This window comes from Sulfobacillus sp. hq2, from assembly GCF_002903155.1.
GTDB classification, from domain to species: Bacteria; Bacillota; Sulfobacillia; order Sulfobacillales; family Sulfobacillaceae; genus Sulfobacillus; species Sulfobacillus thermotolerans.
This window is the reverse complement of the sequence record NZ_NWUL01000011.1, coordinates 1-114,758: the sequence shown is the minus strand read 5'-3', so window position 1 is coordinate 114,758 and position 114,758 is coordinate 1. Positions and strand designations below refer to the sequence as shown.

Annotated in this window: 120 protein-coding genes, 10 tRNA genes, 1 other RNA gene, 2 pseudogenes and 1 riboswitch (1 of these 134 running past the window's edge); of the genes and pseudogenes, 44 read left to right on the top strand and 89 right to left on the bottom strand. The window is 52.6% G+C overall.

Annotated elements, in window-relative coordinates; genetic code table 11:
• On the top strand, positions 1-820 hold the 3' portion of the coding sequence (locus CO251_RS01670) for an ABC-F family ATP-binding cassette domain-containing protein (RefSeq protein ID WP_103374074.1). Its footprint begins 773 nt before the window's first position; only the last 820 of its 1,593 coding nucleotides appear in the window; its start codon lies off the left edge, out of view; it ends in the stop codon at positions 818-820.
• A 34-nt stretch (positions 821-854) separates the two neighbouring features.
• On the opposite strand, the gene pruA is transcribed toward CO251_RS01670, so the two are convergent.
• Genes pruA through CO251_RS01655 form a run of 3 tightly spaced genes read right to left on the bottom strand, consistent with a single transcriptional unit; the run spans position 855 to position 3,808 of the window.
• Positions 855-2,405, bottom strand: coding sequence for an L-glutamate gamma-semialdehyde dehydrogenase (pruA, locus tag CO251_RS01665; RefSeq protein ID WP_103374073.1), 1,551 nt, complete (start codon positions 2,403-2,405; stop codon positions 855-857).
• 21 nt (positions 2,406-2,426) lie between these two features.
• The gene (locus CO251_RS01660) at positions 2,427-2,834 is read right to left on the bottom strand and encodes a thioesterase family protein (RefSeq protein ID WP_242968189.1); all 408 of its coding nucleotides are present in this window, start codon (positions 2,832-2,834) and stop codon (positions 2,427-2,429) included.
• Between the two features lie 29 nt (positions 2,835-2,863).
• A complete protein-coding gene (locus CO251_RS01655) occupies positions 2,864-3,808 on the bottom strand; it encodes a LuxR C-terminal-related transcriptional regulator (protein WP_103374072.1) in 945 nt (314 codons plus the stop codon).
• 226 nt (positions 3,809-4,034) lie between these two features.
• Between CO251_RS01655 and CO251_RS01650 the strand changes: the two genes are divergently transcribed.
• The gene (locus CO251_RS01650; protein ID WP_255398082.1) at positions 4,035-4,376 is read left to right on the top strand and encodes a TQO small subunit DoxD; all 342 of its coding nucleotides are present in this window, start codon (positions 4,035-4,037) and stop codon (positions 4,374-4,376) included.
• A 24-nt stretch (positions 4,377-4,400) separates the two neighbouring features.
• Positions 4,401-4,916, top strand: coding sequence for a TQO small subunit DoxA domain-containing protein (locus tag CO251_RS01645; protein ID WP_103374070.1), 516 nt, complete (start codon positions 4,401-4,403; stop codon positions 4,914-4,916).
• 145 nt (positions 4,917-5,061) lie between these two features.
• Here the strand turns inward: CO251_RS01645 and CO251_RS01640 are convergent.
• Both CO251_RS01640 and CO251_RS01635 read right to left on the bottom strand, forming a co-directional pair.
• Positions 5,062-5,137, bottom strand: a tRNA-Glu gene (locus tag CO251_RS01640).
• 5 nt (positions 5,138-5,142) lie between these two features.
• A tRNA-Gln gene (locus CO251_RS01635) sits at positions 5,143-5,216 on the bottom strand.
• Between the two features lie 239 nt (positions 5,217-5,455).
• Between CO251_RS01635 and htpX the strand changes: the two genes are divergently transcribed.
• Positions 5,456-6,361 carry a zinc metalloprotease HtpX gene (gene htpX / locus CO251_RS01630; RefSeq protein WP_103374069.1) on the top strand — a complete coding sequence of 302 codons (906 nt, stop codon included), beginning with the start codon at positions 5,456-5,458 and terminating at the stop codon, positions 6,359-6,361.
• Positions 6,362-6,385: 24 nt separating this feature from the next.
• Positions 6,386-6,943: a hypothetical protein gene (locus CO251_RS01625; protein ID WP_103374068.1), complete on the top strand. Its 558-nt coding sequence runs from the start codon at positions 6,386-6,388 to the stop codon at positions 6,941-6,943.
• A gap of 7 nt (positions 6,944-6,950) precedes the next feature.
• On the opposite strand, the gene CO251_RS01620 is transcribed toward CO251_RS01625, so the two are convergent.
• From CO251_RS01620 to rpoE, 5 genes are all read right to left on the bottom strand, one after another.
• On the bottom strand, positions 6,951-7,217 hold the full coding sequence (locus tag CO251_RS01620; protein WP_103374067.1) for a hypothetical protein: 267 nt from the start codon (positions 7,215-7,217) through the stop codon (positions 6,951-6,953).
• Positions 7,214-7,936 carry a PspA/IM30 family protein gene (locus CO251_RS01615; RefSeq protein ID WP_103374066.1) on the bottom strand — a complete coding sequence of 241 codons (723 nt, stop codon included), beginning with the start codon at positions 7,934-7,936 and terminating at the stop codon, positions 7,214-7,216. The genes CO251_RS01620 and CO251_RS01615 overlap by 4 nt, the downstream gene beginning before the upstream one ends.
• Before the next feature lie 144 nt (positions 7,937-8,080).
• Positions 8,081-8,662, bottom strand: coding sequence for a hypothetical protein (locus CO251_RS01610; RefSeq protein WP_103374065.1), 582 nt, complete (start codon positions 8,660-8,662; stop codon positions 8,081-8,083).
• A 229-nt stretch (positions 8,663-8,891) separates the two neighbouring features.
• Positions 8,892-10,547, bottom strand: coding sequence for a CTP synthase (locus CO251_RS01605; RefSeq protein WP_103374064.1), 1,656 nt, complete (start codon positions 10,545-10,547; stop codon positions 8,892-8,894).
• A gap of 87 nt (positions 10,548-10,634) precedes the next feature.
• Positions 10,635-10,922, bottom strand: a complete 288-nt coding sequence (rpoE, locus tag CO251_RS01600; RefSeq protein ID WP_103374063.1) for a DNA-directed RNA polymerase subunit delta — start codon at positions 10,920-10,922, stop codon at positions 10,635-10,637.
• 329 nt (positions 10,923-11,251) lie between these two features.
• Between rpoE and CO251_RS01595 the strand changes: the two genes are divergently transcribed.
• Positions 11,252-11,590 (top strand): hypothetical protein, encoded by a 339-nt coding sequence (locus CO251_RS01595; protein WP_103374062.1) that lies wholly within the window; start codon positions 11,252-11,254, stop codon positions 11,588-11,590.
• Here the strand turns inward: CO251_RS01595 and CO251_RS01590 are convergent.
• The 4 genes from CO251_RS01590 to CO251_RS01575 are packed head-to-tail and all read right to left on the bottom strand — an operon-like array spanning position 11,534 to position 15,141.
• The gene (locus tag CO251_RS01590; RefSeq protein WP_103374061.1) at positions 11,534-13,183 is read right to left on the bottom strand and encodes a long-chain fatty acid--CoA ligase; all 1,650 of its coding nucleotides are present in this window, start codon (positions 13,181-13,183) and stop codon (positions 11,534-11,536) included. The two genes, CO251_RS01595 and CO251_RS01590, sit on opposite strands and share 57 nt — an antisense overlap.
• A gap of 2 nt (positions 13,184-13,185) precedes the next feature.
• Complete coding sequence (locus CO251_RS01585; protein WP_103374060.1) at positions 13,186-13,938, bottom strand: enoyl-CoA hydratase/isomerase family protein; 753 nt, start codon at positions 13,936-13,938, stop codon at positions 13,186-13,188.
• 24 nt (positions 13,939-13,962) lie between these two features.
• Complete coding sequence (locus tag CO251_RS01580; RefSeq protein ID WP_103374059.1) at positions 13,963-14,271, bottom strand: 3-hydroxyacyl-CoA dehydrogenase family protein; 309 nt, start codon at positions 14,269-14,271, stop codon at positions 13,963-13,965.
• 15 nt (positions 14,272-14,286) lie between these two features.
• Positions 14,287-15,141, bottom strand: a complete 855-nt coding sequence (locus CO251_RS01575; protein WP_103374058.1) for a 3-hydroxyacyl-CoA dehydrogenase family protein — start codon at positions 15,139-15,141, stop codon at positions 14,287-14,289.
• 225 nt (positions 15,142-15,366) lie between these two features.
• Here CO251_RS01575 and CO251_RS01570 point away from each other — a divergent pair, with 225 nt between their 5' ends.
• Together CO251_RS01570 and erpA are read left to right on the top strand one after the other, a co-directional pair.
• Entirely contained in the window at positions 15,367-15,834 is a 468-nt protein-coding gene (locus tag CO251_RS01570) for a MarR family winged helix-turn-helix transcriptional regulator (protein ID WP_103374057.1), read from the top strand.
• A gap of 80 nt (positions 15,835-15,914) precedes the next feature.
• Positions 15,915-16,271, top strand: coding sequence for an iron-sulfur cluster insertion protein ErpA (gene erpA, locus CO251_RS01565; protein WP_103374056.1), 357 nt, complete (start codon positions 15,915-15,917; stop codon positions 16,269-16,271).
• A 49-nt stretch (positions 16,272-16,320) separates the two neighbouring features.
• On the opposite strand, the gene CO251_RS01560 is transcribed toward erpA, so the two are convergent.
• Entirely contained in the window at positions 16,321-17,733 is a 1,413-nt protein-coding gene (locus CO251_RS01560; RefSeq protein WP_103374055.1) for an MFS transporter, read from the bottom strand.
• A 128-nt stretch (positions 17,734-17,861) separates the two neighbouring features.
• Positions 17,862-19,028, bottom strand: a complete 1,167-nt coding sequence (locus CO251_RS01555) for a class I SAM-dependent rRNA methyltransferase (RefSeq protein WP_242968186.1) — start codon at positions 19,026-19,028, stop codon at positions 17,862-17,864.
• Positions 19,029-19,316: 288 nt separating this feature from the next.
• Positions 19,317-19,462, top strand: a riboswitch (cyclic di-AMP (ydaO/yuaA leader).
• 3 nt (positions 19,463-19,465) lie between these two features.
• Between CO251_RS01555 and CO251_RS01550 the strand changes: the two genes are divergently transcribed.
• Positions 19,466-21,007: a peptidoglycan-binding protein gene (locus CO251_RS01550; protein WP_158246123.1), complete on the top strand. Its 1,542-nt coding sequence runs from the start codon at positions 19,466-19,468 to the stop codon at positions 21,005-21,007.
• Positions 21,008-21,189: 182 nt separating this feature from the next.
• On the top strand, positions 21,190-22,233 hold the full coding sequence (gene selD / locus CO251_RS01545) for a selenide, water dikinase SelD (protein ID WP_103374052.1): 1,044 nt from the start codon (positions 21,190-21,192) through the stop codon (positions 22,231-22,233).
• Here selD and gltX read toward each other — a convergent pair.
• From gltX to CO251_RS01455, 18 genes are all read right to left on the bottom strand, one after another.
• Positions 22,217-23,671 carry a glutamate--tRNA ligase gene (gene gltX / locus CO251_RS01540; RefSeq protein WP_103374051.1) on the bottom strand — a complete coding sequence of 485 codons (1,455 nt, stop codon included), beginning with the start codon at positions 23,669-23,671 and terminating at the stop codon, positions 22,217-22,219. The genes selD and gltX overlap by 17 nt on opposite strands.
• A gap of 181 nt (positions 23,672-23,852) precedes the next feature.
• Positions 23,853-24,125, bottom strand: a complete 273-nt coding sequence (locus tag CO251_RS01535; RefSeq protein WP_103374050.1) for a pro-sigmaK processing inhibitor BofA family protein — start codon at positions 24,123-24,125, stop codon at positions 23,853-23,855.
• Between the two features lie 42 nt (positions 24,126-24,167).
• Positions 24,168-24,350: a hypothetical protein gene (locus CO251_RS01530; protein WP_103374049.1), complete on the bottom strand. Its 183-nt coding sequence runs from the start codon at positions 24,348-24,350 to the stop codon at positions 24,168-24,170.
• A 52-nt stretch (positions 24,351-24,402) separates the two neighbouring features.
• Positions 24,403-24,999: a recombination mediator RecR gene (gene recR, locus CO251_RS01525; protein WP_103374048.1), complete on the bottom strand. Its 597-nt coding sequence runs from the start codon at positions 24,997-24,999 to the stop codon at positions 24,403-24,405.
• A 2-nt stretch (positions 25,000-25,001) separates the two neighbouring features.
• Entirely contained in the window at positions 25,002-25,331 is a 330-nt protein-coding gene (locus tag CO251_RS01520) for a YbaB/EbfC family nucleoid-associated protein (RefSeq protein WP_103374047.1), read from the bottom strand.
• Between the two features lie 16 nt (positions 25,332-25,347).
• Positions 25,348-26,925, bottom strand: coding sequence for a DNA polymerase III subunit gamma/tau (gene dnaX / locus CO251_RS01515; protein ID WP_103374046.1), 1,578 nt, complete (start codon positions 26,923-26,925; stop codon positions 25,348-25,350).
• Positions 26,926-26,967: 42 nt separating this feature from the next.
• An RNA gene (ffs, locus tag CO251_RS01510) (signal recognition particle sRNA small type) lies at positions 26,968-27,066 on the bottom strand.
• Positions 27,067-27,109: 43 nt separating this feature from the next.
• A tRNA-Ser gene (locus CO251_RS01505) sits at positions 27,110-27,202 on the bottom strand.
• Between the two features lie 12 nt (positions 27,203-27,214).
• Positions 27,215-27,308, bottom strand: a tRNA-Ser gene (locus tag CO251_RS01500).
• 7 nt (positions 27,309-27,315) lie between these two features.
• Positions 27,316-27,759 carry a tRNA adenosine(34) deaminase TadA gene (gene tadA / locus CO251_RS01495; RefSeq protein ID WP_103374045.1) on the bottom strand — a complete coding sequence of 148 codons (444 nt, stop codon included), beginning with the start codon at positions 27,757-27,759 and terminating at the stop codon, positions 27,316-27,318.
• A gap of 38 nt (positions 27,760-27,797) precedes the next feature.
• A tRNA-Arg gene (locus tag CO251_RS01490) sits at positions 27,798-27,873 on the bottom strand.
• Between the two features lie 355 nt (positions 27,874-28,228).
• Positions 28,229-30,592, bottom strand: coding sequence for an MFS transporter (locus tag CO251_RS01485; RefSeq protein ID WP_158246122.1), 2,364 nt, complete (start codon positions 30,590-30,592; stop codon positions 28,229-28,231).
• Positions 30,593-30,717: 125 nt separating this feature from the next.
• Complete coding sequence (locus tag CO251_RS01480) at positions 30,718-31,464, bottom strand: sulfite exporter TauE/SafE family protein (RefSeq protein WP_103374043.1); 747 nt, start codon at positions 31,462-31,464, stop codon at positions 30,718-30,720.
• A gap of 6 nt (positions 31,465-31,470) precedes the next feature.
• Entirely contained in the window at positions 31,471-32,112 is a 642-nt protein-coding gene (locus CO251_RS01475) for an FmdE family protein (RefSeq protein ID WP_103374042.1), read from the bottom strand.
• Positions 32,113-32,158: 46 nt separating this feature from the next.
• Positions 32,159-33,583, bottom strand: coding sequence for a dihydrolipoyl dehydrogenase (lpdA, locus tag CO251_RS01470; RefSeq protein ID WP_103374041.1), 1,425 nt, complete (start codon positions 33,581-33,583; stop codon positions 32,159-32,161).
• A 171-nt stretch (positions 33,584-33,754) separates the two neighbouring features.
• Positions 33,755-34,411: a Bax inhibitor-1 family protein gene (locus CO251_RS01465; RefSeq protein WP_103374040.1), complete on the bottom strand. Its 657-nt coding sequence runs from the start codon at positions 34,409-34,411 to the stop codon at positions 33,755-33,757.
• A 177-nt stretch (positions 34,412-34,588) separates the two neighbouring features.
• Positions 34,589-34,981 carry an OsmC family protein gene (locus CO251_RS01460; protein ID WP_242968184.1) on the bottom strand — a complete coding sequence of 131 codons (393 nt, stop codon included), beginning with the start codon at positions 34,979-34,981 and terminating at the stop codon, positions 34,589-34,591.
• Position 34,982: 1 nt separating this feature from the next.
• Entirely contained in the window at positions 34,983-35,408 is a 426-nt protein-coding gene (locus tag CO251_RS01455; RefSeq protein ID WP_103374038.1) for a metalloregulator ArsR/SmtB family transcription factor, read from the bottom strand.
• A gap of 215 nt (positions 35,409-35,623) precedes the next feature.
• On the opposite strand from CO251_RS01455, the gene CO251_RS01450 reads away from it, so the two are divergent.
• Complete coding sequence (locus CO251_RS01450; protein ID WP_103374037.1) at positions 35,624-35,869, top strand: glutaredoxin family protein; 246 nt, start codon at positions 35,624-35,626, stop codon at positions 35,867-35,869.
• A 121-nt stretch (positions 35,870-35,990) separates the two neighbouring features.
• Here the strand turns inward: CO251_RS01450 and CO251_RS01445 are convergent, their stop codons facing one another.
• The 12 genes from CO251_RS01445 to CO251_RS01390 all read right to left on the bottom strand — a co-directional run bounded on the left by CO251_RS01445 (position 35,991) and on the right by CO251_RS01390 (position 46,914).
• Positions 35,991-36,314, bottom strand: coding sequence for a hypothetical protein (locus CO251_RS01445; RefSeq protein ID WP_103374036.1), 324 nt, complete (start codon positions 36,312-36,314; stop codon positions 35,991-35,993).
• Between the two features lie 178 nt (positions 36,315-36,492).
• On the bottom strand, positions 36,493-37,188 hold the full coding sequence (lipB, locus tag CO251_RS01440) for a lipoyl(octanoyl) transferase LipB (RefSeq protein ID WP_103374035.1): 696 nt from the start codon (positions 37,186-37,188) through the stop codon (positions 36,493-36,495).
• A 1-nt stretch (position 37,189) separates the two neighbouring features.
• Positions 37,190-38,086, bottom strand: a complete 897-nt coding sequence (lipA, locus tag CO251_RS01435; protein ID WP_103374034.1) for a lipoyl synthase — start codon at positions 38,084-38,086, stop codon at positions 37,190-37,192.
• A 40-nt stretch (positions 38,087-38,126) separates the two neighbouring features.
• Entirely contained in the window at positions 38,127-39,440 is a 1,314-nt protein-coding gene (locus tag CO251_RS01430; protein ID WP_242968181.1) for a dihydrolipoamide acetyltransferase family protein, read from the bottom strand.
• A gap of 29 nt (positions 39,441-39,469) precedes the next feature.
• Positions 39,470-40,453, bottom strand: coding sequence for an alpha-ketoacid dehydrogenase subunit beta (locus CO251_RS01425; RefSeq protein ID WP_103374033.1), 984 nt, complete (start codon positions 40,451-40,453; stop codon positions 39,470-39,472).
• Positions 40,454-40,552: 99 nt separating this feature from the next.
• On the bottom strand, positions 40,553-41,539 hold the full coding sequence (locus CO251_RS01420) for a thiamine pyrophosphate-dependent dehydrogenase E1 component subunit alpha (protein ID WP_304465931.1): 987 nt from the start codon (positions 41,537-41,539) through the stop codon (positions 40,553-40,555).
• A gap of 8 nt (positions 41,540-41,547) precedes the next feature.
• Positions 41,548-42,546, bottom strand: coding sequence for a thiamine pyrophosphate-dependent dehydrogenase E1 component subunit alpha (locus tag CO251_RS01415; protein ID WP_103374031.1), 999 nt, complete (start codon positions 42,544-42,546; stop codon positions 41,548-41,550).
• Positions 42,547-42,582: 36 nt separating this feature from the next.
• Positions 42,583-43,989: a dihydrolipoyl dehydrogenase gene (lpdA, locus tag CO251_RS01410; protein WP_103374030.1), complete on the bottom strand. Its 1,407-nt coding sequence runs from the start codon at positions 43,987-43,989 to the stop codon at positions 42,583-42,585.
• 259 nt (positions 43,990-44,248) lie between these two features.
• A complete protein-coding gene (locus CO251_RS01405; RefSeq protein WP_103374029.1) occupies positions 44,249-44,995 on the bottom strand; it encodes a PIG-L deacetylase family protein in 747 nt (248 codons plus the stop codon).
• 36 nt (positions 44,996-45,031) lie between these two features.
• Positions 45,032-45,355: a nucleotide pyrophosphohydrolase gene (locus CO251_RS01400; RefSeq protein WP_103374028.1), complete on the bottom strand. Its 324-nt coding sequence runs from the start codon at positions 45,353-45,355 to the stop codon at positions 45,032-45,034.
• Complete coding sequence (locus CO251_RS01395) at positions 45,352-46,401, bottom strand: NADH:flavin oxidoreductase/NADH oxidase (RefSeq protein ID WP_103374027.1); 1,050 nt, start codon at positions 46,399-46,401, stop codon at positions 45,352-45,354. Before CO251_RS01395 ends, CO251_RS01400 begins: the two co-directional genes overlap by 4 nt.
• 42 nt (positions 46,402-46,443) lie before the next feature.
• Positions 46,444-46,914, bottom strand: coding sequence for a 23S rRNA (pseudouridine(1915)-N(3))-methyltransferase RlmH (locus CO251_RS01390; protein ID WP_158246121.1), 471 nt, complete (start codon positions 46,912-46,914; stop codon positions 46,444-46,446).
• A 154-nt stretch (positions 46,915-47,068) separates the two neighbouring features.
• Here CO251_RS01390 and CO251_RS01385 point away from each other — a divergent pair, with 154 nt between their 5' ends.
• Positions 47,069-47,401 carry a hypothetical protein gene (locus tag CO251_RS01385; RefSeq protein ID WP_103374025.1) on the top strand — a complete coding sequence of 111 codons (333 nt, stop codon included), beginning with the start codon at positions 47,069-47,071 and terminating at the stop codon, positions 47,399-47,401.
• Between the two features lie 349 nt (positions 47,402-47,750).
• Here the strand turns inward: CO251_RS01385 and CO251_RS01380 are convergent, their stop codons facing one another.
• Complete coding sequence (locus CO251_RS01380; protein WP_103374024.1) at positions 47,751-48,755, bottom strand: S1C family serine protease; 1,005 nt, start codon at positions 48,753-48,755, stop codon at positions 47,751-47,753.
• Between the two features lie 124 nt (positions 48,756-48,879).
• Here CO251_RS01380 and CO251_RS01375 point away from each other — a divergent pair, with 124 nt between their 5' ends.
• Positions 48,880-49,845: an MBL fold metallo-hydrolase gene (locus CO251_RS01375; protein ID WP_103374023.1), complete on the top strand. Its 966-nt coding sequence runs from the start codon at positions 48,880-48,882 to the stop codon at positions 49,843-49,845.
• A 10-nt stretch (positions 49,846-49,855) separates the two neighbouring features.
• Here CO251_RS01375 and CO251_RS01370 read toward each other — a convergent pair whose 3' ends face one another.
• From CO251_RS01370 to CO251_RS01355, 4 genes are all read right to left on the bottom strand, one after another.
• Positions 49,856-50,968 carry a glycerate kinase gene (locus CO251_RS01370; RefSeq protein ID WP_158246120.1) on the bottom strand — a complete coding sequence of 371 codons (1,113 nt, stop codon included), beginning with the start codon at positions 50,966-50,968 and terminating at the stop codon, positions 49,856-49,858.
• A gap of 31 nt (positions 50,969-50,999) precedes the next feature.
• Positions 51,000-51,075: transfer RNA gene (locus CO251_RS01365), tRNA-Thr, on the bottom strand.
• Between the two features lie 45 nt (positions 51,076-51,120).
• Positions 51,121-51,840: a L,D-transpeptidase family protein gene (locus CO251_RS01360; protein WP_242968176.1), complete on the bottom strand. Its 720-nt coding sequence runs from the start codon at positions 51,838-51,840 to the stop codon at positions 51,121-51,123.
• Positions 51,837-52,232: a hypothetical protein gene (locus tag CO251_RS01355; protein WP_103374021.1), complete on the bottom strand. Its 396-nt coding sequence runs from the start codon at positions 52,230-52,232 to the stop codon at positions 51,837-51,839. The genes CO251_RS01360 and CO251_RS01355 overlap by 4 nt, the downstream gene beginning before the upstream one ends.
• 112 nt (positions 52,233-52,344) lie before the next feature.
• Here CO251_RS01355 and CO251_RS01350 point away from each other — a divergent pair, with 112 nt between their 5' ends.
• Entirely contained in the window at positions 52,345-52,776 is a 432-nt protein-coding gene (locus tag CO251_RS01350; protein WP_103374020.1) for a hypothetical protein, read from the top strand.
• On the opposite strand, the gene CO251_RS01345 is transcribed toward CO251_RS01350, so the two are convergent.
• The 18 genes and pseudogenes from CO251_RS01345 to CO251_RS01265 all read right to left on the bottom strand — a co-directional run bounded on the left by CO251_RS01345 (position 52,773) and on the right by CO251_RS01265 (position 65,507).
• Positions 52,773-53,411 carry a class II aldolase/adducin family protein gene (locus CO251_RS01345; RefSeq protein ID WP_103374019.1) on the bottom strand — a complete coding sequence of 213 codons (639 nt, stop codon included), beginning with the start codon at positions 53,409-53,411 and terminating at the stop codon, positions 52,773-52,775. The two genes, CO251_RS01350 and CO251_RS01345, sit on opposite strands and share 4 nt — an antisense overlap.
• Before the next feature lie 112 nt (positions 53,412-53,523).
• A tRNA-Gly gene (locus CO251_RS01340) sits at positions 53,524-53,599 on the bottom strand.
• 48 nt (positions 53,600-53,647) lie between these two features.
• Positions 53,648-54,579: pseudogene (locus CO251_RS01335) on the bottom strand (adenylosuccinate synthase); the annotation flags it as partial.
• A gap of 1 nt (position 54,580) precedes the next feature.
• On the bottom strand, positions 54,581-54,914 hold a 334-nt coding region (locus CO251_RS17690; protein WP_242968174.1), incomplete at its 3' end, for an adenylosuccinate synthetase.
• Positions 54,915-54,966: 52 nt separating this feature from the next.
• Complete coding sequence (gene dnaB / locus CO251_RS01330; protein WP_103374018.1) at positions 54,967-56,295, bottom strand: replicative DNA helicase; 1,329 nt, start codon at positions 56,293-56,295, stop codon at positions 54,967-54,969.
• Complete coding sequence (gene lonC, locus CO251_RS01325; protein ID WP_103374017.1) at positions 56,292-58,175, bottom strand: Lon family ATP-dependent protease; 1,884 nt, start codon at positions 58,173-58,175, stop codon at positions 56,292-56,294. Before lonC ends, dnaB begins: the two co-directional genes overlap by 4 nt.
• A 22-nt stretch (positions 58,176-58,197) precedes the next feature.
• The gene (gene rplI, locus CO251_RS01320) at positions 58,198-58,638 is read right to left on the bottom strand and encodes a 50S ribosomal protein L9 (RefSeq protein WP_103374016.1); all 441 of its coding nucleotides are present in this window, start codon (positions 58,636-58,638) and stop codon (positions 58,198-58,200) included.
• Positions 58,638-59,606, bottom strand: a complete 969-nt coding sequence (locus CO251_RS01315) for a hypothetical protein (RefSeq protein WP_103374015.1) — start codon at positions 59,604-59,606, stop codon at positions 58,638-58,640. The genes rplI and CO251_RS01315 overlap by 1 nt, the downstream gene beginning before the upstream one ends.
• Before the next feature lie 74 nt (positions 59,607-59,680).
• A complete protein-coding gene (gene rpsR / locus CO251_RS01310; RefSeq protein WP_103374014.1) occupies positions 59,681-59,911 on the bottom strand; it encodes a 30S ribosomal protein S18 in 231 nt (76 codons plus the stop codon).
• Between the two features lie 26 nt (positions 59,912-59,937).
• A complete protein-coding gene (locus CO251_RS01305) occupies positions 59,938-60,336 on the bottom strand; it encodes a single-stranded DNA-binding protein (protein ID WP_103374013.1) in 399 nt (132 codons plus the stop codon).
• A gap of 15 nt (positions 60,337-60,351) precedes the next feature.
• Positions 60,352-60,648: a 30S ribosomal protein S6 gene (gene rpsF, locus CO251_RS01300; RefSeq protein WP_242968194.1), complete on the bottom strand. Its 297-nt coding sequence runs from the start codon at positions 60,646-60,648 to the stop codon at positions 60,352-60,354.
• A 209-nt stretch (positions 60,649-60,857) separates the two neighbouring features.
• A complete protein-coding gene (locus CO251_RS01295; protein ID WP_103374011.1) occupies positions 60,858-61,901 on the bottom strand; it encodes a D-alanine--D-alanine ligase in 1,044 nt (347 codons plus the stop codon).
• A 60-nt stretch (positions 61,902-61,961) separates the two neighbouring features.
• The gene (locus CO251_RS01290) at positions 61,962-62,168 is read right to left on the bottom strand and encodes a DUF951 domain-containing protein (protein WP_103374010.1); all 207 of its coding nucleotides are present in this window, start codon (positions 62,166-62,168) and stop codon (positions 61,962-61,964) included.
• Positions 62,143-62,949, bottom strand: coding sequence for a mechanosensitive ion channel family protein (locus CO251_RS01285; protein ID WP_103374009.1), 807 nt, complete (start codon positions 62,947-62,949; stop codon positions 62,143-62,145). The genes CO251_RS01290 and CO251_RS01285 overlap by 26 nt, the downstream gene beginning before the upstream one ends.
• Positions 62,949-63,515, bottom strand: a complete 567-nt coding sequence (locus CO251_RS01280) for a CvpA family protein (RefSeq protein ID WP_158246119.1) — start codon at positions 63,513-63,515, stop codon at positions 62,949-62,951. The genes CO251_RS01285 and CO251_RS01280 overlap by 1 nt, the downstream gene beginning before the upstream one ends.
• A 31-nt stretch (positions 63,516-63,546) precedes the next feature.
• Positions 63,547-63,918 carry a hypothetical protein gene (locus tag CO251_RS01275; protein ID WP_103374007.1) on the bottom strand — a complete coding sequence of 124 codons (372 nt, stop codon included), beginning with the start codon at positions 63,916-63,918 and terminating at the stop codon, positions 63,547-63,549.
• Entirely contained in the window at positions 63,919-64,524 is a 606-nt protein-coding gene (locus tag CO251_RS01270; protein ID WP_242968172.1) for a tetratricopeptide repeat protein, read from the bottom strand.
• 5 nt (positions 64,525-64,529) lie between these two features.
• Complete coding sequence (locus tag CO251_RS01265) at positions 64,530-65,507, bottom strand: transporter (RefSeq protein WP_103374005.1); 978 nt, start codon at positions 65,505-65,507, stop codon at positions 64,530-64,532.
• A gap of 75 nt (positions 65,508-65,582) precedes the next feature.
• Here CO251_RS01265 and yyaC point away from each other — a divergent pair, with 75 nt between their 5' ends.
• Positions 65,583-66,143: a spore protease YyaC gene (gene yyaC / locus CO251_RS01260; protein ID WP_103374077.1), complete on the top strand. Its 561-nt coding sequence runs from the start codon at positions 65,583-65,585 to the stop codon at positions 66,141-66,143.
• A 32-nt stretch (positions 66,144-66,175) separates the two neighbouring features.
• Here yyaC and CO251_RS01255 read toward each other — a convergent pair whose 3' ends face one another.
• The 9 genes from CO251_RS01255 to rpmH all read right to left on the bottom strand — a co-directional run bounded on the left by CO251_RS01255 (position 66,176) and on the right by rpmH (position 71,517).
• Complete coding sequence (locus CO251_RS01255; protein ID WP_158246118.1) at positions 66,176-66,706, bottom strand: DUF4446 family protein; 531 nt, start codon at positions 66,704-66,706, stop codon at positions 66,176-66,178.
• A gap of 16 nt (positions 66,707-66,722) precedes the next feature.
• Entirely contained in the window at positions 66,723-67,424 is a 702-nt protein-coding gene (locus CO251_RS01250) for a DUF554 domain-containing protein (protein ID WP_103374003.1), read from the bottom strand.
• 120 nt (positions 67,425-67,544) lie between these two features.
• Positions 67,545-68,429 carry a ParB/RepB/Spo0J family partition protein gene (locus CO251_RS01245; RefSeq protein WP_103374002.1) on the bottom strand — a complete coding sequence of 295 codons (885 nt, stop codon included), beginning with the start codon at positions 68,427-68,429 and terminating at the stop codon, positions 67,545-67,547.
• A complete protein-coding gene (locus CO251_RS01240) occupies positions 68,422-69,183 on the bottom strand; it encodes a ParA family protein (RefSeq protein ID WP_103374001.1) in 762 nt (253 codons plus the stop codon). The genes CO251_RS01245 and CO251_RS01240 overlap by 8 nt, the downstream gene beginning before the upstream one ends.
• A gap of 159 nt (positions 69,184-69,342) precedes the next feature.
• Positions 69,343-70,044, bottom strand: coding sequence for a 16S rRNA (guanine(527)-N(7))-methyltransferase RsmG (gene rsmG, locus CO251_RS01235; protein WP_158246117.1), 702 nt, complete (start codon positions 70,042-70,044; stop codon positions 69,343-69,345).
• 64 nt (positions 70,045-70,108) lie between these two features.
• Positions 70,109-70,783 carry a YidC/Oxa1 family membrane protein insertase gene (locus CO251_RS01230; RefSeq protein WP_103373999.1) on the bottom strand — a complete coding sequence of 225 codons (675 nt, stop codon included), beginning with the start codon at positions 70,781-70,783 and terminating at the stop codon, positions 70,109-70,111.
• Between the two features lie 19 nt (positions 70,784-70,802).
• Positions 70,803-71,015 carry a membrane protein insertion efficiency factor YidD gene (yidD, locus tag CO251_RS01225; RefSeq protein WP_207654599.1) on the bottom strand — a complete coding sequence of 71 codons (213 nt, stop codon included), beginning with the start codon at positions 71,013-71,015 and terminating at the stop codon, positions 70,803-70,805.
• 19 nt (positions 71,016-71,034) lie between these two features.
• The gene (rnpA, locus tag CO251_RS01220) at positions 71,035-71,379 is read right to left on the bottom strand and encodes a ribonuclease P protein component (RefSeq protein ID WP_103373997.1); all 345 of its coding nucleotides are present in this window, start codon (positions 71,377-71,379) and stop codon (positions 71,035-71,037) included.
• Between the two features lie 3 nt (positions 71,380-71,382).
• Positions 71,383-71,517, bottom strand: a complete 135-nt coding sequence (rpmH, locus tag CO251_RS01215) for a 50S ribosomal protein L34 (protein ID WP_103374076.1) — start codon at positions 71,515-71,517, stop codon at positions 71,383-71,385.
• Positions 71,518-71,765: 248 nt separating this feature from the next.
• Here rpmH and dnaA point away from each other — a divergent pair, with 248 nt between their 5' ends.
• From dnaA to CO251_RS01135, 16 genes are all read left to right on the top strand, one after another.
• Positions 71,766-73,151, top strand: coding sequence for a chromosomal replication initiator protein DnaA (gene dnaA / locus CO251_RS01210; protein ID WP_103373996.1), 1,386 nt, complete (start codon positions 71,766-71,768; stop codon positions 73,149-73,151).
• 301 nt (positions 73,152-73,452) lie between these two features.
• Positions 73,453-74,562 (top strand): DNA polymerase III subunit beta, encoded by a 1,110-nt coding sequence (gene dnaN, locus CO251_RS01205; protein WP_103373995.1) that lies wholly within the window; start codon positions 73,453-73,455, stop codon positions 74,560-74,562.
• Positions 74,563-75,615, top strand: a complete 1,053-nt coding sequence (locus CO251_RS01200; protein ID WP_103373994.1) for a DNA replication/repair protein RecF — start codon at positions 74,563-74,565, stop codon at positions 75,613-75,615. It begins immediately after the preceding gene.
• Entirely contained in the window at positions 75,615-76,157 is a 543-nt protein-coding gene (locus CO251_RS01195; RefSeq protein ID WP_103373993.1) for a DUF721 domain-containing protein, read from the top strand. Before CO251_RS01200 ends, CO251_RS01195 begins: the two co-directional genes overlap by 1 nt.
• 15 nt (positions 76,158-76,172) lie before the next feature.
• On the top strand, positions 76,173-76,448 hold the full coding sequence (gene remB, locus CO251_RS01190) for an extracellular matrix regulator RemB (RefSeq protein ID WP_103373992.1): 276 nt from the start codon (positions 76,173-76,175) through the stop codon (positions 76,446-76,448).
• A 42-nt stretch (positions 76,449-76,490) separates the two neighbouring features.
• Positions 76,491-78,410, top strand: a complete 1,920-nt coding sequence (gyrB, locus tag CO251_RS01185) for a DNA topoisomerase (ATP-hydrolyzing) subunit B (RefSeq protein ID WP_103373991.1) — start codon at positions 76,491-76,493, stop codon at positions 78,408-78,410.
• Positions 78,411-78,426: 16 nt separating this feature from the next.
• Positions 78,427-80,880, top strand: coding sequence for a DNA gyrase subunit A (gene gyrA, locus CO251_RS01180; protein WP_103373990.1), 2,454 nt, complete (start codon positions 78,427-78,429; stop codon positions 80,878-80,880).
• A 65-nt stretch (positions 80,881-80,945) separates the two neighbouring features.
• Positions 80,946-81,836, top strand: coding sequence for a pyridoxal 5'-phosphate synthase lyase subunit PdxS (pdxS, locus tag CO251_RS01175; RefSeq protein ID WP_103373989.1), 891 nt, complete (start codon positions 80,946-80,948; stop codon positions 81,834-81,836).
• On the top strand, positions 81,837-82,421 hold the full coding sequence (gene pdxT / locus CO251_RS01170; protein ID WP_103373988.1) for a pyridoxal 5'-phosphate synthase glutaminase subunit PdxT: 585 nt from the start codon (positions 81,837-81,839) through the stop codon (positions 82,419-82,421).
• Positions 82,422-82,766: 345 nt separating this feature from the next.
• The gene (mtnA, locus tag CO251_RS01165) at positions 82,767-83,834 is read left to right on the top strand and encodes an S-methyl-5-thioribose-1-phosphate isomerase (protein WP_369825222.1); all 1,068 of its coding nucleotides are present in this window, start codon (positions 82,767-82,769) and stop codon (positions 83,832-83,834) included.
• 133 nt (positions 83,835-83,967) lie between these two features.
• A complete protein-coding gene (gene serS / locus CO251_RS01160) occupies positions 83,968-85,230 on the top strand; it encodes a serine--tRNA ligase (RefSeq protein ID WP_103373987.1) in 1,263 nt (420 codons plus the stop codon).
• Between the two features lie 73 nt (positions 85,231-85,303).
• Positions 85,304-85,387: transfer RNA gene (locus CO251_RS01155), tRNA-Ser, on the top strand.
• 67 nt (positions 85,388-85,454) lie between these two features.
• Positions 85,455-85,548 (top strand) — tRNA-Ser (locus tag CO251_RS01150).
• Between the two features lie 41 nt (positions 85,549-85,589).
• Positions 85,590-85,665: transfer RNA gene (locus CO251_RS01145), tRNA-Arg, on the top strand.
• Between the two features lie 582 nt (positions 85,666-86,247).
• On the top strand, positions 86,248-86,505 hold the full coding sequence (locus CO251_RS17995; protein ID WP_207654598.1) for a nucleotidyltransferase domain-containing protein: 258 nt from the start codon (positions 86,248-86,250) through the stop codon (positions 86,503-86,505).
• A gap of 142 nt (positions 86,506-86,647) precedes the next feature.
• Complete coding sequence (locus CO251_RS01135) at positions 86,648-87,019, top strand: DUF86 domain-containing protein (protein WP_103373985.1); 372 nt, start codon at positions 86,648-86,650, stop codon at positions 87,017-87,019.
• A 455-nt stretch (positions 87,020-87,474) separates the two neighbouring features.
• Here the strand turns inward: CO251_RS01135 and CO251_RS01130 are convergent, their stop codons facing one another.
• The 3 genes from CO251_RS01130 to CO251_RS01120 all read right to left on the bottom strand — a co-directional run bounded on the left by CO251_RS01130 (position 87,475) and on the right by CO251_RS01120 (position 92,712).
• A complete protein-coding gene (locus CO251_RS01130; protein WP_103373984.1) occupies positions 87,475-89,268 on the bottom strand; it encodes a peptidoglycan-binding protein in 1,794 nt (597 codons plus the stop codon).
• Positions 89,269-89,532: 264 nt separating this feature from the next.
• The gene (locus tag CO251_RS01125) at positions 89,533-91,935 is read right to left on the bottom strand and encodes an MFS transporter (RefSeq protein ID WP_103373983.1); all 2,403 of its coding nucleotides are present in this window, start codon (positions 91,933-91,935) and stop codon (positions 89,533-89,535) included.
• On the bottom strand, positions 91,936-92,712 hold the full coding sequence (locus CO251_RS01120) for an EAL domain-containing protein (RefSeq protein WP_158246116.1): 777 nt from the start codon (positions 92,710-92,712) through the stop codon (positions 91,936-91,938). It abuts the gene before it with no gap.
• A gap of 177 nt (positions 92,713-92,889) precedes the next feature.
• Here CO251_RS01120 and CO251_RS01115 point away from each other — a divergent pair, with 177 nt between their 5' ends.
• Entirely contained in the window at positions 92,890-94,353 is a 1,464-nt protein-coding gene (locus CO251_RS01115; protein ID WP_255398081.1) for an NAD(P)/FAD-dependent oxidoreductase, read from the top strand.
• Positions 94,354-94,389: 36 nt separating this feature from the next.
• Positions 94,390-95,982, top strand: coding sequence for a hypothetical protein (locus CO251_RS01110; RefSeq protein ID WP_103373980.1), 1,593 nt, complete (start codon positions 94,390-94,392; stop codon positions 95,980-95,982).
• A 241-nt stretch (positions 95,983-96,223) separates the two neighbouring features.
• On the opposite strand, the gene CO251_RS01105 is transcribed toward CO251_RS01110, so the two are convergent.
• From CO251_RS01105 to CO251_RS01095, 3 genes are all read right to left on the bottom strand, one after another.
• Positions 96,224-97,330 (bottom strand): MFS transporter, encoded by a 1,107-nt coding sequence (locus CO251_RS01105; RefSeq protein WP_103373979.1) that lies wholly within the window; start codon positions 97,328-97,330, stop codon positions 96,224-96,226.
• A 291-nt stretch (positions 97,331-97,621) separates the two neighbouring features.
• Entirely contained in the window at positions 97,622-98,485 is an 864-nt protein-coding gene (locus CO251_RS01100; RefSeq protein WP_103373978.1) for a DNA adenine methylase, read from the bottom strand.
• A 207-nt stretch (positions 98,486-98,692) separates the two neighbouring features.
• Positions 98,693-100,420, bottom strand: coding sequence for a peptide ABC transporter substrate-binding protein (locus CO251_RS01095; protein ID WP_103373977.1), 1,728 nt, complete (start codon positions 100,418-100,420; stop codon positions 98,693-98,695).
• Between the two features lie 211 nt (positions 100,421-100,631).
• Between CO251_RS01095 and CO251_RS01085 the strand changes: the two genes are divergently transcribed.
• Complete coding sequence (locus tag CO251_RS01085; protein ID WP_103373975.1) at positions 100,632-102,017, top strand: M17 family metallopeptidase; 1,386 nt, start codon at positions 100,632-100,634, stop codon at positions 102,015-102,017.
• On the opposite strand, the gene CO251_RS01080 is transcribed toward CO251_RS01085, so the two are convergent.
• On the bottom strand, positions 101,953-103,875 hold the full coding sequence (locus CO251_RS01080; protein WP_103373974.1) for an ABC transporter ATP-binding protein: 1,923 nt from the start codon (positions 103,873-103,875) through the stop codon (positions 101,953-101,955). The genes CO251_RS01085 and CO251_RS01080 overlap by 65 nt on opposite strands.
• 112 nt (positions 103,876-103,987) lie before the next feature.
• Between CO251_RS01080 and CO251_RS01075 the strand changes: the two genes are divergently transcribed.
• The 7 genes and pseudogenes from CO251_RS01075 to CO251_RS17575 all read left to right on the top strand — a co-directional run bounded on the left by CO251_RS01075 (position 103,988) and on the right by CO251_RS17575 (position 109,190).
• Positions 103,988-104,380 carry a MarR family winged helix-turn-helix transcriptional regulator gene (locus CO251_RS01075; RefSeq protein ID WP_158246115.1) on the top strand — a complete coding sequence of 131 codons (393 nt, stop codon included), beginning with the start codon at positions 103,988-103,990 and terminating at the stop codon, positions 104,378-104,380.
• Positions 104,381-104,536: 156 nt separating this feature from the next.
• A complete protein-coding gene (locus CO251_RS01070; protein WP_103373972.1) occupies positions 104,537-105,922 on the top strand; it encodes an MFS transporter in 1,386 nt (461 codons plus the stop codon).
• Between the two features lie 202 nt (positions 105,923-106,124).
• Positions 106,125-106,438: pseudogene (locus CO251_RS17990) on the top strand (DUF1778 domain-containing protein).
• A gap of 201 nt (positions 106,439-106,639) precedes the next feature.
• Complete coding sequence (locus tag CO251_RS01060; RefSeq protein ID WP_158246113.1) at positions 106,640-106,888, top strand: GNAT family N-acetyltransferase; 249 nt, start codon at positions 106,640-106,642, stop codon at positions 106,886-106,888.
• Between the two features lie 243 nt (positions 106,889-107,131).
• On the top strand, positions 107,132-107,881 hold the full coding sequence (locus CO251_RS01055) for a hypothetical protein (RefSeq protein ID WP_103373969.1): 750 nt from the start codon (positions 107,132-107,134) through the stop codon (positions 107,879-107,881).
• Positions 107,882-108,351: 470 nt separating this feature from the next.
• Positions 108,352-108,516 (top strand): hypothetical protein, encoded by a 165-nt coding sequence (locus CO251_RS17320; RefSeq protein ID WP_158246112.1) that lies wholly within the window; start codon positions 108,352-108,354, stop codon positions 108,514-108,516.
• A gap of 302 nt (positions 108,517-108,818) precedes the next feature.
• Positions 108,819-109,190 carry a hypothetical protein gene (locus CO251_RS17575; RefSeq protein WP_207654597.1) on the top strand — a complete coding sequence of 124 codons (372 nt, stop codon included), beginning with the start codon at positions 108,819-108,821 and terminating at the stop codon, positions 109,188-109,190.
• Between the two features lie 253 nt (positions 109,191-109,443).
• Here the strand turns inward: CO251_RS17575 and CO251_RS01045 are convergent, their stop codons facing one another.
• A complete protein-coding gene (locus tag CO251_RS01045) occupies positions 109,444-109,770 on the bottom strand; it encodes a hypothetical protein (protein WP_103373967.1) in 327 nt (108 codons plus the stop codon).
• A gap of 208 nt (positions 109,771-109,978) precedes the next feature.
• The gene (locus CO251_RS01040; protein WP_158246111.1) at positions 109,979-110,803 is read right to left on the bottom strand and encodes an undecaprenyl-diphosphate phosphatase; all 825 of its coding nucleotides are present in this window, start codon (positions 110,801-110,803) and stop codon (positions 109,979-109,981) included.
• A 258-nt stretch (positions 110,804-111,061) separates the two neighbouring features.
• On the opposite strand from CO251_RS01040, the gene CO251_RS01035 reads away from it, so the two are divergent.
• The gene (locus CO251_RS01035; RefSeq protein WP_103373965.1) at positions 111,062-111,406 is read left to right on the top strand and encodes a hypothetical protein; all 345 of its coding nucleotides are present in this window, start codon (positions 111,062-111,064) and stop codon (positions 111,404-111,406) included.
• 14 nt (positions 111,407-111,420) lie between these two features.
• Entirely contained in the window at positions 111,421-111,978 is a 558-nt protein-coding gene (locus CO251_RS01030; RefSeq protein WP_103373964.1) for a GNAT family N-acetyltransferase, read from the top strand.
• Positions 111,979-112,366: 388 nt separating this feature from the next.
• On the opposite strand, the gene CO251_RS01025 is transcribed toward CO251_RS01030, so the two are convergent.
• The gene (locus CO251_RS01025; RefSeq protein ID WP_242968192.1) at positions 112,367-113,344 is read right to left on the bottom strand and encodes a tyrosine-protein phosphatase; all 978 of its coding nucleotides are present in this window, start codon (positions 113,342-113,344) and stop codon (positions 112,367-112,369) included.
• Positions 113,345-113,918: 574 nt separating this feature from the next.
• Positions 113,919-114,221, bottom strand: a complete 303-nt coding sequence (locus CO251_RS01020; protein WP_103373962.1) for an MFS transporter — start codon at positions 114,219-114,221, stop codon at positions 113,919-113,921.
• Positions 114,222-114,306: 85 nt separating this feature from the next.
• Between CO251_RS01020 and CO251_RS01015 the strand changes: the two genes are divergently transcribed.
• Positions 114,307-114,758, top strand: a 452-nt coding sequence (locus CO251_RS01015; protein WP_103373961.1) for an IS607 family transposase, incomplete at its 3' end; no start/stop codon positions are given.

The window sequence follows — 114,758 nt, the reverse complement described above, 5'->3', positions numbered from 1 at the left end:
AGAAGAAGCTCAGTATCAACGGTTACAAGAGGAACGCCTACGCCTAGAACAATACATCGCTCGTTTTCGGTCCGGTACCCGTGCTAAACAAGCCCAAAGCCGCATGAAGCGGTTAGAAAAGCTAGGAACTGGTACGGCGCCCTCTACACGCCCGCGCGATTTGCAGCTGTTGCACAACAGCTCCGGTCACAGCGGCCATGAGCCGTTAGCCCACATTCAATCCTTAGTTCTTAAACGCCCTCATCGTGTGTGGGAGCCCCTAAGTTTTAAATTGCCTCCCCATGCCAAGGTGGCCCTCATTGGGCCTAACGGAACGGGAAAATCGACACTACTGGAGGCCCTGACGGTGCCCCGTTCCGAAGTTCACTGGATGCAAGATACGGCCATTGGATATCTGCCTCAAGATGCGGTAACAAAACTGCCTCAAGGCGTTACCGGTATGGATTATCTTTATGACCAAGGCTTTGTACGCGAAGAAATATATTATTTGGGAAGCCACTTTGGTCTATCCAAGGACCTCTTGGAGTCGATGATTGATGGGTGGTCTGGAGGAGAGCGCACGCGCCTTAAGCTACTCGAAGTGCTGATGCAACCAACTGACTTGCTCCTCTTAGATGAACCTACCAACCACCTCGATATCCGCATGCGCTTAGCTCTTGAAAGCCTGATCATTGGCTACCCCGGCGCCGTGATTATCTCGAGTCACGACCGGGCCTTCTTGCAAGCGACAAGCACGCATACCCTGTGGTCCACGGGCAGTGCGTTTATCTGGGACAAGGATCCGTATCGCGAGGGACGCATTGCTCCCAGAACGTCCTAAGCAGGGAGATGGGTGATCTCCCTGCCCCGCACCATTAGAAGCGTTCCGCCACCACTTTCATTTGCATAAATAGAAGGAGGTAGTCAGGACTGCCCGTTTTCGAATCCGTTCCTGACATATTGAATCCTCCAAAGGGATGAGCTCCGACAATGGCTCCCGTACATTTGCGGTTAATGTACAAGTTACCCACTTCAAATTCATCACTGGCTTGTTCTATGCGGTCTCTTTTAGCAGTAAACACCGACCCCGTCAACCCGTACTCGGTATCATTAGCAATTGCTAGCGCATCTTGCCAATTACGTGCCCGAATCACCGCTAACACTGGCCCAAACACTTCTTCTTGTTCCAGCTTGCTCCCTGGCTTCACATCCGAGAAAATCGTGGGCGGAATAAAATAGCCGTCGCGGTCCATGGTCCCGCCACCGGTTTCGAGATGCGCGTGTTCTTTCCCCCACTGAATATAACTATGAACCTTTTCAAAGGCTTTGGGATCAATCACGGGACCCATTTGACTGTTAAAATTATCGGGATCGCCGACAACCAGCTTTTTGGTCCGTTCCACAATCTTCTTCAACAACACATCATGGACTTCATCAACAATAATGGCGCGGGAGCATGCGGAACACTTTTGTCCTTGAAATCCAAACGCCGATGTTACAATATCTTGTGCTGCCTTGTCGAGATCGGCAGTTTCATCCACAACAATGGCGTCTTTGCCCCCCATTTCCGCCACGACGCGCTTAATCCACTTTTGGCCGGGAGCTACTTGGGCCGCTAATTGGTTAATGCGCAAGCCGACTTCTCGAGAGCCCGTAAAGCTGATGAAGCGAATAAGCGGGTGCGTCACAATATAATCACCAATCGTGCCGCCATCGCCCGGCACGAAGTTCAAGACGCCATATGGCAGCCCTGCTTCATGCATAATCTCGACAAAATGCGCGGCAATCACCGGGGTCGCACTCGCCGGCTTTAATATGACACAATTTCCGGCCACGATCGCAGACGTTGTCATTCCCGTCAAAATCGCCAACGGGAAGTTCCACGGGGGAATAATTGCGCCCACGCCGATGGGTACATAAAAGGCCTGGTCGTCTTCATCGTCTAAAGGGGTCAAGGGCACAGGCGCTCCCAACCGCTCCATTTGCCGACCGTAATACTCCATAAAATCAATCGCTTCGTTGACGTCGCCTTCCGCTTCCGCCCAGGTCTTGCCAGCTTCGTAGACCTCTACGGCTGCCAAAAACAATTTTTTACGGCGCATAATTGCTGCCGCTTTATAGAGGTAGCGTGCTCGGTCTGCGGCGGGCACCTTCTTCCATGAGTCAAAGGCACGCCACGCCTCCTTAATGGCTTGGTCAATGTGACTCGCTTCGGCTTTGGAGACAAATCCTACGACTTGGTCGGGATGGGCGGGATTGGTCGAGGTAATCTTTTTTTCCGTGTCAACGCGTTCGGAGCCGATTAACAGCGGGTAGGATAGACCAAATTGCTCTTTGACTTCGCGCAGCGCCGATTCCATGGCTTTGCGATTTGAAGGTTGATTAAAATCCAGTGGAAGCTCGTAGTGATAGGGTTTAATGGCCATGATTTTTGCCTCCTGTTGTGTTTAGGACAACAACTGCTGCAAAGAACCATAGTACTCAGGCAAAGAACGGTCCAGGCGAGCAGCATGCCCATTGAGCACAAAAATATGTTCGGTGATTCCCCGACTCGTTTCCTGGCCTTGCGACGTGACCTGATACGTAAAGGTCGCGCGTGTGGGCGTAAGCCTAGTGAGTGACGCATGCACGTCACAGCGGTCTCCGGGACGCATAGCATGAATAAAGTCTGCTTCAGCGTGTCGTACCAACAACTCAAGACCTAACGGTCTCAAGATCTTATAGTAATCCATATTGTGCGCTCGAAGCCAATGAATTCGCGCCTCAGAAAACCAATCAAATAAATGAGCGTGATAAATGATGCCGGCCACATCACATTCCGCCCAACGCAAACACGTTGTCCACGTGGTTATCACTGTCGTATCCTCCCCTTACCGGCTTGCCCTTACTCTTGACGCGTATTGGCTGGAGCTGAGCCGGGCTGTACCGGAAGCATGTGCTGCTGTTGAGCCCAATGCACAGCATCCCTACGCGAGTGTACACCCATTTTTTGCATAATGTTAGCCGCATGGGCCCGCACCGTTCCCTCACTAACCTGCTGATGGACCGCAATCTGCCGGTAAGAGTATCCGCGTGCCATTCCCTGAAGAATTTCTTTCTCACGAGGCGTGAAAAGATGTAAGACCTCCTCATGTTCTTTTATAGCACAAGCGACGATATGGCTTAGTTCTTCTGAGAGCTTCCCCCCGCCCGAGCGACACAGCTGGGTAATCAATGCCTCGAGGCGCTCACGCTCGGCATCAGCTATTATCACGTGGGTCTCCTCGAAAAGCCGCTCAATCACGCGCATTAACAGTTGCTGATGACGCTGAATAAGGGTATTAGCAGATTCTTTGGCTTGATCATGCTGCCGGACTAGCCCGGCTATTATCAGCGCCATTAGGGCTGCCGCCAAAATCCAAAGCGGCCAAACCATATGTAAGAGTAATAATCCTTGGCGTGCCAACACTATGCGGCGAATCGCAATCAATCCTGCCACAGTGGGCAGGATTTTTTTGACCATCGAAGGATTGGCCATTAATGCTAACTCCATCACTGGAACAGGGGAGAGCGCAAGAGCAGGAAACCGGGCTTGGGTCAGATAGAGAACATAGATAAGCAGCGCATAGACGGCGTCACGCCATGCAGTAGAAGACAATGATCCCTTTGAGGTTGAGGCCAAGAACCATTCGTGACGCAAAACATCGATAACCGCCGCGAAACCGACGACGGCAAATCCTTCACTATTTGCAGGGTGTAATAACACTTCAAGGAAACAGGTCAAAGGAATGATAAAGCGTAGGCGCCTCACAATGACAGAACTGGAATACCCAAACGCTTCGACTTCCACGGTCCTTCTCCACCTCTACCATTCAAACAGATTTGTCATCCCCAGTGTACGTTGCGGGACTTGAGCCGAACACTACCATTCGGGCACTGATACCTTGGCCTTTTGGCCCTCTTAGACAAAATCATAGGCACAACCCATGGTAAATCAGAAGCTCTAACGCCTACGCTCGTTGTGCCAGCAGGCCCCAAGGCGGGCATACTGCGAATAACAGGCGGGATTTTGGCCTCTGAATCATCTAATGAACACGTTAATTCTTCACCCGCACACAGCCTTTGGATTCTTAATTATCTTCACGTGGATCGAATTCTTGGTTGGATTATTTTTAATCAGCGGAACTCTGACCCGTCTTTCCGCTCTTGGAGCAGTCCTATTGAGTTTTGGGATTTTGTGGGGGGACGGCTGGCAAGGAACCACATGTGTTGACGAATGGCAAATTGGTACCGTGGAAGGCATTGCTGCGATGGTCTTTATGTTCTCCGGCGCTGGCCCTTGGAGTTTGGACCGGTGGCTGCTCAGAAACTGGGATGGTTATGTTCACATTGGCCCTTGGCGCATCAGATTAGCTTAAAAACTGCCGTGTAAGGAGTGAAAAATGATGGCGATCAAACACGAAGCCGTTGAAACGAAAAACCAAAAACGGCAAGCCCTTGGCATGTTGATTGTCGGGGTGGTCATCACCCTATTCACCTATCAAGTCTTTCACCATGGTCTGTGGGGAAAGTTAGTCAACTACAGCAAAAAACCTGATTTAGTGTTAACCGGCACCCACGTCACACCGCACATGCTTGATCTAGAACTGTATAATACCGGAGGTTCTGGCGTCTATGGGGAATTTACCTCCATGGTGGCCCTCACATCTAGCACCGGAAAGGTCTATGAGATATGGAATGGTCAACAACTGCACAAGATCTCAAAAGAATCTATTCACAACGTCTATCATTTTGAAAAAATCGCCCCAGGCCCACACGGACTCATCGTGCCGCTTTCCGCCAAGGGCACGATACGACTCGCTATCAATCGCCCTATTCCCCCAGGCACTCAGGTCACCGTAACCGTAGAGGACGTCAGCGGCATCAAATGGCATATGCTCACCACCGTTCACCCTTAACACCACTAAAATCCAAGGCTTGGGTCGTTCGTTCAAACCCAGCCTTGGATTTTCGCAACGGTCTTAATCCACGCGAGATGCGAGAATTATTCAGGCCGTCGGACAGTGAGCATAAAAAAATAACCGCTTCACAGCGGTTATTAAATGGTAGCCCCAAGCGGATTCGAACCGCTGTTTCCGGAATGAGGGTCCGGCGTCCTAGGCCTCTAGACTATGGGGCCATAATTGGCTGGGGGACCAGGATTCGAACCTAGGCGAGGTGATCCAGAGTCACCTATGCTACCGCTACATCATCCCCCAGCAGCAAAAACCATTTTACTCTCCGTGATGAGATTTTGCAAGAACTTTGTCGATCCGTTTTTTGCCACAGACGTCTACCCAGCACAATTTCTCGCATACGTTTTAGCTCATCGCACCACACTAGACAAGCCTTTGCCGCAGTAAACTGAGACTGATTCTCATAACAATCGTCTCTTAAGCTTGAGTGCAAGACCTTTAGGACGTAGACTATACTATAAGAGGAAAGGAGCATACCGTCGATGGCAAAAAAAACTGCGGCCTGGTATGGCCACGATTTTGGTTTATCGCTTCGGATGTTCATTACCATGATGTTGTTAGCGGCGTTGTATTTGGCGTTTATTGTGGTGTTATGGGACGCAGGTGTGGCATTGCCGTTACTGATTTTAATCATTATGGCATTAGCCTTTAGCCAATATTTCTTTTCAGACAGCCTGGTGCTATTAACGACGGGGTCACGGATTGTTACGCCCCAGCAAGCGCCCAAGCTGTATGCTATGGTCGAGCGTCTCGCACAACTCGCGGATATCCCGGTACCCAAAATTGCCGTGATGCCGACTCGCATGCCGAATGCCTTTACTACAGGACGCAGTCCTAAAAAGGCGACGATCACCGTGACCCAAGGCCTTTTGGATCAGCTTCCGGAACAAGAATTAGAAGCGGTATTAGCCCACGAGTTGACCCATATTAAGAATCATGACGTCGCGGTGATTACTATTGCCAGCTTTTTTGCAATGATTGCCGCCTTCATCGTTCAACAATTCTTTTTCTTCGGTTTTATGGCCGAAGAAGATCGCGGCCGCCGCGGAGGGCAGGCGATTATGGTGGTGTGGTTGGTATCTGTTCTTGTCTGGGCGATTAGTTACGTCCTCATTCGGACCTTGTCCAGGTACCGGGAATATGCAGCTGACCGCGGTTCGGCCATTCTCACCGGTCATCCTGGCTATCTTGCCAGTGCCTTGCAGCGCATCAATGCCAATATGGCACGGACGCCGCAACGGGACTTGCGCCAGGCGGAAAACTTTAACGCGTTCTTTATCTTCCCCGCGATTCGCAAAGATAGCCTGATGGAAATTTTCTCCACACATCCGTCTTTGCCACATCGCATCGCGTATCTGCAAAAAATGCAGGAAGATATGGAGAAATAGCCGCCATCACGTGAGGAGGATCATATGGGATTCTTTGATGCGCTGTTCGGCCGAACAAAAATACCGGAGGGCAAAACCGATCAACTCTTTGCCCTCTCAACCGCTTTATTAGATCTTGAGACTCGTCTTGACAGTACGTTTGCTGGCCAAGCGGCCATTATTCTACGTACCGTTGACAATTCAGGGTATGAATCCTTAGAAAAGGATGTCCAACAAATTCTCACCTTAGGCGGCAAAGATATGCCGGTCACAGCCCATCACGTGGACGACCAACAAGGCTATCGCTGGATTGTCTTTGAGGGAAAAGATCCCGAAGATGTCATCAACGCGCTGCACTTAACCGCAGATATGTTAAAGCAAGCCGGATATGGCGATAGTCTTCTGGCCGCGATGTTTGCCTTCACGCCCTCATGGTACTTGATTTACACCTATCGTCGCGCGGCCTTTTACCCCTTTGTCCCTCAACTCTCCCATCGTCGCGACCAAGCCCGGGAATTTCGGATTGCCCAAACCCTGAAGCCTTTTATGCCCATAGAAAAAGACCCGGAGCGATGGTACGCGCTCTGGGATCCTCCCCTTTAAGATCATGTTAGTCGATTGTGCCACTGAACAGTTTCTTTGCTTCCGCTAAACTGGTATCGGCCGCTGGAAGTATAATATCCGATTCCGCAAATTCATGCGGTTCAATTCGGCGGCCCGTTCGTGCCAGTGCTACGAGCTTCCCATAGAGAGTATGAAAGCGCCCAGCATCGTTGTTCATGATGGCCTGCATGACTTCATCATCCAGACGATGAATAGCGTCCAATGTCGCTCCGTCCACGTCATACTGGCCTTCTGCCAAAATCCTAACAATCATGAGGGTTCTCCCTTGCCCATTTCTTCTTTCAGCTTTGCCAACTCATCGGACACCGATGTTGACCCTTTGAGACGATTCAATTCGTCGCGAATGGAATCCCCTGTCGATGGGGCTGCATCAAGCTGTAGGGTCGACGAAGACGCCTCGGACAACGCGTCAATGGCCTGAGCGCGTGCCTGCAAGGCCTGAGTTTTGTCCTGCGCCCGCTGCAACGCCATGTTAACATCCGCCATGTCCTCGCCCAACCCTGAAAACGCTTCCCCAATTTTCACCTGAGCTTGGGCCGCGGAGTATTGCGCCTTGATAACTTCTTTTTGCGTCCGGAACGTCTCCACTTTCAACGACAGCTTTTGTTGGGCATCTTGTAGGCGATGCTCCTCTTTCTCCAAATCCGCAATTTGCGTTTGCAGTCCTTGCATTTGCGCAACGACTGTTTGCTTGCGGGTCAAGGCTTCTTGGGCCAAATCGTCACGGCCGGCAGCTACCGCGTCGCGCGCATCTTGGTCCCATTGCGCGGCCATTTGTTGTAGCTTATTCAGCTGCAATTCGATACGCTTTTTCGACGTCACAACCTCGGCCACTCCACGCCGAACTTGCTGAAGCTGCTCGACTTGCTTCTGATAGGAATATTCTAAGGTCTCGCGAGGGTCTTCAGCCTTATCCAAGATATTGTTGACTTTCGATTTAAAGATGGTGGACACCCGTGAAATCAATCCCATGTGTCGAGCCTCCTCTCCTCTTTTGCTTCAGTATATTCTGTCTGCAAAAACCTTGTCAAAGAGTATCCATGACCGCTACGCAAACCCAAGAGGCTTTCCAAGCCCCTTCTCTTGGAAAGCCTCGTCCCCTTGCATACTCAAGCACTAAACCCACCAGTGTCCTCCTAAAGAGGTGTTGAATACCACGCCGTACGTTAAATACATGAGCCAGATAGCGCCCAGAAATTGCCACAGTCCCACTAAGCGTGCTCCAGGATTCCAACCAGCGAGTCGGGTAGGAATTTCCGATAAGTAAATGAGCAACAGAATGATAAACAAGATGCCCACAGGCACGTCTCCGGCATCTAAAAAGATCAAGGTTCCCAATAAGGAAAGGGCTGCATAGGCAATGGCCATCCATCCTTCAGCACCTCCTGGCGACCGAATATATCGGCGCCATCCAATCGCAAACCAGTGCACGCCATACGCGGTAAAAGCTACAGCAGCCATATATAAGGGAGCCTTTGAGGTGTATACGGGAAACCAGCTCAAACCCACCATGAGATAGACCCCGGTGATGAACTGCATGAAGCCCCCCATCCAGATCCCCCAAATCGCCACCGCTTTATCAATTTCGGGGCCGTTCGGTGGGTGGTTGAAGAGGGCTTGTCCCCCCCACACAAAGTAGTTGGTGCCCAGTCCAAAAAATCCAATGGCAATGGGAAGAAAGGCAGATTGCGTAAACATAAGCAACGTCGTCTCCTGACAGGTGTAATTTTGACCGCTGATATCCGAATACACGGTCGTCACTGCCCTTATCTTCGCCCTCTGCCATAGCTTTATACCCCATCAACCGCAGTTTAGTTCTGATGCACCATCCCCACTAGCGAGCAAATAAGGAGGTCCGGTACCCGAACCCGGCACCGGACCTGTTGCGATAGACTCTTAGAGCGTTAGGTATAAGACAGACCCCCCGTTAGGAATGGCCCACAGCCCCCGCATTTTCTTCCACTAACGTCTTGTCTGGGCCTAGTCCCTTGCGCTTAGCCGCAGCTCCCACAAATCCTGCGAACAAGGGGTGTGGGCGATTCGGGCGAGACTGAAATTCGGGATGAAACTGCGTCCCCACAAACCAAGGATGTCCCTGCAACTCCATAATTTCAACTAAACGCTCATCCGGCGACAGACCCGACGCCACGAGTCCGCTGTCTGCCAACATCTCCCGAAACCGGTTATTTAACTCAAACCGGTGGCGATGCCTTTCGAAAATTAAGGTATCTTGATAAATAGCTTGAGTCTTAGTCCCTAGCTTCAAGGTACATGGATAGCTCCCTAACCGCATGGTGCCGCCCATGTCCATCACGCCTTGCTGCTCGGGCATCAAGTCAATAATAGGATACGGGGTGTTCGGATCAAACTCCGTAGAATTCGCATTTTCCAATCCGCAGACATTGCGCGCCACTTCAATGGCCGCGGCCTGCATGCCCATACAAATCCCGAAAAATGGGGTTCTTGTTTCACGCGCCCACGTAATTGCTTGAATTTTTCCCTCGACACCTCGGTAGCCAAAGCTACCAGGCACCAAAACCCCGTCCACGCCCTCCAATAAAGCCGCAGCTCCCTGCTCTTCCACTTCTTCGGAGTCGACCCATTTAATATTAACCCGAACCTGATGGGCGAGCCCTCCGTGCACAAGCCCCTCGACCACACTCATATATGCATCGTGCAGCGCCACATATTTGCCGACAACAGCAACCGTCACATCCCCTTGCAACGTTGTTGCCCGTTTGGCCACTTGCGCCCAATCAGCCAGGTCAGCAGGCGGCGCTTGCATCTGCAACCGATCTAACACAATATCGTCCAAGCCCTCTTCCGCTAACATCAAAGGCAATTGATAAATCGATTCGGCATCAACATTTTGAATAACGGCCTTCCGATCCACATCACACATCAACGCAATTTTGTCACGCAAATCGCGCGACAACGGCTTCTGGACGCGGCAGACAATCACATCGGGCTGAATGCCAATAGAACGCAATTCCTTGACCGAGTGCTGCGTTGGCTTGGTTTTCGCTTCGCCCGCCGCATTGAGATAGGGCACCAACGTGACATGAATGTACATGACCGCGTCGCGGCCAATATCTGACCGCATTTGGCGGATTGCTTCCAAAAACGGCAAGCTCTCAATATCGCCCACAGTGCCGCCAATTTCCACAATAATGACGTCGGCTCCTGATGCCTCGGCAACGCGGTGAATTCGCTCTTTGATTTCATTGGTAATGTGCGGGATGACCTGAATGGTGCCTCCCAGAAAATCGCCGCGTCGTTCCTTGGTCAGAGTGGACCAATAAATGCGGCCTGTGGTCACGTTGTTGGCTTGTCCCAAGTTCACATCCATAAAACGTTCATAATGACCTAGGTCTAAGTCTGTTTCCGCGCCATCTTGCGTAACAAAAACCTCGCCATGTTGTAAAGGGCTCATTGTACCAGGATCCACATTAATATACGGATCCAACTTTAAAGCCGTGACTTTCACGCCCCGACTTTTTAAAATACGCCCCAAAGACGCTGCTGTTATCCCTTTGCCTAAGGATGACACGACCCCACCCGTTATAAACACAAACTTCGCCACAATGTCCTCCCCTTAATGTCCATGCCTCATAACAATTCTTGCTGTCCGCCTATTGATTTTTACTCAAAAGGAGAAGGAGTCCGAAGGTTAGCCCTCGTCCTCCTCCACGTCGCCGTTCTCTTCGTCGTCGTAGCCGCCCGACCGACCAGTCGACCCTTTTGCTACCGATTTAGGCAACCATTCCTTTAATCCCCACATCGAGTTGCCACGATATTGAAAGCGGACATCAAGATTAATTTCTGTGTAAATTCTTGCCACTTGACGGGCTTCCCGGTCTTGGCCCAGTTTGCGCAACGTCTCATCGAGCAAGTCCTGCACTTCCATCGGCTGCCCGTGTTCTTTTAATACTTCATACGCTGCATCAGTGACCTGCATAGCCATACCCCCGTGTGCACACTAAATTCCCCCGTATTATACCATCTACCAATTTAAAAGGTAATATTCTCGAGGCCCAGGAATTTCGTTGTCCTCCTCATCAAGGCGTCTTTTGTTTTTTAGTCTACCCAAAGACACAAAGCGCGTGACAGGTCGTCTGCGTGCGAATTCCCACCCCAAATCGCTCTAATTTTTAGTCAAAAACGCACAGCAATGATACTATGAGCTAGACAAGCTTCGCTCCCAAGCCCGCTTTGATTACGGGCGCGGCAAACACACCCGAGCTTGCGATGAGCTTCAACAAACCGGTTTTGGAGGTTTTTTGCATAATGCGTCCCAAACTTTCTGCCGTGCCCAGAACTACCACTCCTCCTTGGCGCTTTCACAGCCGGGGCCTTTTGCGGCTTCTGATTTTAGCCGTCACTTTTTCCTTGTTGTCCTTGGGCCATGGCCTTTGGTGGTGGATAGGATTTCTTCTGTTAGCCGCCGTGCTGATTTCCATTGGCGGGCGCAATAGCGGGCCGGTCAGTCCGTGGCTCGGATCGGCCGGCCTCTTGTGGCTTGCGTTTGTGCATGTGCGGATTGTTGCGGCTAGCTACGGAATTCCTGCACTAGGTCTTTTCTTTGCCGCCTATTTTTTGGTCATTCTGCGCCGCCGTGCGGCTTAGCTCCCGGCGTAGAATTTTGCCGATCGCTGATTTCGGCAAGTGGTCCACCATCTCATAAATCCGCGGACGTTTGTATGAAACCAACCTCTCTTGACAAAACGCATCGAGCGCACGGGCGTCCAACGCGACGCCCGCGCGCGGCACGATAACGGCTTTAACGGTCTCTCCTCGGTAGGGATCAGGTACCCCAATGACGCAGGCTTCTTCGATCCCCGGATACTGGTAGAGCACTTCTTCCACTTCCCGCGGGTACACGTTAAACCCGGAACAAATAATGAGGTCCTTTTTACGGTCAGCAATATGGAAATATCCGTCTTCATCCATCGTCGCCACGTCTCCCGTATAAAGCCATCCCTCTTTCAACGCCATTTGGCTCTCTTCCGGTCGATTCCAGTATCCTTGCATGACTTGAGGCCCTTTCACCAACAATTCACCTTTTTCGCCAACAGGAACATCTTCACCGGACGCATTGACAATCCGCACAGCTGTAGACGGATACGGAAATCCAATGCCTGGCGATTTCACATCGACCGGCCATAAAGGCTGACAATGTGTCACAGGAGACGCCTCGGTCAAACCGTACCCTTCTACAATCCGCCCTTTGGTTAGTTTTTCAAAGTCTTCTTGTACTTGAGCGGGCAACGGAGCCGAGCCGCTGATACACCCTTTAATCGAGGTGAGGTCCAAATGATGTTGAGCCGCATATTGCGCGAGCGCCACATACATCGTAGGGGCTCCGGGAAAGAGGGTTGGCTTCGTGCGTTCAATCCAGAATGCGGCCTGTTCGGGATGAAAACGGACCATAAAGACCAAACGCGCTCCAATCAACAAGCCCAAATTCATGCCGACCGTCATCCCGTACGCATGAAATAATGGCAAAGCAATCAGGATGGTGTCTTGGTGATCGGCAGACACGATGTCTTGCATCCATAGGCGCGACTGTTCGGCATTGGCCCATAGATTCCCATGGGACAGCATCGCGCCTTTGGGCAAACCCGTCGTGCCGCCTGTATACTGCAGGAGCGCTAAATCATGCTCAGGCTCAATGTCCGGGGGAGTAGCCAATTCCGGCAACGACAACCATGCACTAAAGGAGGAAGCTTGCGGATATGCTGCGCACGCCTTTTCTTCCACCGCTTGGTCATTGTTCATATCGGCGATTAATACGGGCCAGGGAAGGCCTGAAGGCAACCGATCGACGGCTTGTGGCGGGACAATCAGGGTGCGTGGGGCAGCATCCATTAACAACGCGGCCAGCTCTGATGAAGTATACAACGGATTGAGCGCGACAACCACCGCACCCAAACGCAAAATCCCGAAATAGGCTTGTAAGAAGGCCAAGCTGTTCGGTAAGATAATGGCCACACGGTCACCTTTTTGAACGCCCAACCGCCGCAATCCTTCCGCCACGCGGTTTACCATGGACCACAAAACGGGATAGCTTATAGTCCTGTCTTCCAATACCACGGCCGTTCTATCGTCACAGTCTTTCCAGCGTTCAATGACATCGGTTAAGGGTCGAAGGGGTTGCGCAATCTCTGGTGGCACATTCCCATAATGCTTCAACCAAGGTTTTTCGTCATAGACGCTCATCGCTACTGCCCTCGAAACTCTGGGCGTCGCTTTTGGAGAAAGGCCATAATACCCTCCGCTGCATCAGATGACGCCATGAGAGCCGACATCGCGTCGGTTTCCGCCGCTTGTCCAAGACTCGGATCGACCAGAAGTTTCTTAATGGCTTGCAGGGCTAAAGGCGGCAAGGCTGCTAAGCGGTCTGCTTGATTCACGGCATAGTCCAATAAAAGATGGGCAGGCACCACCTCATGAATTAAACCAATACGCAAGGCCTCCTGGGCATCAATGGCTTCGCCGGTGAGTAATAAGCGCGCCGCTTGAGACCGACCGATTAATTTGGGCATACGAACCGTCCCACCCCAGCCCGGTATGATCCCTAAATTTACTTCGGGCTGACCAAAACGTGCCGCGTCGGACGCAATGCGCATATCGGTGGCCATCGCTAGTTCATTGCCACCGCCTAAGGCAGGGCCGCCAATGGCCGCAATAGTAGGCTTGGGACACTGTTCGATGCGATTAAACAAGGCCACGCCATAGGCCAAAAAATCCTTAACGCCAGCTCCCATTTGCAAAAAGCTCGGAATATCGGCGCCCGCAGCAAAAAACATACCATCTCCCGTAATAACCAACGCTCGTACAGTATGATTCTCAATCGCCTCGGTGAGGGCACGATCGAGTTCTTGCAACAAGGATAAGCTTAAGGCATTCACAGGAGGATGACTCAGGCGCAAGACAGCGACACGGTCCCTCTGTTCGACGGTAATTAGTGCCATGTTGTATTCACCTCCCATTGTCCGTTAATAATTGAAATAACCTGCGTGCGTTTTGACACCCAGTTGACCCCGCCCGATCCGCTCTGTCAGAGATGTTGGAGGCGCAAACCGGTCGCCCAATTCGTGTTGCAGGCGCGTGAGCTTCTCATAAATAACATCCAAGCCGATACTATCCGCCCACGCCAGCGGCCCTTGAGGAAGCCCTGCACCGGCCCGCATCGCAATGTCAATCGCTTGCGCGGTAGCAATACCTTCTTCATACAGTCTAGCTGCTTCTAAATACGTGGCCAGCGTAAACCGATCTATTAATTCTTGTTCGCGTTCTGCCTCCATTTTCTCCCCATCCTTTCATGACCTGTTGTGGGTATAAAAGCCTTGGCCCGTTTTCACCCCAAGATGTCCTTCCGCTACCAGTTGTGGCAACTCGGGACCCGGATCGAAACGGTCTCCATAAGCTGCTTGCAGCGTTTGTGCGACATCCCAGGCAATATCTAGACCTAAAGCATCCGCCAACGTAAAAGGGCCCAAGGGAGCAATCTGATGTCTCACAATAACGTCATCAATCTCTTGCGCGCTATAGCCATATTCGGCCTTAAACCGCATCACCTCGGCCATGGAGGCTGTCAACACGCGGTTCACCACAAACCCCGGGCACTCCTTCACGACCACCGGAATTTTCCGAATTTCTTCACTAAGTCGACTGAGGGTCTTGAGAACATCAGGCTCTGTATCCGATCCAGCAATAATCTCGACCAGCTTCATCATGTGCGCAGGATAGAAAAAATGCATGCCGGCCACCCGTTCGGGACGGGACGTTACGCGAGCCATCTCTGTCACACTAAGGGCCGAGGTGTTTGTCGCTAAAATGGCCAGTGGCGGAAGCAAGCGGTCGAGTTCCTGAAAAACTTTCTGTTTCAAAGCCATTTTTTCTGGCACGGCTTCAATCGCCACGGACACATCTTGCAAAGCTGCAGGATCCCCACTAAACACGATGCGGGCGAAACGTTGGTCGGCATCTGGAGCCGTGAGACGTCCTTTCGCGACCCGTTGGGCAAAAAGTCCTTGAATGTGTTCCTGGGCCCTCTTAAGCGCCGAATCATCCACATCCCGCAGAACCACAGGAATATTCGTCAAAGCCAGCGTATAAGCAATATCGGCGCCCATGGTCCCCGCGCCAATAACCGCGACCTTCTTGACATACATCCGCACCCCTCCTGATCATAAGAAAAAGCGCCACCTCCCCCTCGGAACCGCAGAAGACTCGTTGATGCGTCCGTAATATCGGGATCATGGCGCCCCATTCCTTTAGACTGTGACGTTTTGCAGGGCCAGTATATCGCCCTAATGCAATAGTTGTCAACGACAAATTTATTAGCGAAAAGCCGAAGATTTGATATGATGAAACAACAGACGCAAGGAGGGCCCCAGATGGATGACCAATTACAATCGTTCATTAATGAAATTCAGCGACTTTTCCCGCGTATAATGCGTTATCTCGAAGCCGAAGCTAGTCGTGAGTTGATTGGCCTCGAGGTTACGCCGTCCCAAATGAACGCCTTGTTTGCCTTATATGGTGTGCCCAATTTGCCCATGGGTGAACTGGCTGAACAGTTAGGACTTACAGAAAGCGCGGCGACACGACTGGTCGATCGCCTGATCAACATGAACCTGGTCAGACGCGAGCGCGATGATCAAGATCGACGCGTGGTGCGAGTACGCCTCTCTTCCTATGGAAAACAACTGGCCGAACTCGTCTTTGAACGCCGACAGGCTCAATTTAGCCGATTTGCCGAACGTTTAGATCAGAAGTCGCGCGACGCTCTTATTTTTGGCCTTTCTGAACTACTTAATGTTTTTGGCATTCTTGAACAGGAGTCCAAAAGCAGTAAAAAATAGTGTGATACGCACGATGGATCTATGATAGGATAGCTATAACCCGATGCTTTATAATACTTCTCCCGGAGGTGAATGTCGTAATGATTACACTGAGTGAAACTGCCACCGATAAGGTCAAGGAATTTATGGCCTCAAAGGATCATGCGGACCTAGCCCTGCGCATTTATGTCAGTAAGGGTGGGTGCAGTGGCTTCAGCTATGGCATGGCACTGGACGCTGCCCAAGAGGATGACAACGTCTTTGAGTTTAATGGGGTCAAAGTGGTGATCGATCCCTTAAGTGCTCCTTATTTGGAGGGAATCGAAGTCGATTATGTGAACTCAATGATGGGCGGTGGCTTTTCCATCAATAACCCCAATGCGGCTTCTTCCTGCGGATGTGGTCACTCCTTCCGTACTAAGGATGATCCCGGCGCCGCCAATTCGTGCAGCCACTAACATCGTCTCATTAAAAAAGCCTTCCGGCTTGTGCCGGAAGGCTTTTTCCTTAGGCCGTCACTTGCTTCGTTCGCGGCCCTTTTTCATTCCCATTGCCCCCGGCCTCTTCCAAAGATTGGCCAGCTGTCTCATACCCAAAAAGCCAGGTAATCAGCAATCCAATAAAGGAAGCCAACGCAATCATCCCTAACGTGACCCCTAACCCCCACGCTTGCTCTAAGACCGGTAACAAGAAAATACCCACGGCTGCGCCAAATTTTCCGGATGCGGCCGCGAGACCATGACCCGATGCGCGCAGGCTGGTGGGGAAGACCTCGGTTGGCAAAATCCAGGTGGTGGCGTTGGGGCCCATATTCACCGCGAGGTTAAACAAGGCAAATCCAAAGAAAATTAACAACGTGGAGTCTCCTTGGGCCCCCTTGGGCACACCGACAACCGCGAGCACCGCCATCGCCACGGCCATCCCCGCGAACCCTATCATTTGGAGCCGGATGCGCCCAAGCCGCTCAATAAGGGTAATGCTTAAGGCAAAACCCACGACTAAAAAGACGTCCAAGAAAATCGCGCCTTGGGTTGACAAAATGTCTTTATGAATGAAGTTACCATGCCCCGCGAAAGCCATAACGGACAAAATCGTCGGCGTAAAAATGCCAATGCCATAGAGCCCAATATCCATTAAGAACCATGGCACCGTCACTAAAATGGTTCGTTTGAGGTAGGCCGCGCTAAATAAGTCCTTGTACTGCAATGTGCTTTTGCGCACCGGTTCGACGGCAATCGCTTGCCCTGTCAAAGCTTCAGCGGAGGTCCGAGCCTTTTCTGCGTCACCGTGCTCCATTTGCCACCGGGGGCTTTCGGGCACCGTGGTCCGCAAGACGAGCACGATGATGGCCGGAACGACACCAATGGCCAGCATAAACCGCCACGCATTAGGAGCGGGGTCCAACATTAAGATGGCAAGACCAACCGCCGCACCAAACAACGCGCCCAACGCTTGAAAACTAAAGGCGGAAGAAAGCATGCGGCCGCGAATCTTTTTGGGCATGAGTTCTGATACGTATGTGGAGCTGATGGGATAGTCTGCGCCAATGCCGATACCCAAAAGAAAGCGGAAAACGAGAAGAGATATCGTACTCCAAGAGAGTGCGGAAAGTCCTGTGAACACGACAAAAAAAAGAAGGTCAAAAAAGTACATCGCCTTTCGACCCAACTTGTCAGTATATCGGCCTAACGTGAAGGCCCCAATCATAGCCCCTAGGGGAGCCGCAGCGCCTACGAGTCCCAGACCGGTCTTGGACATATGCATTTGGTGAGAAATCAGTGGCAAAGCCACTCCAATAATAAAGAGGTCAAATCCGTCAAGGAACACTCCCATGGCGGATAAAAACCAAATTTTCCAATGCAAGCCTTTTAATTTAGCGTGATCCATTGCGGACTGGAAATCAGTAGACTCAGATGACATGATAAAGCTCCTCCTGTCGCCTTATCGGCGCCAACGGTATTTTCCTTAGCTTTATCATGCCATTCGCACATTATGAGTGGTTTAATTCCTTGTTAAGGTTGGATTAACAAAACCCAGACTATTGACAATTAGCTTACGTAACAAACCAAGCACTTGAGATATCGCGATTCTGGCAATCCCGGCAACATCGGATGGTCGAGTCCTTGGCCACGTATTTCCAAGATCTTGACCACGCGTTTAGCGTCTTTCGCCGCGTCCCGTACGACTTCAATAAACTGCGCTTCGGACATATGGTAAGAGCAGCTGGAGGTCACCAGGATCCCCCCTGGTTTCAGCAATTTGATGCCCCGTAAATTAATCTCTTTGTAGCCCCGGATCGCCCCAGCCACTGTATCTTTGGACTTCGTAAACGCCGGCGGATCCAAGATCCCCAAATCGTATTGGGGTCCTTTTTCACTTTCTTTCCTCAGCCAGTCAAACGCATTGGCGGTGAGAAATTCCACCTGGTTCAACCCATTCGCCGCTGCGTTCTCTTGAGCGCGCGCCACCGCGTTCTCATCGATATCAATCCCAATGACAGATTGCGCGCCGTGTTTGGCGGCTGTAAGACCAAAGCCCCCCGTGTGGCAAAACGCATCAAAGACTTTCCGGCCCGCAGCCAATTCCCCGGTACGCCGACGATTGGGATATTGGTCAAGAAAATGGCCTGTTTTCTGGCCGTCTGCCAGATCCACTAGCATGACCACATCATTTTCTATGATATGGACAGGGGACACCATGGTTCCAAACAACATGCGGTTCGTGCGCGGCAGTCCTTCTTTCGTGCGCACGGGAACATCCCCCCGCTCGTAAATTCCTTGGGGCTGAAAAATCGCGACAAGCTCGTCGACAATATCCGCGGTAAAGGGCACCAATCCCAAACTTAAAATTTCCACCACCAGCATCGGCCCATATTTGTCCACAATCAACCCTGGCAATTGGTCGGCTTCGGAATTGACAACGCGGTAAGCATCTTTATGCCCAAGTAAATCCTGTCGCATCTGCGCCGCGTCACGCACCCGGCGGCGAAACCATGCCCCATCAATCACGTCATGCACATCACGCGTGAGCAGACGAAAGGCAATTAGCGATGCCGGATTGAAAAACCCTTTGCCAACAAACCGTCCATTGACCTCGGTTAATTCGACCACCGTTCCTGGCGTTAAATCGGCATGATACATCTCTCCACGATATACCCACGGAGCCCCTTCAAGCACTCGGTGCGGTCCCGTTTTTAAACGCAGGCTCCCAGCCACAAAACCCCTCCTATTCATATCCTTAGGTAGTATAGGCTTATCGTGTGGCTTTTTACCACAGATTTCATGGGCATGATACGCCTTTATGTATCGTGTCCCTATTTTTCCTCTCTTTTCGCCCCAATATCCTCATATCTGTCGAAAATTCCCATTAGCCTTAGAATATGTCAATTTCGCCAAAGACTCCTGCTGTTACCAGCTAACGCTGTTTATCCCGGGACTATCCAGCATTTTTCGAGCTGACAGTATAAGCGCTGTCCCGTAACGTAACATGTGACGCGTATTTACGTGTTAATTCCGTCGAATCTCCTAAAAGGTGCTTCTTAGGAGTACGGAGAACCCGATGCTTTTTGGGGTGAATGATTCCGCCGGGAGTCAAGAGGACCTGTCCTCTAACCCGTCAGCTAACTCCGAAGACGCAGAACAGGAGCGAAAATATGCACAAACGTTGGATGGTGACGGCCGGAGCGGCTCTAAGTGGCAGCCTCGCACTCCTTGCCGTCGGACCCGCTTGGGCCGCAGAATTTCCCGATCTCACCATAGGCCGTGCCGGCGCCACCGTCGCCGTTGTACAACAGCAACTCAACGACCTCGGATATCACACCCCTGTAACAGGGCATTACACCGCGGCGACAGCAAGGACCGTGCGTGCCTTTCAAGCGCGCAATCATATTGCCATCGACGGCATTGCGGGTCCCATCACAGAAAAGACCTTGGTGAACGACCTAACTCAAGTGTATATGCCCATCAAGGGCTCACTCGGACAGCACATGCTTTCGCTAGGGGACTACGGTTCTGCCGTGACCACCTTGCAAGGTGATTTATCCCAATTAGGATACAATCCCGGTCCTGCCGATGGGGTCTTCAATCAACAAACAGGACGTGCCGTGCTTGCCTTTCAAGCGCACGCGGGTATTGCAGTCGATGAAGTAGTCGGTCCTCAAACGGTGCATGCCTTAATGGTCGCCATGGGCTATGCGCCGTCATCTTCCGCGGCCCCCTCCCCCTCATCAGGGAATCCGCCTTTAGCCCCTTCCACTCATAAGATGGTGCTAGGATATTACACGCAATATACGCCGCAGTCTACCGCATCGCAAACCAGCTTGTCAGAGAACCTCGGTAGCATCAACACGATTGCGCCGTTGTGGTACACGGTCCATGCCGATGGCTTGATCGGGCGCATGGGCTATCAGCGCGCTACGGTGCGTGCGTATGCCCAAGCTCATCACATTACGGTTCTCCCGTTAGTCACCAATGCTGGCGGTAATGACGCGATCCTGACGAACGCCAGCACACGCAGTGCGGTAGTCGCCGAGCTGACGCAATTGGCAGTTCAAGACGATTACCAAGGCTACAACATTGACTTTGAAGGTTTAAGTGCCCAAGACCGTTCTGGACTCAATGCCTTTATCCAGTCGCTCAGTCAATCTCTTAGCCCTTTAGGGAAAGAGGTCACGGTGGCCGTTATTCCCCGCACCTCCACGGATCCCTACGGACGCGCCTATGATTATCAATTCTTGGGGCAATACGCCACCAAAGTGGTCCTCATGACGTATGACTATCATGACATCGGCTCGGCGCCAGGGCCTGTCGCCCCTATCGGATGGGTCACTAATGTAGTCAACTACGCTTTAGCCCGCATCCCAGCTTCCAAGATTGTTTTAGGACTTGCCGCCTACGGCTATAACTGGTCTTCGGACGGCAATACCGTAGAGGTCCATGACGAGCAAGCGGTGAACCTGGCTGCCCACTACGGGGTGCCCATCACGTGGAATTCGACGTATGATGAAGCCACGTTTCAGTACCAAGCTGCGAATGGCACGACCCACACTGTGTGGTTTGAAAACGGCTATAGTGATGCCTTTAAGCTGGAACTGGCCAAACACGATCATCTCGGTGGGGTCGCCATTTGGCGCCTCGGCGATGAGGATCCGCACTTGTGGACCGTCATCCGTTCCATCTGGTATGGACAACAATAGCCCTTGAGCCAGCGCCATTGAAGTCAAACCCTCCGGATAACAGCCGGGGGGTTTAATCCATCGCTCAAACTCTTTGCCCTTATGACTGTGCTATGATACAGAAGACTGGAGGCCTCGTTGTCTCCAGAATCATCATGAAAAATTTTCCGCCAGGCTTTCTGGAGGATCCAGGAGGTGAGGATATGCACCCGCGCTTAACACAGATGACCAGCAAATCGGGATGAGGGTGCAAGTTAGGTCCGGAGGACCTAACGAAGGCACTAAGCTTTGTGCCACCCCGCCTTCATGCGGATTCTGATGTCTTAGTGGGCAACGAAACCCACGATGACGCGGGCGTTTACCGCCTCACGCCAGATCAAGCCCTTGTGCAAACCGTGGACTTTTTGACACCTGTTGTCGACGATCCTGAACTATTTGGCAAAGTCGCGGCCGCCAACTCATTATCTGACGTGTATGCCATGGGAGGCATTCCCGTGACCGCATTGAATCTTCTAGCGGTGCCAGAAGGCGTGTTGTCACCCGAAGAAGTCGGAGCCATGCTGCAAGGCGGTCAGTCGATCTTAGATGAAGCGTCTTGCCATTTACTTGGAGGACACTCTATCGATGACAACGAGCCGAAAATGGGATATGCCGTCACAGGCCTTGTCCACCCCGATCACATATGGCGCAACAGCACGGCGCAAGTCGGCGACTTGTTGTATCTGTCCAAACCGATTGGGAGTGGCGTGGTCATCAAAGCTGTCAAAGATGGTGAAGCGCGTCCCGAATGGACGAACAGCGTGGTCACCATGATGACAACCTTGAACCGCGCCGCACGCGATGCCATTAAACAAGTGGGAGATCCCACCGCTTGTACGGACGTTACGGGATTTGGTCTACTAGGGCATAGTTGGGAAATGGCCCAAGGTGCTGGCGTTAGCATCGTCCTTGAGGCCTCGCGTGTTCCCACGTTACCAGGCGCCAAGGAACTCGCGCAACTCGGGCGGTTTCCGTCGGGCAGCCGTCGCAATCTAGAGTACGTGAGGCCGCATCTTGATGCGGATCCGGCGATGGATTCCCAGTTGTTGACGTTGCTAGCTGACGCGGTTACCTCAGGTGGTTTGCTGTTTACGGTCAAAAAAGAGAACGCCGCCTCCTTAGAGGCCGCGTTCGAGCAAGCCAAGATTGCGGTTTACCGCATTGGGTACGTGACCCCCGGTCCTGCCAAGGTCAAGGTGTTGGCGTAATATGCCCATTCTCAATGGCCGTGGCCGTCTCCAAGAGACGGTCCACGGTCTCTTTTTGCCCTAAGACCTCCAACAGTTCAAATAAGCCCGGGCCCACCGTGCGTCCTGTTACCGCCAATCGGGAAGGGTGAATCAACGCCGCCCGTTTGACCTCTAAACGAGCCGCTTCCGCATCATACGCCGCCATCAGGCTGTCATGGTCCCATGTCGACAGTTGGCTTAAGACCTCCGCTAGCGCTCGTAACCGCTCGGGGGTGGTGGCGTCAAAATGCTTTTGAACACCTTTGGCCTCGAATGTTTGGGGCCGCACATAAAAATAAGCCATCCCTTGCGCCAACTCCACCAACGTCCGGGCCCGTTCGCGCACCAAAGCAATAACGGTATCCAGGTCCGGCCCTGATTCCGAGACAATACCTTCTGCCGCCAGGAAGGGCGTCACCGCCTCTTTTATCCGGTCCACCGGCAGCAACCGGAGGTATTGGCTGTTCATCCACTCTAGCTTCTTAATGTCATAAATTGCAGCCGTATGTTGTACTCGGTCCAAGTCAAACCACTGCGCCGCTTGCTCAAGGGTCATGATTTCGGTATCGTCTGGAGCAGACCATCCCAAGAGCAAGAGATAGTTCGTCAATGCTTCAGGTAGAATACCCTGCTGCCGGTACTCCTCAACAGAAGTCGCGCCATGGCGTTTGGACAATTTTGTGTGATCGGGAGCTAAAATCATGGGGACATGCGCGAAGGCAGGAAGGTCCAAGTTTAGCGCCTGATAGACTAAGATTTGTTTCGGCGTGTTGGAGAGATGCTCCTCGCCCCGAATCACGTGGGTGATCGCCATATCATAATCGTCGAGTACCACCGCAAAATTGTAGACGGGTGTGCCATCGGATTTCGCGAGGACGAAATCTCCTAAAATCCGATTTTCAAAGGTCACCGGTCCCCGAATCAAATCTTGCACCACGGTCGTCCCCTCTTCCGGGACTTTCATCCGCACCACAAACGGCTTTCCCGACGTATGAATGGGATCATCTTGCGGACGCATGCGGCACTTGCCGCTATAGCGTGGCGGCTGTTTGAGGGCTTCTTGCCGTGCTCGCTCTTCGGCTAATTCTTCCGGCGTGCAATAACAACGATAAGCCTGGCCGGCATCGAGAAGTTGCTGTAACGCCGCCTTGTGGCGCGCCAAGCGCTCGGACTGGTGATAAGGTCCATAGTCTCCGCCCACATCGGGCCCTTCATCCCAAACCAAGCCCAAACTTTTCAGTCCCCGCATCATGCTCTCTTCTGAGCCTTCCACAAGTCGTGCCTGGTCGGTATCCTCGACACGCAAAATAAAGCGCCCATGATGATGGCGCGCAAATAAATAATTAAATAGCGCCGTTCTGGCCCCCCCAATGTGCAAGGTGCCGGTTGGACTCGGCGCATATCGTACCCTAACCATATGTTCCCCTCCTGCGAAGAAAGCCGTGTTCCTACACGCATTTCGTCATCTTTTCTTATGCAGTGTAGCCCAGCGTCTGCCGCAGGGTCAAGGAACCCGCCCAAAAGCCGGTCGCCGGAGCCCTAAAGACCGTGCCAAGACGTCCTGGACGGCCGTGAAGAAAACGCAAATCATGACGCTGCTACATACCGGATATGCCGTACCGAATGGCGATGAGGGCCGCAAATCCTGGCACGCCCAAGATCCCCGCCACAACCGCACTCATCAGATTGAACCCAATAGGCAGCCATCCCAAATGGACAGCTGCCAGATCATAAACTTTGAGCAAGGCCAACCCCCCTAAGGCACGAATCAGGACGGGCTTGGCCCATCCAACCGGTTGGGCGAGCGATGTGACGACGATATAGACCATAAGGGCCCCAAACAATAAGGCGATGACGATCCGCGGATCCATAATTTTCCCTCCTGTTCATAGTCTATGAACAGGCCATGCCATTTAATACCCTGGGGGCATGCGCCAACAATGGTGCCGCCCTTCACTCAGCCGCTTGGCCGAGAATTCTTGAGGCTCTTGATGGCCAAGGCGCCAAGCGCCTAGCAACCATTGCCGCGAAAGCCATGAAAAGTCATCCTCATCCCACCCGGGATGGTGGAATGGATCGGGTCTTTGACGTTTCATCCCAGCACCACCTAGGCTTTTTGCCATCATATGCCAAACTGCACAAGACGTGCTATATTTCTTGGCGACCTTCTAAGGCTTTCAGCAACGTAACCTCGTCGGTGTAATCGAGGTCGCCGCCCATAGGCAGGCCCCTGGCGATCCGCGTAACTTTCATACCTAATGGTTTCAACAAGCGCCCCAAATACAAGGCCGTCGCTTCCCCCTCCAAACTCGAGCTGGTCGCTAACACAATTTCTTGTGGCGGAGTTTGTTGAATGCGCGCGAGCAACTCCTTTACCCGCAAGTCTTCCGGTCCAATGCCTTCCATGGGCGAAATGGCCCCGTGTAGGACATGATAACGCCCTTTAAACTCCCGGGTTTTTTCCATCGCGACAACGTCTTTGGGTTGTTCCACGACCATAATCGTACGAACATCCCGGGATGGATTGCGACAAATGGCGCACGGATCGCGGTCAGTAAAGTTAAAGCACACAGAACAATACCGAATTTTGCTGCGCGCATTGACAATGGCATTCGCTAGCAATTCCGCTTCACCTTGGGGCATATTCAGCAAGAAAAAAGCCAAACGCTGGGCTGTTTTCGGACCAACTCCCGGCAATTTGGCTAATTGGCTCACAAGATCCTGAATAGGTTCCGGATAAATCATGGTTACATGAGCCCGGGAATATTAGGGATATTCATGCCCTTGGTGACGTCATTCAGGCGAGTGCTCGCCAATTCTTGTGATTTAGCGTGACCCTGACGGACAGCAGCCAAAATCATGTCTTGGAGCATTTCCACATCATTGGGATCAACAGCTTCTGGGCTAATGGTAATCGACTGAATCTCCCCATGTCCATTAAACACGGCTTTGATTACGCCGCCAATTTCCACTTCGACCGTTTCCGTCTGCAATTCTTCTTGAACCCGAGCCATATCCGCCTGCATCTTTTGGACTTGCTTCATCATTTTTTGCATGTTGTTGGGGTTAAATCCCATAATAACCCTCCTCGAATTAATCGCTCACCGTACGAATAGGCACGTCAGGCCCCAACCACTCACGGATGCTGTCCTCAAGCGGGGGAGCAACCGATTGAGACGGCGGTGCGCCGGTCTCGGCGGCGTTGTCAGCTGTGGTTAAATGATACCGCATTCCAGGCCCATATATCCGCTGTATCACCTGATCCAGCAAAGCTTTATTCTGCGTGGTCATCATTAAATCACGGTGCGCCGGAAAAGAAAAGATGATGTCCAAGTTCTGTGCATCGCGCTCAATGACCTTGGCATCATTCAAGAGTGCATGGGTTGACAGCCGTTCTTGACGAATCGTCTCTAAGAGCAATGGTACTCGGTTGCCAGTACCTCCACCCCCTTGAACGGGTACGGGCTCCGGTGCGATGGAACCCGTGTTCGCGGGCTCGGCCCTAGGAGACAAAGGGGTCTTGGTCGGGGGCTTTTGAGCGTGAACCGCCTCCAAGACAGGTGGAGGAGATCCGAGTCCCCACTCCTCACGAATCTTGAGCAGTGCCAATTCTACAGACAATTGCGCCGGAAATCCCCCGCGCAAACGCGTATCGGCTTCCGCTAATATTTCTAACGCATGGAACCACTGAGCTGGAGCAATATGAGTGGGAAGAGCCTGATCCACTTCGGCAAGCCACTGCTGCCGATATTGCGGAAAAAGATCATGCCCGGCTTGTCGCCATATAATCACATCCCGAATCTGCTTAGCAAGGTCACGCAGGACACTGCGGTAATCGCGCCCTAAATGATACACCGTATCCAACGTCACCATCACCTCAGCCAAGGTCTCGGACTGGCTCAATCCTGTCATCAACCGCAGCATAAGGGCAGGATCCACCGTACCCACCAAGTCCGCTACAACCGTTCGGCTCAGAGTTCCTTGTCCGACCGCCAAGGCTTGGTCTAGCAAACTAAGCGCGTCACGCAAAGCCCCGTCGGCATACTCGGCGATGAGCTCAATCGCGTCGGGCTCGGCTACAAACCCTTCTTGCTCTGCAACCTGGCGCAGGCGCTCTTCAATCACGCCCACAGAAAGTCTTTGAAATTCGTAGCGCTGGCACCGCGACAAGACGGTTACCGGCAGCTTTTGAGCCTCTGTGGTCGCAAGAATAAAGATGACGTGCTCAGGCGGCTCCTCCAACGTCTTTAACAGGGCATTAAAAGCCTCTGTGGTTAACATGTGCACTTCATCGATAATGTAAATCTTATAACGCCCCATTACCGGTGCTTGCCCAATGCGCTCTTTAATATCCCGCATTTCGTCAATGCCGCGGTTGGACGCCGCGTCAATTTCTATAACATCCAAATGCTGACCTTGCTCCACCGCTTTGCAGGCAGAGCATCCTAAGCAGGGTTCCCCAGAAGCATGAGGCGATTGGCAGTTTAACGCCTTGGCCATAATGCGCGCCACACTGGTCTTACCCGTCCCACGAGGACCTGCAAACAAATAAGCATGCGTGAGACGATTCTGCCGAACCGCTTCGCGTAAGGTATCCACCACCCGTCCTTGCCCCATCACCTCGTGGAAGTCACGAGGCCGGTAGACGCGGTATAGTGCTTGGTGGGCCACAGTCATCCCTCCTGAGGAATAGAAGAAAAGCCATAGGGCAGCACCGATCAGGTGATCCGCGGCACCACAACGTTCCCGCTTACCGCTGCTCCCTTCCGGGCCTGACGGGGTTCACAGGTGTTGTCCGCGCGGGACCCAATCGATGCTGCTCCATGGCCTCTCTACGGCGAATACATGATGCAAATGGCGGAGGAGGAGGGATTCGAACCCTCGAGGCAGGATTAGCCCACCAACACGCTTTCCAGGCGTGCGCCTTAAACCGCTCGGCCACCCCTCCAGATCAATATCGTGGCGGAGAGGGTGGGATTCGAACCCACGAGACGGGTTTTAGCCGCCTACCCGATTTCGAGTCGGGCTCCTTCGACCAACTCAGACACCTCTCCGCACTATTCACTTGTCCTTTATTCTCCGGGCCCGAAAAAAGTCCCGCAACAGCGTTTGTGCCTGTTGTTGGTAGAGACCTTCATGAATCGCCACGCGATGATTGAGACGGTCATCCGATAGCGCTTGATACAGGCTCAACACAGCGCCAGCTTTGGGATCCCGTGTAGCGAAAACCAATCGATCTATCCGACTTAATATAATAGCACCCGCACACATTATACAAGGCTCAAGCGTCACAAGCAACGTCGTCCCAGTCAGACGCCATCGCCCCAGTTTTTGGGATGCCGCTCGAATCACAAGCATTTCTGCATGGGCAGTCGGATCGTGGTCACTTTCACGGCGATTATGGTCTTGTGCAACGACAGTCCCATCGTCAAGAATTAAGATGGCCCCAACCGGCACTTCTCCGGATTGCGCGGCACGCTCGGCTTCCTTGAGGGCGAGCTCCATAAAAGGTTCATACGCTATCGTAGAAAAATCCCCAATTTTGGTGCGCCCGGGAGGACTCGAACCACCGACACAAGGTTTAGGAAACCTCTGCTCTATCCCCTGAGCTACGGGCGCAGATACTTGCCCTGCACAACAACAATTTATTTTATCTTTTACCTAATGTCCTGTCAATAATCAGACGGTGCCAAAGCCCCATGATTGCCGACCGACGTTGTAGGTTTGTTTTGGATCAGAGCCACATCGCCTTTGAGAAGTACTTGTACTCTGATGCATTTTGCGCCATCGCAGCATAGGATATGACAAAAGAGCATATAGTAGAAAATCAAGAACCACTTGAGTAACTACCAAAATTTGGTATAATAACTGTGGGACGCACGGAAACGGATTGCGGCCGTGCCATGGAATTGGTTGAGGGCTCGGATTCCACCTCGGGAGCGTTACGCGCTCCCGGCTTTTTGTCGCATATCCGCTATTCTGGCTCGGTTTGATCCTGACGTTCCTCTACGCTTATCTGGGTTAACGCCGCTATCGTTTCATCCCATTGATTGCGGTAATACTGCACAAGATCCGGTACTCCTGGTAACCGCGGGTCACAAACCACGCCGTGCTGATGCCGAGGCCAAAGAAAGTGCAACGCGCGGGTCAACACCTCATCTGGCCGTGTCGCCAAGTCACTTGCCACCTGGGCATCCGCGGGAATTTTTGCCATCAGCGCCTTCGCCCGGGCCATGGCTGAAGATTCATCGGCCATGCCTTCAACCGCGACCGCCACCACATGACTCGCCGTAATCGGCCGCCTAGCTCGCAAAATGGTTTGCGCCCAAGGGGCTTTCATCCTCTCGGTCCACCTCATCCAGACGTGCAAAGGGCCCGGGCGCAACACGTCATAGGCGGTAGCCATCCCCACAACCTCTGGGATGTGTTGTTGAGCTACCGTCCAAAGCATGCGGAACCGGCCCACGCGTCCGTCTTGGGTATAGCGGCCTTCGGGTGTCAAATACAATAGATCGCCATCGCGGACGGCATTTAATAGTTCCGCTATTTGTTGCCGGATATGCATGGCTAGTTGCTGGCGCATCTGGTGCCGATAGGGCTCTTGCAGGGCGGTGACGCTGACAAGACAAGCACCTTGCCGGGCATAGCGCGGCTGCCAAAGGTCGCGTAGCCGCAGCGGCGCCTTATTTGTCCTCACCATGGCCAAACCCGTAAGCACCTCCTCGGTGAATACCGCGCTCGCAAGAAGATTGCCCTGCGTTTGAAAAATATGATACGCCCAACTCGTAATGGGGCGGAACAGCGGTTGATTTTCTATAGGCCGCACCCCAAGACGCCACAATACAGGACCTACATTTACAGCACTTAACCAGTATCCCCAGCGCTCTGGCAAACGGGTGGTAAAAAAATTTGGTTCAAACAACCGTTGTGAGCCCGCTGAAATGACCCGCGCACCCCATGGCCGGGACCGAAACAGCAGCAAAGGAACCACCAGTCCCTCGATATCTTGCCCATGGTTTCCCACCACAAGCAAGGCATGGCGGTGAAGTGCTAGCTTTCCTACAACGTGAACCCGGTAACGGATCCGTACATAGGGAGTCACCAAAATATAGACCAACCATGCCAGAAATAAAGACCACGGTTTTTCAGCCGAAGGTTTGCCCAAAGTGAGGACGGCCACAGACCCCAGCAAAAACATAACCGCCGCCGTGACGAAAAGCGTCGTGTAGCCTTGCCGGGGATTCATAGCGTGTACTAAAATCCACCCCCCGACGGCGGGCGCAATCACGGCGGGTAAATTGGAGGCGATGCCCCATATTCCTAAATCACGAGCCACATTGGCCAAATCCGGAATCGACTCCAGACCAAGAGCCCAGTCTACGGATAAAAAAGCGCCATATCCCACCCCATAAAGCAGCGCCCAAAGCGTCATGGCCTGGATTGTGGGATCGAGCGCAAATCCCAATGATGCGGCGGCCATCGGCAAGCCCGCCAGGAAGACCACCACGCGGCGGCTCACACGGTCAGACAGCCGGCCGATGATCACCGTGGACAACGCTGCACCCAGGAGCGCTTCCCCACCCACAAAGGCCGTATGAGCTCCCGGTTGTGATACATGCAAAACTTCCGAGAAAAAGTACAAAATATAAGTCATGAGAAAGGTTTGTCCCAACATCACCAAGAAGCGCGCCCAAAAAACTCGAATAAAATTCTTGTGATTGCCCATCGTCACATGCGGTAAGGCCGATTCCCAAGGGCCACGGTCCTCATTTACGCCCAGTGTGGTCACCATCATGCCTATTCCCATGATGCCAGCTAACACCGGGTACCGAATGGCACTGGGCGCAAATCCCGCCGTGGCCAGTCCCGTGATTGTTCCCAGCAAACTTGCGAGCCCCATGTAACCCGATGCTTTTCCCCACCTGCTTGAGGGCAAGATTTCGGGCATCATCGCCTGGTAAGCCGTCTGCGACGCCGCTTGCCCCACCACGGTAACCAACACGATCCCGGTTAAGATTGAGGCTCGTGACACCCCAGGGATCATCAACAAGCCCCCCACATTTAGCGCCGTCCCCCACCACATCAGCGGCATGCGGCGTTTACCACGGCGTTTTTGACGGTCCGAATAGGCGCCGGCAATAGGGGGCACAATCATGGTGAATAGCGCGGCCAAGGACACGATACGCGCCAACTGGCCGACATGTCCTACGGGAGACACTTGGAGTAAGGTCATCGGGATCAAAATGGTAAGGAGCGCGGCTCCTTCCATATTTAAGGAAAACCAATAAGCAGCCAGACCCCATTGCAGCATCCGAGATGATGAGCGTGGCATATCCATCGCCATAACTCCTTTATGGCCACAAGGAATGAGATTTCTAGGTCCATCGACACAACGCTAGAAGACAGCCATGGTCGAGATCTTGACGGCCGTCTTCCTTTTTCCATCTTCTGCCCAGAGTGAACCTAGAGAATCGGGATTAAGAGCTTGATTCCCACCCCCACTAACAAGAGACTATAACCGTACTTGACCCACTTAGGCTTAGCACGCGTGGCCATTACCCAGCTTCCTAACCACGCCGCCAGCATCACAGCCAACGACAGGACCAAGATCAGCTCCCACGATGCCGCCATATGACCCACGCGTCCAGCAAACCCCGAGGCGCTAGATACAGTGACGACGAATGCCGATGTCGCCACGGCTTTCTTCGTCGGATATCCCATCCACATTAGCATGGGACTGATAAGGGTGCCGCCCCCAAGTCCCAGCATCGCCCCCAGAAAAGCCGCGAACGCCACGACGATGGTGCCTAACACTTGGCGCATCCGGCTCGGGGCAAACTTCTCGGGTTCGGCTTTGTGAGCGGTCAATAAGGTTCTGATGGCAGCAAAGAAAATCATGAGGACCAGCAGAATGATTAACAAGCGATCCGCCACCATACGGGCCACAATGCTTCCTAACGGCGCTGCTAGCAAAGCAGCTGCCGCCATCCCCCAGCTCCCTTTCCAGTCCACCAATCGGTTGCGGGCATAAACCACGAGCGCGACCAATGTGGTGATGCCGTTGAGAAGAATCCCTACGGGTTGGGCGACGGTCTTTAAGGGATAGCCAAACCACAGCAATATCGGCACATGAAGCATCCCGCCGCCCATTCCCAACATCGCAAAGACCGTCGACACCAAAAATATGAGAACCGCAACCAGCGCAATCATTCTGCATCAGTCCTTAGCTCGAAACGCCTGAGCATCAAAGCAGACAAGACAATACCGTTGGCCTTCGAGTTCTTTGGTGTAACGGGTCACAACCATTTCCTTGCAATGCGCGCACTCGACAGCCTCGAACGTTTCTTCATGTTTCTCGACGGGATACTCGTCAAAGAGTTTGACATCAAACATCTCTTTCCAATCCCGGTGGACAACATCGTCAATGAGCGGCTCGACCACCTCGGGATCCAACTTAAATGGCGGCACACCAGACTTTCTGAGGGTGAAAAAGGGCATGTCAAGACAGACTTTCATCCGTTCATATTTTGCCGTGACTCGGACGGCGCGCTTCGTCGCCGTATCAATAAGCGTCAGGGCAAATTTTCCTAAAGGCTGTTTGGTGATATTGCCTTTCCCAAACGTGCAGCCCGTCGCAAATTGAACGCCATCGGCAAAACAGCCCGAAAAATGATGATCGCCGATTTCCACAATGGCTTGCAATTCTCCTCCACCTTGCGCGCGCGAAACACCAAGAATATCCATCGCTAAATGGCCGGCTCGCAACCCTTGCGGCATGGCGGGGCATTTGTGCCCATGAAAATACTGAGCATTTTTCAGCTCTTCGTCGGTAATGGCGGTCAAATGATCTATATTCATCGGAACTTCCTCCTAGCCTAGTATGATTTTCCTGTGAGGTCTTTGATTACTCCTCAGGTCTTTCCGCCTCATCAAGGGCATGAGCCGCCAATTCACTCACCACTTCATTGAGTGTCGGGTGGGGATGAATCGACTCAACCAGAGATTCTAAGGTGCCGTGGTGGGTGATAATATAGGTGGCTTCCTCAATTAATTCACCCGCCTCCGCCCCAATCACTTGCAACCCTAACAACGCATGCGTCTTTTGATCCCAAATCATCTGCGCAAAACCTTCCGCGTCCCCCATAATCAACGCCCGGGCGTCTTGACGATACGGCCAAGATGTCATGGCCCATTGCGGATGCGCAGCTAAGTCACGGCTGTCCGCACCAACGGCGGCAATTTCCGGGTCCGTAAAGACCACATGGGGCACTACCAGCGCGTTGGGAACCGTGGTTCGGCCCAAGATCTGCTGCGCGGCAATGAGGGATTGACGCGTTGCGGCATGGGCCAGCATCACCTCCCCATTGACGTCCCCCGGAGCATAAATGCTGGGAACGACGGTTTGATAGAACTCATTTACCGGAACTTCCTTTCGGGCCCCTAGGGTAATGCCTACGCGATCCCAACGGAGCTGAGGCGTGGCCGGGGCCCGCCCTACCGCTATCAAGACGCGGTCCGCCTCGAGTATGCGGACTTCACCAGTCGCAGCGCGGTAATGCACGCGCTGATGGCCCAAAGCTTTCCCGGTACTTTCAATGGCGTCGAGCGTAATGCCCGTTTCAATGGGGATGGATACCCCCGTTTTCTGCCATGTCTGCACGAGATGCTCCGCGATGCCGGGATCTTCGGTAAGCAAAATGCGAGGACCGGCCTCTAAAATGTGCACCTGACTTCCGAGTGCGTGATACAAGGTCGCCAGTTCCATCCCAATGTATCCCCCACCGATGATGCAAAGGGTCTTGGGAATTTCGGCAAGCTCTAACGCCTCTTGACTAGTCCACAGGCCCTCATTATCCGCTCCGGGCACCTCCAAGGGCCGAGAGACGGATCCGGGTGCAATGATTAGCGTTTTGGCCTCAAGAAGAATCGACTCGTGATTCGCCGTCTGAACAGTCACATGGTGCGGATCAAGAAGGTCGGCAACGCCTTGGATCACGGTTATTCCAAGCTTGTCACAGGCGACTTGAGCACCACCCGCCCGCTTTGCCAAAATCTCCTGCTTGCGTGCCCGGATGCGGTCTAAATTAATCGTGTCAAAATGGGCTCCTTGCACGCCAAAGCCTGCATCCACTCCAATCGCACGGATCCGCGCGGCAGATTCCAAGAAGATCTTGGACGGAATGCAGCCTTCAAATAAACACGTGCCCCCCAGTCCCGCACCCTTTTCCACAATGGCCACCTTCTGCCCTTGTTGAGCCAGCAGCTGAGCTCCCGGGGTGGCGCCCGGTCCTCCTCCTATGGTCACGACATCGAATGTCAATGTTTGCATGATTCATCCTTCCTCTCCGTCGGGCCAATGGGATTCATCGGCCCGTAGCCAATAGCAAAGCTAGCTCGCCGCTAAGCGAACACAACCCCGGTCGTGCTCCAGCAATTGCATGATGTGAGTGCAGTAAATATGGGGAAGAATCAGGGGATGCGATAAAAAAAGAGGGACGGCTCAGCGCCGCCCCAATCGCAGCAAGAAGAGGAACAAGTTGACAATGTCGACGAGCAGTGAGACCGCAAGCATGATGGCCATGCCGTCCTCGGGAAAGGCCCGTGACCGGTAGCGCATGATGCCAAAGTCCACCATCAAATACCCGGTAAATATCACGACACCGATAATGTTGTAAGCCTGGGACATCATCACGCCACCCATGCTCGGAATCACCATCGACAACAAGCCGACCACCAGCAATACAATCAAACCGACAAAGAGCAGCGGCCCCATTTTGCTAAAATCCCACGGAATCCACGCGACGACCGCAGCGGCAACCAACACCGCCAGCAGCAAAGCAATGACGGTCGTAAAGAGGAGCGGTCCTTGATAAAGAATGGCATACCACAAGACGGTCGAAATCATCATTCCCATACCGATGGCCGCCAAAATGCCCCACATCAAAGCCTGCCCGCTGTTGCCGACCCGGCGCGAGACCATAATCGTCGATAAAATGGCGAGGATAAAGCCCACCCACAGCCCGACCGAACCGAGTCCCACCCCGATCACACTGCCAATCATTAATATCCCTAACAGCAACACCAAATAGGCCAAGGTCTTTCCCATCAGCTTGCCATCAATGCCGTCTGACACACTGTAACTGTTGTAGTTGTACATCGTCCTCACTCCCTCCGTTGCGTCTTCGGTCTCCTAAGCCTCTCGAGACTGACCACGGCTTAAGCTTACGCAAGACATTCTCGATTCCCTAGGGTCATTCGTCCCTATCTTGTCCCGGCGTTGGGTCCAACAATTAGGCACAACAGACTAATTCCTTCTCCCTGCACCTAAAATCGCTTAGGAACCAAGGGAGCCGTAATCCCACGTCCCGGATATCGGCACGGCTCCCGACAGTGTTTGAAAAACCGTGCTGTTTTTGTGGGCCAACTCTATCAACCGATCGACCCGTTCGCGCCCCAAATCCGTGACCACCGTCAGATGATATCCCACGGCCACCAAAACCGGCGGCTTATCTTGACGTGTTCCACGAAGATGCATATGCATCGTGGTAATGGGCACCCGTGACAACTCCGACACCATCGCCAGTGACGTCATCAAGCAAGACCCAAGCGCAGAAAGCAACGTTTCCACGGGATTGAATCCCAAAGACAACGCACCGCGGCGCGCTCCTAAGGTTAAATGAAACGACCGTACCGACGCATCCGCTATTCCGTCCGACGTTCTAGCCACATCAACGGTATAATCCTGCATCGCGTTCGCTGTGCCCAGGTTGCCCTGATACAGCTTCTCCCTCCTCGTCCGCGGCATCGTTCGTCTTGCGAGCCCCATTTTCTGCGACGGTACAAGGCCATCCCACGGCATGCGTCGTTAGCCACTGCACATCGCTCGGTTCTTCCGGTAAAGCCTGCACCAGATTCGCGACGGGAGAGGCCATCGCCTCATTAAGGCGATAGTATATCCAGTATTTTTGCCGTCTTTCCTGCACCAATCCCGCTTGTTTCAGCTTTCTCAGATGCTGCGACACCGCTGATTGCGTAATGGGCAACAACGCCACCATTTCGCACACACAGGTTTCGCGCACCTTCAACATCGCCAAAATCCGCAACCGATATCCGTCCCCGAGGGCACGGTAGACTTCTGCTAAGGGTTCATACATCTTTAACACCTCATTCTTATTTACTTATATCCATAAATGGGAAGCGCGTCAATGATACCAAAGCACCTTGCCCCTGATCCTTTAGAACCATTTTTTCGTGGGCGCGGTTGAATACATACCCCATTGGGTATGAAGCTTTTATCTTGTCATTGCCAATCCTAGATTATGGTCTAGCAAATGGGTATAATAATACCCGCACGAAGGGAGGCGCGGGTATGGAAGTGATTGTCTATACACAACCAGGATGCCATTCCTGTCAACAAGAGAAGGCTTGGCTTCTTCATCATCAAATCGCATTTGAGGAACGCGATATCCGAAAAAATCCCGCATGGATAGACGAAGTCATAGCGCTTGGCTCCGACGCCACCCCTACCACGGTGATACGTACCCAAGAAGGTACGGAACAAATTGTCGTGGGATTTCGAACAGAGGACTTGCGGCGTTACCTTTTAAAGCCATAGCCTCTTGGAACAGATACGACGGTCATGGAACTGGGTTCCCCATCGGCTGCAAACCGATCGGCAATCCCGAAGGGATTGGTTGGGTTCGATTCCCAATGACCGTCTCCATCTCGCGCAAAGGTTAATCCTCGTCTAACTCCTCTTCCGTCGGGTCGTCGTATAAATCGGGAGCGTTGCGGCGCATGGAGGAGAATGCATCCCCTTCCGTCTCTTGATACGGCATATCGTCTCCGTCCAACGCGGACAGCACCACCATCATTTCGGATGTCGCCAGCTCTAACGCGGTTACGGCCCGGTCTAAAGCGCCCGCTGCCGTATCAGTCGGCAGTTCCTGATCGAAAATTGCCTTCCATTCCATCAAATGCGCCATTAACAAGCCAATATCTTCTTGCGCATGCTTCATGCTGCGAGCCCAATCCGGGTAGCGTTCGGTCTCATGCATCATTGTGGATTCCCCACTTTCCCATTAGGATGACTATCTCATCCTTCCTCACTGTACCATCCGTGCGAAAAAGCGCCTAGGGCCACCCGCAGCAATTACCCGTGTCCATTTGCCCCTAAAACGCGGGCAAGCCCTTCCTTCATCAGGAAAAGGCTTGCCGTAGCATGCTGTTTAACGATTTTCACACAGTGTTCGCGTGGACATCCAAGCTTTGCAGCGAAACAGGCGTCAGTGCCACGTCAAACACTTCTGCTAAATGGCGAATGACTACCGGCTTGACTTGTTCGAGGGTGATCGATGTCCCTAACAACCGGCGCATCGAGGTCACCCCTTTATCGTGAATCCCACACGGAATAATCCCGGTAAAATGCTCTAAATTCGGATCGACGTTTAAGGCAAAACCGTGTTGGGTAATCCATTTGCTCGCCTTTACCCCAATCGCCGCCACTTTGTCATGACCGACCCAAACCCCCGTGTGAGGCGGCATGCGGCCCGCTTCAATGCCAAAGTCCTGCAGTGTGCGGATCAAGACTTCCTCAAGATCGCGCAAATAACGATGCAAATCACGGCCGTGGCGATTCAAGTCAAAGATGGGATATCCGACTAATTGGCCGGGGCCATGATAGGTCACGTCTCCGCCCCGGTCGACTTCCACAAACTCAATACCTTCTTTGGCGCGCTGTGCCGCATCCCAGACCAAATTTTCATGCGATCCGCGTGCCGCCCGCCCCAACGTATAAACGGGTGGGTGTTCGACCAACAACACAATATCGGGCAAAGCCCCTAGTCCGACACGTTGTCCCACTTGCTTTTGCAACTCCCACGCCGGAAGATAGGCCATCGTTCCTAAATCGACGACATAGGCAGCCTGTGACATTTTAGCGCACCTCAGGGACTTGCGACGCTGCGTGATACGAGCTCCGCACTAAAGGACCTGATTCCACATGGCTGAAGCCCAGAGCCAAAGCTTCCTCTTTGATTTCCGCAAACTCCTCCGGCGGGTAATACCGTTCGACGGGGAGATGTTTGGCATCAGGACGCAAGTATTGCCCTACGGTCAACACATCCACCAAATTGGCACGTAAGTCTTCGAACACCTGATGAATTTCCTCTCGTGTTTCCCCAAGGCCCACCATGATGCCCGATTTCGTGACAATGGATGGGTCATGAAGCTTGACACGGCGCAGAAACTCCATGCTCCGTTCGTATTTCGCCTTAGGGCGTACATGGCGATACAAACGAGGAACCGTTTCGGTATTGTGGTTGAAGATTTCAGGATGAGCATCGGCCACGGTAATCAGCGCGTCCCAATTCCCTAAGAAATCCGGTGTCAGCACCTCGATGGTACAAGTCGGCACACGGCGGCGAATCGCCCGAATGGTCTCGGCAAAAATTGCAGATCCCCCATCAGGCACATCGTCTCGCGTCACGGATGTAATCACCACATGCTTAAGGCCCATGTCCTCGACACTTTGCGCCACACGCAGAGGCTCTTCCCAATCCAGTCCCGTAGGACGCCCTGTCGTTACCGCGCAGAATCCGCAATTGCGCGTACAAATGTCCCCCAAGATTAAGAACGTGGCCGTACGGCTTTCCCAGCACTCATAAATATTGGGACATAAGGCCTCTTCACACACGGTATGCAGGGTCTGAGACCGCATCAAATTCTTGAGGTCTACATAGTTTTTTCCTTGCGTCAAGCGCACCTTCAGCCATGGTGGCAAAGGTTGTGATGGGGCTTTGCGGTCGGTGTGTATGATTGGCAATGACTCCATCTTCGCACTCCTTTCCCTCTTCTCGTGGTCCCCTAAAGTATTAGTACAGCGAAGTGGAAGGCCCAATCGATTCCAGGTTTTGCTTGATCACCTGAATAAATTTCCCGGCCTCGGCTCCGTCCACCACCCGGTGATCGAAGGAAATGCAGACATTCATCATAGATCGGATGGCCACCATATCCTGGATCACGACGGGGCGCTTAACAATGGCTTCCATGGTCACAATGCCTACTTCGGGGGCATTGATAATGGGGTATGTCAGAACCGTGCCAATAGCCCCGGTATTGTCGACGGTAAACGTACCTCCCGTCAAATCATCCATCGTCAGGCGACCGCTCCGGGCCCGTTTCACCAGATCTTGAGAGGCCTTGGCCAGCCCTACGATGTTCTTCTGATCCGCATCCTTGATGACCGGCACAATGAGGCCGCGGTCGGTCGCCGTCGCCATTCCGATGTTCACGTGTTTCTTTAGAACAATACTATCTCCGTTCCACTGCGCATTCATTTCCGGAACCGCTTTCAACGCCTGCACCACCGCTCGCAACATAAACGGCATGTAGGTCAGTGACACCCCTTCGCGGGCCTTAAATTCCTCTTTGAGGCTCTCCCGTAAGGCCACCAGCGAAGTGACGTCCACTTCCATCATGAGCCATGCATGTGGCACGGTCGCTTTGGAACGCATCATACGGTCGGCAATAACCTTGCGCACCGAAGACAGCGGCACCACTTCATCATCGGCATCGATCACCGCAGCGGCCGCTGCAGGAGCACTGACAGGCGCGGACGGTGGGCCTGGGGGTACGGGAGCTGGCTGTGTGACCGGTTCGGTAGAAACGGGGACTTGAGCCGCTTCTACAGGTTTGGCAGCGGCAGCCCGCAAGATATCATCCCGTGTGACGCGCCCTTGTGCTCCGGTCCCTGTAACGGTGTCGGGATTAATGTGATTTTCTTCTGCCAAGCGGCGAACCGCAGGGGAATAGCGCCCGCGCAAATCCTTGCTCCCCGTTGTCTCAGGCGCAGGCTGTTGAGCCATTTCGGACGGGGCTGCAGCCGGGGCCGAAGCGGATTTTGCAGCAGCGGGTGCTGCGGCTGGGGCCGTATCTGCAGACGACTCACCTGACGCTGTAATCTCACAAATTGGGGTGCCGACCGCAACGGTTTGCCCTTCTTCCGCCAATATCTTGCTGACCGTGCCCCCTATGGGCGCGGGCACCTCGGCGTTCACCTTATCTGTCGTCACTTCAAGCAGAGACTCATATTTTTCGACCGTATCGCCGACCTTCTTGAGCCATTGACCAATCGTGCCTTCTGTGACGGACTCCCCTAATTGGGGCATAAGCACAACTTCTGCCATAATTCTCCTCCTTGCCATCCGACCTGCATTTAGAACTTGGCGAGCTTGCGGGCGGCCTCAGTAATTTTGTCGCTGGTAACCATAAACGCATGTTCCAGGGGTGGACTGTAAGGCATCGCGGGGACGTCCGGTCCAGCTAGACGCATAATTGGTGCGTCTAAGTGGAACAGCGCATGTTCGGCGATTAAAGCGCTCACTTCGCCACCAATGCCGCCCGTCAAGTTATCTTCATGCACAATGAGCACTTTCCCGGTCCGCTTGGCGGTCTCTAAGATCATCTCCACGTCCAAGGGCCGAATGCTGCGTAAATCAAGAATTTCTACCGAAATCCCCTCTTTTTCCAAGGTTTCGGCCGCTTTCAACGCATAGTTGACCATCAACCCATACGTAATGATGGAGACATCCTTACCGGTTCGTTTGAGGTCGGCTTTGCCAATGGGGATGAGATAACGCTCATCAGGCACTTCCCCTTTAATCGAGCGATAGGCCGCCTTGTGTTCAAAATACAGTACTGGATCTTCGTCTTGGATAGCTGCTGCCAACAATCCTTTGGCGTCATAAGGCGTACTCGGAATCACCACTTTTAATCCGGGAACGTGGGCAAAAAACGCCTCGACACTCTGGGAATGGTACAACGCCCCATGGACACCTCCACCAAAAGGCGCCCGGATGACCAGCGGGACCCCAAAGGCCCCATTGGACCGGTAACGAATACGAGCCGCTTCTTGTACAATCTGGTTAATGGCCGGAAAAATAAAGTCTGCAAACTGAATCTCTGGCACAGGACGCAAGCCATTCACCGCAGCCCCTATGGCTGTTCCAACAATTGCCGCTTCCGCCAACGGCGAATCAATCACCCGGTCCTCGCCAAATTCTTTTTGCAAGCCTTCCGTAACCCGGAACACCCCGCCCCGTACGCCAACATCTTCCCCATAAATGATGATGCGCTCATCGTGGCGCATTTCTTGCCGCAATGTTTCACGTATTGCTTCCAAATAACTCATTACCGCCATACGGATCCCCGGCTGCGATACTCCCCGTTTCCCTGTGGCCGGGACTGCCCTCCTTTGTGGTGATTGCTCGTTTGAGCATTCAAGGGAAATGGGATGGATTTAATCAGCGTAGACATGCTGCCAAAGCGTCGCGGGATCAGGCAACGGCGCTTTTTCTGCATACTCTGTGGCGTCGTTCACTTCATCCTTGATCCGCTGCTGGAATGCCTTTAATTCTTCTTCCGTCATGACCTTCTCGTCGAGGAGACGCTTTTCAAACGTAATCACCGGGTCCCGCTTTTTCCACTCCGCGACTTCCTCACGACTCCGGTAAGCCCGGTCGTCATCGTCGCTGGAATGCGGCACAAATCGGTAGGTTTTCGCTTCGATTAAGGTCGGTCCTTCTCCGCGGCGTGCTCTGTCTGCCGCCTCTCGCGTAACTTCATAGACCTTAACCGGGTCATTGCCGTCCACAATGACGCCCGGCATCCCGTAGCCTTGGGCCCGCGCGGCAACGTCCATAATGGCCATTTGCTTGCGTGCTGGAACGGAAATAGCATATCCGTTATTCTCGTTGAGAAAAATGACAGGGAGCTTATGCACCGCAGCAAAATTCAGTGCCTCATGAAATTCTCCTTGACTCGTGGACCCTTCTCCAAAAGAGGCCATAGAGACCCGGCCATCTTTCAGCACCTTCGATGCCAACGCCAGACCTGCTGCGTGCACATCCTGGGTTGCCACCACAGACCCAGTCGTTAAAATGTGCCGTCGCTTAAGGCCCCAATGTGCCGGCATCTGACGGCCGCCCGAGTTCGGGTCGTCCGCACGTCCTAAAAGGTGTAACATCACCTCACGTGGGGTCATGCCATAAGCCAATACCATCGCTAAATCCCGGTAATAAGGCACAATCCAATCTTCGCCCCGGTTCAAAGCCATCGCAGCTCCCACCTGGACAGCCTCATGGCCGTTAGCAGAATACACCACAGGTGCTCGCCCTTGCCGGTTCAGAATCCACATCCGGTCATCCAAGGCCCGCGATAGAGCCATGGTGTAATACATCTCCTTGAGCAACTCCGGGGTCATATTTAAAGATGCCAATGTCCCCACTCCTTTCATCAATCCTTCTCATACACGTGGTCCATTAAGGTCGAGGGGTCTGGCATCGCCGCGTTTAATGCATACTCTGTCGCATCATCGACCACCGCCCGCACTTCTTGTTGCAACCGTTCCTCTTGCCGCTCGTCCCATACGTTTAGGCGCATGAGAGATTCTCGGAAGACCACAACCGGATCATCCGCCTTTTCCCGCAACAATTCCTCCCGACTACGATAACTGCGGTCATCATCATCGCTCGAGTGTGCGGTATAGCGATACGTTTTGGCCTCAATCAACGTGGGTCCCCCGCCAGCCACAGCTCTCTCGCGCGCCGCATGCGCCGCCTCATACACCGCAAGCGGGTCAGACCCCTGTACGACAACGCCCACAATTCCGTACCCCGCAGCCCGGTCTGCAACATTATGAATCGCCATTTGATGGTTCTGCGGCACCGAAATAGCGTAGCCATTGTTCTCGACCACTACAATCAGCGGCACACGCTGCACCGCCGCAAAGTTTAAGGCCTCGTGAAACTCCCCTTGGTTGGTGGAACCTTCTCCTAAAAAGGCCACCGCCACCGCGGCCTCATGACGCAGCTTGAACGCCCATGCCAGCCCCGCCGCCTGTGTCACCTGCGTGGCCACCGGCGACGATCCCGTAAAAATCCGCCGTGCACGATGTCCATAATGCGCAGGCATTTGCCGGCCGCCAGAGCTCGGGTCATCCGCCTTGCCCAAAAACCCCAGCATCACTTCCCGCGGCGTCATACCAAATGCCAATACGACAGCCAGGTCGCGGTAATAAGGCGCAATCCAGTCGACCTGAGAATCCAAGGCCATAACCACCCCGGCTTGTGCGCCTTCCTGCCCTTGACAGGAGATGACAAACGGCGCTTTCCCTTGACGGTTAAGAATCCACATGCGCTCGTCAAGTCTTCTACTTAATACCATGTAATAATACATGGTCTTTAATTTTTCTCGATCGACTGGTAGCCCAGAGACTGGTTCTCTCTGCGCCATATTCCGTTCCCCCTTCCGGCGTACCGGCTTTTTGGCTCACATATGAATGGCGCGACCATCCACAGCAAGCGCGGCTTCATGCAGAACCTCGGACACTGTCGGATGCGCATGAATGCTCTCCGCCACTTCCCATGACGTCGCTTCAAGGAATTTGGCCAAAGCCAATTCGTTGATGAGGTCGGACGCATGTGGACCCACAATATGAGCCCCAAGTAACGCATCCGTTTGCTTATCAGCGATTAATTTTACCATGCCATCAGCATCCCCCAAAATAAGGGATTTGCCATTCGCCCGAAACGGAAATGTCCCCACTTTGACCGTATAACCCTGGGCTTCAGCTTCTTTTTGCGTCAGGCCTACGGACGCTACTTCTGGCCGAGAATACGTAATGCGAGGGACACGGTGGGGATCCAAGAGCTCCGGGTCCGCATTGGCCATGGTTTCTACCGCGATCATCCCTTCAGCGGCTGCCACGTGAGCCAGCAAATAGCCGCCAATCACATCGCCAATGGCGTAGATATGCGGCACATTGGTGCGGTAGTGGTCATCGACCGTAATAAACCCGCGTGCCGTCTCCACTCCGGCTTTGTCGAGGCCCAGCCCATCAATAACAGCTTTCCGGCCTACAGCGACCAGCAAAGCTTCCCCGGCCACGGCGACACGGCTGGCATCGGGCAACACCACCTCGGCCTGAATACCATCATCATTGACTTTCAGACTATCGGTATCGAATTTGGATCCGGCGTAGATTTTCACACCGCGGCGTGTCAGCATTTTGGTCAATTGGCCCGCAATTTCATCGTCATCTTGGGGTAAAATGTGCGGCAACATTTCCACCAATGTCACTTGGGCCCCAAAGTCATTGTACATTGAGGCAAACTCGACCCCAATCGCTCCGCCCCCTAAAATGACGATAGAGGATGGCACTGTGGGGCGTTTGAGAACGTCGTCGGAACTGATAATCCGGGCACCATCAAAGGCCATACCCGGAATTTCGCGCGGCACAGATCCAGTCGCAATCAGAATATTGGTCGCTTCGAGCGTTGTGACTGTGCCATCCGCTGCCGTAACGGTTAAGTGGCTAGCATCGGCCAACTGGCCAAATCCCTCATAGACCGTCACCTTGTTCTTCTTGAGCAAGAATTGCACGCCGCGGTACAGTTGGTCTACCACTTTATCCTTGCGCGCCAAGGCCTTCGGATAATCGAGTCCCATATTCTGACCCGTAAGCCCATAGTCAGGCAAATGTTGGATGGTGTGGAGCAGTTCAGCGGTATTCAGTAACGCTTTTGTGGGAATACAGCCTTGGTGCAAGCATGTTCCCCCCACCTTGCTTTTATCCACTAAAGCCGTGTGGAGTCCCAGCTGTGCTGCACGAATGGCCGCGACATACCCCCCCGTTCCACCGCCCAGCACTATGAGATCGTAGTGATTTGGTGCCATCGTCGTTGATCCTCCTTGTGTCGCTGGGTGTATCCTCGCACTGGCCAAAAGCTCTTATCAGCGGCAGAGCTCTGACCGGATTGGACGAACCCTCTCGTCTGTCAGAAGATGCTGGCAAATTGGGGAGCACATCGCGTCTCCCCACCACGAGGAAAAGAACGTCTTGCTTTCCCTTTTCTTCATTCAGACTATCTGTAGCCTACCGCTTTGCCCTGTGACTGGCAAGCATCGAGATTTTGCGGAATATTCCCTGCAACTTTTAAGACTGCCAGGTAAAGGCATTAAAGTGCAGATGATGCGGCGTCAATACCTTAAAAGGCTCTGCTCGCTCTACTCCTTTGGGTCTACCCGTCTCTTGCGCCATTAAGGTCAGATACATCATCAGCTGGGGCCCGAGCGGTGGGCTAAACTGACTTTGATGCGCCGAAAGCGCTTGGATTTTGCGGTCAAACGTCTCGGTGACATCGATCACCGTATTCGGCCATGCACTGCCATAATAGGCAATGGCGGGAGAAGGGACGGGCGTGCCTAAATCCGGTTGGGCTAATGCAAACGGGGCCATAATGACCCCCGTAGACACCTGATGCCCCAATGTGCGGTGATCCGGATGGGCTTCGTAAGGCAGCCAAGGATCGGGGGCCATCACGAAATCAGGTCGTATGTCCCGAATCACACGAATGATGTCTCGGCCTAGCGCCTCTTCATATTTTTTCAGTTGCGTATCCGGATAGTCCAAAAAGATGAGGCGTCCGCCCCCTAAAATCTCCAAAGCAGCTTGCTGTTCCTTTTTGCGGATGGCAGCCAGTTCATCGGGCGACATCTGTCCATCTTCACTACCCGCTTGACCAGAGGTCGCAATAACATACGTCACTTGGCAGCCATGGTCGATCAGTTTGGCAATCGTGCCACCGGCGCCGACTTCATTATCGTCCGGATGCGGTGAAAACACGATCAAATTCTTGGCGGCCATCAAATCTGGAATGGGAAGAATCGCTGATAAATCCATAAGCGCCTCCTTGCTCTTCTCCAAACCCCAAGCGTCTTATTGTGACGCTTTCGGTGTCCAACGCCCCTTATCCCGCTCTTCATACTTGGCCATGACCGCGTTAAAGACGTCATTTAAATCCAGTCCTAAGGCATTAGCAAATGAAACCACCACAAACAACAGGTCGCCTAGCTCCATCGCTAACGAGCCTTCTGGTTCACTAGGTTTTTTAGGTTTTTCGCCAAATTGATGATTGACTTCACGGGCTAACTCACCCAGTTCTTCGGTCAGCCGCAAGATCATGCCTTGAGGAGAGAAATACCCCTCCTCAAATTGGCTGATCCACGCATCGACCCGGGCTTGCATGTCGGCAACCGTCATGAGGGATTCCCACGCGTCTTGCTGACGAAATCCGGCCCAAACGCACGGTCGTAAGCTTTGGGCACTTGGATCCCTTCCCCCAAGGCTGCCGCGGCGGTGTTGGCCCAATAGGGATCACGCAGCATCCCGCGCGCAATCGCGATCATATCGGCCTGTTCTTGTTGCAACACGGATTCGGCCAACGCTGGCGCCTCCAGCATTCCCACGGCGATAACAGGAACGCCTAAGGCCTTGCGTAGACGCTCTGCGTAGGGCACTTGGTAGCCGGGAAAGAACGCAGGAACAACAGGGGCATTACCGCCGGAGGACACATCAAAAACATCCACGCCATGATCTCGGTATTGGCGGGCCATCGATTCGAGTTGGTCAATGTCGTAGCCTTGCGGATGATATTCTGTCGCCGATACCCGCATGATAAGTGGCATGCCCGCCGGCAATTCACTCTTCACAGCCTGGATAACCTCGGTCCCGAAGCGTGCATAATCTCCGTATTCATCATCGCGTTGATTTGAGAGCGGAGACATGAATTGATGGACTAAATATCCATGTGCACCGTGGATTTCCACCGTATCCGCTCCTGCCTTGACAGCCCTACGCGCCGCTTGTGCAAACGCCGCAACAAGCCGCTTGATGTCGTCGCGACTAAGCTCTTTGGGTGTGCGGTACCGGTCGGAAAACGCAATGGGCGATGGTCCCACGGGACTTAGTTCCGGCGATTCAGCCTTGCGGCCCGCATGGGCAATTTGAATGCCAGCTTTGGCCCCGTACGCATGAACCCCCTCAATGACACGAGCATACGCGTCAATTTGATCATCGGACCACAGCCCCAAATCACGAACCGTAATGCGGCCATCCGGCTCGACATCCGTCATTTCCATCATCACCAGTCCGGCACCACCCACGGCCCGCGATATGTAATGAACATAGTGCCAATCATTAGGTCGGCCATCGTGCTCCCACACAGAGTATTGGCACATCGGCGACATCATAATGCGATTTTTTACCGTCAGATCTTTTACACGAAATGGTTCAAAGAGCCTTGCCACGCCATCATTCCGCCTTTCGTTCTGTGTCTTTGGACGTTCTCGCTATTTATGGTAGGGATGGTGATGTATGATGCTAAAGGCCCGGTAAATTTGTTCCATGACGAGAAGTTGCGCCAGCGCATGCGGCAAGGTTAACGGAGATAGCGACCAGCGCCAGTTGGCACGGTCCTTAATGCGGGCCGACAATCCCAAACTCCCCCCTACCACAAACACCACAGGGAGACTTTGGTCATAATAGTGCGCCATTTTGGCACTCAGGTCGACGGAATTCAAAGATTGTCCCATGATATCCAAAATGATGACCCAGTCACTCGGCAAGATTTTGTCCAGCAGAAGTCTTCCTTCGCGTTCTTGGGTTTCAAGCTCCTGGCCCGAACGATAACCGATTTCTGTGACGCTGTCCCACTGCACTGGCATCCACGGGGTGAGCCGTTGACGGTAGTCATCTATCAACTGGGTAACCCGCTTGTCTTTGGGGCGTCCTACCGTAAGCATGCGCCAGCCCCGTGCCATCGCCCTCTCCTTTCCCATACCCTGTTTCCTTTGCCTTTTCAGTTTACAGGTTTTGCGGCTCGAGGGCCAGAAAGAGGCTTTGTAGCTTGTACTATTGGCCCATATTGCACATACATATCACATAGAGAACTCTGACAGAAATGAGGGGTTTCTAGTGCATGAAGACAATCCCGCTGAAAATCGGCAAACGGCTGGGCACGCTTTATTATCAGCACTCGCAGCGACATTTGGCGGGGGATCCTCTATCGTCTTGATTCGGTCAGCCGTGGGCAGCCGCTCCTTATCCCTTCCCCATATTTTCGTCCTAGCCCTTACGACCTTGGGTAGCGCGCTTCTGCTCTCGCTTATTTGGGGCGGTCATCCCGATCGGCAATGGCCTGTCACGCGCCACATTTTATGGATTTCGGTTTTGGCCGTCGCGACAACAGTCTTCGCCACAATGGGATGGCCCTGGTTCTGGCACTGGGCATTTCCTCCTCGTGGATAAGGAAAGCTCTCACGCAGGAACTGGCATGCGTGGGAGTTTTTCTTACACGCGCTTGCTCCTTATGTTCCACAGTCTCCCTCTATAGCTTTAACCTCTGTAGCCACAGAGCAAGGCCCAAAGATTGCGCCATCTATGTAAGCCACCTTATGGATGCACCTAGCATCCTGCCAAGGCCGTGCCCCTTAGAATTCCCACCTTTGCCGAATAGCTATCCGCTTTCATGATTAGTAAAGATGCTTAGCGCCACCATAGCTTACGGTTTTCATTAGCACAACGGTAAAGAACGTCTTGTCGATAACGCGTCGTCGAGCTCTCCCGCATAACGAGAATGCGAGAGAGCCTCCTATATCTACCCCGCTTGGCGCGGCTTCATCGGCAGTTCCTGTAGTGTAACGACTTTTTGCAAGCGTTGAGTTCCCCGCATAATGTCAAGACGCACGGCCCGACCGACTCCCACATTCTGAAAAACCCTCACAATATCTTCTTTTTGGTGAACAGGAATTCCGTCGGCGGCCACAATAAAGTCGCCTGGCTGAATACCAGCTCGCGCAGCAGGACCTGACGGAACCACCCCCACCACCAGCAATCCAAATGACCGCGGACCTGATGACTCCACGGTAGCTCCTAACCACGGCCGTTTCACATGGCCATATAAAATCAACTGTTGCGAAATCTCTTTCACCGTGTCACTAGGAATCGCAAATCCAATCCCTTCCACGCCAGCTTGAGCAATCTTACTGGAATTGAGGCCAATGAGTTCACCCCGGGCATTGACCAACGCCCCCCCGCTGTTGCCGGGATTAATGGCTGCATCGGTTTGAATGAGATGATATTCCCATCCGTCATGAAACATCACCCGGTCTTTAGCGGAAATAATCCCTGTGGTCACCGTGTGGGAGAGCCCTAAGGCATTGCCAATCGCCACCACCAGTTCACCTGGTTCAATGGTCTTCGATGAGGCAAATGCAATAGGCTGCAAATGCTTGGCATGAATGTGAATGACGGCGAGATCGGTGAGGGCGTCAGTACCCACGAGGGTCGCCCGGTAGCGGTGACCATTTGATAGCACCACAACCAACCGCGTTGCGCCCGCCACAACATGGTCGTTGGTCACAATATCGCCTGCCCGGTTTAACACGACCCCCGAACCAATCCCGCGGACTTTTAACTGCTGCCCCTGCTGCTGACTATTCAGCACAATCACTACGGATGGATCAACCTTTTTGACAATCTGGGTGACCGGCCAATTCAAGGTTTGGGGTGCCCTAGCGACGGTCATAAAAACCAAGAGAGCCCCCACCACAACGCCTATAAATCCAATGAGAAAAGGCTTCCACTCTCTTAAACGCGGCATGGGAATTCCTCCTATCGCGAGAAGATATGACAGGTCCCACCGCCTTAGTACAAGGAGTCAATTACTTGCCAAGATCAACATTTTCATATAGGGTGTTACTAATGTTTGTGAAGGAGATGATGGCATGGGTAGCACCCTCCCCCCTATGATTACGGAACCACAAGAAGGCATTTTTCGCGTGGCGATTCCGGTCCCATTGCCCTTACGGTTCGTCTACAGTTATGTCATCACCTTGCCCCAAGGAGTGTTGGTGGTAGATCTGGGCATGGACACTCCCGAAGCGCGTGATGTGTGGCAGCGTGCGTCCGAAACCCTGGGACTAAGACCCGGCCGGGTCTGGGGTATTGTCATCACTCACTTTCACCCCGACCATATCGGCTTGTCAAGCTTTGCCCAAGCCTTATGGGAGTGCCCGGTCATGATGTTAGAGGAAGAAAAAGACACCGCCTATCAGGTGTTTACCGAGCATTTGTCGTTTTCCTCTTTCTTTACGCAGCATGGATTGCCCGCCACAGATGTTCACGTCCTGGAGGAGGAACGCACTTGGGCCCAGGCCGTCAAACTGCCGCCGGTTATTCAAGGCCTACAAGCCAATACCTATCTTGGCGACTTGCAGGTGATAGAACAAAAGGGGCACACCGATCATCAGTTGGTTTTATATTGGCCCAGTCGCGAGTTGCTGTTTACGGGCGATCAAGTCCTTGACCGCATCACGCCCAACATTAGCTTCTGGCCTGACGCGGATCCCGATCCCCTAGCGTCCTATTTGACCTCGCTTAAAACCTTACAAACCCTACCCGTTAAGCTGGCCTTACCCGCCCACGAAGCCCTCATTGTTGCCTTGTCAGACCGGATTGATGAAATTGTCGCGCATCACCATGAGCGAGCTCAGCAGGTGCTAACCCGCATTAGCCAACCCCACACCGCTTACGAAGTTGCGCAGTCTCTGTTTCGCCGACCGCTCACACCCTCGCAATGGCGTTTTGCCTTGACCGAGACACTGGCCCATTTGGAATATTTGCGCCTGCGCGGCCAAGTCACATGCATCACCACGGATGCCGTGACGCGCTACGTGCGTCTTACACCCTAACAGCGTGCGGTCACATGTGATTAGGGAGGGCGCGCATCCACATAGCCACACGAAAAGCCGCCTGTTCGAGCAGATGAATACGACTGCGCTCTGTCTCTTTGGCACTACGCGGCTTATCTGTTAAGGGGTAAATACCGCTTAGGCCTATGTCGTAAAATTGTTCATAGTGTTGGCCTACGCGCTCCGTAATCGCAATTAGGGGGATCTTTGTTCCCCTCAAACGCCGGGCCAATGCAGGAGCGAGACTAAAAGGTTGCGTTGCTTCGAGTGTGGGCTGTGCCGTCAGTACCCAATCGACACCGCGCCAGAAGGATTCCATCTGCAAAATATCTAAGAGATATTCCGTGGCCGAATACGCCTGTGCGCCCAGTCCCATTAGCGCCATACCCAGCCCGCCTCCTTCACCGCTGCCTTCTAGGGAAGACAACGCTCGTCCCCAAAACTGTTCTAGCTGCTGGGAAACGTGCTGCATATGGTTCTCAAGGCTTGTCAATTGAAAGGGCGCGATGCCTTTGGATAACCCCTGCTGCCAGGTCGTGCCGGTATTGCCGGTCATGTGCCACCCATGGGGATAGAGTACGATCATCGGAATGTCGGGAACGGTGGCGATCCCGCCCACATGATCCAGCAGTTCCACGGCGCGCACTCCGTTCACAAGCGGCCGACCGTGGACATCGTAACCATGGACACCAAAGAAGTCTAAAAGGCCTAAACCGCCATCATGGGTCATCACATCGCCGAGTGCAATCACGAGACGGGAAGGCTTCCAGCGTGCGATTTCCGCAATCAATTGGCCTAATCCCCACGAGCTAGCTCGGCTCACATCGGTGACTTCGTTGCCTCCTAAGATCTCAGCGGCATCCACCCAAGCCGTACCGTCCGGAAACATAGCCCAGCGGGCATCGACCGGACGACCCATGGCATTCACCGTGTGGCTGCGGCGCACACGCCCAAAAAGTGCGCGAACCACGGTATCCATCGTACCGCGTCCGCCTTCAGGTACTGGTCGTAATATTACGTGGGAAATATCAGGACAGCGTTTAACGCCGCGTTCCAAAGCGTCTGCGACGGCTTGTGATCCAACATTGGGAAGAAATCGTGTAGGGGCAATCAATATGTCCATTTTCATTTGCTCCATGCTGCGCAAAATACAATGGAGCTAACGGAGGGATTCGAACCCACGACCTACGGTTTACGAAACCGTTGCTCTACCGACTGAGCTACGTTAGCAGTTCCATTGGCTACTATACACCGTTTCGCTCTAAATTTCAACTATCAACTCGGTCGTACCAGGTAGCCTGGCTTAGCCCCTGTTTGATGCGTATACTCTAATAATTTCGCCGTCGTCTCAAGCGTGGCAACCCCTGTGACCGGTAAATGCACCATCGTCTGAAAGGTTTCCACACTTTTTTTCACCTCTGGCGTGTAGACGCCGCCCAAGGGTCCAGAATAGACCCGCGCAAGGCGCAAGAGCCGTTGCAATTCTACTACATCTTGCCCAATTTGTCCGGGATTTATGGGACGCCGGATTTTCACATAGGGAGTAATGCCCTCAACAGTCACAGGGGTGCCAATTGACACTAAGGCGTACACTTGTTCGACATCGTGATTGTACATCCGAAAACAGCCGTGAGACGCCACCGTGCCCACCGACCACGGCTTATTTGTGCCATGAATGCCATAAATACCCCAAGGTGCCGAGAAGCGAATCCAGCGCGTGCCAAACCCATCCCCCCAAATAGCTTTTTGGGTCACCACAAATTCTCCCCGGGGACTCGGTGTTTCCGGTTTGCCTACGGCGACGGGATACGTATGGAAGAGCTTATGATTTCTGTATAGATAAAGTTTATGCTGCACCACATTAATGACAATACGCGTGGGGACGGTTGCCTGTACCGTGCGCATACTCCATACCAATGTACTGTATCCCGCCACTAACGCGGCCCCGACGGCGACAAGAATCCACGCCCATTTCCGGCCCACTCGCTGCATCATGGGGCCTGCACCTCCCACGCCGACCACAGGGTAAAGGCCAGCCACAAAGCGGCCATGACCTTAGCCGTGGGGAAATCCAGCAACGCCCACATACTCCTTGGACCCAGCCAATCTGTGAAAGTGCCAGCGGGAACGACAGCAATCACGAAAGCGGGCAGCCCATGCACCGCCAACCGAAACCGGTCGGCGCGCACGGTCAATCCATGGCGAAAATATCTCAAGAATCGCGTGACATCGGCTAAGCCCAAGACGATGATGGGCCACAGAACCATTTGCCACGACATCCATTCAGGACGTTCATCGAGGGGTAAGTCTCGAAATCCCCATGTCAGAACGACCAATCCGACAATCATGAGCACTGACGAAAGTGTCACGGTGACTTTTCTCAGCATGGCGATCCTCCTCACCACACTGTATGTCCGCCCTAGCTTGTTCATGCCAGGCATACGCCCACCACTTTGGCATACACTAAGGTGTCTGAATTCGTTCGAGGGAGGCCAATCCATGCGGCCGCTTAGCATTCTGACTCTGATAGGGGGCCTGATGCTCTCCTTACCTACGGTATTTTGGGCGCTGGGCATTGATCCGGCTCTCGTGTGGATTCTTCATGTATTTGCCGCATTACTGGTGATGCGCTTGTTGTACGTTATAGCTCGCCATCCTGGCGCCTTGGCCTCCGATGCGATATGGGTGGGAGGGTTTGCCGGCGCCACGGGATCTGTCGTGACCCAATTGCTGTTACACATCAGTTGGTCGGCATCCTTGCCCGCCGCCTTTCAAATGTATGGCGTGTTGGGCGCGCAAATGTACCGCTGGGATATGCTCTCGCCATGGTGGCCTTACGCGATGATTGCATGGAGTGCGTTGGTCTATAGTGCTTTGGGAGGCGCTATGGCGTTTGGCGCACGGCTGCGCCATCGCCTGCCGTTTGCTTAAACTGAAGGAGTTTGGCCATAATGGAGAAATTGTTCGCGCACCGCGGCTATTTCCTCGCGTGACAGAACCTGGGGATGTCCTAATTGCCGCGCCCGGTAATACAGTTTCGCTAGCCACTCCCCGTCGCGGGCTATGTGATAGGCATCGGCCAACGTTCCCGCGACGGCCAAAAGCCCATGATTTTGCAACAAAATGACGTGGTGATCCGCACCCAAAGCAGCTACCGCATTTTGTGCCAGCTCGTAGGTGCCATAAGTCGCATAATCGGCGCACACAATCTCATATTCCCAAGGAGCCAGCTGATAATGGACAGGCAACACAGGTTCTTTACAGGCGGCAAACACAGCCGCATATTCGGAATGGGTATGGACGATGGCCTGGACGTCTGCACGCGCCTGATATACGGCCCGGTGTAGCGGCAATTCTGAGGAGGGGCGCGCACTGCCTGCGATCTGCTGACCGGTGTCCACGTGAATGCCAACCAAGTCTTGGACCGTGACCTCGTCAAAAGGCACACCTGAAGGGGTAATCCATAGCAGATCGCCTTCACGAACACTGAGATTTCCTGAGGTCCCGAACGCCAAATGGTCCGTAATCATATTGTGGGAAAACGTGACAAGGTCAGTATGAGACACAACAGCATCCCCTTTTAAGAAACGGTATCGCCATCATACCGAGAGGAATGGGACGATGTCAATGCGCGCAAAACAAAAAATCGCCGACATTAAGTCGAGCGAAAATAACAAATGGAGCGGAAGACGGGTCTCGAACCCGCGACCTTCGGCTTGGGAAGCCGACGTTCTACCAACTGAACTACTTCCGCATCACTTGTTAGGATACCACGGCTCAACTTAAAACGCAACTGCCGAATTTAGAACAACTCGCGCAGGGTAATGGTGCTCGCGCGTTCGCGTCCTACCGACACTAGCACCAATGGCACCCCCACCAACTCGGTAATCCGGTCCAAAAAAGCACGCGCTTCCCTAGGCAGGTCCTCTAAGCGGCGGGCTTGACTGATTTTGCCCTTCCATCCCGGAAATGTTTCATATTCGGGCTCGACCTCGGCCAAAACTTCAACACTATCGGGTAATTCATGAATTAATTCACCATGATAGCGGTAGCCGACCCCGATTTTTACCTCGGGCATATCATCTAAGACGTCTAAACGGGTCACGGCCAGCCCTGTCAAGCCATTAACACGGACAGCATGACGCAGCACCACCGCATCGAGCCATCCAATACGCCGAGGCCGCCCCGTGGTTGTACCATATTCATGGCCGCGTTCACGCAAGTCAGCACCCACATTGTCATGCAATTCGGTGGGAAATGGCCCATCGCCAACCCGGCTCGTATACGCCTTAACCACCCCATAGACTTGATCAATGCGGGTGGGACCGACACCTGCACCAATACAAGCCCCGCCTGCAATAGGATGGGACGACGTCACAAACGGATAGGTCCCGTGGTCGATGTCTAACATGGTGCCTTGCGCGCTTTCAAAGAGCACCCGTTCATGATTATCAATGGCGTCATTAATGACCACCGACGTGTTGGCCACATAAGGCTTCATGCGCTCTCCGTAAGACAGATACAGTTGCAACAACTCATCATAGTCGAAGGGCTCAACGTCGTAGGCCTTGGATAATATGCGATTCTTTTCATCCAAGATTCGCTTTAACCGGGTCGCAAATTGTGCAGGATATAGAAGGTCAACGACGCGCAAACCGGTGCGTGCCGCCTTGTCCATATATGCCGGTCCAATGCCCCGCAATGTTGTCCCCAGTTTATTCACACCCAGCCGATNGGCGGGTGTGATATGGCATAATCAGATGCGCTTCGGACGAGATCCGCAGGCGATCGGTGGGTATGCCCCGCCGATGCAAGTAGTCAATCTCTTCAAAAAGCACACGCGGGTCGACGACAACTCCATTGGCGATGACGCACAAGGTATCAGGATATAAAATGCCTGAGGGAATCAAATGTAGGCGGTATTCTTCGTCCTCCACCACCACGGTGTGTCCTGCATTGTTACCGCCTTGGTGGCGTACCACCACATCTGCTTGCTGTGCGAGGAAGTCTATGACTTTGCCTTTCCCTTCGTCACCCCATTGAGTGCCTACCACGACTACTGTTGACATCTCTCTCGTCCCTTCTATGCTGAAATCGTTCATAACGTCAGCCATTGATGGATTATGGTTCTACAGAGGTCGTGTTAAAGAACTTGCCAATGTCCTTTTTAAACAGCAAATTCACGGTACCCGTAGGACCGTTGCGCTGCTTGGCCACGATTAACTCCGTAATATCCGGTGTTGCTGAGTCTTTCGTATAATAATCATCGCGGTATAAAAAGGCGACAATATCCGCGTCCTGTTCGATGGCCCCTGATTCGCGCAGGTCTGATAACATCGGTCTTTTATCGGTGCGGCTTTCCACCGCCCGTGACAACTGCGACAACGCCATAACAGGAACATCGAGTTCGCGAGCCAGCGCCTTGAGTGACCGCGAGATATCGGAAATTTCTTGTTGGCGGTTCTCTGACCGACGCCCTGACATCAGCTGCATATAATCAATGATAATCAGCCCAATATTATGCTGCACTTTCATTTGCCGCGCTTTAGCTCGCAGTTCCAAAGCGGTGATGCCTGGGGTATCGTCGATAAATATGGGCGCTTCCCCTAGCCGGCCTAACGCGCGGCTCACAATAGCCCACATATTGTCATCCATTTCCCCAGTCCGCAGTCTTTGCGCTGGAAGTTCGGATTCTGCGCTCAACAGTCGCAAGGCCAGCTGTTCTCGGGACATTTCTAAGCTAAAAAAGGCAACCGGGGTGTGATCATGCAGCGCCACATAACGCGCCAAATTCAAGCAAAGCATGGTTTTGCCCATGGAGGGGCGGGCAGCAACAATAATCAAATCTGAACGCTGCAAGCCGGCCGTCATCCGGTCCAAATCGTGAAAGCCCGTCGGCAGTCCGACCAACTTGCCTTTGTTCGCGTAAAGGACCTCAAGCCGCGTAAAGGTCTCCAACAGCACTTGGTGCAAACTCACGTAATCACGTTGTCCTGTTTGAGCTAAAGAAAACAGCTCTTTCTGGGCCCGGTCCAGCAAATCCTGGGCTGGCATTTCATTTTGGTACGCGTCAGTCACCAGTTTGGTTGAAACAGAAATAATGCGCCTCGTCATGGCCGACTCTTTCACAATGCGGGCGTAGTATTCCACGTGCGCTGCCGTCGGCACCGACGAGGCCAGTTCCATTAAATAGGCCAGTCCACCGGTGGCCTCCAATTGCCCTTGCTGGCGCAACTCATCGCCTAGCACCACGACATCCAATGGCTTGGCTTGGTTAAACAAACTCATGGCCGCTTCGAAAATCGCACGGTGGGGCTCATGATAGAAATCTTCGGGCTGCAAGATTTCTATCGCTTTAGACGCTGCATCAGGATGGATCAGCATGGCTCCTAGTACAGACACTTCCGCATCAATACTATGCGGAGGAGTCCTGACGGCTTCTATACTCACACTAGCACCTCAGTTAACACATCTTCCACGGTTTTGACCAAAATAATGCGCATATCCCGAATACCAGGCGGAACATCGCCGGCGTTGTCCTCAGGCACCAACACCGTGGTCAGGCCAATTTGTCGTGCCCCAAAAATCTTCTCCGGAATACCACCCACAGGCTTAACCCTTCCCGTCAAGGAGAGTTCCCCTGTCATCGCCACGGTCGATCGGATCGGCCGTTGGGTAAGCGCACTATACACAGCCGCAAAGATTGCGACACCCGCCGAGGGCCCATCAATATTGCCACCCCCGACCACATTGACATGAACATCATATTGGGTAAGGTCCCGCCCCGTCAATTGTCGTAAAACCGTCGCCGCATTAAACACAGAGTCTTTTGCCATGGACCCTGCGGTATCATTAAAGCGCCAACGCCCTTCTCCCTCTTTCAGTGTTGGGAACACGGTGGCTTCAATTTCCAAGACCATCCCTTGGTATCCCGCAACTGCGAGACCGAGTGACCGACCTATCATCGGCTCTTTGATTACAGGTGGCTTTACCGGGATGAGCCGCGAACGGCTGATCACATCCTTCATGACCTCAGGCGTAATGACGTCAGGCCGCTTGTTCATCCGCAAGTACGCGACAGAAAACGCATCCGCCACCAATCCCACCGCCTTGCGCCCTTCAAGCGTATACTGGCCCACCAAGTCTACCGCCCCGTCGTCGATGCGCACTTGCAGCTTTTCGGCCGCTTGCATGACAATGCGAGCAATGTCTTTAGGCGTCAGCGGTTCAAAATAGATTTCCGCGCAGCGCGAACGCAGGGCAGGCGAAATATCCTCAGGACTTCTGGTCGTCGCACCAATAAGAATGAAATCGGCAGGAGCGCCTTCGGCAAACAGCTTGTGCACATACTTAGGCACGTTCGGATCCAACGGATCGTAATATGGCGAGTCAAAGTAGACGCGTTTGTCTTCTAAGACTTTTAACAACTTATTTTGCAAAATCGGATCCATTTCTCCGATTTCGTCGATGAATAACACGCCCCCATGACTGTCTGTAACCAGACCCGTTTTGGGTTCGGGAATGCCGCTTTCGGCCAAATCCCGGCGCGCGCCTTGATATATAGGGTCGTGTACAGACCCCAAGAGGGGATTGGTAATTTCACGCGGGTCCCAACGCAGGGTCGTCCCGTCCGCCTCCACAAACGGAGCCTCTTCACTAAAAGGACTTTGAGGCAGCTTGCGGGCTACAGCCAAAACCAGCCGGGCGACCGTCGTTTTGCCCACCCCCGGCGGTCCATAGAGAAGGACATGCTGCGGATAAGGCGAAGCGAGTTTAGCCAAAAGGCTGTCAATCGCATCCTCTTGACCTATGACCTCATCAAGGCGACTCGGGCGCATGACCTCAAGGGCTGATTGGGTGAGGCCCCCTTCATCCAACTTGACTAAGGCTGCAAATTTCTTCAGGGTTTCTGGAGATTCCGGACCCACATCCTCTTTCAGAATTTGATTACGAATGTCGCGGACGTAGTCTTCATGCTTCTCCTGCATTTTTTCCGCAATCCGCTTCTCGAGGTCATCCTCCAAGGTCCGTCGCGCTAAAATGTCCGCCAATTCATCTTCCAAATCGTTAAGCAAGGGACCTATTTCTTTACGGGTGGGCACTTCGTTTAATGACGGATCTTCCCGGACCAGCTTGGCGAGGGCTAGGGCCCGCAATCCAATGTCATCCGATCGCAGATATTTGAGCGCTTGCAATTTCCCTGCGCGTAAGATGAGTCGCTCAGGTCCATAGATTTGCATAAGAATATCATGCAAAGCTGCCACCCGCCGCTCTAAGGTATTGGCGCGCTTCTTCGCTTTAGGTTCTTGGTCTTTAATATTGTCTTCCATCATCGGCCTCCTTGCGGTACCGTTATTCCGCCATGACGTGCAGTTGAAAATCCGCAACGATGTCTTGATAAAAGTGGCATCGTACGGTATACGTGCCTAAGTGACGGATCGGTTCGACCTCCAGCTTTTTTCGGTCCAGCTTGTATCCTCGGTCGTTCAAGACAGCGGCCACGTCACTGGTGGTAATGGCTCCAAAGAGCCGCCCCTGGTCGCCTGCTTTGGCCCGCATGACAAAAGTCTGACCTTTTAAAGCCTGCGCCAAACTGCGGTATTGCTCCAGCTCTTTGTTATGTTGGGCGGTCTCCCGAGCTTTTTGCTGCTTAATTTCTAATTCGCGAGCCTTGGTCGCTTCGGCTGCCAGGCCTTTGGGAATTAAATAATTGCGCGCATACCCATCCTTGACCTCAATAATATCGCCCTTTTTGCCGCTGCCCCGCACATCTTGCAAGAGAATAACACGCATTACGATGACCTCCTCAATGTCCTCACGTACTGCCTTAAATCCCATAGACTATCATAAATTCCGATTAACGTCAGAAGTCCCACTCCAACCCATGCTCCCACGGCGAGTAAGAGCAACAACGCGACACGCATCGGTTTCGGTACCCCAATGATTTGCCCCAAGCCCCACAGCACATTAACCCCCACGACCGCGTAACTCACCAATAAGATGATGATGGATTCCACTAAAGCCGCAGGCAAAAGATGGCTGGTACGGCCCCAAAACACCGCTAAGAACAACACCGTTAAAAGACCCAACACCCCTTTCGGCATGACCCATGTGCCAAAGCGAGGCACTTGGGGGAGAGGGAGCGCGGCTAAATCAGCAAAAAATGCTAGGACCAAAAAGATTGCGGTACCTTCGAGAACTTGCTCAAGAATGAACCACAAGGGCCAATAGAGCGGAACGTTTGGGATTTGGAGTGCCAACTGCCCGCTGATCGCGACAATAGGCCCCGTACTCCATTTGAGAATAACAGAAGGCCAGTGAGGATAAAATGCCATGGCTATCAGGATATCACTGCTAGCCATCGCCAACACCGTACCCACCCAGCGCCACACCGCTCTCTGATGGGTTTTATATGCCCACCCGGTGACGGCCCACACGGGGAGAGCTGTCAAAGCAAAAAACTCAGGCCCGGTTGTAGCCTTGGGGAATAAAAAGATGGCCAACGCACTGAAGATGGCGACCGCGAACGAGATAGCCCATCCTCGTCGCATGACGGCGTAACTGATGCCTAAAGGCATGGCCAATCGCACCAGAGGCTGACTGCCTGGGAAGTTGACGAGAAGGCCTGCCAAAGTCACTGCATAGGAGGTCAAAAAAAAGAACTCCAACACAAGTTCCAGACGCCTTAGAAAAACGGTAATCGTATCGAAACGTTCCGGACGCAACCACGTGTCTCCAAACGGTTCGAAGTTTTGCAGCATCCGCTTTCACCTGCCTTTATCACGAGGCCAAGGGCTCGTGAAGAAAAAGAGCACGCGCTGCGTGCTCTTTGTCGCTATTCAATGGTATATGGCAAAAGCGCCATGTTCCGCGCACGCTTGATGGCTACTGTCATCTGCCGTTGATGCTTGGCGCAATTTCCGGAAATCCGGCGGGGGAGTATTTTGCCACGTTCGGTAACGTATCGCCGCAATCGTGACGCTTCTTTATAATCGACATGCTCCACTTTATCCACACAGAATCCACAAACTTTCTTTTTAGGCCGACGCCCTCGTTCTTTTCGCATCGCTTATACCTCCTTCCTGATTCGCTTTAAAAGGGAAGGTCATCGGGAAAGGCCACATCGTCCGTCATTCCGACGTCTGCAGGACTACCGGGGACTTGGCCATCTCGAGGACGGTCCAAAAACCGCACACTATCAGCAATCACTTCAGCGACTTTGCGCTTGGTGCCATCCTGCGCTTCGTAACTGCGAATTTGTAAACGCCCTTCCACAGCGACCAAACGCCCCTTGGTCAGGTGATTGCCAACAGTTTCGCCAAGCTTTCTCCATGCCACACAATCAATAAAATCCGCTTCACGCTGGCCTTGCTGATTCGCGAAAGGCCGATCGACTGCTAAAGAAAAAGACGCCACGGGCACCCCTTGGGGAGTGTAGCGCAGTTCCGGATCACGGGTCAGCCGGCCAATAAGAATAATGCGGTTTAGCATGGAGATCCTCCCTCTCTACTCATCCAAGCGCACGACAATGGAGCGTACCACGTCGTCATGAATTTTGAGCACGCGGGTTATCTCGTTGGCAATGTCGCCAGCACCCTCAAAGGTCACTAGCATGTAAAAACCTTCGGTTAGCTTGTTAATTTCATACGCTAACTTACGGCGGCCCCATTTATCCACTTTGGTAATGGTTGCATTCTGGGCGGTAATGACCTCATTGAAACGGTCGATATCAGCCTGTGTCTGCTCTTCGCCCAAATCGGGTTTTAAAATATACATAAGCTCATACTGAGCCAAACTTTTCACCTCCTCTACGGTCACCCAGCAACTGGGGGCTCCGTTCTTCACCGGAGCAGGGTGGTGTGGGCTTTCACCCAGACAAAGGCGATTATACCAAAATAGCCAGCCTGGTGCAATGCGTGCTCAAGCGTGTCCGCTCCTCTATCATAATCGCCAGGCGTTACAGAAAACCTGTTGAATTTGTTGGCGATCTCCCCCCTTTTTTGGGGGGGCGCTTAAGACGATGCCCGAGGGTTTTGCGCAAGGTCCAGTAATTGCCGCATCAAGGTCGGAAAGGCTAATCCCGCCGCTTGAGCAGCCTTGGGTAAAAGCGAGTTGGGCGTCATTCCCGGAATGGTGTTAACCTCCAGCAGATAGGGGCCATCCGCCGTTAAAATAAAATCCGCTCGGGAAAATCCCCGGCAGCCAAGAATCTGATGCGCCCTTACCGCTAAATCTTGCACTCGGCGCGTACTGCGCACATCAATTTGAGCCGGACAAATCTCCTCGGATCCTTGATCTTGATACTTGGCATTGAAATCGAAAAACTGCCCGGCGTGGGGAACAATCTCAATGACGGGCAACGGGCGCACGCTCCCATCGGGTTCTTCGAGGACCGCGCAAGTCAGCTCACGTCCGGAGAGCCGTTTCTCAATTAACAAAGGTCTTGGGTATTCCTTAAGGTCATAAAGGGCCTCACGCAGACTATCCCGATCAGACGCCATATGAATGCCTACACTGGATCCGCCATCATTCGGTTTAACCACGAGAGGATATCCCAGACGGCTCTCAATTTGCGGCAGAAGTTGCTGTATGGCATTGGGATCAAGATAGGGAATGTAAAAATCAGGGGCAAGGGGCAGTCTGTGCCACTGGAACAACTCCTTGGCGCGGCGCTTGTTCATGGCCAGGGCCGATGCCAGAGGTCCGCTTCCTGTATACGGTAAATGCAAGGTTTCCAGCACCGCTTGCATGGTCCCATCTTCCCCAAAACTGCCATGAAGGGCAACAAACGCTACATCGGCGTCCTCCAATAAACTTAGACCCTCTAGGATGTGGCGCCTGGGAGGATTGGGGCGGATAAGGGCCGCAGGGCGCATATGGCCGTGCGGCACCGCCGTGGTCTTTTCCCATACGCCATCTTCATGAATGATGACCGCTTGGACGTCCAAGTCCTCAAAACTTTTAAGGGCCTCCATCACCATTGCGCCACTCGCCATGGACACACTGTATTCTGCGGAGGGGCCTCCCATCAGCACTACGACCCGCTTTGTTGCCACGCTGACTCCTCCTTTTTGGTAGTTGATGCGTTGCCCCTTATTGTATTCAGTGCGTAGCGCTTACGCCCCCGTATTTTTTTCCGGTGTGACCACACGCTTCACGGCGCGCTCAAAGGTTTTGCGAGGAATCATGACACGGTGGCCACATTTTTGGCATTTCAAGCCAAAATCGATTCCCGTGCGTGTGATTATCCACAGTTTATTCCCACAGGGATGCGGTTTCTTCAGTTCAACAATATCGTTAATTTGATACTGAACTGGTGTCATAATTAACAGGTCCCTTTCCCATGCCGGCGAAATGAATGTGTTCGTCATAAAACGCTTGTGCCACATATTCTCGAATATCACGGCTGGCGGCGGATTGTGTCGCAAGCGTGGCGGAGGCACTAATCGTCCACTCCACCGTGCCATTCGAAAAACCGGTAATACCCACCAAAGATGCTCCAGGCACCACATCTTGGAGGTTTTGCACCGCGTAGTCCAATGCCCGGCGGACCCGGTCGGGATTCTCATCAGCGGACACCGGAATCACGACTGATACGCCGAGCGAACCCCGGCTGTAGTTTTTAACTTCGAGAATCAGACGATTCGGGACAATGACGGTTTCCCCAGACAACCCGGTGAGACGCGTTATACGGATCCCCACTTCCTGGACGGTGCCAGACAAAGTCAGTGCGGGAAACGTGACATGGTCGCCAACGCCAAATTGGTCTTCGTACAACAAAAAGATTCCGGTAACTACGTCTTGTACCAAGCCTTGCGCACCAAAGCTAACCGCCAAGCCTAAAATCCCTGCCCCCGCAATCAGGGAGGTTGTTTGCACGTGAAAACGTCCCAATACCATGACAATGACTACAAAATCTGTCACGTAGCGGACAACAGAGGTCAATAAGCGGGCAATGGTCGTTTTACGCTGACTGGGTTTACCGGTTCGCCCGGTTTCCATATGCTTAAATACACGCGCCATAACCCGAAGGAAAATGCTGGCGACAAGAATAATGACAGCGGACTCAGCGAGGTCCCAAAGCATGTGTGGTGGCCAATGCATTACAAAAATGTCCCTCCTGGTAATTTAGCAAGATGGCCAAACCACCCACGCAGCGCCATGACCAACGCATCGTGCCGCATGTCATTGGTAATGGGACTATGCTGGAAAATGGGCAAGGCGAACATCAGGGTAATCACTAATCCCACCAAAACTCCGTGTTCAGCCAAGCCCGCGGCGGCTCCTCCTACTTTATTCAAAAATCCCGTCACTTTGAGTGTCTTAACGATGCGGGTTAAAAACTCTCCCAGCAATCGGCCGAGAAACTCGATAGCCCCGACGATAACTAAAAAGACCAACAGCGCGACCAAGGTATGAATAAGGTCGTCGGCTTGCAGGGTGTAACCAGGCACACTTGCGGCAGGCCCTGGCAAGAGCCGCCTAGCCCATGTGGTAACCGGAAGCGAGGCCATAAGCGTTTGAGTGAGGCCAGCTTGATACTGAGCGGCCACAATAATCCCCATCACATAACCGGCTAGGCTAAATAGAACCGTAATAAGGCCACGCCGTATTCCACTCACCGCGCCAACCGCGATGTAGAGAAGAATTGCGATATCCACCCAACGCATTCCGATGTCCTCCTTCAGGACCAATAGGTCCTTAGTGTCTTGGTGAAAGGCGGCGTCGGTCATGGGGCCAAAGAGCTAAGACATACGCCGCTATTAAAGCAATCAGAGCCGTATTCGCTGCGCCCCCACCTTGAGCCAATGCCAGTTTTTCTGCCAGCCACGATCCCACACCCGCAACACCTGCTATCGCCACGTCTTGTCCGATCATAGCGGTCGCGCGAGCTTTTGTGAGCAAAAAACCTAGTTGAGCAGCCGCTGAAGCCAACACGAATGCCACCAAATCCTTGACCAATAGTGGAAGCGGACCACTCCATGCGCTCCATAACGAAAGCACCACGATGGGCAACACCACCGTCACAACCATACCGAAAATCCTTAAGATCATGGGCGGTTTACGACGCATTTATAGTTTACCCCTTGTAAGCAGCCATCCGGTGACAACGATGGCTGCGAGAATCCACAGAGCCCACCGGACCCCGAAATGTGACAGTTCCATCTTGGGGCCGCTTTTAGCGGGTCCCGGCTGCAAGCGCCGTTCCGCGCGCGCTTTTTCGTCGAGCCTCCGCGCCTCAAGGCGTTGCGAGCGTTTCAGATGCGACACAGAAGCACCAATGCGTCCTTGGCGCCGATATGCTACCCCCAAGTTGCGGTGGGCAGGAGGATATTCCGGATCCGCCTGTAAGGCTAGTGCATAGTGCTGAATCGCTTCCGTAAGCTGCCCCCGTTCAAGGTATATATTTCCCAAGTTGGTCAGCGCCGGGACATGCATACGGTCTTTGGATAACGCATACAAAAAATATTTTTCCGCGTCGTCAAGTTGGCCCGTTTCCGCGTATATCACGCCGATTTTATTATAACCTTCAGGGCGCTCGGGATAGGCGTCAATAATGCGGTGGAAAATGTCCAACGCTTGCTCGCGTTCGCCACCCTCCCACGCATGCGTGCCCTGCATCAACCATGTTTGGCCTTGGCTGTCCCACGGCGGACTTTCGGTTTGATGATTACTCACAAGACTCACTCGCTCCTTGTTGGTGTAACAAATAGGGGAAGCCATAACATAACCGCCAACACCCCCATCACGGGATACAGCAAACTGACTAGTGTTTTAAAACTCAAAGGCGTAAGAATTATCGTGAACACCAGCCACCACAAACGGGAGCGGCCAAATCGTTCTCCTAGGGCAAAGGCCCCCCCAATGCCGGTTGTCATCAGAGCCAACCAAAGACTTGCTGCAAATAAAAACCCAAGACCCGGATGAATCTGGTGAGCCGCAGTCAGCATTGGCAGGTCACCAATCACAGATAGGCGCAAAAGCACCCCATGTTCCAAAAAGGCCAAAAGTCCTAGGATAGCCCCTCCGAGTCCAGCGGCCACCCCCGTCGATTTAAAAGACGTCAGACGGGATCCCAGAGCTAGGAGCACCATTAACGCTGTAAACAAATTATACGATACATAAAGCAGTGCTGACAAAGCCCATGCCCACGAATGGTCCGGCGATCCGTGAGTCAGGAGGTTGTGTGGGTAAAGCCAGGCAACAGCTACCGTCATCATGATTAAATACGGCACAATAAATGAGTTAGCGATAGTGACTGCATTCCCACCACGACTCGCAACAGCGATAATCACTAGGAGCGTCAAAGCTTTTCCAAGGATAGAAGGCAGACTAAAAAAGGCGAGCGCAGCGCCCCCACCGGAAACCACCACAACAACCCCCACCACCAAAAAGGCCGTGGTCAAGCCTTCTGCAATATAGGCGGCCCACGGTGGATACACGGAGGCAAGCAATGTTCCAAAGTCATGGACGCCGGCTCGTCCTCGTTCTAATGCGAGCCATCCCACGAGCGCAAAGCCAAGAGCTGCCACAGCAATGCCCCATCCGCCCCATAAGCCAAAGCGTGAAAAGAACTGCCAAATTTCTTGGCCACTTGCAAAACCCGCCCCTATTACGGTTCCCACATAAGCCATCGCCACTGCAATCGATGAGGATTTCATGGATTTCCCCCTTTTCAGTACATCTATGATGGGAGTTGGATAAAATAGTCATAACAGATATGGGGGGAACAAGTGTTGGCAGAATTAGGGGTCAACCGCAACGGCGGTTATGCAGATAAAAGGGTCCAATACGACGCACCAGGGGCAGTGTCGGAATTAAGCGCGGCGATGAAATGGCTATGGCGCAAGGAGGGTGTGCCGGAGGTCGTCGTTTGTATTGGCACCGACCGCTCGACCGGTGATGCCTTAGGCCCCCTTGTCGGCAGTAATTTAATCGGCGCTCGTATTCATCCGATTCGGGTGCTCGGGACGCTCGATGATCCCGTGCACGCGGCCAATCTCACAGAGATGATTCGCGCCTATCCTGCCATCCTCAGCAGTCGGGTGTTAGCTGTCGACGCCTCATTAGGTAAATTGAGCGATGTCGGGAGCATCACCGCGAGTTTTGGTCCCTTGCGTCCAGGAGCGGGAGTGAACAAACAGCTACCGCCCTTGGGACGGTATCATTTGACGGGAACGGTCAACGTCGGTGGCTTTATGGAATTTTTTGTGCTGCAGAACACCCGCTTAAATCTTGTGATGAAAATGGCCTCGTGCATATCCGAGGCCTTTGTGCATAGTTTAGGGTTAGGCTAAATGCGTTTTTCATGTCCCTGGTGCAGACCCTGTTATGAGGATCGCGAGGCGTTGACGCGGGACCTACCCTCGCCCGTGTCTAAGCGCGTAGACATCGCCAGCTCGATTGCACGCGTTTCCTCCTGACTCAGGGCATAGCGGCTCGTACGGTCTTTGATTGGTTTGGCATAGAGGCGCACTTCATTGCGCGCCCAAAGGCTCGTCAATGTAATACCATCCCCGCTGTCGTTGAGCAAGGCCAAGGAGAAAGACAGGTCAGCACCGGTATCTTCAAACGGATTGAAACGCACCAAGCCGAATTTATTGAGGGTTTGAGCAGTTTTTGCCTCTAATAGTTCGATCCGGGCATCAAAGCTACCTGCCATGGTCCTGGCGGACTCGGCCGCCTCGTGCGTCTTGGCCATGGTTTCTTCGAGACTCGAGCCACCCCCTCGCATTAAGCGGGTGATTCGTTTACGAAGACGAGCCGCAGAGATTAAAGCCCACAAAGCGATGACGACCGCTAACGCGGCAATGCCAGCACTGCCTACCGCGACCCAAGATAAGGGCAAACCGGATAGCATTCGACAAATCCCCCAATCACAAGAATTCGAGCCCATGGCTCTTTAGCCACAACAGAAGAACCGGAAATAATAACGCCGGCAGCAAGTTGCCAATCTTGATCACGCCGTTGTCTAGAATAAAATTCAGCCCAATCGCCGCAATCATGAGGCCACCCACCACCGTGACATCTGTCAGGAGAACCCCTTTCAAAACGGTCGACAAGTCTCCTGCCAACAACGATAAAGCCCCTTCGTAAAGCGCAGTGACCACGCCAGCAGCCATGACACCCCACCCAGCGACCGAAGTCAAAATAATCGCCGTCGTACCGTCTAGCACCGCTTTAGTGGCAAGAATGGTGAACTTGCCTGTCAAGCCATCTTGCAAGGCACCTAAAATCGCCATCGCTCCGATATTGAAAATTAATGTCCCGGCGACAAAGCCTTTGGCGAATCCCGATTGTCCCACGCGCGATTCAGCCCAAGCACCAAAGTGTTCTAATCGGCGGTCTAGCTGCAAAGCCGAGCCCAACCATGCCCCTAAAATAATCGACAGGAGCGTGTTAATAGGATCCGGTAATGGCCACGCCATTTTTAATCCAATTAACACGACAAAGAGACCAATTACTTTAAGCGCTTGTCCACGAAAATCTTCGGCGAGATGTTTCCCCCACAAGAGCCCGATTAAGGACCCAACCACGATGCCGACTCCATTGATTAACGCACCCAATACATGTGACATTGTTCCTTGAGGAACACTCCTTCCACGCACAGAATGTTCCTTGAGGAACACTCCATGAGTTTCCTCTGCTGACAATTCTGTTCCTTTGTGCTATCCAACAACAATGTTCCTCGAGGAACACTACACCACGAACGGTCCCGTGTCCGCATCCGATTCGCGTTCCAAAATCTCTAAAATCCGTTCCAGCTCTTCAACGCTCCGGTACGGAATCTCGATTCTTCCATTTTGCAAATCGCCTCGCACCCGGACTTTTGTGCCAAATCGCCTGCTCAACTGTTCTTGCGTCGCGGCTAAGTGCACATCAAGTGTTGGTTTCTCAACAGACTTGACTTTGTCGCGTTGAGCCTGTAATTCCAGCTCCTTAACCGTCCAGCCTTCTTGAACACAGCGGCGAGCAAGATCGACGCGCCTTGAGGAATCAACCGAAAGCAAGAACTTGGCATGCGCGACACTTAAGGATTCATCAGCGACTCTCTCTTGGATCTCATGCTCCAGATTCAATAACCGTAAATAGTTAGCAATGTGCGATCGGGATTTGCCCACTCTTTCGCCCAAGGCTTCTTGCGTCCACCCCAACTCCTGTGTCAGTTTAAAATACGCCCACGATTCCTCCATCGGATTAAGATCGCGACGTTGTAGATTCTCCACTAGCGCAATTTCCATGGCATCTGGATCAGACAAGGGACGAATCAAGGCAGGCACTTCACTCAATCCCGCTAATTTTGCAGCCCGATAACGCCTTTCCCCAGCAACCAGCTGATATCCTTCTTGCCACGGCCGCACCACGATGGGCTGAATTATCCCGTGCGTCCGGATCGATTGCGCGAGCTCTTGAAGTTCCTCGCTTCCAAAATGCTTTCGAGGCTGAAAAGGACTGGAACTAACCTGGTTTAGCGGCACCGCGGAAACCGCTTGTCCGTCGCGGGGCTCTTCCCTTACCGCATCATCTGCGCTACCAGGAATTAAAGACGACAAACCCCGACCTAATCCCCGTGCCTTAGCCATGGGCCATCACCTCCTCCGCTAGCGCGCGGTACCCTTCTGCTCCGCGCGATTTCGGGTCATATCGCATAATCGGCAACCCATGGCTTGGCGCTTCGCTTAGACGCACCGTCCGCGGGATGACGGATTGATACACTTGAGACGTAAAATGATTACGTACTTCATCCGCCACTTGCGTAGCAAGATTGGTCCGCCCATCAAACATTGTGAGCAAAATGCCTTCTAAAGCCAGCGTAGGATTGAGATGAGATTTAACCAGCTCAATGGTTGATAACAATTGTGATAGTCCTTCTAATGCAAAAAACTCACATTGAATCGGAATCATCACGCGATCCGCTGCACACAAGGCATTCACCGTTAATAAACCCAAAGAGGGTGGACAATCAATGAAAATATAATCGTAGCGTTCCTTGACGATCATCAATGCGGCTTTAAGCCGCATTTCCCGGTGATCTGCCTTCGATAAATCCACCTCGGCCCCTGCGAGATCCATCGTGGCTGGCACTAAATGCAAGCCCACTACATCAGTGGGGACCAAGGCTTCCATTAACGGCTGTCCCTCTAACAACACATCATAAATGGACGCATCGACCGTGTGTTTTTCAATCCCCAAACCTGTCGTCGTATTTCCTTGGGGATCAATATCTACCGCAAGAACGCGCTTGCCCGAATCAGCCAGATAGGCGGCAAGATTAATCACCGTCGTTGTCTTGCCGACCCCACCCTTCTGATTGGCCACCGCGATGATTCGGCCCATAAAATGGTGCCTCCTGTTGCATTGAATTCAATAACGGCTTGGCCACAAGGAGACCACCGGCCGTAAAGCCTACATCACCCATTACACGCCTTACTCCGCATTATAAACGATCTCGGCACCGGGCAGCATGCTTGTCCCGCTCCCCTAAAAAGAAACACTTTAGCCGCGGTCCCCTAACTCGCGAGCTTTTCGAGGATACATCACCGGTGTGGGATGGACTTTTTTCACCGTAACCAACCGCGAACTCAAGCGAGGACCATACGGTTCCGAAACCGACACAAATTCCGCCCCTAACCTGCGCCCTAACGATTTCGCCACACGCACCTCATCGGCCGCTTGTGACGACCCTTTGGGGTATACTCCATAACCATCCACAGCCATAAACGGCACACTTAACTCCAACGCTATCGCCAAGGGGCCCACAGCGCGTGCCGTCACAAACTCTGCCGATTCCCTCCATGAGGGGTCCATTTGAATCATATCTTCCGCCCTTTGGGCGAAGACGGTCACGTTCTCTAGTCCCAATTTGTTACTCATGTCTTCCAAAAAATCGGCCCGTTTGGCTCGTGATTCTACGAGAACCCACTCCACTTCCGGATATAAAATCGCCATGACCATGCCCGGAAATCCACCACCACTGCCAATATCCACTCCTTGTCGGACCTTTGTCATGTCGACAGCCTGCAAGGAATACACCGCATCCAATACCCCGTGATCCCACAAATCCGCAATCGTTCGAAAGCCTGTTACGTTCATTGGTACATCTAAAAGCTCTGTCATCATCTGCATCAACTGCGCCTCATACGTTGATGACTGCAGCTTCTTAGCCATTTCTGGCGTAACCCATTGGGGTATTTCCACTCCACCGTCGTCTCCTTGCCCCGTAATAAGCAAAAACCGCGCTTCAGCGCGGTCTTCCCTCGTGTCAGTGCGTGGCCTGAGCGCCCCCGCCTGATGCATCCTTCAGCGGCTTGCGTAACAACCACGTCGTCTGTCCCAACTGAAAGAGATTGGAAATCACGTAATACACAGAAAGTCCTGCGGGAAACCGGGATGCCACGTAACCAAAAACAATGGGCATCATCCACAACATCATCTTTTGACTCTGTTCCATTCCAGGCTGCTGCGGTGTCATTTGCATCGTTTGCTTCTGCATAAAGAACGTGCTAATAGCCACTAAGATTGGCAAAATATAGGTCGGATCCGGTTTCGCCAAATTCTCCCATACCCAGAATCCATAATTGTGATAGACGTAATGAAATCGCTCCAATACGTCGAACAACCCATACATGACCGGAATCTGCAATAATAACGGCAAGCATCCCGATGCAGGATTGACGCCTTCCTCCTTGTAGAGCAACGCCAATTCCTTTTGCAATTGCTGCGGATTACCTTTATGCCGCTTTTGCAGTTCCCGTTGTTTAGGCCCTACCTTGGCCATCTTTTGCATCGACCGGGCTTGATACACCCCAAGCGGCAAAAGAATCAGACGCACGAGCAATGTGAGCAGAATAATCCCCAGCACATAATTGTGGGTCCACCCCGTGAACAACACAAACGCCCCACGAATTATGCTCAAAAATCCGCCCCAAATAGCCATTTACAGCCTCCTTAACGAACTATGGGACAGGGTCGTAGCCCCCCTCGTGAAAGGGATGGCATCGCAATACACGCTTGACCGCCAAATAACCACCTTTGGGCACCCCGTACTTCGATACGGCTTCCACCGCGTATTGCGAGCAGGTTGGCATATATCGGCAACTGGGGGGAGTCATCGGAGATATATATTTTTGGTAGACACGGATTAGCCCAATGACCAACGTCTTCACCAGCTGTTACCCGCTTTCTCCATCACATCCGCTTGTCCAAGCAGCCACCCTTCACTAATAATCGCCGCATGGATTGAACAAGACGGTCCCAATCTTCCGACAACACGGCTTTTTTACCCAAAACAATCATATCTCCACATGCTTTCATATCCGGCGCAAAAAGGGAAAAAAGAGCACGCATACGACGACGAATCCTGTTTCGCTTCACCGCGGAGCCAGCGGACCGCTGTGAGGTAAAACCGATGCGCCCTTCTCCGCGGCCGTTACCAAGAATAAACAGGACAATATACCGATCGCCTACCGTGCGTCCAAACTTGAAAACCCGTCCAAAATCAGAACGCCGTTTGAGCCGCTGAAATTTTGCCATGGTCTAGCCAGCCAAACGCTTTCGGCCCTTTTGACGGCGCCTCTTAATGACCATACGGCCAGCTTTGGTGGACATGCGTTTTCTAAAACCATGAACTTTAGCCCGGTGTCGACGGTTCGGTTGAAAAGTCCGCTTCATAAATTCGTCACCCCCCGACTCTCGCGCAAATGTGGCTTTAATTATAGTCGCCTCACATTCCCAGGTCAAGAAAGGGATTTTTTCCACAGGCCGGGTTTTACCTGCCTTGTTCGTTGAGAGCCCTGTCCGAATTTGTTATGATAAAACAACTCCTCCGGGTTCGGAGGCATTCATTATTTATAGGAAAGTTATCAACAAACTGTGGATAACTTTGTGGACTTCTTGTGTATATTAGGGGGAATTGTTTCATGCTGGAGGTCGGTTTAGAAGGCCTGTGGGCGGATACTGTGGCTCGTCTGGAAAGCGAGTTATCCACACCCAGTATGGAGACGTGGGTGCGTCAAGTCTTCCCACTCTCTTTGGATGATGGCGTACTTGACTTGGCCGTACCCAGTGATTTCGTCCGCCAAATTATTGCCAGCCGCTATGCTGGATTGCTCCGCGACGTGCTGACCAAGTCTGCTGGACGCCCGATCGAGGTACACCTTGTGCTGACACCCAAAGCGCCGGAAACACTTGACGAGGAAAAGCCTGTACCCATTCCTCCGCCCCAATCGGTTCGGCCCGCGCCTAAGGAGTCTGCGCCAGAGCCCCAAGAGTCGGAATTTCATACTCGCCTTAACCCCAAGTACGTGTTCGAAGCCTTTGTCGTTGGAGTCTCCAACCGCTTCGCCCATGCTGCTTGCCAGGCCGTCGCTGAAATGCCAGCACGAGCCTATAACCCACTATTTCTCTATGGCGGCGTGGGTCTTGGCAAAACCCACTTAATGCACGCGATAGGGCATCAAGTTCTATCCGTCAACCGAGAAGCTCGTGTTCTGTACGTTTCCTCAGAAAATTTTACCAACGAAATGATCAACGCCATTCGCGACGACAAAATGGTTCGGTTTCGACAACGTTACCGGAACATTGATGTCCTCTTGATTGACGATATTCAATTCGTCGCAGGCAAAGAACGCACCCAAGAAGAATTTTTCCACACTTTTGAAGCCTTACACGGGGCCCATAAGCAAATCGTCATATCGAGCGACCGTCCTCCTAAAGATATCCCAACCCTTGAAGAGCGCCTACGGTCACGATTCGAGTGGGGTTTAATCACCGATATCCAGCCCCCAGATCTCGAAACCCGTATTGCAATTTTAGCCAAAAAAGCCCAACTGGAAGATTTGCAAGTGCCCGACAGCGTCCTCCAGTTTATTGCTGCGCGCATCGACACCAACATTCGCGAACTCGAAGGGGCTCTCATTCGTGTCATGGCCTATGGATCTATCACCCGCCAATCTTTGACAGCAGAATTGGCGATGGAAGCGCTAAAAGACGTTATACCCAATTCGCGTCCGAAAGCGATCACCATCCGCCTTATCCAAGAAGAAGTGGCGAAACACTTTGACATGCGTGTCGAAGATCTCAAGGCCAAAAAACGCACGCGCGCGGTGGCATTTCCCCGGCAAGTCGCCATGTATATCGCACGCAACTTGACCGACGCTAGCCTCCCAAGAATCGGTGAGGAATTTGGCGGACGCGACCACACCACCGTAATTCATGCTTGCGAAAAAATCGACCGGGAACGACACGAAGATGCCCAACTCGCACAAATTCTCGAAGCCATCTCCAAACGGATCAAATCTCGCTGAAAAGCTTGGGGATAAATGGTGAAAAAACGGGGGGTTAATTGTGGAACAACAACAGGTAATACACAACTACACCATCAGACACAAAAATCATCCCCAATTCTCCCCGTGTCGATCCAGAGGTTATTCAGAATTATTTTGCGCCCCATCGCCTGATAACATAAGGGTTGCGGACACTTATCCAGATTATCCCCAGCCCTTATTATGACTACGGAAAAAAGACAAAAAAAGAATCTTAATCATAAGTGGGCTACGAAAGTCGCTCACCCATCTCAAAAAACCCTACCGGGAGGAGACCACTTTCATGCACTTTAGCGCTGCCCAAGACATTACGACTCGCGCTCTTCAACAAGTCGGTCGCGTTATTCAACCTCAAAACACCATGGCTGTTCTCGCAGGCATCCAACTCCAAGCCGAAAATGGTCGTCTCTTGCTGTCAGCGACCGACCTTTCCAGTCACATCGCCGCAGAAATTCCCTGCGACGTTCAAGAGCCAGGTTCTGTCGTTCTACCGGGCTCCACGTTAACCGAACTCATTCAACGCCTTCCCACTGCCACTTTCGACTTAACCTCCGATCCCAATACCGGACGCAGCACTATTCGCTATGGGCGCAACAAAGCCATCATCAACGGCTATGGCCAAGAACTGTTACCAAGTTTTCCTATGCTTGAGGACACCCAAGCTCGCCTTGAGTTACCGACTGGGACGCTATCAACGCTGAGTCGGCAACTCCTCTTCGCTGTATCCCGAGAAGATAGCCGCCCCATTCTTAAAGGCGTCTATGTAAAGCTCGGAACCGGCCGCCTCGTCTTCGTCTCCACCGACGGTACTCGTCTATCTCATAGCTGGCTTCCCATTCCTGACTACCGGGGTCCCCAAAAAGAGGTTGTCCTCCCGCACAAGTTCTTCAGCGAAGGCGCGCGTCTAAACCAAAACAATCCCGTCACCCTCACCTTGGGAACCGGACTCGTTGAACTCACCGCCCCAGGCACCACTTTTACCACGCGGCTGCTCGAAGGCCAATTTCCTGACTATGACCGCGTCATCCCCCAGGAATTTATTGCTGAATGTCGGGTATCTATTGCGGATCTCCGCGGTTCCTTAGAGCGTGTCAACCTCTTAGCCGCCAAGGATCATTCCACGCCAGTTGCCGTGCATCTAGAAGACGGGACGATCGATCTCTCAACTCAAACAGCCGATATTGGCCAAGCCCAAGAGACTGTAGAAGCGCAAACCCATGGCCAGGCCTTGGACATCTTATTCAATCCCACGTATATTCTAGATGCCCTTAAAGCACTCGAGGGCGACGAAGCCCTCTTACAATTTTCCGGCATTCAATCTCCGGCCAAAATCATGGATGCCGAAGGCGCTCAATATTTTCACGTCTTACTTCCCTTGCGGCAGATGATTTAAATGACACTGGATACGTTGGACATCAAAGGGTTTCGCAACATCAAGGACACGACATTGCAGTTTTCCCCGCAATTGACACTGATTGTCGGAAACAATGGCCAAGGCAAGACCAACGCCCTAGAAGCTTTGTATGTCACATTAACGGGCACATCATTCCGGGGTACTTCAGACCAAGACCTCATTGGCTGGAACCAACCCTTTACAAGCCTGACCGCCAAAATTCGGAAAGACCACACCGACCCTTTGACAATCACTCACTTTATCGGACGCCAGCCCGTGAGAAAAAAACACACGGGGCAAATCTGGCCCGCCGTCCTTTTTTCTCCTGATGATGTCCAGCTCTCCAAAGGGTCGCCAAGCGGTCGGCGCCGTTTTCTCGACTGGACCTTGGCTACTGTAGATACGCGCTATCTCCGCTTATACCGCCAATATCAACACGCCTTATTAGCCAGAAACCGCATATTAAAAGATTCACGTCTTTGGCCGACATTACCTGACTTTAGCCACGTCCTCGTCGAATCCGGTCTTTACCTGTGGATCCGCAGGCGTGAGATGGTGCAAAATATAGTGCCCAGGGCTCAAGAAATCTTTACCCAACTGACAGGACTCTCCATGCAATGTATGCTCAAAGAGGGCGGAAGCTCGAGAAAGGTTGAAACCCTCGAGGAGTACAGAACCTTAATGGATGAGCGCAGCACCGAAGAGAAACAAAGGCAAATGACGTTGGTTGGTCCGCACCGCGACGACCTGCTATTTCAGATCAATGGCGTGGCCGCATCTCCTTATGCGTCTCAAGGCCAACACCGGGCCCTCGCCTTAAGCCTCAAACTAGCCAGCTACCACGTCCTCGAAAAGGAGACGGGAATTATGCCAATCGTTTTACTTGATGACGTCTTATCAGAGCTCGATCCGATTAAACGCTCTAGTCTGCTCGCATTCATTGCGACCAATCATCCCCAAACGATTGTCACAGATACCGAAGCACGCAATTTTGACCACCTCCATCCGCAGGTCTACACGGTAGAGGACGGCCAATTTTCGAGGCAAGCCTAATGGATACAAACAGTGAGGAACTACGCGAGGTACTCGACCGATTGGTGGAACGCTATGCGTGGCAACCCGCCAAATCTTTATGGATTCTAGAGAGCAGTTGGCGCTCCGTCGCAGGCGACACCATTGCCAATCGCACACGGATTTTAGGCTATAAACCCAAGATCCTGACCATCGCTGTAACCTCTTCGTCATGGGCCCAACAGCTACAATATTTCATTCCCGATCTCATTACCAAAATTAACCAAGAACTCCACACAGACTTCGTGACCGATATCCACACACGCGTGAACCTACGGGCTTTCCGCACCGCGCAACCCCACATCTTAATCGGCGAACGTACGTACCGTTTCGGAAAACTGCGGCCCAAAACCCAAGACCTGGGAGTATTATTAGACCATGTGAAGCACAATTATCATGAAGCTGTCGCCAAATGGCTCCAAGACAACTACCACTTATGCCCACACTGCGGCAGCCCCGTGTTAAAACCCTATGAATATTGCAGTGTGTGCGAAACTGCGCTCATCACGACCAAAAAATCATGAGGAGGAGACCATGCCATGTATTTGCATATCGGCCATGACACCATGATCGACACCGGCCGCATTGTTGCCATCCTCAATAAAAACCTTATGGACCATTCCCCTGAGGTAAGACAGATGGTCCACCGCCTCAATAGCATTGGCGCTTTGCAAGGCGACCTCGCGGACGCAAAAACCATGATCTTGACAGATTCCGGCCTTGTTATGTCCAGTATCTCGGCCGCCACGCTCTACAAACGAGCCGGTAAGATAGCGTCCGAAGGCTCTTTAGCTATGTGGTATACTGAAATATAGGGCATTTTTGCCTGTGACTCAGGTAAGGAGGAACCACCACTCATGACGGAAGACTCCCGTCCGGGAAGCTACAATGAAGGCGATATTCAAGTATTAGAAGGCCTTGAGGCTGTACGTAAACGCCCGGGAATGTATATTGGCTCGACAGGCTCACGGGGTCTTCACCACTTGGTATACGAAATTGTCGACAACTCAATCGACGAAGCGCTTGCTGGAGTTTGCGATCACATTTGGGTGACACTCTATCGTGATGGCCGTGTAGGCGTTCGCGATAACGGCCGCGGTGTGCCAACCGGCATTCATCCCAAAGCCGGTATTCCCACATTGCAAGTTGTGCTCACCATCTTGCATGCCGGAGGAAAATTCGGCGGGGGCGGATATAAAGTGTCAGGAGGGTTGCACGGGGTCGGTTTATCCGTTGTCAACGCCCTCTCATCGGAATTAACGGCAACAAGCCGCTTTGGGGGCGGCACCTTTGTGCAGCATTACGCCAAAGGAAAACCGCTTGACGCCGTCACCCAGGTAGACGAAACCAATGAGACAGGATTCGAAGTTATCTTTCGTCCCGATGCCGAAATCTTTGAAGATGTGCATTTCTCTTTTGACGTCTTAGCCAACCGCATGCGCGAACAAGCGTTTCTCAATGCTGGGGTCTTCTTGTCGTTGCACGAGGAAGAAACTGGCCGTACCATCCAGTTTGAATTTCAAGGCGGCGTCGTCTCCTTTGTGGAGTATCTGAATTTAAGCCGCGACGTTCTCCATGCCCCTCCCATTGCTTTTTCCGGAGCGAAAGACGGTGTCATGGTCGATGTGGCATTACAGTATAACGACAGCTATAACGAAACGCTTTTCACCTTTGCCAACACGATTCGCACCCATGAAGGAGGAACCCACGAAGCCGGTTTCAAATCCGCTCTGACCCGAGTATGCAACGATTATGCTAGGAAATTAGGCATGCTCAAGGACACGGATGCCAATTTGACCGGGGAGGATGTGCGAGAAGGTATTACCGCTATTGTCTCCGTCAAACTGCCCGAACCCCAGTTTGAGGGTCAAACCAAGACGAAACTCGGCAATTCTGAGGTTCGTGGCATTACCGAAAGCATCGTTGCCGATGGCTTGGCAACCTTTTTTGAAGAAAATCCTCAAATTGCCAAGCGTATTTTAGAAAAGTCGGTACAAGCCGCCAGAGCCCGCGAAGCTGCACGCAAAGCCCGCGAGCTCACCCGCCGCAAAAGCGTCTTGGAATCGTCTGCTCTCCCCGGCAAGCTGACAGATTGCTCTTCGCGCGATCCTAAAGAATCCGAGGTGTATTTAGTCGAGGGAGATTCCGCCGGTGGCTCGGCCAAACAAGGCCGTGACCGACGATACCAAGCGATTTTGCCCTTGCGCGGAAAGATTCTCAACGTGGAACGGGCACGTGTCGACAAAATTCTCGCCAACGAAGAAATTCGCGCCATGATTACCGCTATTGGCACAGGGATTGGCGACGAGTTTGTGCTCGAAAAGGCCCGCTACCACCGCATTGTGATTATGACTGATGCGGATGTTGACGGCTCGCATATTCGCACACTGTTGCTCACATTTTTTTATCGCTACATGACACCCCTGATTGAAGCAGGCTATGTCTATATCGCTCAACCCCCCTTGTATTTGGTTAAAAAAGGCAAGTTCGAGAAATATTTGTATGACGATGCTGCTTTAGCTAAATTGCAAGAAGAGCTTGGGCATGGAAAAGACATCAATATTCAGCGGTACAAAGGGTTAGGGGAAATGAATGCCGAACAATTGTGGGAGACCACAATGAACCCGGAAACCCGGACGCTGTTGCAGGTCGAATTGGAAGATGCTGTGGCCGCGGATTGGATCTTCAGCGTGCTCATGGGGGAAAAAGTGGAATCACGGCGCGAGTTTATCCAAGAAAATGCCCACCTTGTGCGTAATCTTGACACCGTAGGATAAAGTGAGGAAACGATAAATGGCTGAAATCGGGCATGTGTTGCCCATTGATATCCAAGATGAGATGAAGAAGTCGTACATTGACTATGCCATGAGCGTCATTGTCAGCCGGGCATTGCCGGATGTGCGCGACGGGCTTAAGCCCGTACATCGTCGGATCCTGTATGCGATGAATGAGCTCAGCAATACCCCCAATCATCCCTACAAAAAATCGGCCCGTATTGTAGGAGAAGTGCTAGGACGGTATCACCCGCATGGCGACGTGGCGGTGTATGATGCCATGGTGCGGATGGCTCAGGATTTTTCTATACGGTATCCGCTGGTCGATGGACACGGCAACTTTGGATCCATGGATGGAGATTCTCCTGCCGCCATGCGTTACACAGAGGTGCGTTTATCGCAGATTGCGATGGAAATGTTAGTCGACATTGACAAAGAAACGGTCGATTTTACACCCAACTTTGACGAAACAACCCAAGAACCCCTAGTATTGCCCGCACGCATTCCCAATTTGCTCATTAACGGGTCTGCTGGGATCGCGGTGGGGATGGCTACAAATATTCCGCCCCATAATTTATCCGAAGTGGCGGATGCGGCAGTATATATCATCGATCACCCAGAAGCCAGTTTGGAAGATTTATTGAAATTGGTTCCTGGTCCCGATTTTCCCACGGGCGGGATGATTATGGGCCGTGAAGGGATTCACCAAGCCTATGCTACGGGCCGCGGCATTATTGTCATGCGCGGGATTGCGGCGGTGGAGGAACCTGAACAAGGACGAACCCGGATTGTGATTTCCGAAATTCCCTATCAGGTCAATAAAGCACGTCTTCTCGAAAAAATTGCGGACTTGGTCCACGAACATAAGATTGAGGGGATTGCGGACTTACGCGACGAGTCTGACCGCCATGGCGTTCGCATTGTGATCGAAATCAAGCGTGATGGCGTGCCGAAGGTCATTCTCAACAAATTGTACAAATATACACCTTTACAGCAAACGTTTGGCATGATTTTGCTCGCCCTGGTGGACAACCGTCCCCAGGTCTTATCGCTCAAGGAAATTTTGCATTATTTTGTGCAACACCGGCGGGAGATTATTGTTCGCCGGACACAGTTTGACTTGCGAAAAGCCGAAGCCCGAGCCCATATTCTCGAAGGCTTGCGCATTGCTCTGCAGTTCTTAGACGAGGTTATCGCCTTGATTCGCGCTGCTGCCAGCGTGGATGCCGCGCGCACGGGACTCATGACGCGTTTTGGCTTAAGCGAGCTGCAAGCCAATGCCATCTTGGAAATGCGCTTGCAACGCTTAACGCAACTCGAACGCGAAAAAATTGAAGAAGAATACCGCCAAATCCAAGAACTGATTGCGCATCTGCGTGAGATTTTAGCGGACGAACGGCTCGTCTATCAAATTATTAAAGACGATCTTCTTGAGATTAAGGAAAAATATGGCGATGACCGCCGCACTAAAATTGGGGCAGCTGCCAAAACCATGAGTGATGAGGATCTGATTCCCGAAGAAGATATGGTCATTACGTTAACCCACCGCGGCTATATCAAGCGGTCACAAACCTCTGTGTACCGGTCTCAAAAACGCGGTGGGCGTGGCGTCATGGGCAGTACCGTGCGCGAAGATGACTTCATCAACCATTTGTTTATTGCTTCAACCCATGCCTATCTCTGCTTTTTCACCAACAAAGGGCGCATTTATCGCGTAAAGGTTCACGAAATCCCCGAGGCGGGAAGGCAAGCCAAAGGAATTTCCGTGGCCAACTTAGTGGCGTTGGAAACAGATGAGCGGATCGCGGCGGTGCAAACACTACCACAAGATGTTCCTGAAGATACGTATTGGGTCTTTGCCACAAAGCAAGGAGTGGTCAAGCGCACAGCGTTAGCCGATTATTCCACGTGGCGTGGCGGTGGTGTCATCGCCATCCATTTGGATGAGGATGACGAACTGATCGGGGTTGAGCAAACCACGGGCCACAGTGATGTCCTGATGGCTACGGCCTTTGGCAAAATCATTCGGTTCCCTGAATCCGAAGTGCGCGCCATGGGTCGGTCTGCGCATGGCGTTAAAGGCATCCGCCTAATCGGAGGCGACAAAGTCGTATCCTTGGCCACGGTCAGTGACATGGGCGAATTGCTCCTCTTGACAGAAAAGGGGTTTGGCAAGCGCACAGATACCGATCAATTCCGCGTCACCGGGCGCAATGGACAAGGTATCTGGGGGATTCGCGTGACCGCCAAAACGGGTAATCTGGTTGGCATTGTCCCCGTGGAAGGTCACGAGCAGTGCATGGTCATTTCCAGCGATGGTACCCTAATTCGCATGAATGTGGAAAATGTGTCCAAGCAAGGCCGTGATGCCCGCGGGGTAATGGTTATGCGCCTTGAGCCCGGCCAAACCGTTGCCGCTTTTACCCGTGTTGGTGCCGATGAAGAGAGTGACGATAACGACGAAAGTCGGTAAACTAGCAGTAACGATCCAGCCATTAAAGAGGGATCGCATACCTGTAAGGGAGGATAACAAGACAAATGAACGAAAAGCAGGTTGGGACTTTTAATGTGAAGGCTGGACTCGCGGAAATGCTTAAAGGCGGCGTGATTATGGATGTGACCACTCCCGAGCAAGCCGTTATTGCGGAAAAAGCTGGAGCTGTCGCGGTCATGGCGCTTGAACGCGTGCCTGCCGATATCCGTGCGGCAGGTGGCGTCGCCCGCATGGCAGACCCCCGTATTGTTAAAAGCATTCAGCAAGCGGTTTCCATTCCGGTTATGGCCAAAGTGCGCATTGGCCATTTTGTGGAAGCCCAAGTACTTGAGGCTCTAGAGGTCGATTATATCGATGAGAGCGAAGTGCTTACCCCCGCTGATCCGCAATACCACATTGATAAATGGGGATTCCAAGTGCCGTTTGTCTGTGGAGCGCGCGACTTAGGCGAAGCCCTGCGCCGTATCGCCGAAGGGGCTGCGATGCTGCGGACCAAAGGTGAGCCGGGTACTGGCAACGTTGTCGAAGCGGTGCGCCATCTCCGTGCCGTCAATGCCGAGATTCGTCGTTTGGTTGCCACGCCCGATGGAGAATTGCCGGATTTGGCGAAAGAGCTCAGGGCTCCCATTGACTTGGTGCGCAAGGTCAAAGAGCTCGGACGCCTACCCGTCGTCAACTTCAGCGCAGGAGGCATTGCCAGTCCCTCCGATGCGGCGTTGATGATGCAATTGGGTGCTGACGGCATCTTTGTAGGGTCAGGCATTTTCAAGTCCCAAAATCCTGAAGCTATGGCCCGTGCGATTGTCCGCGCAACCTTGCACTTTAATGATCCTAAAATCATTGCGGAAGTGTCGGAAGGGATTGGCGATGGGATGCCGGGACTGGAAATGGCAACCTTAACGCCTGCTGACCGCATGCAGGACCGGGGGATTTAAATGCGCATTGGTGTGCTGGCCATTCAAGGCGATGTGCGTGAGCACAAAAATCATTTGATCGCGGTTGGTGCTGAACCCGCCGAGGTGCGCACGGTCAAAGACTTTGACAGCGTTGATGGCCTTATTATTCCAGGCGGGGAAAGCACGACCATCGGCATGTTGATGCAAGAAGAAGGACTGATTGACGCCATTCGTTCACGCGTGGTAAACGATCACTTTCCCGTCTACGGCACGTGTGCCGGCCTGATCTTATTGGCCAAAGACGTGGTTGGGCCTTCTCCTGCTCGGTTAGGGCTTATGGATATCACAGCCGGACGCAATGCGTATGGCCGCCAATTGGCGTCATTCGAAGCCCCGATTACTATTCCCTTTTTAGGGCAACCTGACTTTCCAGCGGTCTTCATACGGGCGCCAAAAATCCTAGCGATGTCAGCGGACGTGGTCCCGCTGGCCGAATATGATGGACAGGTTGTCATGGCTGAACAAGGTTCACTTTTAGTCTCAGCCTTTCACCCTGAAATGAGTCATGACGTGCGTATTCACCAGTATTTCGTCGACAAGGTACGAAAAACACAAACCGTTTAAACCAGGCCAAGAGCACAACGACCTCACTTTGGGGGGCGTTGTGCTCTTGGCATTAAAAGCCCTCCCCTTGAGTTGACATCCGATATGCAGTAAGGCAAAATCAAACTGATTAAGTAGAACAGGGCTTTTCGTGAAAAGCCGAGAAGAATATGGGCACTTAGGCCTTACAGAGAGCTGGAGCTGGGTGTAATCCGGCAGGCCTGTTGTCTTATTCCACTTCTCGTGAATCTCCGGCGATGAGTCGGCGGGGCTCGCCGTTACTGGGCATTGAGTTGGGCGCGTAGAGCGTCAATTGGGGTGGCACCGCGGGTTATACTCGTCCCCGACTGTGGGAGGAGTTTTTATTTGCGTGCAGACGAAAAGGGGCAAGCCATGGATACACCGGCCATATCTACAATTCAGGCCTCAGAGACGGCAGTCATCTTATTGGATCAACGCGCTTTACCGCAAACAGTAACCTATTTGACCTGTACCGATGGAAATGACGTCATTGAAGCCATCCGCTCTTTGGCGGTAAGAGGCGCCCCTGCGATTGGGATTGCCGCAGCGTATGGACTTTGGCTCTTTGCGCGTCAAGCTCTTCGGGCGGATGATTTTTGGTCTCAAGTCCAGCATGCGGTGACGGCACTTAAAAGCGCTCGCCCGACGGCGGTGAACTTAGCGTGGGCGGTGGACCTTGCCTATGAGCGCATGCGGTCTCTTGCGCCGCAAGATGCGGTTTTAGCGTGCCGGCAATGGGCCGACAGCTTGCTCGCGCAAGACATCACCTTAAACCAAGAAATTGGAAGATGGGGCACGACCCTCTTTGACGGATCGGTGCGGATTTTGACGCACTGTAACACGGGAGCTTTGGCTACTGGTGGTTACGGAACAGCTCTAGGGGTTATTCGCTCGCTTTACCAAGCGGGACGTTTGCAGCAGGTTTGGGTCGATGAAACCCGTCCTCTGTTGCAAGGTGCGCGATTGACCGCTTGGGAGCTGGATCAAGAACATATCCCGGCTCAACTGATTACGGATAGCATGGCGGGCACGGTCATGGCACAACATATGGTTGATGGCGTAATTGTAGGAGCTGACCGGATTGCGGCAAATGGCGACACGGCAAATAAGATTGGAACCTATACTGTAGCCGTGCTGGCAGCTTTTCATCAGATTCCCTTTTACGTGGCTGCGCCCCTTAGTACTTTTGATATCGCGGCGCAAAGCGGCGCGGATATCCCTATCGAACTTCGGGCAGCTGACGAAGTGCGCCGTGTGGGCAACGCGCAAGTGGCCCCCGAAAATTTTCCCGTGTATAACCCCGCTTTTGATATTACCCCGGGGAGTCTGGTGGCCGCATTTATTACTGAAAAAGGGATTATTTCCCCACCATTTTCCGAAAATATTCCGCGTCTCATAAGCAAAAATGTCTAAACCCTGCGGTATGAGATGCACCAAAGTGATATAAAGAGTGAATTAGTCGACTCCTTGTATAAAGGTAGCATATGCGACAAGGCGGACGACACGCCAGTGATGGTCGTATCCAGTGAAAGGCAGGAGACAGGGGATGCTCGATATTAAGCGCATACGCCAAGAACCGGAGACGGTGAAGGCGCTGTTAGCGAAAAAACATGTGAACGTAAATCTCGACACCGTACAAGAACTGGATCAAAAACGGCGTCAGGTGACACTGCAAATCGAACAGTTGAAAGCCAAACGCAATCAAGCCTCGGAGGCCGTCTCGCAACGCAAAAAGCGCGGAGAAGATGCCCAGGACCTCATTTTAGAAATGCGGCAGGTGGGCGACGAGATTAAAGCGTTAGAAGCATCGCTTGAACCCATTGACGCGGAGTTGCAGGAATTTTTGCTCACCGTGCCTAATACGCCGTTGCCGCAAGTCCCAGAGGGTGAATCGGCCGATGATAATGTGGAAGTCCACAAATTTGGGGTACCGAGGACTTTTTCATTTCCTGTGCAAGCGCACTGGGATATTGGCGAGCGGTTGGGCATCCTAGATTTTGAGCGGGCACGAAAAATTAGTGGCGCGCGGTTTACGGTATTGGCAGATGGCGGGGCCAGACTCAGTCGCGCTTTGATAAATTTTATGTTGGACCATGCACGGGCACGAGGGTATCATGAAATGGCCACGCCTTATTTAGTCAATGCCACCTCTATGTTCGGCACGGGACAATTTCCCAAATTTGTGGACGATGTGTTCCATGTTGTGCCCCATGATTATTATCTCATTCCGACTGCCGAGGTGCCGCTGACCAATTTATTTCGGGACGAAATTATTTCCACCCCGTTGCCCTTAAAGTTTACCGCCTATACGGCGTCATTTCGGGCGGAGGCGGGAGCAGCCGGACGCGACACGCGCGGTCTTATCCGTCAACACCAATTTGACAAAGTGGAATTGGTGCGCATTGAAGAACCTGAGAAGTCCGAGCAAGCCTTGCAAGAAATGTTGCGTGATGCAGAGAGTGTGCTGGAGGACCTTGGACTCCCCTATCATACGGTGATGCTTTGTGGTGGGGACATGGGCTTTGGACAAGCTTTGACCTATGATATTGAAGTATGGCTACCAAGTTACGGCAAGTATGTCGAGATATCTTCCGTGAGCACCATGACCGATTTTCAAGCGCGGCGGGCCAGCATTCGGTACCGACCTAAAGGCAGCAAAAAAACGGAATTGGCTCATACGCTCAATGGCAGTGCTCTGGCCGTGGGACGCACCATTGCGGCTATTTTAGAAAATTATCAAATGGCCAATGGCCATGTTCAGATTCCTGAAGTGCTGCGTCCTTATATGGGCGGCATGGAACAACTCTAAGATCGAGGTGCTGTTTCCCAGTGCCTCCCTCTTTTCTTCCCTGCATTTTTAGGGTACACTATTCTTTGTCTTTGGAGGGGTAGCGTAATTGGTAACGCAGTGGTCTTGAAAACCACCGCCTTCGGGCTTGCAGGTTCGAGTCCTGTCCCCTCCGCCACTTTTTAAACCAGATTCTGCAGGCTTGCCATGCCTAGTCTGATTATGATATTATAGCCCTTGCGCACGGAGGGATACTCAAGCTGGCCGAAGAGGGCGGTTTGCTAAACCGTTAGTAGGCTTTCAAGCCTAGCGTGGGTTCGAATCCCACTCCCTCCGCCACTTGCAGAATCGACAAAAGTTTGATATAATTTAAATGTTGTGCGCCCGTAGCTCAGCGGATAGAGCGCTTGACTACGAATCAAGAGGTCCCAGGTTCAAATCCCGGCGGGCGCACCAAAATTTGGCGCAGCGTATTGCGTATACGCGGCGTTTTTTTTTATTGTCGGCCGACTTTATTTTTTTTGGCTGTTAGCATTGTTGGCCCGATCAATCTTGTGGGCACTGGCCAGCAATCCATGCACCATGTGCCAACGCCTTGCTGCAAGAGCAAGGTCGAATGGGTGTGCCGCAAATCACGCAGGGCGGACTTCGTGCGGACGGGGCTTCCTGAAACCTAGCCTAAACTTCTGGTGCTGTCCAATTACGAGGTGATCAGCGCTTTTGCTGAACCCAAAGGAGAGCGATTTGGCCAGAATTTGCACAGAGATTTATACTGCTTCTTTTGATTTTCCTTATGAATTCACCACCACACGATTGCTGAATCAGCGCACTTGTCAATAAGGCTAGACGGAAATGCCCAAACGAACTGAAGGCGTCGGATCATCTCTTGTGAGCCTGTTCTTCCTTGAGGACCGACGAAAGTGGCTAATATAATTCGGAAGGAAACGCATTAGGCGCATCAAGAAGAAATACGGCGCGGTCTATGTCTGAGCAAGCGGCAGACTATAATAATCCGAGATTGGAAAGGAGGGTGGGTCTGTGCTTGCTCCATTGATTCAACGGCATTTGCCGGATGTTTTACGGTTCTGTCAGCAGGAACGTATTGATTCGTTGGCGGTGTTTGGTTCGGCCACCCGAAACGACTTTAGGGAGGAGAGCGATATCGACCTGGTAGTTCGATTTGCGCCCGGTCAGCGCGTGGGTTTTGTTCGTCTGCTAAGCATTCAAGATCGATTGTCAGAGATATTCGAAGGCGCTCTGTCGATATGCATACCCTGCAGGAGATCCATCCCGTGATTAGAGACCAAGTTCGAAAGCAGATGGTGTCGATTTTTCCACCAGAGGTCCAAGCCTAATGGCGGAAAAGAATTCGGTTGTATACTTAGTCGATATGGTGGGTGCATGCGAAAAAATCCTCCGGTATTGTTAAAATCGGACCTTGGCCGAATTCGTCGATGATACATTGTTATTTGAAGCGGTTCTGAGGAACCTTACTGTCTTGGGGGAAGCCGCGGGGCGTTTCGATCGACTATGGACCACTCGGTATTCCGATGCTCCTTGGGTAGCCATCACGGGCATTCGCCACCGTGTGGTTCACGACTATGGTCATGTGGATCCCGAGATTGTTTGGGACACCGTACAAGAGGATGTCCCTGCGATCCTCAAGAAGCTCAAGAGAATCCTATCGGATATGGGATCTGATACGCTCTCGTCCCCGGGATTTCGTGGCTTCCATGGTAGCATAGGATTAATGAGTGCTCTAAGCGAAGCGGGCGGGAGCAGTTCACATAGTCAAGTTGGGAATCGCTAAAAACGCACCCAAAAAATCTCTAATTGCGCCAAAAGGACCTCGAAAAGCCTGAAATCTAATTGACGCGCAAGAAACCTCGTAGGACAAAACTTCGATGCTGATGGGCTGGGATAGTTATATACTAGCTTTCAAGGCCAGTACACGTCCTGTATTGAGACTCATACTAATACGATTCGCGCGCTGAGATTTCGGCGTGGTTGTACACGTTACGCTTGGCTCTAAGTGGGACCATGATGACACAGACCGGGTGATCTATTGGTCCATAGTAGGGGGTAGCTGAAGACTGCATGGGACAAGGTCTCCGTACTGTGGTTTTCGCTTCCCAGTCAAGCACGGCTTATTGGACAGTAGCCCCGGGCCGAATTTGCCCGGGGCCTTGGATCCAAGCACTCCTTTATTATCATGGCTACACGGAAGGTAACCGACGAGATGAGAGCTCACCTATTGAAACTTGGCTAACGGGTGAGAACATTAACCGTATTGGTATTGTTATTGGTGAAATATAAGGCCAGTTCCCCGTCTTCATCAAGGGCGACATAAATCCCAAATAAGGCAGAGCCAGCGCCTGTGACGGGGTTGACAGGCGTTTTATCCAACGTCCGAGATGACACAAGGCGTCTTGTTCGGGGATTGATTTCGATGGCTCGATTGTCTCCTTGATTAACCGCAATGAGGTGACCGTTTTCGGGATTGAACCCCAACCCTGCCGGCTTGTTGAGGGGAGGTCCTTGATAAATCGTAAGCCCTGATCCCATATCATTTTCACCTGTGGAGACAGGGGCGAGCACGGAGATACTGTCATTGGCTCCATCGGCAATGTAGAGAGCATCGCCCATTGGTAACCATATCATGCCTTGGGGACCATACACTGTATTAATGGTGGTGCCAACGTGGGCAAAGCCGGAACCGATTTGTACGGTGAGGGAGTCTTCATTAAAGTTCGGCGGATGAAAGCCTGTAAATCGATCGATGGTGCCTGAAAGGACATTGGTAGAGAAGAATGCGGCGGGAAGTCCATAGAATTCACCAAAATTAAACTGCATTCCCCAAGGACCGGCAAATAGATCACGACGAATATCGCCTCCAGAAAATAGAAGACCATTCGCCGAAATCACTTGGACAAGACCCTGACTCCCGTTCGGATTAAATCCGTAATCGGCGATCCACGTGGCTCCTAGATTTGATGTCGCAATCGCAATAGGTGCCATGGCTCCTGCGAAGAATCGGTGAGGTTTCCCCTGCACAATGCGTTCTAAGGTGCTGCCTAGACCGATGATGCCTTTGGCGTTGTTGATGTTTGAAACCAGCACATCGCCGTGTTTGAGCACGGTTTGGGTATCATCAAACGTATTCGGCGCTAATATGACGCCATAGGGATTTTTGTCACCGTTTATGGGATCTATCGTCGATGAAATTTCTCGAATAGTGTGCAGATCGCCGATGCGTTGGCGAGGATAAAGGTCCGCCGAGTACCAAAAGACCGGATTCGAACGTCCTAGCGCGTAGAATGTTTCTGAGCCGGCAACGCCATCCACAGTTATGCCAAACGCTTTTTGAAACGCGCGCACGGCCTCACGCGTAGCCCGTCCAAAATAGCCATCAATGCGACCAAGGTAGAAGCCTAGATTTTGCAGAATGACTTGGAGGCCCACAGTATCGAATCCGTTGTCCCCTTCTCCCAAATTGCGGCCGCCGGTAAAAGATGTAATCCACAAGATATCAAAGGTGTTGGGACCAACTGACCCATCGAATGATATGTCCCAATGGCGATAAACAATGTTGTCGCCTTGAAACGCGAGAACCGCGGGTGTTGTCGAGGATCCAAAAATGCCATTGGCAGGCTGATTATTAATCGATGCGTAACGCAGGCAATTTAATCGGTTTTGCAGTACCCTCACGTCTCCGCCATGCGTGCCGATGCTTAATGAACGCGAACCAAATGCGGGACCTCCATAGGCGCTATTATCCTGCCCCATAATGCGGTACGTTTGCCGGTCGACAACACCATCGACCGCAATTCCGAAATAACTTTGGATATTGTACGCGGCTTGTTGGCTACTGTGGTCAAAGATCCCGGTAATGGGAATGCGGGAGCCCATGGGGCCTTGAGGGGGATCCATAAGTTCTAGCATGGTATCGTATAGGCGTTGAAAAACTTTCACATCAGTTCCGGCAATTGCAGGCGACTGCAACCGAAGTACTCGCGATCCAAAAGGCACGACCGGCAAGTTGTTAGAAAAACTAGCCACTGGCGCATCCCTCCTATGTACCCCATCATACGGATGAAATGGGAATGTGTTCCACGTAATATTTCTGCTTTGTTGCATCGTGGTAAGAAGGCCGCTACGGATTGGCTCTGATAGAATTTGCTCTCAGACAACGGCTTGTGTCCGTCCAAAGACGGGACCCATGATCTTTGAATCCTTGCTACTATTGGGGGTTGGGAGGATGGCTCGCAAGAGAAATTATGCGGCCAGATCGTAAAGGCAAGGCAGCCAAAACGGTTGCGTGTTTTAACGGCGACGACCGCTAGGAAGGGACGGGTTTTCCATTGAAGCGTCATCCGCGGTAATCAAGCGTCCTCGGCCTTGTTGCTTGGCTGCGTAAAGACGGCGATCGGCGACGCGGTAGAGGTCTTGATAGGTTTGGCCATCTTCTGGATACAAGCAGCTGCCGGCGCTGACGCCGAGTCCGAAGGCCTCGAGGGGCAGGGCACCAGCGATATCTAAAAATCTGCGGTAGGTACCGGACGCAGACGTCACCCCCCCTAGCAGCAAGATGAACTCATCGCCTCCCAAACGTGCTACGGCATCCCCCGCCTCAATGGCCTTACGAAGGTGAGTGGCTATCGTCTGCAGCGCCTGATCGCCACTTTGATGCCCAAATGTATCGTTGTGTTGTTTAAACCCATCGAGATCCATGATAACAAAGGCGAAAGCCTTTGCTTGTGCAAATCGGCGCTCGATTTCACGCTCTAGCCCCATCCGGTTGGGTAATTGGGTGAGGCCATCGGTAAACGCGAGATAGCGCATCGCGGTAAACTGTTGCGCTTGAGCTAAGGCGATAGCGGCCACTTGGACAAACATGCGCAATTGGGAGATGCGCTTTTCAGAAAAAGCCATGGCATCGCGGTCCCAAAATGTTATGAGTCCAGTGGGCCTGTGTCTATGGAGGAGTGGAAACGAGGCAATCGACCGCATTGCGGGGAAGGCATGAGACAGGGCCGCATTGTCTTGCGAACGCGTGAGATCGTTATCCACCACGATGATGGCTTGAGTAAAGGAATGGGTCAGGGTGTTCGGTTGAGGCGCGTTAAGACCGCGCCCTTGGTCATCTCGATATAAGGGAAGAGTCAGGGCGTCTTTGACAAGCATATCGTCTGGGCGATACAATCCGTTCCACTGCGTCGGCACCAACGTCATCGTGTCTTCATCGAAGTGATGAATGGTTACCAATTCCGATCCACTAAGGGTGAGCATCTCAGATACAATCGCGTCTTCCACTTGGTCTTCGTGCAATGCCTCGATGATGCGACTATAGGTATGATGGACCGAATCGGTCTGCAAATAGCCATTAAGTTCCTCCAAGGCTCGGTTTCGCGGTTCAGGTAACCAAGCAATCGTGACGATGATACCGAATACGGCCGCAAGTGACAGCAAGAAAAACACCCAGGCCACTCCGTAGGTTTGGGCCACGAGCGGAAGGCAAAAAGTCGCCACAAAGGCCCCCACCTTGCCTGCGGCCGCAGCTAAGCCATGCCCACGACCGCGCAGGTGGGTAGGAAAAATTTCAGAAGGGTATAAAAAGGTTGTGGTATTGGGACCGAGTTCGATAAAGAAATACCCTAAACCATACAGTAGGAGAAGGCCCCAGGCATCCATCATTCGATGGTCAAAAACGGCAATGAGGCCATAAATGATGGCCAGGGCTCCAAAACCCACCCACTGGATTTTTCGGCGTCCCCACTGATCCATTTTGGCGGCCGCCCCATAATATCCTGGCAACGCAGACACAACGAAAATGATGAGCGCATCTCTTGTCGTTGTCTCCAACGACGCATGGGGAACAAAGTGATGCAACACAACATGAGATGAAATACTTAATCCGTAGAAAATAGCGTCAAGAAAAAACCAAGCCAATGATGTTGCGATAAGCCGTCGAAGAAAAGGCTGTTGCCGTAACATCCCTGTGTGCGGGGTGTGTAAAAACGTCCTGACGTCTACCGTCTGGCCGGTCACGGTATGAATGATTTGGCGTGTTTGGAGCGGATCGTGTTTGACGTGCAACATAAAGCGGGGGGTCTCAGGCATTTGCCGACGAAAATAGAGGGCGAAAGCGGCTGGAATGGCGCCTTGGGCGAGCAGAAGGCGCCAAAGGATAGGAGCGGGACAATGAGCATCTAGACCAATGAGGCTCACTAAGGGTCCAGCCACTAATCCGATTCCTTGCATTGCAAAGACGTAAGTCACTAAGCGTCCTCGGTTGCTTTTGGTGGCAAACTCACTGACAATAACAGCACTAGCAGGATAATCCCCCCCAATACCGATGCCTACAATGAACCGGGATACGATAAGCCAAGCGTAATTCGGAGAGAGTGCTGAGAGTAGGGACCCGCCAATCATTAAGAGTGCTTCTAACCCATAAATTTTGCGGCGGCCTAGGCGGTCCATTATCGAACCGAAGAGGACCGAGCCGGTAGCAGCTGATAACAGTGAGACGCTGTTCATGAGTGATAATTGCCAAGTCGTTATGTGCCATAGAGATTGCAACAGCACCGTCACCGTGCCAATCACGAAGAGGTCATAGGCGTCCGTAAAAAATCCCATGCCTGTGGTGATAACGGTGCGCCAATGTTGACGCGTGACGGGCGACGTATCAAGGTCCTGCAAAGGATCCAGCAATTGCGGACGGCTCATTTAGGCACCTCCTTGGGGGATCATCGGCAAGGGCTGGATGACTGGACGTCCCAACCAATATCCTTGGGCGAAAGGAATGTGAAAATGCTGGAGCCAAGCATATTGGGCATCAGTTTCAATGCCTTCGATAATAATCTGTGTGTGGGCCTCTTGCAGTCGTGAAAGCAATCCATGGACAGATGAAATACCCGAGTGGACGCGACCATCATGGAAAAAGTGCTGCTGGATATCGGTGAGGGTGAGTTTAACGTAGTGCGGTTTGATCGCCGTGACGAGTTCGAATCCCGCATCGGTGCATGTCCAATCGTCGAGTGCAATGTCCAAACCGTGATCTCGCAAGGTATGAGCCTTATGGCGCCATAAGGCTAAATCTTGAGATTTCACCCAGCGTTCGGTAATTTCGACGACAATCCGTTCCGAGCATTGTTTCGCGATGTCGACTAAAGCGCTTGGCAAGGCATCCTGGTGTGTCAATGTTACCGGTTCAATATTAATAAACAAAGGGATGTCTCCATAGCAATGACGCGACAACTGTTGCGCGTGATGCGCAAGCACCAGGGCGTCAGTCACATGCGACGTGTTAAACAGTGTAAAGGGCGATATCCAGCGGTTGTGGGTGGGGTCTAAAGCACGCAATAAGACTTCATATCCCCTGATAGCCAAGGAATTCACCGTTTTTATCGGTTGTAATGCGGTATAGAGTTGCACGTTAGATCCTTCTTGCGCAAAGACTTGGCATGGGTTCCGTCCTTCAGGGATTGCAACTCCTGTGGTCACAAAAGGCTCCATCCTCCTTGTGATATCGCATATGAGACGGCAATTAATCCTACCGTACCGACATTAATGTCAGGAGAGGATGGGATTAAGATTGGGTTAAACGGCTCGCAATGCATGATGATGTGCACAATGTGTGGATAACTCAGCAATTTCTGGGTCATTATACTCTCCGAGACAGTGCGAAAGGACAGGGTCATGGACGTTGTTGTCATCGGAGCAGGACCTGCGGGCCTCGCGGCAGGCTATGAAGCGGTCCAACAGGGGCATCAGGTCATCGTCTACGAGCAAGATGCGCATCATGTCGGGGGGATTTCGCGAACCGTTGAGTATAAAGGCTACCGATTTGATATTGGTGGCCACCGCTTTTTTTCCAAGAACTTGGCCATGGAAACCTATTGGAAAGACGTGCTAGGTGACGATCTGTTAAGGCGGCAGCGGTTGTCCCGCATTTACTACCAAGGAAAATTTTATGACTACCCGCTGAAAGCTTCTAATGCCTTTCGCAATATGGGAATGCTCAAGACGGTGCAGTGTTTGGCCAGTTTTGCCGGAGCGCAAATCCAACCGATCACACCTGTCACGAATTTTGAAGAGTGGGTCATCAACCACTTTGGTCGACAGTTGTATCAAATGTTCTTTAAAACCTACACGGAGAAAGTGTGGGGAATGCCCTGCCAAGAGATAAGCGCGGACTGGGCCGTACAACGCATTCAAGGACTCAGTTTAGGGCGTGCGGTGCAGGCGGCTCTTTGGCCTGGCAGACAATCGGCTAACGGCGTTGTTAAAACGTTAACGAACGCTTTTTTCTACCCGCGCTTAGGGCCTGGCATGTTATGGGAAAAAGTCGCTGAGCGCATTCGTGAGCAAGGCGGGCATGTGGTCATGGGGGCCAAAGTCGATCGCATTATCTGGGAAAAGGGGCGTGGCGTCGTGCAAATCGAAACACCCCATCATGTCAGTGCCGTCCATCACGTGATTTCATCAATGCCGCTGCGCTCTTTCGTGCGCGCCTTGCACCCCAAGGCGCCAGAAGAAGTCATCAACGCGGCGGAATCGCTGCAGTACCGAGATTTTTTGACGGTAGGGCTTATTATTGATGCGCCCCATCTTTTTCCCGACCAATGGATTTACATCCATGATCCCGACCTTAAAGTCGGGCGCATTCAAAACTTCAAAAACTGGAGTCCGGCTATGGTCCCTGATGCATCTAAGACCGGTATAGGCATGGAGTATTTTTGCTTTGCGGGCGATAAATTGTGGACCATGACGGACGCGGCGTTATTGAATTTAGCCGAACAAGAAGCCCGCGCAACCGGTCTTTTGGGGCAAGCACGCTGTCTTGACGGAACGGTGATTCGTGTCCCCAAGGCTTACCCCGTCTATGACGACGCTTATGAGAACCACCTCAGGACCATACGCCACTTTCTGGCGTCACACCTGCCCAATGTCCACGTCGCCGGCCGCAATGGCATGCATCGTTACAATAATCAGGATCATGCCATGATGACGGGGATTTTAGCGGCGAAGAATGTGTCTGGCGCCCATTATGATGTGTGGGCCGTGAATGGCGATGCGCAATACTTGGAGACTTCAGGGAGTGTGCGGTCGGTTCCACAAAGGCTGCGCAGCCTCAAAGGATAAAGGGGTATGGTGTTGTCAGATGCCCGAGGAGGCGCGATGCACAAAGTACGAGGACGAGAACAATTCATGGTGTTTGCGTTTTTCCTCAGCCTGGGGCTGATATGGATGGGTCTGATGCCCTTGTGGCAAGGGCCTGATGAGCCGGCACAGTTTGCTTATGTCCAGTACATGGAACATCATGTGTTTCCGCCGCGGCAAGACATTGTTCCCGCGGGACAAAGTCCTTGGCTGTATAGCCCCTCGTCCGCAGAAAACATGGCGGTGACGTTGTCCCAGCGTGCCCGGGTACTGCAGGATCCGGCCGCGTGGTTTTCTTGGACACCTTATGAAACGGCCAAGATTTTTCGGGCGGTGGCGCACGCGAGCGCGAGCCCTCAAGCGCCAACGATGGGCACACAAAATTACGTGGAGATTTATCCTCCCCTCTATTATGACCTCATTGCACGGGGGCTTCGGTTATTAGGCCTGCGCAATGTGTTTAACGCGGCGTATATGGCACGGGCGGTCAGCGCTTTGTGGCTTGCGGTATTGGGCGTTGTATGGAATCAGGTGCTAAGCTCTGTGGTTCGTCAAAGCGTTTTACGTCTCATGTTTTTGGCCACCGCAGTGCTTGCGATTCCTACCGTTGGCATGCTAGGGGGTGTCGTGAACAATGACGTGGTCATGGACGGTGCCAGTATGGCGGTATTTGGCGCATCGCTGGCCGCGATGCAGAATCCCCTGCGGTTTATCTCGTGGAAGGGGGCTGTCGCACTGGGATTGTTAGCTGGAATGGTTATCTGGACCAAGGAAGAAGCCTACCTCGCTTTAGCCCTCTCCCTTCCCTTTGTGTTAAGCAGCGTATGGCGCAAGCAGGCTTCGTGGCGCGTGCGGGGAGCATGGTTTGGATTGGCCGGCGCTACGGCCCTTTTGGTGGCTTGGCCTTGGTTTGCGCTGATGCTTCACCGCTACCACGCCCTGGTTCCCCCCTTAACTTATCAGAGTGCCGGGAGCAATCCTCGCACGTGGGGATTTGTGGTTCGCCATGAGCTATTGAGTCGTTCCTTTCAGATGGATATGATGGTGACTCAGCTGTTTTTTGGTATGGATTGTCCATGGTGGCAACCTTGGATCTCCATTTCGTGGTTTCGCCTTGTTCTCGGGACCATAGTGATATGGATTCTATTGGGCGGAGTGCTTGCGGGAAGGGGACAGCGGGGCTGGGCTTTAGCCCTGGTCTGGATCAGCGCCGGCTTTACGATGCTGTGGCTCATGCAAGGAGAGTATAATGTCTTAACCGGGTTCTACTTCTTGCAAGGCCGATACTTTTTGTTTCTTTTGGCTCCTGCTTCGTGGCTTGCGGCACATTGGTGGATGAAGTGGCCAAAAGTCTTGCAAATTGGGACATTTATCGGTGCCGCGCTCTTATCCTTAGCGACCATGAGCCGGACTATTTGGCGGTATTACCATCATAGTTTGCTGTCCTATTTATTAGGCCATGTCGTCTTGTTAGCGCCACCCGCCTCAATTAATCTGAGCCGTATCTGCCTAGGAATATTGGCGACCGCTGTGGCGGTGGCCCCGATTGCTCTTCTTGCCTATTTTCGCGCTGACACCGAGCCTACCCAAAAGAGCCATAAGGGAGTCTAAACACAGGCATTGGGGTGTTGATAACACCTATGGTTTTTTGGCAAGGTCTACGTTCTTTGTACCGCTGTTGTTGCCCCTTTTTTGCAGCCGATGGCTTAGGAACGAACAGATGCCCTCGTTAGCGTCCTAACGAGGGCGATACCTTCAGCAAAAACTTAACCGATTGTCCGCCACCACGTGGCTCCTAACAGTCCCATACTGGGAACAACAGAGATGAGAACAGCCCCACCGATCGCGGGGCCTAAGGTGTGATGCGCGAGCCATTGCCCGGCCGCCAAAGCACCAAGAGGTCCGGCGGCTTGAAGAAGGGTCCGGATGTGCGTAAGGACCACCGCGCGGTGCTCTTCGGGTATCGCACCGAACCGCAACTGCATGACAAAGATACTGGTTCCTCCAGCCATCGCCGCGTTGACAGTGATCCCCACAAACGCCCACAACGGGTGCCTGATGCCGATCCATAGCCGGCCAGAGCAAGTCCCGCCACGGTTTGCATCAGCCATAGCCTAGTTAAAAGAGGACGTGTGGAACGGCGACGAGGCCAAAACCACGTCCCCACCGTTCCCATTAGGGCACCCAAGCTTTCCAACAGAGCATAAGCCAATGCCGGCGCATGCCATTTGTGCACCATAATTGGTTGCACCACCGTCAAGTCGCCCTCCCCGAAATTGCTTAGCCAAAATACGAGCAGTGGGGCCCAAAGGCGCATATCGGACCGCACCAGTGACCATGGCCGAAAGGAGGCGTGCGCTTCGTGAATGGCTTGGGGAGCACCTTGGGGAGGGAGAAAGAGTACCGCAAGATTCAGACCCGCCAGAAAAAAGATCCCACTAACAATCAAGGCCAGCGTTTTTAGTGGGAACACCATAGCTAGCAACCCACCCGTAAGTGAGCCGCCTACCGCTGAGATATTCCATCCTGTTTGCTCTAACTTCATGGCGAGCGGCAGGTTTGTTTCAGGTAATAGGCGTGGCCATAAGCTAGGCCCACCACTAGTATTGGCAATAAAGGTCAGACCCCATAGGGCGCTTGCCCCATCAATAAACCAAAGATGCCTGAAACCATGCAAGGTGAGCCAAAACGCAAGAGCCGCGTATACGCCAGAGCGCATCCAAAAGTCCGCAACCATCACACGACGAATGCCAAAGCGCTGAAATAACCCAGCCACGATAGGGCCGCCGCCTAAAACGGGAGCTGTCGAGAAAAAGCTTAGCCAACCCAGTTCTTGGGCAACGTGGGCATAAGACGCCAAGGTCCAATAGAGGGCGACTTGAAAAGCATTGCCAGCCCATAAGGACGCGGTGTCACCAATCCAGTAGCGCAAGAACTGGGGATATTGCCTAATAGACATAGCAATCCCCTCATTATGATAGATAGGTTTCTATTTCAGTAAGAGGATTTTAGGGGGGCGTGATACGAAAGGTCGGATTCGCCCATGGTGATATGCGCATGATCGACCCACCTTTCACGACTATGTCTTTCGATTATAGCATGATGGCTACTCCTGCGCTAAAACTTGTAGAGACTATCTGGCTCACTGATGAGACCTAACCCTGCACTCTCTTTTACGAAACACCAGTGTCCGAAATTTCGTGATGAATGGCTATTGGTGGTCAGGCCATACAATTACCAAATGGCCGCGTCAGAGTCTAGAACCAACAGCGTTCGCTGAGGTATCATAGTTCATCACGAGCACTTCATCGATCTTGCCCCGATGCTTTGCATCGGAATTGATAGCCCGGTTTGCACCAATAATCTGCATGGGATAGTCGCGATATAAGTCTTTAATAAAGGCGGTCGCTGAATTGCTTAGCAGCACGTGACAGCCTCGGCGGTTGAGATCATCAAACACCGATTTGAGTCGAATCTGCTGGTTGCGGTCGAACCCTCCGCGATCATATGCCGTGAAAGATGCGGTATCTGAAATGGGATCATAAGGCGGGTCAAGATACACAAAATCTCCTTTTGTGGCACCTTGTAGAGCCTGTTCAAAATCCATATTCGTTAATGAGATGCCGTTTGAGGACAGGTACTGGCTAGTCGCCCGCAATGCGGTCTCATCGATAATAGTTGGATTCTTGTAGTGTCCAAATGGCACATTAAAATGCCCGTGGCTATTGACCCTAAAAAGACCGTTAAAACATGTCTTGTTCAGGAAAATGATGCGGGATGCTCGTTCGACGTCGGTTAACTCCCGATATTGCGCAGTCCGGTCGAGGCCTCTTAATTGGTAGTAATATTCCTTGTCGTTGTGATGCTTGGCCATGTTAGCAATGAGGGCTTCGACGTCATTCGCCACTACGCGGTAGGTGTTGATGAGTTCGCTATTCATGTCGTTGACAACGGCCTGTAATGGCTGAAGATCAAAGAGCACAGCCCCGGCTCCCACAAACGGTTCATAATAGCGGTGAAAGTTCTTTGGATAATAGCGCCGGAGCTCCGGCAACAACTGCCGCTTCCCTCCCGCCCACTTGAGAAACGGCCGTACCATCTTGTTCTTGGACAATGCTTTTCCACCCCATTGGGAACAGCATATAATATTTTTAGGGCCTCGTGGCAAAGAAGCAAGGGGCACGCAATGTTCAGACTTTCACAAGGCGAGACTCTCTTTAGCCCCAATTAGCGCTTAGCCCGTAGCTGGCATAAAGCGTGTCTGCAAAAAAATTCCTGCCACTTATTGGCAGGAATTAGGGACATGAATAGGACGGTCTCCCTATTGGGACAAAGTCCAATAATTCGGAGACAACAAGTCGGAGACCGGGTTGAAGGTCTTGACCGTCCCATGTAAATTCACGGCATGGACGTTAAAGGCGGGAGTCCACGGCATCCACAAGACGGGCAAGTCTTTCGCGGCCCACGCTTGATAGGCATCCAGTCGGCTTTGGGATTGTGCAGCAGAGCCTGGGGCATACGTTTCGGCAATGAGTTGGTTCATTTCGGAACTGGAGTATCCGCCAAAATTAGCACCCGCTCCCGACTTAAATAACCCTCCGCCTGTCGGATAGAAATCGGGCTCATAAGTCCAGCCTCCGCCCCACCACACCATATTCCACTTGGTCGGATCGGTTTGATTAGCCTGCGCAATAATCTGATCAAAGGGTTGTGGTGTGAGGGTGACAGCAATGCCTTCTTTGGCCCATGTGCTCTTAATAAGCTGCACGATGTCAGCGTCGGTATTGCTCCCACTGACGTACGTCAGTGTAAATCGGAGTTGGGTCGAGCCTTTAGTCATCACCCCATTGACCAGTCGCCAACCGTGGGCTTCCAAGAGCTTTTTGCCCTGCTCAGGATTATAGGGGTAAAGCGGATGGCTGAGGGCGGAGTCATAGAATTTTGTTGGTGGTTTAGCAGGGATTGGGCTGTCCTCGACAACCCCGTGACCATGGTAAAAAGCCTTAATGATGCCTTCTTGATTAATCCCCATTTCGAGCGCTTCACGGACATAGCGCTGATTGAAGGCGACACCGAGTCCACCTGGGGCATTCGGATTCAAGTTCGGCTGCAAGTAGTCGAATCCAAAGAGATAGGCGGTATTGAGGACATCGTGGGTCAGCTCTTGTCGGGAGCTCCACAACGATGAAGGTAAGTATCCTAATGTGATTGTCCCCGTCTTTAATCCCTCAAATTCGGCTTGCGGGGAGGTTTCATACTGAAAGATGACTTTGGATAACGAGGAAGGGTGTCCGCCGTAATGCGGATTGGGTACAAATACCCAGTCGTTGTTGGCTTGCATGCTGGCAAATTGATACGGGCCGTCGACGATATGGTAGGGCGCTGCGGTGGGCGAATTGGCCACCGATTTGATATAGGCCAATTCCTGCATAAAGTTTTGGGGATATTTATTCCACACCGCTTCCGGCACGGGCGTAATGGGAGCCAGCCCATTGTGTTCAAACCACACCGGATTGGAAGGGCTTTTCAGGGTGACCACGACGGTTTGGGGATTTAGCGCGACGACACTTTTCCAAAGGGTAGGCACCCCACCCACGCCACTGCCGGCATGAATCCATGGAAGATTCGGCGCTGAGGAACTGGTCGTATCAATGATCTTCCAGGCGAAAACGACATCTTGTGCGGTGATGGGAGTATTGTTTGACCAGCGGTAACGCGAATTAAGATGCAGAGTAAAGACGGTGTCGTTGGAGGACACGTCAATCGATGACACTAACGAATGCGCGAAGTTGATCCCATCGCTCGGCGTAATATCAAGGAGCGGTTTGTACATGAGTCCTTCGAGCTGCATATTGACATCCGAACCATAACCAACCGCGCGCACGGGAAAAAACCAGTTTGGCGAGGTTTGGGGAGCTAATGCGATAACAGCGGTACCGCCATTAGCCGGGGTTGCAGAGTGGGAAGCCGATGAGGTCGCACCGCAACCAGACGCAAGAATTCCGATAAGACCAATAGCCGTGATACGCCAGGAAGCCGATTTGTGCATAGCCACCCTCCTTCTGGTTTGTTTAGATTAGAGGGTAATATACAATATACACATTGGTCTGTCCATAAATTTTTTTGGATTCTGAAAACGGCCCAAAACATTGTGCTGGTGCCTATGCGTCATATTGCCAAGCAATGCGGTAAGATGAAAAGTACCCCAGGATTTTTGCCTAGCAATCCTCCCTGGACATCCCATACCATGAGGTGACTGAATGATGAGGCAATGGACCGTGACTACGCATATCCCAGAAGTTCAACCCCAGGCTTGGATCGTGCCGCACGAGCTCTGGCCTTTATACATAAAGGAAACGGTTTTGGAGGAGGAAGCCCTTCCCTCTATCCCGGAAGGTTCGTTTCTTACGATGCACCTGAACTCTCATCTCGTGCTAGTCGTGCATGCTGCGCCTGTTCGTCAACTGCGACAGAAAGTGTACCGTGAGGCTGCGCAAAACGCGGCGAAAATGGGAGCACAGAGCGTTGGTGTCTGGATTAAAGGCATGGCGAGGGAGTCGCTGCCCTCGGTTATTACCGGATTGGAGCAAGGGTTTTACCGTTACGTGGGCCTGAAATCCGCAGCACCAGTTCAGAGTGTCACGGTGGTGGCCGGAGAGGATCAAGAGTCAGGGCTCGTGCGCCTGGTTCGCATTGCGCAAGCCCAGTCATTAACTCGGGACTGGGTCAACATGCCGCCTAATGAAAAGTCCCCAGAAGATTTAGCTCTGGAATATCAAAAAGACGCCCCGAGCTCAGTGACGTTTCATGCGTATCATGAGCAGGATTTGTTCGAAATGGGCGCTGGGGGCATATTGGCGGTGGGCTCAGGCAGCACCCGGCCTCCTGTACTGCTTGAAGGGCGGTACCACGGGAATGGTGAGGGGCCTTGGCTAGCGCTTGTTGGCAAGGGCATTACCTTTGACAGCGGGGGCATTTCGTTAAAACCCGCCGAAGGCATGGGGCGCTTAAAAGGCGACATGGCTGGATCGGCCGCGGTGATGGCCGCGTTACGCGTCGTAGCAGATCTCGCCCTGCCCATAAACCTGATGGCGTTAGCGCCTTTGGCAGAAAATCTCCCCGGTGGCGGCGCCTACCGGCCAGGGGATGTGTTGACGATGCTTGATAACACGCGCGTGGAGATTATTTCTACGGATGCGGAAGGCCGCTTGGTTCTAGCCGATGCACTCACATTTGCTCGCCAAAACGGCGCGGCCGCGGTCGTCGATATCGCGACATTAACGGGGGCGAACGTGGTGGCGTTGGGCGGCATTCGCGCCGCGCTTATCACCAACGATGCATCGTTGGGACAGTTGGTCGCGCAAGCCGGCGACCAGATGGAAGAACCGGTCTGGGAATTGCCTCATGATCCCGAGTATGCGCACCTGAATGACAGCACGATTGCGGATCTCAAGAATAGCGGAGGGCGTCCAGCGGGTACTGTTTCCGCCGGTCTCTTTATTGGACACTTTGCCAAGGAGACACCGTGGGCGCATTTGGATATCGCGGGTTTGGCGTTTAGTGGACAAGACGGAGCGGGCGCTACGGGTTATGGGGCAGCATTACTGGTGGAATTATGCCGTTTATGGAGTGCTCAGGCGCAGTAACGGTGGAGACGTCCGCAGCGTCGAATTGTTCGTGATAGAGATGGGCGTACAGCCCGTTACGGGCTAACAGCTCTAAGTGACGTCCTTGGTCGACGATTTGACCGTTCTGCACGACAATAATTTGGTCAGCGGCCAAAATGGTTGACAGACGATGGGCAATAGCAATGACCGTCCGGCCGTGAAAGAGGCGGGCGAGCGCGTCTTGAATCAGCCGTTCGGCATGGGAATCTAAAGAGCTTGTGGCTTCGTCTAGCAACAGAACGCGAGGATTTTGTAAAATAGCGCGGGCAATGGCCACGCGCTGTTTTTCTCCGCCCGATAACCGGTACCCGCGCTCTCCGACCACCGTTTGAAGACCTTGGGGTAACTGCGCGACGAGATCTTCTAACTGTGCCGCTTGGACAGCCTCCATGAGCTCGCTTTCGGATGCGGTGGGTTGGCCATAACGAATGTTCTGTTCCAAGGTGGTATGAAACAAGAACAAATCTTGCGTGACTACGGCGATCGTTTGGCGCAGCGTGTCTTCGTTGAAATGGGTCAAGGGTGTGTTTTCTAATAGGACATGGCCTGCTGTGGGATCATAAAAGCGTGCGGCTAAGGACAACAAGGTTGTTTTGCCGGCGCCGCTGGGCCCGACTAATGCGGTCAAGTGTCCGCCGCGGGCGGTGAAGGTAATATCGTGCAATACCTCTTCGCCCTTCGGATAGGAAAAAGAGACGTGTTCGAAGTGAATGCGAATGGGCGAAGACGGGGTTGGTCCTGGGGCGGGCGCCGAGGTAAGCGGCTCAGGGACGGAAATGGGTAAATCGAGAAACTGAAAAATCCGGTCAAATAAGGCAAGCCCTCCGATTAACGTAGTGTTGGATCCGGCTAAGGACGACGCTGGATTAAAGAGCTGGGTTAAATACGTAGCGAAGGCCACAATGGTCCCCAATTGGGTTTGTCCCGCGATGACTAAGTAGCCGCCATATCCATACAACAGAGCTGGACCGACAGCGGACAAGGCTTGCACCACGAATGATAGCCATTGGCCCACGAGATTTTGCTGGATTTGGGCTTGCTTGACCTTTTCACTCAGGGAACGAAAGTGCTGCGCTTCTCGCGCGCGGGTCCCGAAACTTTTCACCACCACGATGCCAGAAAGACTCAGTGTTTCTTCCAGGTGGGCTGTCAACTCGGCGAGCCGATTTTGAGCGGTGGTGATCGCGGTATACGTTTTTTGGCCGTAACTGACGACAGGCAAGGCGAAGACGGGGAGGATGATGGCAGAAACTAGGGCGAGTCGCCAATTAAGGAAAAACATCATGCTCAAGGTGAGGAGTACCGTTAAGCCATTGACAAACAGGCCGGTTAATGTGCGGCTAAGGACTTGCTGCACGGCATTGAGATCGTTAATTAAACGGGAGTGGATCTCCCCGCTGGGGGTATGGGTAAAGAAGTCGATGCCCAAGTGCTGGCCGTGTTCGTAAAGGGCTGTGCGCAAATCGTGGATAACGCTTTGGGAGACAACTGTGTTGAGATAGTTTTGGGCCACGGATACGAGTGCTTTGACCGCAGGGAAAAGCAACAAGGCGGCGGCTAACCACATCAGGAGGGTTAGGTGACGGTGGGCGATGGCGTTATCGATAATCGCACGAATAATCAAGGGCGGAACTAGGGCTAAAACCACGCCTAAGGTCGTCAACGTCATGGCTAACGCCAGCAGCCTATGGTGCGGTTTTAGGACCTTCCATAAACGCTGAACGGTTTCCTTACTTGGCCGCCCCCCACTTTTTAAATATTGTAAGGACTTTCTTTGTTCCCAAACGGAATGTAAAGGTCCTCCGCCACCCCATCCCATACCCGAATGCATCCCCATAGGGCTTTCCTCGCTTTCACTAAATACTTTTATGGGTTAATAGTTTGATGGTATTATCAAATACATGACAACGTCAATCTCACCTCAGGCAGATTCAGAACGGTCGGTTGAAATGCTGTGGGAACTATGGCGCCGGTGGCGTATGCGGTCCAAAACCATTCAGACGGACATTACCTCGGAACAATATCGGTTACTCAAGCACCTGAGCCGGTGCGGCCCGCTGTCGGTTTCTGCGTTAGCCGCGTTTTGGGGTGTCAGTGTTTCGGCCATGAGCATTACCACACAGCGGCTCGAACGCTCAGGCTACGTCACGCGCTTACGTTCGCCCAACGATCAACGCCGTGTCTCTATTACGGTGACGCCCCTAGGAACATCAGCTTGGCAAGAGTGGCATCAAACTCGGGTGCAAGCACTAGCCCAGGTTCTCGAAACGCTTCCTCAAGCAGACCAAACGGATTTGCAGCGGATTTTAAATAAACTCTTGGATACGCCTCAAGAGTTTTAGGCCACAAAACACTAACTTGATCTTAACCTTTTCTTCACATAACCTTCTTAGGGTCTTAATTCCCTCCTCGCATAATGAATTTTGTTTCCAGCTCTTATCACGTGTAGATGGTTCTCACACTCCAATGGATCGTCAAACTCTTTTGAGGAGGACTTTATGTCATCAAAAACGGTAACACAAACATTAAATGAAGCGCCTTTAGGTCTATTCCATTTGCGTGCCGTACTGACCGCTGGGATGGGGTTTTTTACAGACGCCTACGACCTCTTTATTATTGGTGCGGCTCTTGTCCTGATTAAAGCGCAGTGGCATCCCTCATCGGCCATGATTGGATTGCTGGGATCGACCGCCCTAATTGCCGCATTTGCCGGGGCGTTTATTTTTGGGCGATTAGCCGACGTCTTTGGCCGCAAGTCAATTTATGGGTTAGAAGCGGCGATTATGGCCATTGGTGCTATTTTGTCCGCCTTTTCTCCCAACGTGCTTTGGCTTCTGATATTCCGGTTTATCATGGGGCTGGGTATCGGTGGCGACTATCCGATGTCGGCCGTTTTAATGAGTGAATTTGCTAACACCAAAGACCGCGGCAAATTAGTCAGCTTGGTGTTCTCAATGCAGGCTCTCGGCTTGATTACGGGACCGATTGTGGCCCTAACCCTTTTGAGTTCAGGTATTAACCCGGATATTGCATGGCGCTTAATGTTGGGCTTAGGCGCTATTCCCGCTACGGCTGTCATTCTCTTGCGTCGGCGGATGCCCGAATCGCCCCGGTATTTAGCCCAAGTGCGCGGTGCGGACAAACAGGCCGCCTTGGGACTCAAGAATTTCGCAGGCAACGAAGTCGGCATTGTCGATGAAAAGGAACCCACACGTAAGTTGTCGTTGAAGGAGATGTTATCGCAAGGACGATATTGGCGCTTGCTGTTGGGTACCGCAGGTAGTTGGGCGTTGTTTGACTACGCCTACTACGGAAACTCGATATCGCTTCCGTTGGTGATTAAAAGTGTAGCTCCTCATGCGACGGATGTGACGAGTATTGCCTGGTCCCTTATCATCTTTGCCGTGGCGGCTGTACCCGGTTATATCTTAGCCTTTATGACGATTGACAAGATTGGCCATCGCCGCTTGCAATGGTTGGGATTCTTAATCATGGGTGCGGCGTTTGGAGTCATCGGTATTGTACCCAACTTGACGCATGATATTCTTCCGTTCCTTCTGATCTTTGGGATCAGCTATTTCTTTGCCGAATTTGGCCCGAACACCACGACCTTTGTCTTGTCCGCCGAAGTCTATCCCACCAGTGTCCGGGCCACAGGACATGGTTTCTCGGCAGGCGTCGCAAAATTCGGGGCGTTTATTGGAGTGTTTGCCTTCCCCTTATTGGTGAAAGCGTTGGGCCTTAACGGAACGTTGACGATAACCTTCGTGTTTGCCATCGTTGGGGTTTTGCTGACCTTATTATTACCCGAACCGTCTGGTCGGTCGCTCGAAGACATCAGCCCAGTGGATCAGACCCCTACGTATAGTAAAACCGGATCCTGAAATATTTTAAAGTAAGGCCGATGCCCTAAAAACACAGGCACCTCACATAGGTGCTTGTGTTTTTGCTTTGTACCAATTGAGAGGATGGTATGTCGACCAGGAGATGACCGAATTTTTGAGACTAAAATCAATTCAACAAAACACATTATTTATCCCTTAAGAAATGGGAACTTTTTCTAAATTTTTGTAGTGTACCAGGTAAATCATAAAATCACTCTTTGATTCTTTATCATCCAACATCGCCAACCGGACGGCCCGTTTAGAAGCTCGTCTTCGGCCCGAAGATAAGCAGTTGATCGAAACAGCGGCCGCTATGGAAGGTTTGAGTCTTTCGGATTTTGTGCTCGTAGCCGTCAAACATCATGCCAAGACCTCTTGGCGCGGCATCATCACATCCAACTGAGCGAGATGGTGAGCCGACAATTTACCGAAATGCTGCTGGATCAAACTGCGCGTTCCCCGCAAGCTCTGGGTGACGCGATGAGACGTCACGACGAAATGATTGAGTCGGATTAGTCACCTATGCCAGCGACGTATCGCATGGAAAAATTGCGACGAGATAGCATCATCGCGCGTCGTTTTCCTCTGGAACATGAAACGTGGCGTATCTGTCGTGTACGTGTTAATCGATGAGATACAGCCTTTAGAGGTGATCGGATTTTATACCCTATCAGCTGCGACGATAGAACTAGTCACCTGCCGACGCAATGGATTAAATTGTATCCCAAATATCCCTTAGTTCCAGTCGCCTTATTGGGACGATTAGGGATCTCGACGACCATTCAAGGGCAAGGAATCGGCTCCGCTTTAGTGGCTGATGCTCTGAAGCGCGCCGAACGTCTCCAGGCGGACATCGGATTAGCTGGAGTGCTAGTCCAAGCCAAGACTGTCCACCTCATCCCCTTTTACGAACGGCTCGGCTTTGGTCGACTCGGGCAGTCGTTGGATCTCTTCATTCCGATGTAGCTAATTCGGAAAGCGATAACCGCAGAGATGGAAATTTTGGCTTTGGCGCATTAAATGGTATCCTGGCTAAGGGTCTAACTCAACTTGGTGCCGAGCAGCCTATGGCTAGTTATGCCTCCAGCATTTTCATCGGACGTTATGCCCTAGCCACCGCTCCGTGGACGTTGCCCGTGTCGTCCTGGCTCCATGACATTACGACGGGTTTTCCCACAACATCCGGCTTCAAATATGGAGGGTAGAATAATGAGCGAGCCTGTTGTGTCGGCAATCGTTTGGGCAGGGATCATAGTCCTGTTGGCGGGTCCTGTGATCTGGACTTTGCACCGGACTTTTCGTATTGTGCGCGAACGCAGTCCATGGCCGTTTGGTGGCACGGGACCTCATTGGGGCATTGGGCGGTGGATGACGGATTCGGTGTTTGGGGCCGCCGGCTTTGGCTTTATGGTGGGTCTCTTGGGTATCTTTGTTCTGTATGCGATCGCCTTGCTCCTCGTCGTGTTGTTTGGCGCGCAAAAGGCGTTTGCTCATGTATGGGGCCAAACCGTCGGTCAAACATCTCAATTTATCTTCACGATCGGCTTAGGTCCGATAGTGGGGGTGATATTTTCCTTAGTGGTCTTGGTTCTCTGGAAACATCGCCGCCAATGGGAGACCGGACTCTTGGAGGACTGGATGATCGTCCCGTATGCGACGCGGGCGGCCAAACCAGGGGTCTGGATGGGCCGTATCCGCCGTCCCTCGGGCGATCTCGTCACGGTCTTGAGCGAAATCACGGGCGTGCCCCCCGTGCCCGACAAAACCACCCGATGGAGCCAGTGCGACGCGGATCTCCCGGTCAATACCCCACAAAAAGTCATTCCTCCGGTGCCCGTCATGTGGTATTGGGCGCCGACCCTCTCCCCCTTTGTTGTGCGGTGGTCACGGCAATTTAGCAAAAAGCAGCGCCACTATGCGAACTCGATCGATTCTCACATGACGGGTGCGGTCAAATAAATTCGCCGCAAACGCCCACCAACTCGTCCGAGGTTATTTTATAGTTTCGGCAAAACCCGTACTTTGGCATGTTTCTATCGAAACGCCGCGGCGACTGCCCACTAACTCTAGCCCGTGTGCCGTTACGCGATGCGTCCTGTGAGGGCCGATTGTCCGGGCCAGTGAATGTGCAGACGGCACATTCCTGGGAACTATACACGGGTGGAACTGGTAGTGCGCCGCCTTGCGATAGGCTTTCTTTTGGTTTTGGGCGCCTGTCTTTGCGCCGGGCTGCCCGCCGCTGCCATGTTTTACGCTGTCGTCGGGCCTTCTTAATCCGCTCCTTTTGCACTCTGGAGATCGAACACTTGCCCTCGGACGTCGTCAGGCAGGTTTTCAGCACGTGAATCTCTTGGGGAATGCTTTTCGACACCTAATATTCGTGATATTTCGCAAAAAGATACCGGATAGCTGTGGCGAAGTATTTCTCTATGATGACGATTTCTGAACCGACAAGCCGCGTCGTCGGTTTCGCTCCTCTTGTTCGTGCGCTGGCCGATCATATTGAACTCATAGACCTCTTGAACCGTCTGCTGGTGTGGGACCCGGCGCGGACCCGGATTTCTCCGGCGGAACGGCTTTTTGTCATGATCTGAGACCTGTTGATGGGTAAGATGCCGCTGTATCGGGTCGCGGATCGCCTCATGGAGACGGATGTGCCCTTGTTGTTGGGGGGCGCGGCCGATGATCGTTTCGGGCGCGCGTTAGACAAGCTCGCCGCGGCGGATACATCAAGACCACTTAGCCCAAGGCCTCCAACCGTTCTGGGGTCTTGAGAAACAGCGCGTTGATGAACAACGGATCGTTCATAAAATGGAACGTTCGATCACATAGGACCTGCCCTTTATATTCCTGCAGGACCGCGCGGGCATCCCAGGTCTCCTGTGGAAGCAAGAAGGTGTTCGCAGCCGTGGCGGCTCATGCGTTTGCTCGCGAGCACATTCGACGGCAGCGTCTGCATTGGGACAGCACCTCGAAAAGCCTCTATGGAAGCTATCCGGAGGCGGAAGAGGCGGTGGGGGACGCTTCGCCTGAAGTCGCCGATAGGGCGCCGTGCGATGTCCGTCAGGCACCGCCCGCGGTACCGCAATGGGGTTATTCCAAGGACCCTCGGCCCGCACAGGCCGCGTTTGTCTGTCAACGCTGTGGACAAACCGATAATGCGGACCATAATGCGGCTGCGGTGATCGCGACGCGGGGTATCATAAAGGTTCTTTCTGGAGATCCGATGACCAAGCCTCACAAAACCATGAGATTTTTCGGACACTAGGGCCGGAACGGTCTAAAGTCACGTCTGGGGAGATTGCACAAGACGCAGCAGACTCACAGTCTCCTGTGCAGCGGTCGGCGAACCAGAAAGCGAAGGGGCCTACCCCGGAACCCCCCGCCTCGGCGTAGCCAGGCGGCGGGAGATTTAATCGGATCGTTGGTGTGGATTTCTTGTGGATTAGGTGGCGGCTCCTACTTCTAACAATAGCCGTATCGGCCCAGAATCTTTTAAGGTGGCAATTACGCATGCGGTATCATGAGGGTCGTTTCTCGGCGCGTCCGCCAAATTCTTCTGCGAGCCGGCTAGCCACCGCCTCAATAATAGCCGCATTCCAATCAGCGCGCCGATTATCGTGCATGTCAATCCAAACGCTCTGGCGCCTAGGCCATACCGTGACTTCTAAGAGGCCCGGCTGTTTTGGATACGCTAAATGGCAGTGAATGGAGCCTTTTTTGGAGAGCAGCGTGGTTTCTTCTTTGACCACCAAGTCAAATTCTTGTGCTAGGTTCCGAATAGTGGTGAGCACCCAGCTTTCGGTCCACGAGGGACAATGGATGTCGGTGACGTCGTATGTAACCATCGGCTTTCTCCTTCCTAGGCTTTTTCCATCACATTCATTGTGGGCCCAAAGGCGCAATGGTGTCAGTACGTACCCATAACCAGGCCATGGCCAAGGTTCTGCTCCGTTTTTCAAAAGCTGTCCATCTTGGGAAGAAAAAGGTTGAGATGTAAAAAGGGAGCGCTCCAGGCGCTCCCCTCTTGACGGGTGATTCGCAGGTCTTTGTGTGTTAATGAACAAGAATAATGCCAATAATACCCACGGCCATGGAAATGATGGCGAGGCGAAAGAGATTGTGGACTTGAAAATACCGCAAGAGGAAGCGGGCCGACAACCAAGCGGTAATGCCGGCGATAACGCCGCCAAACAGCGCGGGAATCATGAGACTGTGAGTACCCGAGTGCAGTTTGGGTAATTCAACCAAAGCGGCCGCGAAGATAATCGGCGTAGCCAGCAAAAAGCTGAAGTGGGCGGCATCTTCAAACGATAGACCTTGCCCCACCGCCCCTGTCATGGTAGATCCCGACCGAGACATGCCCGGGATTAAGGCCAGGATTTGAAAGAGGCCGATTTTGACAGCGGTGCCCATGCTCATTTGAGACATCGGCAAGGGGTGCCTGCGATATTTTTTGTGCCAGGCATCTCCTAGCAACATGAGCAAGCCGTTGACGACCAGAAATATGGCGGCCATGAGGGGCTTTGAAAACAAATGAGCCAAGGGGTGCTTGAGGGCCAGTCCCACCAAACCTACGGGAATGGTGGCCCAAATCAACATCCAGGCCATACGCCCATCCGGGGTGTGTTGGCCTTTTAGCCAGAGAAACCATCCACGAACCACGGCGATCCATTCGTGGCGAAAGAGTAACAGCAAGGCAACGGCGGTGCCAAGGTGCAACGCGACAAGAAATGGTAGGTAGCGGGCCCCTTGGGTTGGCACATTCAAGTGAACGATATGAGGCAAGATGACCAACAGGCCTAAGCTGGAAAAAGGAAAAAGTTCTGCAAATCCTTGAATAATCCCTAACAATGCCGCACTGCCCAAAGGCACGTTCATCGACTCCTTTGCCTTGTTGCCTGCGCGACAAGGACATAATTTGACATACAGTCCTATCATACCCGAAGAATATGAAATACGGATAAATACGCGGTTAAGGTTTTTCAGCCCCCTATGGCGTGTGTGGTGCCTTTATTTTTCTTGGATCCAGCGATGTCTTTCTCCCTCACAACGGCGTCATGATATGCTCTTCTCAGATGGAATAACATGGGCCGTTGGACGCGCGACATTTCAAGAGGAAAGAGGAGGCTTTCGAACGTGGGCGTGAATAAACAAGAAATTCTCGCGATTTTGCAGGCCAACCGCGCCTTGGGGCCGGATTACGATGAGCACACGGCAGACCAGATTCTTGACTTAATCACGCAGAAGTCGCCTGAGACTCCAGAGGATGTGGCCGCCTATCTTGCCCAGCTATCGCCGCACGACCAACGGCTCATTCTTAGGCGATTTCGCAAAAACCAGGGGTCAGGTTCTGTGGCGGGTCTGTTTGTGTTGTCTATTCCGCTGATGGCGATTGCGGGCGGGGTGGCCCATTCGGCGGGCGTTTTTGCCGTCGTGCTGCTCGATGCTGTCGCGGTGATTGCGTCGGCACTCAAACGCTAGAGAGAGGTGTGTCGATGAACCTAGAAGCCGATTTGGACCATGGCGTCTACCTGCGCTTGCTCACGCCGGATGATGCGGGTCGGCGCGCACAATTTCTTCAAAAGAATGCGGCCTTTTTAACACCTTTTATGCCCCCCTTAGATGCGAGGCTGTTTGAGGTCAAGACGCAGCAGGCTCTTTTAACACAATTTAGTCAAGAACAGTCTCAGGGTCTGCGCTATCCTTGGGGAATTTTCTCACAGAACAATGACCTTATCGGTTGGGTTAACCTCAACAACGTAGTGCGAGGCGCCTTTTACAGTGCCGATATTGGGTATGTGATGGATGGGGAATGGACCCGCAAGGGCATCATGACCAGGGCCGTCGGCACCGTGGTTCGCATGGCTTTTGAGAGAATTGGTCTGCACCGCGTTCAAGCGGCAATCATGCCGGGCAATTATGCGTCTATCGGGGTCATTACGCGAAATCGCTTCGTGTTTATTGGCCTAGCCCAAGAGTATTTGTACATTAACGGCCAGTGGCAAGATCATCAGTTATATGCGCGCATTAATTCGCAGTGGACGCCCGTATAAGCGACAATCCTTGCGCCAGTGATTCGGGAAAAGGGACCTAATGACGATATCCTTCCCGCTTATGCAGGGTACGCCATCACGAGACCGCTGGCCGACTAGCTCTGGTTAGGCAGGGGTGGTATCTCATCACCGCTGGGATAGAAGGTACCAACAAAGAGGCCTCGGTCCGATTATTGCAACGGTTTGGGTTTTATCTCGGTGGGGTTCTACCAGAACATTATGGGATGACAAAAGGGAGTCGAGGCCTCAGTACACTTCTCCCTGCTAGGCCGAGTGGAGTCGCAAGCCCCGAATGAGCGTGGCGGACTCCGACCGGGCCGATGTGGGAAAGTAATCGCGCCTGTGGTTTTTTGGTTCTACCAATCTCCGTGCATCGGGCTCTCTTCTCTCAGGAGACGAGATATTTGTGTTGCAGCGCATCTTTCCAATCTTTTTCCAGACCTAAGCCGTGTGTAAAAAACCGGTTCAAATCTCCATACTCGTTTAAAATCACATGAATTGCAGCACGGAGATTTTCGGGATAGGCGCGGGCCATGGGCCATAGCGGATGAGTAGGACCGACCGTCTTGTCTTGAGTTGCCACTAAGGTGGCTAGTTGGGCACTAAATTGATTGGATATCAGAAAATCTTCCACAATAAGATCCCACGGAATATCTAAGGCCCATAACAGCAAGGCCGCGGTGACGCCTGTACGGTCTTTGCCTGCCGTGCAATGAAAGAGCACGGCACCCGATTCGTTATCCAGCAGGGTACGGAAAAAGGCAGTGTAAGACTCTAAGGACGTGGGGAAGGCTTCATAGCTCTCCCTTAATAGCGCTTGTGCTGTCTCTTGATCAATATGACCAGGTACGGACGACGTCTCGCGTAATTTTAGGGGCAGATGAGAAAGAGTGGGCACGAGATGAGCGGGTGTGGGATCTGTCTGCAATTCGTGGGCGCTGCGCAAATCACAAACGACTTGAATGCCAAGTTGGCGGATGTAGGCCTGATCCCTTGATGTTAGCCCACTTAGCTTGCCAGAACGGTACAGGGTGCCCCACCGGACCATTTGCCCTTGGGGATTGCGGTAGCCGCCCAAATCCCGAAAATTAATTCCCCCTTCTAATGGCACAATCCGGTCGGAAAAGGTCTCGATGTGGTCACCATGGTGCAGATGCACGTAATGGCGCATGCTTTGACTAAGGCGAATGGTCAGCACGCCATGATCCTTCCAGGGCAAAGGCTCTAACTGTGAAAAGTCCAGGACTCTGGGGTCTGGTTCTGTGCTGACGTACACGGTGGGCCATGCCACAGGTTCGGATAAGGCCGTGATGTGCCAGCCATGATCTTCGAAGCGTTCAATACGGTATCGAGCCGTTTCTATCATCAAATACTGCATCTCCTTTGTCACAGCGTGGATGTGTAGCCGGCTTTCCATCTTTCTTTTCGCGTATTGCAGAGGGTAAGCGTGACGCATGATGATGAAGAATTCAGTGCCACTGTATCAGCCCAATGTTATCGCCATGCGAAGGCGTTGTTAATGTTTTATAAACGTTGTAAGAGGAGTGAGTGTTTCTCCGTAATGTGAGGACTTCAAAGAAAAATGAGGGACCACGGTAGCGTCTTGTAAAGCTGCAAAATGCCGACGAGGACAGCTCAAGGAATTGGGGATAATTTGAGCTGGTGCCTGTGCATTTGTTCACAAGTTGTGGATAATCTGGTGAAAATACGTGAATAGTGTCGTCGAATTTGTCGGCTGAACACTAAATATGGCGGAAAATCTTTAAGCAATCCACAAGTAATCCACAAAATCCAGAAATCTGTGGATTAAATCTTAATAACCAGGGGGGACATCTGAGGATAAATTGGGGTGCAAAACGAGGGTGCCGGAGGGATTTTGGCGTGTAAACGAAAGGGCTGCTCTCCTAAAGAGCAGCCCGTAGAAGTGCCTGAGGATTCCCTTAGGCATCGTGTTGGGAGGCATAGGCCAAGGACGCGTCTCCGCCTAATGACTCGCGGGCTGTGTCTTCCAAACTGGCTTGTTTGGTTTCGGGAATGCCCCAGGCGGTCAGCAATGCGGCAATGACGGTAAGAGCGGCTAAGAAGCCCACGGCAAAGTTTTGTCCGTACAGTTTGAATAGCACGGGAAATACGAGGGATGTGAGCGTGGCGCCGATGCGGCCAGATGCCACGGTGATGGCTTGCACGAGACTTCGCACCCGCGTCGGAGCAAGTTCTACGCCAAAAATTCCGGCGGTGCTCACTGAGCCAGGGCCCATGGACCCTGTAAGGGTTTTAACCGTTTCATAAATCTTTACCTATAGTTATCCATGGTTGTATAATTTAGGTATGAACCGGACACTTGTGGGCATTCGTGAAGCCGCCGAATTTTTAGGCGTGACGCCCTCGACGTTACGTCGATGGGAGCATGAAGGTAAACTGATACCCGATGAACGTACCGCGGGTGGGTATCGTCGTTACGACTTAGCGCGCTTGCGTCCTGATCAGTTTCATCACCACGGGACGCCTCGCCAAACCGTCGCCTATGCGCGGGTGTCGCGCCACGACCAGAAAGAGGATCTGGAGCGCCAAAAGCAGGTACTCGAACTCTACTGTGCCCGCCAAGGCTGGACCTTTGCGGTGATAGCCGACTTCGGGTCGGGGATGAACTACCACAACAAGGGCCTCAAACGCCTGCTCAATGACATCATGGCCGACCGGGTTGGTCGGCTGGTCGTGACCCACAAGGATCGTCTCTTACGCTTGGGGGCGGAGCTCGTCTTTGCGATCTGCGAAGCCAA

Excerpts from the sequence above, each read along its gene's own strand:
- CO251_RS01615 (WP_103374066.1), bottom strand. The coding sequence starts at position 7,936 with ATGGGATTGATTTCACGGGTGTCCACCATCTTTAAATCGAAAGTCAAC.
- rpmH (WP_103374076.1), bottom strand. The coding sequence starts at position 71,517 with ATGAAGCGGACTTTTCAACCGAACCGTCGACACCGGGCTAAAGTTCAT.
- CO251_RS01105 (WP_103373979.1), bottom strand. The coding sequence starts at position 97,330 with ATGTCTATTAGGCAATATCCCCAGTTCTTGCGCTACTGGATTGGTGAC.
- gyrB (WP_103373991.1), top strand. The coding sequence starts at position 76,491 with ATGACGGAAGACTCCCGTCCGGGAAGCTACAATGAAGGCGATATTCAA.
- lpdA (WP_103374041.1), bottom strand. The coding sequence starts at position 33,583 with ATGCAAACATTGACATTCGATGTCGTGACCATAGGAGGAGGACCGGGC.
- CO251_RS01445 (WP_103374036.1), bottom strand. The coding sequence starts at position 36,314 with ATGATGCATGAGACCGAACGCTACCCGGATTGGGCTCGCAGCATGAAG.
- CO251_RS01125 (WP_103373983.1), bottom strand. The coding sequence starts at position 91,935 with ATGAGCCGTCCGCAATTGCTGGATCCTTTGCAGGACCTTGATACGTCG.
- CO251_RS01485 (WP_158246122.1), bottom strand. The coding sequence starts at position 30,592 with ATGGATATGCCACGCTCATCATCTCGGATGCTGCAATGGGGTCTGGCT.
- CO251_RS01240 (WP_103374001.1), bottom strand. The coding sequence starts at position 69,183 with ATGGGCCGAATCATCGCGGTGGCCAATCAGAAGGGTGGGGTCGGCAAG.
- CO251_RS01080 (WP_103373974.1), bottom strand. The coding sequence starts at position 103,875 with ATGGGGATGCATTCGGGTATGGGATGGGGTGGCGGAGGACCTTTACAT.
- CO251_RS01255 (WP_158246118.1), bottom strand. The coding sequence starts at position 66,706 with ATGCTATCCGGTTTGCCCTTATCTTGGGTCGCGGTAGGCAGTGCTGGC.
- CO251_RS01030 (WP_103373964.1), top strand. The coding sequence starts at position 111,421 with ATGAACCTAGAAGCCGATTTGGACCATGGCGTCTACCTGCGCTTGCTC.
- CO251_RS01195 (WP_103373993.1), top strand. The coding sequence starts at position 75,615 with ATGGATACAAACAGTGAGGAACTACGCGAGGTACTCGACCGATTGGTG.
- CO251_RS01315 (WP_103374015.1), bottom strand. The coding sequence starts at position 59,606 with ATGCTGCAAAACTTCGAACCGTTTGGAGACACGTGGTTGCGTCCGGAA.
- pdxS (WP_103373989.1), top strand. The coding sequence starts at position 80,946 with ATGAACGAAAAGCAGGTTGGGACTTTTAATGTGAAGGCTGGACTCGCG.
- CO251_RS17320 (WP_158246112.1), top strand. The coding sequence starts at position 108,352 with ATGATGACGATTTCTGAACCGACAAGCCGCGTCGTCGGTTTCGCTCCT.
- CO251_RS01575 (WP_103374058.1), bottom strand. The coding sequence starts at position 15,141 with ATGTATGTCAAGAAGGTCGCGGTTATTGGCGCGGGGACCATGGGCGCC.
- CO251_RS01425 (WP_103374033.1), bottom strand. The coding sequence starts at position 40,453 with ATGGCGGTAATGAGTTATTTGGAAGCAATACGTGAAACATTGCGGCAA.
- rpoE (WP_103374063.1), bottom strand. The coding sequence starts at position 10,922 with ATGCAGGTCACTGATGCAGCGTATGAAGTATTAAAAGAACACGGGCAG.
- CO251_RS01585 (WP_103374060.1), bottom strand. The coding sequence starts at position 13,938 with ATGGCACTAATTACCGTCGAACAGAGGGACCGTGTCGCTGTCTTGCGC.
- CO251_RS01025 (WP_242968192.1), bottom strand. The coding sequence starts at position 113,344 with ATGATAGAAACGGCTCGATACCGTATTGAACGCTTCGAAGATCATGGC.
- CO251_RS01055 (WP_103373969.1), top strand. The coding sequence starts at position 107,132 with ATGAGCGAGCCTGTTGTGTCGGCAATCGTTTGGGCAGGGATCATAGTC.
- CO251_RS01590 (WP_103374061.1), bottom strand. The coding sequence starts at position 13,183 with ATGAGCGTCTATGACGAAAAACCTTGGTTGAAGCATTATGGGAATGTG.
- CO251_RS01285 (WP_103374009.1), bottom strand. The coding sequence starts at position 62,949 with ATGCATTGGCCACCACACATGCTTTGGGACCTCGCTGAGTCCGCTGTC.
- CO251_RS01480 (WP_103374043.1), bottom strand. The coding sequence starts at position 31,464 with ATGATTGCGCTGGTTGCGGTTCTCATATTTTTGGTGTCGACGGTCTTT.
- CO251_RS01230 (WP_103373999.1), bottom strand. The coding sequence starts at position 70,783 with ATGGCTATTTGGGGCGGATTTTTGAGCATAATTCGTGGGGCGTTTGTG.
- CO251_RS01620 (WP_103374067.1), bottom strand. The coding sequence starts at position 7,217 with ATGATTGTTAGGATTTTGGCAGAAGGCCAGTATGACGTGGACGGAGCG.
- recR (WP_103374048.1), bottom strand. The coding sequence starts at position 24,999 with ATGATTTATCCGGAACCTATTCAGGATCTTGTGAGCCAATTAGCCAAA.
- serS (WP_103373987.1), top strand. The coding sequence starts at position 83,968 with ATGCTCGATATTAAGCGCATACGCCAAGAACCGGAGACGGTGAAGGCG.
- CO251_RS01645 (WP_103374070.1), top strand. The coding sequence starts at position 4,401 with ATGATGGCGATCAAACACGAAGCCGTTGAAACGAAAAACCAAAAACGG.
- CO251_RS01520 (WP_103374047.1), bottom strand. The coding sequence starts at position 25,331 with ATGGGATTTAACCCCAACAACATGCAAAAAATGATGAAGCAAGTCCAA.
- rnpA (WP_103373997.1), bottom strand. The coding sequence starts at position 71,379 with ATGGCAAAATTTCAGCGGCTCAAACGGCGTTCTGATTTTGGACGGGTT.
- CO251_RS01350 (WP_103374020.1), top strand. The coding sequence starts at position 52,345 with ATGCGGCCGCTTAGCATTCTGACTCTGATAGGGGGCCTGATGCTCTCC.
- tadA (WP_103374045.1), bottom strand. The coding sequence starts at position 27,759 with ATGGAGCTCGCCCTCAAGGAAGCCGAGCGTGCCGCGCAATCCGGAGAA.
- CO251_RS01550 (WP_158246123.1), top strand. The coding sequence starts at position 19,466 with ATGCACAAACGTTGGATGGTGACGGCCGGAGCGGCTCTAAGTGGCAGC.
- CO251_RS01455 (WP_103374038.1), bottom strand. The coding sequence starts at position 35,408 with ATGTATGAACCCTTAGCAGAAGTCTACCGTGCCCTCGGGGACGGATAT.
- pdxT (WP_103373988.1), top strand. The coding sequence starts at position 81,837 with ATGCGCATTGGTGTGCTGGCCATTCAAGGCGATGTGCGTGAGCACAAA.
- CO251_RS01430 (WP_242968181.1), bottom strand. The coding sequence starts at position 39,440 with ATGGCAGAAGTTGTGCTTATGCCCCAATTAGGGGAGTCCGTCACAGAA.
- htpX (WP_103374069.1), top strand. The coding sequence starts at position 5,456 with ATGGCAAAAAAAACTGCGGCCTGGTATGGCCACGATTTTGGTTTATCG.
- CO251_RS01265 (WP_103374005.1), bottom strand. The coding sequence starts at position 65,507 with ATGAAATCCTCATCGATTGCAGTGGCGATGGCTTATGTGGGAACCGTA.
- CO251_RS01245 (WP_103374002.1), bottom strand. The coding sequence starts at position 68,429 with ATGGCTAAGGCACGGGGATTAGGTCGGGGTTTGTCGTCTTTAATTCCT.
- remB (WP_103373992.1), top strand. The coding sequence starts at position 76,173 with ATGTATTTGCATATCGGCCATGACACCATGATCGACACCGGCCGCATT.
- CO251_RS01110 (WP_103373980.1), top strand. The coding sequence starts at position 94,390 with ATGCACAAAGTACGAGGACGAGAACAATTCATGGTGTTTGCGTTTTTC.
- CO251_RS01625 (WP_103374068.1), top strand. The coding sequence starts at position 6,386 with ATGGGATTCTTTGATGCGCTGTTCGGCCGAACAAAAATACCGGAGGGC.
- CO251_RS01450 (WP_103374037.1), top strand. The coding sequence starts at position 35,624 with ATGGAAGTGATTGTCTATACACAACCAGGATGCCATTCCTGTCAACAA.
- CO251_RS01370 (WP_158246120.1), bottom strand. The coding sequence starts at position 50,968 with ATGGACATATTGATTGCCCCTACACGATTTCTTCCCAATGTTGGATCA.
- CO251_RS01595 (WP_103374062.1), top strand. The coding sequence starts at position 11,252 with ATGCGTCCCAAACTTTCTGCCGTGCCCAGAACTACCACTCCTCCTTGG.
- dnaA (WP_103373996.1), top strand. The coding sequence starts at position 71,766 with ATGCTGGAGGTCGGTTTAGAAGGCCTGTGGGCGGATACTGTGGCTCGT.
- gltX (WP_103374051.1), bottom strand. The coding sequence starts at position 23,671 with ATGGTTAGGGTACGATATGCGCCGAGTCCAACCGGCACCTTGCACATT.
- CO251_RS01560 (WP_103374055.1), bottom strand. The coding sequence starts at position 17,733 with ATGTCATCTGAGTCTACTGATTTCCAGTCCGCAATGGATCACGCTAAA.
- CO251_RS01275 (WP_103374007.1), bottom strand. The coding sequence starts at position 63,918 with ATGCGTCGTAAACCGCCCATGATCTTAAGGATTTTCGGTATGGTTGTG.
- CO251_RS01250 (WP_103374003.1), bottom strand. The coding sequence starts at position 67,424 with ATGTCACATGTATTGGGTGCGTTAATCAATGGAGTCGGCATCGTGGTT.
- CO251_RS01305 (WP_103374013.1), bottom strand. The coding sequence starts at position 60,336 with ATGCTAAACCGCATTATTCTTATTGGCCGGCTGACCCGTGATCCGGAA.
- CO251_RS01390 (WP_158246121.1), bottom strand. The coding sequence starts at position 46,914 with ATGGCACGGGGCTGGCGCATGCTTACGGTAGGACGCCCCAAAGACAAG.
- CO251_RS01610 (WP_103374065.1), bottom strand. The coding sequence starts at position 8,662 with ATGTTTACGCAATCTGCCTTTCTTCCCATTGCCATTGGATTTTTTGGA.
- rplI (WP_103374016.1), bottom strand. The coding sequence starts at position 58,638 with ATGCGTGTTATTCTCTTGCAAGATGTGCGGGGCAGCGGCAAAAAGGGC.
- CO251_RS01070 (WP_103373972.1), top strand. The coding sequence starts at position 104,537 with ATGTCATCAAAAACGGTAACACAAACATTAAATGAAGCGCCTTTAGGT.
- CO251_RS01085 (WP_103373975.1), top strand. The coding sequence starts at position 100,632 with ATGATGAGGCAATGGACCGTGACTACGCATATCCCAGAAGTTCAACCC.
- CO251_RS01580 (WP_103374059.1), bottom strand. The coding sequence starts at position 14,271 with ATGGAGGCAGAACGCGAACAAGAATTAATAGATCGGTTTACGCTGGCC.
- lipB (WP_103374035.1), bottom strand. The coding sequence starts at position 37,188 with ATGTCACAGGCTGCCTATGTCGTCGATTTAGGAACGATGGCCTATCTT.
- CO251_RS01380 (WP_103374024.1), bottom strand. The coding sequence starts at position 48,755 with ATGCCGCGTTTAAGAGAGTGGAAGCCTTTTCTCATTGGATTTATAGGC.
- CO251_RS01415 (WP_103374031.1), bottom strand. The coding sequence starts at position 42,546 with ATGGCGCAGAGAGAACCAGTCTCTGGGCTACCAGTCGATCGAGAAAAA.
- CO251_RS01095 (WP_103373977.1), bottom strand. The coding sequence starts at position 100,420 with ATGCACAAATCGGCTTCCTGGCGTATCACGGCTATTGGTCTTATCGGA.
- CO251_RS01375 (WP_103374023.1), top strand. The coding sequence starts at position 48,880 with ATGGGTAGCACCCTCCCCCCTATGATTACGGAACCACAAGAAGGCATT.
- CO251_RS01475 (WP_103374042.1), bottom strand. The coding sequence starts at position 32,112 with ATGAATATAGATCATTTGACCGCCATTACCGACGAAGAGCTGAAAAAT.
- lonC (WP_103374017.1), bottom strand. The coding sequence starts at position 58,175 with ATGGAAGACAATATTAAAGACCAAGAACCTAAAGCGAAGAAGCGCGCC.
- CO251_RS01290 (WP_103374010.1), bottom strand. The coding sequence starts at position 62,168 with ATGACACCAGTTCAGTATCAAATTAACGATATTGTTGAACTGAAGAAA.
- CO251_RS01075 (WP_158246115.1), top strand. The coding sequence starts at position 103,988 with ATGCTGTGGGAACTATGGCGCCGGTGGCGTATGCGGTCCAAAACCATT.
- dnaN (WP_103373995.1), top strand. The coding sequence starts at position 73,453 with ATGCACTTTAGCGCTGCCCAAGACATTACGACTCGCGCTCTTCAACAA.
- CO251_RS01405 (WP_103374029.1), bottom strand. The coding sequence starts at position 44,995 with ATGGATTTATCAGCGATTCTTCCCATTCCAGATTTGATGGCCGCCAAG.
- CO251_RS01465 (WP_103374040.1), bottom strand. The coding sequence starts at position 34,411 with ATGTACAACTACAACAGTTACAGTGTGTCAGACGGCATTGATGGCAAG.
- gyrA (WP_103373990.1), top strand. The coding sequence starts at position 78,427 with ATGGCTGAAATCGGGCATGTGTTGCCCATTGATATCCAAGATGAGATG.
- CO251_RS01045 (WP_103373967.1), bottom strand. The coding sequence starts at position 109,770 with ATGGTTACATACGACGTCACCGACATCCATTGTCCCTCGTGGACCGAA.
- rpsR (WP_103374014.1), bottom strand. The coding sequence starts at position 59,911 with ATGCGAAAAGAACGAGGGCGTCGGCCTAAAAAGAAAGTTTGTGGATTC.
- erpA (WP_103374056.1), top strand. The coding sequence starts at position 15,915 with ATGATTACACTGAGTGAAACTGCCACCGATAAGGTCAAGGAATTTATG.
- CO251_RS01280 (WP_158246119.1), bottom strand. The coding sequence starts at position 63,515 with ATGCGTTGGGTGGATATCGCAATTCTTCTCTACATCGCGGTTGGCGCG.
- CO251_RS01535 (WP_103374050.1), bottom strand. The coding sequence starts at position 24,125 with ATGGATCCGCGGATCGTCATCGCCTTATTGTTTGGGGCCCTTATGGTC.
- CO251_RS01040 (WP_158246111.1), bottom strand. The coding sequence starts at position 110,803 with ATGAACGTGCCTTTGGGCAGTGCGGCATTGTTAGGGATTATTCAAGGA.
- lipA (WP_103374034.1), bottom strand. The coding sequence starts at position 38,086 with ATGGAGTCATTGCCAATCATACACACCGACCGCAAAGCCCCATCACAA.
- CO251_RS01355 (WP_103374021.1), bottom strand. The coding sequence starts at position 52,232 with ATGCTGAGAAAAGTCACCGTGACACTTTCGTCAGTGCTCATGATTGTC.
- CO251_RS01400 (WP_103374028.1), bottom strand. The coding sequence starts at position 45,355 with ATGACGGTTGCCGACATGCAAGCCCGGGTCGATGCGTGGATCAGCCAA.
- CO251_RS01530 (WP_103374049.1), bottom strand. The coding sequence starts at position 24,350 with ATGAAACGTCAAAGACCCGATCCATTCCACCATCCCGGGTGGGATGAG.
- CO251_RS01570 (WP_103374057.1), top strand. The coding sequence starts at position 15,367 with ATGGATGACCAATTACAATCGTTCATTAATGAAATTCAGCGACTTTTC.
- CO251_RS01200 (WP_103373994.1), top strand. The coding sequence starts at position 74,563 with ATGACACTGGATACGTTGGACATCAAAGGGTTTCGCAACATCAAGGAC.
- CO251_RS01360 (WP_242968176.1), bottom strand. The coding sequence starts at position 51,840 with ATGATGCAGCGAGTGGGCCGGAAATGGGCGTGGATTCTTGTCGCCGTC.
- pruA (WP_103374073.1), bottom strand. The coding sequence starts at position 2,405 with ATGGCCATTAAACCCTATCACTACGAGCTTCCACTGGATTTTAATCAA.
- lpdA (WP_103374030.1), bottom strand. The coding sequence starts at position 43,989 with ATGGCACCAAATCACTACGATCTCATAGTGCTGGGCGGTGGAACGGGG.